This window comes from Massilia sp. PWRC2, assembly GCF_049896725.1.
Taxonomy (GTDB): domain Bacteria; phylum Pseudomonadota; class Gammaproteobacteria; order Burkholderiales; family Burkholderiaceae_D; genus JAFCUW01.
In genome coordinates this window covers 223,453-338,343 of sequence record NZ_JAFCUW010000003.1, presented here as the reverse complement: position 1 = coordinate 338,343, position 114,891 = coordinate 223,453, and the positions used below count along the sequence as shown (strand labels likewise).

98 protein-coding genes and 1 tRNA gene (2 of these 99 cut by a window edge) are annotated in these 114,891 nt (G+C 63.6%); 46 read left to right on the top strand and 53 right to left on the bottom strand.

Going from position 1 to position 114,891, the window contains the following annotated elements; translation table 11 throughout:
* A protein-coding gene (locus ACP7BZ_RS09210) for a TonB-dependent receptor (protein ID WP_426112290.1) crosses the window boundary here: on the top strand, positions 1-1,959 show its 3' portion. 753 nt of this gene lie to the left of the window's left edge; only the last 1,959 of its 2,712 coding nucleotides appear in the window; the start codon falls outside the window, past its left edge; the stop codon is at positions 1,957-1,959.
* Between the two features lie 95 nt (positions 1,960-2,054).
* Here ACP7BZ_RS09210 and ACP7BZ_RS09205 read toward each other — a convergent pair whose 3' ends face one another.
* The 6 genes from ACP7BZ_RS09205 to glnA form a co-directional block, all read right to left on the bottom strand.
* Complete coding sequence (locus tag ACP7BZ_RS09205; RefSeq protein WP_426112288.1) at positions 2,055-5,129, bottom strand: TonB-dependent receptor; 3,075 nt, start codon at positions 5,127-5,129, stop codon at positions 2,055-2,057.
* A gap of 284 nt (positions 5,130-5,413) precedes the next feature.
* The gene (corA, locus tag ACP7BZ_RS09200) at positions 5,414-6,385 is read right to left on the bottom strand and encodes a magnesium/cobalt transporter CorA (RefSeq protein WP_426112286.1); all 972 of its coding nucleotides are present in this window, start codon (positions 6,383-6,385) and stop codon (positions 5,414-5,416) included.
* A gap of 507 nt (positions 6,386-6,892) precedes the next feature.
* Positions 6,893-8,422, bottom strand: coding sequence for a nitrogen regulation protein NR(I) (gene ntrC / locus ACP7BZ_RS09195; protein WP_426112284.1), 1,530 nt, complete (start codon positions 8,420-8,422; stop codon positions 6,893-6,895).
* A 68-nt stretch (positions 8,423-8,490) separates the two neighbouring features.
* Positions 8,491-9,600: a nitrogen regulation protein NR(II) gene (gene glnL / locus ACP7BZ_RS09190; protein ID WP_426112282.1), complete on the bottom strand. Its 1,110-nt coding sequence runs from the start codon at positions 9,598-9,600 to the stop codon at positions 8,491-8,493.
* On the bottom strand, positions 9,597-10,088 hold the full coding sequence (locus ACP7BZ_RS09185) for a DUF4124 domain-containing protein (RefSeq protein WP_426112280.1): 492 nt from the start codon (positions 10,086-10,088) through the stop codon (positions 9,597-9,599). Before ACP7BZ_RS09185 ends, glnL begins: the two co-directional genes overlap by 4 nt.
* 180 nt (positions 10,089-10,268) lie before the next feature.
* Positions 10,269-11,684 (bottom strand): type I glutamate--ammonia ligase, encoded by a 1,416-nt coding sequence (gene glnA, locus ACP7BZ_RS09180; protein WP_426112278.1) that lies wholly within the window; start codon positions 11,682-11,684, stop codon positions 10,269-10,271.
* 302 nt (positions 11,685-11,986) lie between these two features.
* Here glnA and ACP7BZ_RS09175 point away from each other — a divergent pair, with 302 nt between their 5' ends.
* A complete protein-coding gene (locus ACP7BZ_RS09175; protein WP_426112276.1) occupies positions 11,987-12,439 on the top strand; it encodes a rhodanese-like domain-containing protein in 453 nt (150 codons plus the stop codon).
* Here ACP7BZ_RS09175 and ACP7BZ_RS09170 read toward each other — a convergent pair.
* From ACP7BZ_RS09170 to ACP7BZ_RS09145, 6 genes are all read right to left on the bottom strand, one after another.
* On the bottom strand, positions 12,409-13,806 hold the full coding sequence (locus ACP7BZ_RS09170) for a TAXI family TRAP transporter solute-binding subunit (protein WP_426112274.1): 1,398 nt from the start codon (positions 13,804-13,806) through the stop codon (positions 12,409-12,411). The two genes, ACP7BZ_RS09175 and ACP7BZ_RS09170, sit on opposite strands and share 31 nt — an antisense overlap.
* 91 nt (positions 13,807-13,897) lie before the next feature.
* Entirely contained in the window at positions 13,898-17,332 is a 3,435-nt protein-coding gene (locus ACP7BZ_RS09165) for a transglycosylase domain-containing protein (RefSeq protein WP_426112425.1), read from the bottom strand.
* A gap of 515 nt (positions 17,333-17,847) precedes the next feature.
* The gene (locus ACP7BZ_RS09160; RefSeq protein ID WP_426112272.1) at positions 17,848-18,681 is read right to left on the bottom strand and encodes an EI24 domain-containing protein; all 834 of its coding nucleotides are present in this window, start codon (positions 18,679-18,681) and stop codon (positions 17,848-17,850) included.
* On the bottom strand, positions 18,681-19,676 hold the full coding sequence (locus ACP7BZ_RS09155) for a sterol desaturase family protein (protein ID WP_426112270.1): 996 nt from the start codon (positions 19,674-19,676) through the stop codon (positions 18,681-18,683). Before ACP7BZ_RS09155 ends, ACP7BZ_RS09160 begins: the two co-directional genes overlap by 1 nt.
* A complete protein-coding gene (locus tag ACP7BZ_RS09150; RefSeq protein WP_426112423.1) occupies positions 19,673-20,446 on the bottom strand; it encodes a polysaccharide deacetylase family protein in 774 nt (257 codons plus the stop codon). The genes ACP7BZ_RS09155 and ACP7BZ_RS09150 overlap by 4 nt, the downstream gene beginning before the upstream one ends.
* Positions 20,447-20,448: 2 nt before the next feature.
* The gene (locus ACP7BZ_RS09145; protein ID WP_426112268.1) at positions 20,449-21,432 is read right to left on the bottom strand and encodes a cytochrome D1 domain-containing protein; all 984 of its coding nucleotides are present in this window, start codon (positions 21,430-21,432) and stop codon (positions 20,449-20,451) included.
* A 218-nt stretch (positions 21,433-21,650) separates the two neighbouring features.
* Between ACP7BZ_RS09145 and ACP7BZ_RS09140 the strand changes: the two genes are divergently transcribed.
* Together ACP7BZ_RS09140 and ACP7BZ_RS09135 are read left to right on the top strand one after the other, a co-directional pair.
* Positions 21,651-22,007 (top strand): FKBP-type peptidyl-prolyl cis-trans isomerase, encoded by a 357-nt coding sequence (locus ACP7BZ_RS09140; protein ID WP_426112266.1) that lies wholly within the window; start codon positions 21,651-21,653, stop codon positions 22,005-22,007.
* A 30-nt stretch (positions 22,008-22,037) separates the two neighbouring features.
* Positions 22,038-22,295, top strand: coding sequence for an acyl-CoA-binding protein (locus tag ACP7BZ_RS09135; protein ID WP_426112264.1), 258 nt, complete (start codon positions 22,038-22,040; stop codon positions 22,293-22,295).
* A 77-nt stretch (positions 22,296-22,372) separates the two neighbouring features.
* Here ACP7BZ_RS09135 and ACP7BZ_RS09130 read toward each other — a convergent pair whose 3' ends face one another.
* Positions 22,373-22,651, bottom strand: coding sequence for a polyhydroxyalkanoic acid system family protein (locus ACP7BZ_RS09130; protein ID WP_426112262.1), 279 nt, complete (start codon positions 22,649-22,651; stop codon positions 22,373-22,375).
* A 130-nt stretch (positions 22,652-22,781) separates the two neighbouring features.
* On the opposite strand from ACP7BZ_RS09130, the gene ACP7BZ_RS09125 reads away from it, so the two are divergent.
* The 6 genes from ACP7BZ_RS09125 (at position 22,782) to nth (ending at position 29,023) form a co-directional block, all read left to right on the top strand.
* On the top strand, positions 22,782-24,263 hold the full coding sequence (locus ACP7BZ_RS09125) for a hypothetical protein (protein ID WP_426112260.1): 1,482 nt from the start codon (positions 22,782-22,784) through the stop codon (positions 24,261-24,263).
* A 294-nt stretch (positions 24,264-24,557) separates the two neighbouring features.
* A complete protein-coding gene (gene fdxA / locus ACP7BZ_RS09120; RefSeq protein ID WP_426112258.1) occupies positions 24,558-24,881 on the top strand; it encodes a ferredoxin FdxA in 324 nt (107 codons plus the stop codon).
* Positions 24,882-24,918: 37 nt separating this feature from the next.
* Positions 24,919-26,010: an NAD(P)/FAD-dependent oxidoreductase gene (locus ACP7BZ_RS09115; protein ID WP_426112256.1), complete on the top strand. Its 1,092-nt coding sequence runs from the start codon at positions 24,919-24,921 to the stop codon at positions 26,008-26,010.
* 277 nt (positions 26,011-26,287) lie between these two features.
* Positions 26,288-27,523 (top strand): polyhydroxyalkanoate depolymerase, encoded by a 1,236-nt coding sequence (locus ACP7BZ_RS09110; RefSeq protein ID WP_426112254.1) that lies wholly within the window; start codon positions 26,288-26,290, stop codon positions 27,521-27,523.
* Between the two features lie 190 nt (positions 27,524-27,713).
* The gene (rsxB, locus tag ACP7BZ_RS09105; protein ID WP_426112253.1) at positions 27,714-28,379 is read left to right on the top strand and encodes an electron transport complex subunit RsxB; all 666 of its coding nucleotides are present in this window, start codon (positions 27,714-27,716) and stop codon (positions 28,377-28,379) included.
* A complete protein-coding gene (nth, locus tag ACP7BZ_RS09100) occupies positions 28,376-29,023 on the top strand; it encodes an endonuclease III (RefSeq protein ID WP_426112251.1) in 648 nt (215 codons plus the stop codon). Before rsxB ends, nth begins: the two co-directional genes overlap by 4 nt.
* Positions 29,024-29,032: 9 nt before the next feature.
* Here nth and proB read toward each other — a convergent pair whose 3' ends face one another.
* The 5 genes from proB to rplU form a co-directional block, all read right to left on the bottom strand.
* Entirely contained in the window at positions 29,033-30,151 is a 1,119-nt protein-coding gene (proB, locus tag ACP7BZ_RS09095) for a glutamate 5-kinase (protein ID WP_426112249.1), read from the bottom strand.
* 27 nt (positions 30,152-30,178) lie between these two features.
* Positions 30,179-30,580 (bottom strand): hypothetical protein, encoded by a 402-nt coding sequence (locus ACP7BZ_RS09090; RefSeq protein ID WP_426112247.1) that lies wholly within the window; start codon positions 30,578-30,580, stop codon positions 30,179-30,181.
* The gene (gene obgE, locus ACP7BZ_RS09085; protein ID WP_426112245.1) at positions 30,581-31,693 is read right to left on the bottom strand and encodes a GTPase ObgE; all 1,113 of its coding nucleotides are present in this window, start codon (positions 31,691-31,693) and stop codon (positions 30,581-30,583) included.
* 112 nt (positions 31,694-31,805) lie between these two features.
* On the bottom strand, positions 31,806-32,087 hold the full coding sequence (gene rpmA / locus ACP7BZ_RS09080) for a 50S ribosomal protein L27 (protein ID WP_426112244.1): 282 nt from the start codon (positions 32,085-32,087) through the stop codon (positions 31,806-31,808).
* Between the two features lie 40 nt (positions 32,088-32,127).
* On the bottom strand, positions 32,128-32,439 hold the full coding sequence (rplU, locus tag ACP7BZ_RS09075; RefSeq protein WP_305508712.1) for a 50S ribosomal protein L21: 312 nt from the start codon (positions 32,437-32,439) through the stop codon (positions 32,128-32,130).
* 257 nt (positions 32,440-32,696) lie between these two features.
* Here rplU and ispB point away from each other — a divergent pair, with 257 nt between their 5' ends.
* The 3 genes from ispB (at position 32,697) to ACP7BZ_RS09060 (ending at position 35,072) form a co-directional block, all read left to right on the top strand.
* Positions 32,697-33,686, top strand: coding sequence for an octaprenyl diphosphate synthase (ispB, locus tag ACP7BZ_RS09070; RefSeq protein ID WP_426112242.1), 990 nt, complete (start codon positions 32,697-32,699; stop codon positions 33,684-33,686).
* 107 nt (positions 33,687-33,793) lie between these two features.
* A tRNA-Pro gene (locus ACP7BZ_RS09065) sits at positions 33,794-33,870 on the top strand.
* 530 nt (positions 33,871-34,400) lie between these two features.
* Positions 34,401-35,072: a hypothetical protein gene (locus ACP7BZ_RS09060; RefSeq protein ID WP_426112240.1), complete on the top strand. Its 672-nt coding sequence runs from the start codon at positions 34,401-34,403 to the stop codon at positions 35,070-35,072.
* 171 nt (positions 35,073-35,243) lie between these two features.
* Here the strand turns inward: ACP7BZ_RS09060 and ACP7BZ_RS09055 are convergent, their stop codons facing one another.
* Together ACP7BZ_RS09055 and ACP7BZ_RS09050 are read right to left on the bottom strand one after the other, a co-directional pair.
* A complete protein-coding gene (locus tag ACP7BZ_RS09055; protein WP_426112238.1) occupies positions 35,244-36,062 on the bottom strand; it encodes a DNA/RNA non-specific endonuclease in 819 nt (272 codons plus the stop codon).
* Positions 36,063-36,142: 80 nt separating this feature from the next.
* A complete protein-coding gene (locus tag ACP7BZ_RS09050; RefSeq protein ID WP_426112237.1) occupies positions 36,143-37,483 on the bottom strand; it encodes an AMP-binding enzyme in 1,341 nt (446 codons plus the stop codon).
* Between the two features lie 234 nt (positions 37,484-37,717).
* On the opposite strand from ACP7BZ_RS09050, the gene ACP7BZ_RS09045 reads away from it, so the two are divergent.
* The 4 genes from ACP7BZ_RS09045 to ACP7BZ_RS09030 all read left to right on the top strand — a co-directional run bounded on the left by ACP7BZ_RS09045 (position 37,718) and on the right by ACP7BZ_RS09030 (position 42,118).
* Complete coding sequence (locus ACP7BZ_RS09045) at positions 37,718-38,122, top strand: PAS domain-containing protein (protein ID WP_426112235.1); 405 nt, start codon at positions 37,718-37,720, stop codon at positions 38,120-38,122.
* Positions 38,122-39,480 (top strand): diguanylate cyclase, encoded by a 1,359-nt coding sequence (locus ACP7BZ_RS09040; protein WP_426112233.1) that lies wholly within the window; start codon positions 38,122-38,124, stop codon positions 39,478-39,480. Before ACP7BZ_RS09045 ends, ACP7BZ_RS09040 begins: the two co-directional genes overlap by 1 nt.
* Positions 39,470-41,227 carry a putative bifunctional diguanylate cyclase/phosphodiesterase gene (locus tag ACP7BZ_RS09035; RefSeq protein WP_426112231.1) on the top strand — a complete coding sequence of 586 codons (1,758 nt, stop codon included), beginning with the start codon at positions 39,470-39,472 and terminating at the stop codon, positions 41,225-41,227. Before ACP7BZ_RS09040 ends, ACP7BZ_RS09035 begins: the two co-directional genes overlap by 11 nt.
* A 63-nt stretch (positions 41,228-41,290) precedes the next feature.
* Positions 41,291-42,118 (top strand): MaoC/PaaZ C-terminal domain-containing protein, encoded by an 828-nt coding sequence (locus tag ACP7BZ_RS09030; RefSeq protein ID WP_426112229.1) that lies wholly within the window; start codon positions 41,291-41,293, stop codon positions 42,116-42,118.
* Positions 42,119-42,134: 16 nt separating this feature from the next.
* On the opposite strand, the gene ACP7BZ_RS09025 is transcribed toward ACP7BZ_RS09030, so the two are convergent.
* The 5 genes from ACP7BZ_RS09025 to ACP7BZ_RS09005 form a co-directional block, all read right to left on the bottom strand.
* Positions 42,135-42,629, bottom strand: coding sequence for a cytochrome b/b6 domain-containing protein (locus ACP7BZ_RS09025; RefSeq protein ID WP_426112227.1), 495 nt, complete (start codon positions 42,627-42,629; stop codon positions 42,135-42,137).
* Between the two features lie 25 nt (positions 42,630-42,654).
* Positions 42,655-42,948, bottom strand: coding sequence for a PepSY domain-containing protein (locus ACP7BZ_RS09020; protein ID WP_426112225.1), 294 nt, complete (start codon positions 42,946-42,948; stop codon positions 42,655-42,657).
* 22 nt (positions 42,949-42,970) lie between these two features.
* Entirely contained in the window at positions 42,971-43,654 is a 684-nt protein-coding gene (locus ACP7BZ_RS09015; RefSeq protein ID WP_426112223.1) for a Fe2+-dependent dioxygenase, read from the bottom strand.
* A 9-nt stretch (positions 43,655-43,663) separates the two neighbouring features.
* A complete protein-coding gene (locus tag ACP7BZ_RS09010) occupies positions 43,664-44,782 on the bottom strand; it encodes an alpha-hydroxy acid oxidase (RefSeq protein ID WP_426112221.1) in 1,119 nt (372 codons plus the stop codon).
* 91 nt (positions 44,783-44,873) lie between these two features.
* Positions 44,874-47,273, bottom strand: coding sequence for a TonB-dependent receptor (locus tag ACP7BZ_RS09005; protein WP_426112219.1), 2,400 nt, complete (start codon positions 47,271-47,273; stop codon positions 44,874-44,876).
* Positions 47,274-47,545: 272 nt separating this feature from the next.
* Between ACP7BZ_RS09005 and ACP7BZ_RS09000 the strand changes: the two genes are divergently transcribed.
* Positions 47,546-47,809, top strand: coding sequence for a hypothetical protein (locus ACP7BZ_RS09000; protein ID WP_426112217.1), 264 nt, complete (start codon positions 47,546-47,548; stop codon positions 47,807-47,809).
* Positions 47,810-48,132: 323 nt separating this feature from the next.
* On the opposite strand, the gene ACP7BZ_RS08995 is transcribed toward ACP7BZ_RS09000, so the two are convergent.
* Together ACP7BZ_RS08995 and ACP7BZ_RS08990 are read right to left on the bottom strand one after the other, a co-directional pair.
* Positions 48,133-49,062, bottom strand: a complete 930-nt coding sequence (locus ACP7BZ_RS08995; protein ID WP_426112420.1) for a saccharopine dehydrogenase NADP-binding domain-containing protein — start codon at positions 49,060-49,062, stop codon at positions 48,133-48,135.
* Positions 48,998-49,414 carry an SDR family oxidoreductase gene (locus tag ACP7BZ_RS08990; protein ID WP_426112215.1) on the bottom strand — a complete coding sequence of 139 codons (417 nt, stop codon included), beginning with the start codon at positions 49,412-49,414 and terminating at the stop codon, positions 48,998-49,000. Before ACP7BZ_RS08990 ends, ACP7BZ_RS08995 begins: the two co-directional genes overlap by 65 nt.
* 135 nt (positions 49,415-49,549) lie before the next feature.
* On the opposite strand from ACP7BZ_RS08990, the gene ACP7BZ_RS08985 reads away from it, so the two are divergent.
* Positions 49,550-50,446 carry an AraC family transcriptional regulator N-terminal domain-containing protein gene (locus ACP7BZ_RS08985; protein WP_426112213.1) on the top strand — a complete coding sequence of 299 codons (897 nt, stop codon included), beginning with the start codon at positions 49,550-49,552 and terminating at the stop codon, positions 50,444-50,446.
* Between the two features lie 18 nt (positions 50,447-50,464).
* A complete protein-coding gene (locus ACP7BZ_RS08980) occupies positions 50,465-50,818 on the top strand; it encodes a nuclear transport factor 2 family protein (protein WP_426112211.1) in 354 nt (117 codons plus the stop codon).
* A 42-nt stretch (positions 50,819-50,860) separates the two neighbouring features.
* On the opposite strand, the gene ACP7BZ_RS08975 is transcribed toward ACP7BZ_RS08980, so the two are convergent.
* Both ACP7BZ_RS08975 and ACP7BZ_RS08970 read right to left on the bottom strand, forming a co-directional pair.
* Positions 50,861-52,114 (bottom strand): M20/M25/M40 family metallo-hydrolase, encoded by a 1,254-nt coding sequence (locus ACP7BZ_RS08975; protein ID WP_426112209.1) that lies wholly within the window; start codon positions 52,112-52,114, stop codon positions 50,861-50,863.
* A 10-nt stretch (positions 52,115-52,124) separates the two neighbouring features.
* Positions 52,125-53,339, bottom strand: a complete 1,215-nt coding sequence (locus ACP7BZ_RS08970) for a urate hydroxylase PuuD (RefSeq protein ID WP_426112207.1) — start codon at positions 53,337-53,339, stop codon at positions 52,125-52,127.
* 134 nt (positions 53,340-53,473) lie between these two features.
* Here ACP7BZ_RS08970 and ACP7BZ_RS08965 point away from each other — a divergent pair, with 134 nt between their 5' ends.
* Complete coding sequence (locus ACP7BZ_RS08965; protein WP_426112205.1) at positions 53,474-54,409, top strand: LysR substrate-binding domain-containing protein; 936 nt, start codon at positions 53,474-53,476, stop codon at positions 54,407-54,409.
* Between the two features lie 72 nt (positions 54,410-54,481).
* A complete protein-coding gene (locus ACP7BZ_RS08960; RefSeq protein WP_426112203.1) occupies positions 54,482-56,272 on the top strand; it encodes an allantoate amidohydrolase in 1,791 nt (596 codons plus the stop codon).
* A 41-nt stretch (positions 56,273-56,313) separates the two neighbouring features.
* On the opposite strand, the gene ACP7BZ_RS08955 is transcribed toward ACP7BZ_RS08960, so the two are convergent.
* The 7 genes from ACP7BZ_RS08955 to ACP7BZ_RS08925 all read right to left on the bottom strand — a co-directional run bounded on the left by ACP7BZ_RS08955 (position 56,314) and on the right by ACP7BZ_RS08925 (position 66,112).
* The gene (locus tag ACP7BZ_RS08955) at positions 56,314-57,564 is read right to left on the bottom strand and encodes a Zn-dependent hydrolase (protein WP_426112201.1); all 1,251 of its coding nucleotides are present in this window, start codon (positions 57,562-57,564) and stop codon (positions 56,314-56,316) included.
* Between the two features lie 16 nt (positions 57,565-57,580).
* A complete protein-coding gene (gene hydA, locus ACP7BZ_RS08950; RefSeq protein ID WP_426112199.1) occupies positions 57,581-58,993 on the bottom strand; it encodes a dihydropyrimidinase in 1,413 nt (470 codons plus the stop codon).
* Entirely contained in the window at positions 58,990-60,489 is a 1,500-nt protein-coding gene (locus ACP7BZ_RS08945) for an NCS1 family nucleobase:cation symporter-1 (protein ID WP_426112197.1), read from the bottom strand. Before ACP7BZ_RS08945 ends, hydA begins: the two co-directional genes overlap by 4 nt.
* Before the next feature lie 73 nt (positions 60,490-60,562).
* Positions 60,563-61,837, bottom strand: a complete 1,275-nt coding sequence (gene preA / locus ACP7BZ_RS08940; protein ID WP_426112195.1) for an NAD-dependent dihydropyrimidine dehydrogenase subunit PreA — start codon at positions 61,835-61,837, stop codon at positions 60,563-60,565.
* Positions 61,825-63,204, bottom strand: a complete 1,380-nt coding sequence (locus ACP7BZ_RS08935; protein ID WP_426112193.1) for an NAD(P)-dependent oxidoreductase — start codon at positions 63,202-63,204, stop codon at positions 61,825-61,827. Before ACP7BZ_RS08935 ends, preA begins: the two co-directional genes overlap by 13 nt.
* A gap of 85 nt (positions 63,205-63,289) precedes the next feature.
* Positions 63,290-64,786, bottom strand: coding sequence for a CoA-acylating methylmalonate-semialdehyde dehydrogenase (locus ACP7BZ_RS08930; protein WP_426112191.1), 1,497 nt, complete (start codon positions 64,784-64,786; stop codon positions 63,290-63,292).
* A gap of 9 nt (positions 64,787-64,795) precedes the next feature.
* Complete coding sequence (locus ACP7BZ_RS08925; protein ID WP_426112189.1) at positions 64,796-66,112, bottom strand: aspartate aminotransferase family protein; 1,317 nt, start codon at positions 66,110-66,112, stop codon at positions 64,796-64,798.
* A gap of 211 nt (positions 66,113-66,323) precedes the next feature.
* Between ACP7BZ_RS08925 and ACP7BZ_RS08920 the strand changes: the two genes are divergently transcribed.
* The 7 genes from ACP7BZ_RS08920 (at position 66,324) to ACP7BZ_RS08890 (ending at position 71,578) form a co-directional block, all read left to right on the top strand.
* Complete coding sequence (locus ACP7BZ_RS08920; RefSeq protein WP_426112418.1) at positions 66,324-67,781, top strand: PLP-dependent aminotransferase family protein; 1,458 nt, start codon at positions 66,324-66,326, stop codon at positions 67,779-67,781.
* Complete coding sequence (locus tag ACP7BZ_RS08915) at positions 67,778-68,461, top strand: TetR/AcrR family transcriptional regulator (protein WP_426112187.1); 684 nt, start codon at positions 67,778-67,780, stop codon at positions 68,459-68,461. Before ACP7BZ_RS08920 ends, ACP7BZ_RS08915 begins: the two co-directional genes overlap by 4 nt.
* Positions 68,448-69,029 carry a GNAT family N-acetyltransferase gene (locus tag ACP7BZ_RS08910; protein WP_426112185.1) on the top strand — a complete coding sequence of 194 codons (582 nt, stop codon included), beginning with the start codon at positions 68,448-68,450 and terminating at the stop codon, positions 69,027-69,029. Before ACP7BZ_RS08915 ends, ACP7BZ_RS08910 begins: the two co-directional genes overlap by 14 nt.
* 114 nt (positions 69,030-69,143) lie before the next feature.
* Positions 69,144-69,407 carry a hypothetical protein gene (locus ACP7BZ_RS08905; protein WP_426112183.1) on the top strand — a complete coding sequence of 88 codons (264 nt, stop codon included), beginning with the start codon at positions 69,144-69,146 and terminating at the stop codon, positions 69,405-69,407.
* Positions 69,408-69,417: 10 nt separating this feature from the next.
* Complete coding sequence (locus ACP7BZ_RS08900; protein WP_426112181.1) at positions 69,418-70,302, top strand: sensor histidine kinase; 885 nt, start codon at positions 69,418-69,420, stop codon at positions 70,300-70,302.
* Between the two features lie 25 nt (positions 70,303-70,327).
* Positions 70,328-71,083, top strand: coding sequence for a LytR/AlgR family response regulator transcription factor (locus ACP7BZ_RS08895; protein ID WP_426112179.1), 756 nt, complete (start codon positions 70,328-70,330; stop codon positions 71,081-71,083).
* Positions 71,084-71,140: 57 nt separating this feature from the next.
* Positions 71,141-71,578, top strand: a complete 438-nt coding sequence (locus tag ACP7BZ_RS08890; RefSeq protein ID WP_426112177.1) for a VOC family protein — start codon at positions 71,141-71,143, stop codon at positions 71,576-71,578.
* 10 nt (positions 71,579-71,588) lie between these two features.
* On the opposite strand, the gene ACP7BZ_RS08885 is transcribed toward ACP7BZ_RS08890, so the two are convergent.
* From ACP7BZ_RS08885 to xapA, 7 genes are all read right to left on the bottom strand, one after another.
* Positions 71,589-72,809 carry a nucleoside deaminase gene (locus ACP7BZ_RS08885; protein ID WP_426112175.1) on the bottom strand — a complete coding sequence of 407 codons (1,221 nt, stop codon included), beginning with the start codon at positions 72,807-72,809 and terminating at the stop codon, positions 71,589-71,591.
* Positions 72,810-72,834: 25 nt separating this feature from the next.
* A complete protein-coding gene (locus ACP7BZ_RS08880; RefSeq protein ID WP_426112173.1) occupies positions 72,835-73,254 on the bottom strand; it encodes a cytidine deaminase in 420 nt (139 codons plus the stop codon).
* Positions 73,255-73,262: 8 nt separating this feature from the next.
* Positions 73,263-74,588, bottom strand: coding sequence for a thymidine phosphorylase (deoA, locus tag ACP7BZ_RS08875; protein WP_426112172.1), 1,326 nt, complete (start codon positions 74,586-74,588; stop codon positions 73,263-73,265).
* 150 nt (positions 74,589-74,738) lie between these two features.
* Positions 74,739-77,114, bottom strand: a complete 2,376-nt coding sequence (locus tag ACP7BZ_RS08870) for an aldehyde dehydrogenase family protein (protein ID WP_426112170.1) — start codon at positions 77,112-77,114, stop codon at positions 74,739-74,741.
* Positions 77,115-77,127: 13 nt separating this feature from the next.
* Positions 77,128-78,084, bottom strand: coding sequence for a deoxyribose-phosphate aldolase (deoC, locus tag ACP7BZ_RS08865; RefSeq protein ID WP_426112169.1), 957 nt, complete (start codon positions 78,082-78,084; stop codon positions 77,128-77,130).
* On the bottom strand, positions 78,081-79,289 hold the full coding sequence (locus ACP7BZ_RS08860; RefSeq protein ID WP_426112167.1) for a phosphopentomutase: 1,209 nt from the start codon (positions 79,287-79,289) through the stop codon (positions 78,081-78,083). The genes deoC and ACP7BZ_RS08860 overlap by 4 nt, the downstream gene beginning before the upstream one ends.
* Positions 79,290-79,334: 45 nt before the next feature.
* Positions 79,335-80,177 (bottom strand): xanthosine phosphorylase, encoded by an 843-nt coding sequence (xapA, locus tag ACP7BZ_RS08855; protein ID WP_426112165.1) that lies wholly within the window; start codon positions 80,175-80,177, stop codon positions 79,335-79,337.
* 282 nt (positions 80,178-80,459) lie between these two features.
* On the opposite strand from xapA, the gene ACP7BZ_RS08850 reads away from it, so the two are divergent.
* The 7 genes from ACP7BZ_RS08850 to ACP7BZ_RS08820 all read left to right on the top strand — a co-directional run bounded on the left by ACP7BZ_RS08850 (position 80,460) and on the right by ACP7BZ_RS08820 (position 88,493).
* Positions 80,460-81,620 (top strand): carbohydrate kinase family protein, encoded by a 1,161-nt coding sequence (locus ACP7BZ_RS08850; RefSeq protein WP_426112163.1) that lies wholly within the window; start codon positions 80,460-80,462, stop codon positions 81,618-81,620.
* A 78-nt stretch (positions 81,621-81,698) separates the two neighbouring features.
* Positions 81,699-82,640, top strand: coding sequence for a pseudouridine-5'-phosphate glycosidase (locus tag ACP7BZ_RS08845; protein WP_426112161.1), 942 nt, complete (start codon positions 81,699-81,701; stop codon positions 82,638-82,640).
* A gap of 27 nt (positions 82,641-82,667) precedes the next feature.
* A complete protein-coding gene (locus ACP7BZ_RS08840) occupies positions 82,668-83,579 on the top strand; it encodes a LysR family transcriptional regulator (RefSeq protein ID WP_426112159.1) in 912 nt (303 codons plus the stop codon).
* 258 nt (positions 83,580-83,837) lie between these two features.
* Positions 83,838-84,833 (top strand): BMP family lipoprotein, encoded by a 996-nt coding sequence (locus tag ACP7BZ_RS08835; protein WP_426112157.1) that lies wholly within the window; start codon positions 83,838-83,840, stop codon positions 84,831-84,833.
* A gap of 79 nt (positions 84,834-84,912) precedes the next feature.
* Complete coding sequence (locus tag ACP7BZ_RS08830; RefSeq protein WP_426112155.1) at positions 84,913-86,442, top strand: ABC transporter ATP-binding protein; 1,530 nt, start codon at positions 84,913-84,915, stop codon at positions 86,440-86,442.
* Positions 86,439-87,521 (top strand): ABC transporter permease, encoded by a 1,083-nt coding sequence (locus ACP7BZ_RS08825; protein WP_426112153.1) that lies wholly within the window; start codon positions 86,439-86,441, stop codon positions 87,519-87,521. Before ACP7BZ_RS08830 ends, ACP7BZ_RS08825 begins: the two co-directional genes overlap by 4 nt.
* Before the next feature lie 3 nt (positions 87,522-87,524).
* A complete protein-coding gene (locus ACP7BZ_RS08820; protein ID WP_426112151.1) occupies positions 87,525-88,493 on the top strand; it encodes an ABC transporter permease in 969 nt (322 codons plus the stop codon).
* 53 nt (positions 88,494-88,546) lie between these two features.
* Here the strand turns inward: ACP7BZ_RS08820 and ACP7BZ_RS08815 are convergent, their stop codons facing one another.
* From ACP7BZ_RS08815 to ACP7BZ_RS08795, 5 genes are all read right to left on the bottom strand, one after another.
* The gene (locus ACP7BZ_RS08815) at positions 88,547-89,383 is read right to left on the bottom strand and encodes a MipA/OmpV family protein (protein ID WP_426112149.1); all 837 of its coding nucleotides are present in this window, start codon (positions 89,381-89,383) and stop codon (positions 88,547-88,549) included.
* Positions 89,380-90,435: a S1/P1 nuclease gene (locus ACP7BZ_RS08810; RefSeq protein ID WP_426112147.1), complete on the bottom strand. Its 1,056-nt coding sequence runs from the start codon at positions 90,433-90,435 to the stop codon at positions 89,380-89,382. Before ACP7BZ_RS08810 ends, ACP7BZ_RS08815 begins: the two co-directional genes overlap by 4 nt.
* 24 nt (positions 90,436-90,459) lie before the next feature.
* Positions 90,460-92,148 (bottom strand): bifunctional metallophosphatase/5'-nucleotidase, encoded by a 1,689-nt coding sequence (locus ACP7BZ_RS08805; protein WP_426112145.1) that lies wholly within the window; start codon positions 92,146-92,148, stop codon positions 90,460-90,462.
* A gap of 150 nt (positions 92,149-92,298) precedes the next feature.
* Entirely contained in the window at positions 92,299-95,718 is a 3,420-nt protein-coding gene (locus tag ACP7BZ_RS08800; RefSeq protein ID WP_426112144.1) for a carboxypeptidase regulatory-like domain-containing protein, read from the bottom strand.
* A gap of 542 nt (positions 95,719-96,260) precedes the next feature.
* On the bottom strand, positions 96,261-97,763 hold the full coding sequence (locus ACP7BZ_RS08795; RefSeq protein ID WP_426112142.1) for an adenosine deaminase: 1,503 nt from the start codon (positions 97,761-97,763) through the stop codon (positions 96,261-96,263).
* Positions 97,764-97,948: 185 nt separating this feature from the next.
* Here ACP7BZ_RS08795 and ACP7BZ_RS08790 point away from each other — a divergent pair, with 185 nt between their 5' ends.
* On the top strand, positions 97,949-98,254 hold the full coding sequence (locus ACP7BZ_RS08790; RefSeq protein WP_426112140.1) for a hypothetical protein: 306 nt from the start codon (positions 97,949-97,951) through the stop codon (positions 98,252-98,254).
* Positions 98,251-98,616, top strand: coding sequence for a response regulator (locus ACP7BZ_RS08785; RefSeq protein ID WP_426112138.1), 366 nt, complete (start codon positions 98,251-98,253; stop codon positions 98,614-98,616). The genes ACP7BZ_RS08790 and ACP7BZ_RS08785 overlap by 4 nt, the downstream gene beginning before the upstream one ends.
* Before the next feature lie 229 nt (positions 98,617-98,845).
* Here ACP7BZ_RS08785 and guaD read toward each other — a convergent pair whose 3' ends face one another.
* The 5 genes from guaD to puuE form a co-directional block, all read right to left on the bottom strand.
* Positions 98,846-100,156 carry a guanine deaminase gene (guaD, locus tag ACP7BZ_RS08780; RefSeq protein ID WP_426112136.1) on the bottom strand — a complete coding sequence of 437 codons (1,311 nt, stop codon included), beginning with the start codon at positions 100,154-100,156 and terminating at the stop codon, positions 98,846-98,848.
* Between the two features lie 32 nt (positions 100,157-100,188).
* Positions 100,189-101,184, bottom strand: coding sequence for a xanthine dehydrogenase accessory protein XdhC (xdhC, locus tag ACP7BZ_RS08775; protein WP_426112134.1), 996 nt, complete (start codon positions 101,182-101,184; stop codon positions 100,189-100,191).
* On the bottom strand, positions 101,181-103,550 hold the full coding sequence (xdhB, locus tag ACP7BZ_RS08770; RefSeq protein WP_426112132.1) for a xanthine dehydrogenase molybdopterin binding subunit: 2,370 nt from the start codon (positions 103,548-103,550) through the stop codon (positions 101,181-101,183). The genes xdhC and xdhB overlap by 4 nt, the downstream gene beginning before the upstream one ends.
* Positions 103,547-105,019, bottom strand: a complete 1,473-nt coding sequence (gene xdhA / locus ACP7BZ_RS08765) for a xanthine dehydrogenase small subunit (RefSeq protein ID WP_426112130.1) — start codon at positions 105,017-105,019, stop codon at positions 103,547-103,549. The genes xdhB and xdhA overlap by 4 nt, the downstream gene beginning before the upstream one ends.
* Before the next feature lie 120 nt (positions 105,020-105,139).
* Positions 105,140-106,075, bottom strand: coding sequence for an allantoinase PuuE (gene puuE / locus ACP7BZ_RS08760; RefSeq protein WP_426112128.1), 936 nt, complete (start codon positions 106,073-106,075; stop codon positions 105,140-105,142).
* A 97-nt stretch (positions 106,076-106,172) separates the two neighbouring features.
* Here puuE and uraH point away from each other — a divergent pair, with 97 nt between their 5' ends.
* The 8 genes from uraH to ACP7BZ_RS08720 all read left to right on the top strand — a co-directional run.
* Complete coding sequence (gene uraH / locus ACP7BZ_RS08755; protein ID WP_426112126.1) at positions 106,173-106,526, top strand: hydroxyisourate hydrolase; 354 nt, start codon at positions 106,173-106,175, stop codon at positions 106,524-106,526.
* A 290-nt stretch (positions 106,527-106,816) separates the two neighbouring features.
* A complete protein-coding gene (locus ACP7BZ_RS08750) occupies positions 106,817-108,073 on the top strand; it encodes a hypothetical protein (RefSeq protein WP_426112124.1) in 1,257 nt (418 codons plus the stop codon).
* 10 nt (positions 108,074-108,083) lie between these two features.
* A complete protein-coding gene (locus tag ACP7BZ_RS08745; RefSeq protein WP_426112122.1) occupies positions 108,084-108,503 on the top strand; it encodes a hypothetical protein in 420 nt (139 codons plus the stop codon).
* Between the two features lie 87 nt (positions 108,504-108,590).
* A complete protein-coding gene (locus ACP7BZ_RS08740; protein WP_426112120.1) occupies positions 108,591-110,141 on the top strand; it encodes a methyl-accepting chemotaxis protein in 1,551 nt (516 codons plus the stop codon).
* A 139-nt stretch (positions 110,142-110,280) separates the two neighbouring features.
* Positions 110,281-111,573, top strand: a complete 1,293-nt coding sequence (locus ACP7BZ_RS08735) for an HlyC/CorC family transporter (protein WP_426112118.1) — start codon at positions 110,281-110,283, stop codon at positions 111,571-111,573.
* 179 nt (positions 111,574-111,752) lie between these two features.
* Positions 111,753-113,474, top strand: coding sequence for a type IV-A pilus assembly ATPase PilB (gene pilB / locus ACP7BZ_RS08730; RefSeq protein WP_426112116.1), 1,722 nt, complete (start codon positions 111,753-111,755; stop codon positions 113,472-113,474).
* 8 nt (positions 113,475-113,482) lie between these two features.
* The gene (locus tag ACP7BZ_RS08725) at positions 113,483-114,712 is read left to right on the top strand and encodes a type II secretion system F family protein (protein ID WP_426112114.1); all 1,230 of its coding nucleotides are present in this window, start codon (positions 113,483-113,485) and stop codon (positions 114,710-114,712) included.
* Positions 114,713-114,777: 65 nt separating this feature from the next.
* Positions 114,778-114,891 carry the start of a hypothetical protein gene (locus ACP7BZ_RS08720; RefSeq protein ID WP_426112112.1) on the top strand. It continues 390 nt past the right edge of the window, so the window shows 114 of its 504 coding nt (coding positions 1-114); its start codon is at positions 114,778-114,780; its stop codon lies beyond the right edge, outside the window.

Sequence of the window (114,891 nt, the reverse complement as noted above, 5' to 3'; positions counted from 1 at the left end):
GACGGCGCCAGCGCCAACCCGCTGGGCGGCAACTGCAGCAGCGGCACCAACCTGGTTGCCGGCAAGGGCAACAGCTGCCAGATGACCACCTCCAGCTTTGTCGATTACATTCCGCAAAGCGACCGCACCACTGGCCTGCTCAAGGGCACCCTGCGCCTGAACGCCGATCATGAACTCGGTTTCGAGTACATGAGCAGCGAAAGCAAGATCACCAGTCAGATCGCGCCGGTGCCGTACGGCGGCCTGATCCAGAACCGCACGCGCCCGGACGGTTCGCTCAATCCCTACTATCCCGGCAACGGCAATTTTGCGCCGAACATTCCCCTGAGCCCGACGTTCGACGACGGCCTCGGTGGCAGCACCGCCCAGCCCGGCTTCGTTCACGTCAAGTGGCGCGACCTGGAAAACGGCGCGCGCGCCGACAACAACATTAACAAGCAGCAGCGCCTGATCACTTCGCTGGAAGGCACGCTGTCCGGCTGGGATTACAAGTCGGCCTTTTCGTACAACGAGAACAAGGTCAGCGAATACCTGCGTGGCTATAGCGACGGCGGCATCATCACCACTGGCGTGCTCAACGGTGTGATCAATCCCTACGGTCCACAGAGTGCAGCCGGCAGTGCATTGATCGCCAGCGCCGCGCTCGATGGCAATGTGCAGAACGCCAAGGGCAGCACCACCGGTCTGGACTTTAGCGCCAGCCGCGAGCTGGGCGACTGGCTGCACGCCGGTCGCGCTGCGGCCATTGCCGTCGGCACCGAAGCCCGCCACGAGAAATTCCTGTCGGCGGCCAACCCCGAGTATGCCGCCAAGGTGGTCGCGTCGACCGGTATCGATCCAAACACCCGCAACGAAGGCTCGCGCAGCGTCTATGCCGCGTATACCGAGCTGCAAGTGCCGCTGCTGGCGACGCTCGACGTCACCGGTTCGCTGCGTTACGACAAGTACAGCGATTTTGGCAGCACCACCAATCCAAAACTGAGTTTCTTGTGGAAGCCGACCAAGGCCCTGCTGGTGCGCGGTTCGTTCTCGACCGGCTTTCGCGCTCCTTCGCTGTATGAAATCCACTCGGCGCAGTCGTACACCAACTCGGCCACCTACGATGACCCGGTCAACTGCCCTGGTGGCAAAGTGGTGGGCGGCAAATCGTCGGCCGCCAATTGCGAACAACAATTCCAGGTGCTCACCGGTGGCAACGCCAATCTGAACCCGGAAAAATCGAAGAACGCCACGCTGGGTTTTGTGATCGAGCCGATCAACAACCTGACCCTGGGCGCCGATCTGTGGGCGATCGAACTGAAGCATCAGATCAGCTCACTTTCGCAGGATGACGTGTTCGCCGATCCGGCCACCTACGGTGCCATCTACCACCGCACCGCCGCTGGCGACCTGGCCACCGACGGCTCGCAGTGCCCTAACCCGCTGACCTGCGGCTACGTCGACCTGCGCACCCAGAACCTGGGCGGCGTCAAGACCAACGGTGTCGACCTGTCGGCCCAGTATCGCACCCGTACCAGCGCATATGGCGCCTACAGCTTCCAGCTCAACAGCACCTATGTGCACAAGTACGAGTACCAGAACTCGGAAGGTGGGCAGTGGCATCAGAACGTCGGTATCTATTCCGGTACCGGTCCGATCTTCCGCTGGCAAAACACTGCCACCCTTAACTGGACGCTGGCTAACTGGGGTGCCGGCCTGACCGCTCACCACAAAACGGGCTACTCGGACCAGGACCAGGGTGATGGCGTCGAGCGCCACGTCGCTTCGTACTCGACCTTCGACACCTACCTGTCGTACACGATGAAGAAGGGGCTGGGCATCACTGCCGGCCTGCGCAATCTGACCGACCGCGCTCCACCGCTGAGCCTGCAAACCCAGACCTTCCAGGCTGGTTACGATCCACGTTACGCCGACGTCACCGGCCGCACCGTGTACGTGCGCGCGTCGTATTCGTTCTAAGTCTCCAGCCGCCAGCTTCCAGGGCTGCAACAAAAAAGCCAGGTGCACATCGCACCTGGCTTTTTTCATTGCGCTATGCAATCACGATCACACCATCAGAAGCGGTGGTTGTACTCCACCGTGAACTTGGCGCTGCGGCCCTGGGTGTAGCCGACGAACGGACCGGGCGTGCCGTAGGTGGGCGAAATGCTGCCCGTATCGGTGTTGTAGGTCTGGTCGATCTGCTGCACTGTCTGCTTGTTGAAGACGTTGAACACATCGATCTTGATCGCCAGCCCCTTGAGGAAGTTGGGCTTGTAGACCAGGTCCATGTCAAGCCGCACATCCCACGGCAGGCGGCCGGCACTGCCCTGCGGCGACGGCACATTGGCGCCGCTGGGGCCGTTGCAATAGTGGTAGGCCGAACCATAGTCGGGGAAGCCCGCCGTTTGCAGTGCAGTCGGATAGTTACCGAGGCAGGTTTCAGGTTGGCCCGAGGCAGCCAGGAAATTACCGCCGACACTCCACTGAGGCACGAATTCCCAGAAGCCGAACGCTTTGATCTGGTGCTCGCGGTCGTTCGGCAACAAGCCGCTGGCGTACTCCATGATCTCGCGGTGATCCCAGGTCTGGGTGGCAGCGACGTCGGTTTGTGCCACGGCGGACAGGGTCTGGCCCTCGGTATTGCCCTTGCTGCGCGACCAGGTGTAGTTGACTTTGCCGTACCAGCCATCGCGCAGCGGGTGTTCGGCAAACAGGTCGATGGCCTTGTAGACGCGGGTGGCCTTGTCAAAGCCCATGTCGGCGGCGCTCAGGGTGACCTTGGTAAAGTCCTTGCCGGTGCCGGCATAGTCGACCAGGAAATCATTGGTCTCGCCCGGGTTGATCGAGGCGCAGGTAAAGCCGCCCCAGTTCGAACGGTCGATGCCGTGCGCATCGGCGTAGGCATTGAAGGGGCGGCCATCGCAGTAGTCATCGATGGTCGAGCGCAGGTTGCGGTAAGTGACCTTGGCACCAACGTTCAGGCTGGGCGAGAGCGCCTGCTCGAAGCCCAGCGTCACCTCATCCTGGAAGCTGGGCTTGATGTTTTGCGCCGATACCGTCTGGAACAGCTTGGCCTGGCCGAACTCATTGTCGGACGACGTCACGCCGGTCAGGTTTTGCAGCCCCAGCGGCTGGCCATCGGCACCCACCCCCGTGTAAGTGAAATATTCGCGCGTTAACGTCGAGCGGCTGGCGCCACGAATGGCCACGTGGGTGGGAATCTGGATCGAATAACGGCCGGCGCTGCCGTACACCTTGAGAGTGGAATCGCCATTGACGTCCCAGGCGGCGGCCACGCGCGGGTTGATCTGCTTGTCGATTTTCAGGAAAGCAACGCCATCACCATTGCGGTTCTTGTACTGTTCGTCACGGATGCCGAGTGTCACCAGCAGATTTTTGCTGACTTGCCAGCGGTCTTCCAGGTATTGCGCCGACTGGTCGGAATAGGCGGCAGTGATGTCCGAGAAGATGCTGCGATAAACGTAATAGCCTTGCGGGCCGAGGCCGCCACCGTTGGCGATGATGACGCCCTGGGTACCATTGAGAGTGGTCGCTTCGGTCGGCGTGTCGCTGTGGCCATACACCCAGGTATAGCCGCCGGCCGTGGCTTCGCCGGCGCCGGCCGAGGACAGCTTGTTGTTGTCCAGACCGGCGCGCAGGGTGTGCGCACCGAGCTTGTATTCGATGTCGAAGCGCTGCGACTTGACTTCATCATACGAATACGGCTCGCCAAGGCGCTGACCGACGAAGGGCTGCGGATTGTTGTAAGTAAAGCCGGGCGCCTGCGCGCTGGGGGCGGCGCTGATGCCGGGCACGGTGGCCGGGTAATTGAGCAAGCTCTGGATGTGTTCGGTCTTGTTCTTGCCGACCAGCGCAGTGACGGTCAAGTCATCGGTCAGATTACCGGTGTACTTGAGGATATTGGTCTTGGCGCCCGTGGTGGGGGTGATGTTGGCGATGCTCTCGTAATGGCCGCCCGACTGCACCACGCCCGAGTGGGCACCGGTGGCGTAATCGTAGTCCGAATAAGAGCGGTCGGTTTCCGGCTTGTCGCCCAGGGTGGTGAATTCGAGGCGGTGACTGTCGCTGATGTTCCAGTCGAGTTTGCCCATGTAGCGGGTGGTGGTGTCCTTGCGATCCAGCCAGCCGACGCTGTCATTGTCGATTGCATCGGAGGTACCGGAAACGCCATTGCGCTTGTGCTTGATCTGCTCGACGGCGGCGAACATGAACAGCTTGTCTTCGACGAGCGGCCCGCCCACATAGGCGCCGCCGCGGGTCTCCGATTCGCGCGTGAGGCCGTTGCGCGCAAACAGCGTGCCATCGGTGCTGGCATTGGCGGGGTCGCCGGTGCGGGCAAAATACACATCCTTGGCCTTGGCACGCAAGCTGCTGGGCTCAATGCTGAGCTGGGCTCCCGCTTCCCAGTTATTGGTGCCGCTCTTGGTGGTGATGTTGACGACGCCACCCACCGAGCGCCCAAATTCGGCGCCGAAGCCACCCGTTAACACCTGCGCCTGGGCGATGGCACCGAACGGCAGCTCGGATGCCCCCAGCTGGGTCAGCGGATTGGTGACGGGAAAGCCGTTGACGTAATACGCGTTCTCCGACGCGCCGCCACCGCCGAACGAGGCGCCGGCGGCGTAGCGCGGATCGGCGCGGGTGGTATTCGGGGCCAGCTGGATAATCGACGAGACGCTTTGCTCGATGGGCAGCGCGGCCAGTTCGCGGGCGCTGAAGGTGGCGCCATTGTTGGCGCTGGAGACGTCGATGCGGCTGCGGCGGGCATTCACCTGGACCTGCTGGATGGCGCCACCGGCGAACGAGGCATCGACCCCCTGGCCGATGATGACGTCGACTTCATTGCTTTGCACGGCTTTGCCATCGCGCAGCAAATCGACCCGGTAGTGGCCGGCCGGCAAGGCCGTGGCTTGGTAGCGGCCGCTGGCGTCAACGCTGACAGTGCGCTTGAGTCCGGTTTCGGTATTGCTAAGAAGGACGCTGGCGCCGACGGGGGAATCGACCCTGCCGACGATGTTGCCAGATGCATTCGACTGGGCGAAAGCGGTGGGGGAAACAAATGCCGTCAGGGCAGCGGCACTAAAAGCGAGCTGGAGGGCACGAACCAGCACGGTGGTTTTCAACATGGAATTTCCTCGGTTACACCCGGCAGGAGCTAGGCCGGGCGGGTTGCTCAGACTTCGCGCCGACAGCGGTGCATCAGCACGATCACCATTCCCGGCGGCTCTTCATGACCGGGAATAAGTGATAAAACCATGGTTGAAAATTGCTCGTCAACAGCGCAATGCGCGATTAACTTAAAAACATGCTTGTGTAGATATATCTGTCGTTTTTTTGATAAACCATATATAAATTTGTATTTACGGCGTCAATACCAAATAAATGAAATGCACAATTTCACTGTAACCGGCTACAGCCAGCCCGATTTCTTGAAGCGGTGATGCATGTACAGGCACACCCCCACCATCATCGCCACCGCCATCGGATAGCCCCAGCGCCATTCGAGTTCCGGCATAAATTTAAAATTCATGCCCCAGACGCCGGCAAAGGCGGTGAACACGGCGAAGATGGCGGCCCACGCCGCCAGCCGTTTGTTCACTTCGCTCTCGTCGATGGCGACCATTGACAGGTTGACCTGGATGGCGGTGCTGATGGTGTCGCGGATGGTGTCAAGGGTGGTGGCGATGCGCACCAGGTGGTCGTGGATATCGCGGAAATAATCCTGGGTGTTGATGCACAGGGCCGGCACCCGTCCGCCGTAGAGCCGGCTGGTCGCTTCCATCAGTGGCATGACGGCGTGCCGCAAGGTCAGCACGCGTGCCTTGAGCTGGTACAGACGCTGGATATTGGCGCGCTGGGCGCCCTGGGTAAAGATATTATTTTCAATCACTTCGAGCTCGGCTTCGAGCTTGTCGGCGACGGGAAAATAGCGGTCGACGACGGCGTCCATCAGCGCGTACAGCACGAAGGCCGAGCCTTGCGCCAGCAGGTGCGGTTCGCGCTCGGCGCGCGCGCGCACGCCGAGGAAACCGTGGGTGGTATTGCGGCGCGACGACAACACGTAGTTATGACCGACAAACACATCGAGTTCACCCACATGCAGTGCGGCTTCGCCTTCGACCAGTTCGACGGTCTGGATGACGGCAAACAGCGAGTCGCCGTATTCCTCGATCTTCGGCCGCTGGTCGCCGCGGGTGGCGTCTTCGACCGCCAGCTCGTGCAAACTGAACTCTTCCTTGGCCTCGGCCAGCTCGCGCCCATCGGGGTCGCGCAGGGCGACCCAGACGAAAGTCTCGGGCTTGGCAAGATAGTCGCTGATATCGGCGACGGGAATATCGGAGAGTTTTTTGCCTTCCTGGTAGGCGACGCAATTGATCAGCATGGAAGTTCCGCAGAAACAACGGCACATGCCGCCGCCCGAAGAATACCCGAAACAAAGCACCTGCACAGCAAATTGGGGCAGCAACTGCAGGTGCCAGACGCAGCCCGGCCAGCCCCCCCCCCAGCACTGCCAAAGCCACCGGCAGAGCCCATCACCACCGGCGGGCGACGGTAAGCGTGCTGTTCCCTCTCAAGATCATCTGGCTCCGCCAGTGATCTTGAGCTGACCCGCCCTGCGCCTGTAAGCCGGTTCTAACCTTCGCCCCTCACTTTGGGACAGGCACCGCAGGTGCCAGACGCAGCCCGGCCAGCCCCCCCCGGGGCTGCCAAAGCCACCGGCAGAGCCCATCACCACCGGCGGGCGACGGTAAGCGTGCTGTTCCCTCTCAAGATCATCTGGCTCCGCCAGTGATCTTGAGCTGACCCGCCCTGCGACTGTAAGCCGGTTCTAACCTTCGCCCCTCACTTCAGGCCACACAAAAGTAGGGGTGTACTTTTGTGTGATTTTTCACTCCTCCCGCGCCCCATCAATCCCCAGCTCGGCAATCTTGCGGGTGATGGTATTGCGGCCAATCCCCAGCCGCACGGCAGCGTCGTTCTTTCTGCCATGGGTGTGCTTGAGAGCGGTCTTGATCAGGGCCGATTCGAATTGCTTGCCCAGCACATCCATTACCTCGGACTGGCCGGCGCTGAGCATGGAGGCCGCCTGCAGCTCAAGCAGGCCGATCCAGCCGCCCGCGGCGCCCAGCTGGGCCAGCGTGGTCATCGAGCCGGGCATGGTCACGGGAATCGGCAGCGGCCGCACATCGCCGCCGGCGCTCGCTGACGGCACCGCCAGCACCACCGGCGCCGGTGTTGCCGAAGCCCACTCGGACGGCGTCTCCTGGCCCTGGGTCAATTCGAGCGGCAAGTCTTTGACTTCCACTGTTTGCCCGGGCGCCATCACGGTGATCCAGTTGCACAGGTTTTCCAGCTGGCGCACATTGCCAGGCAAATCGCGGCTGGCCAAAAACTGCATTGCCACCTCGCTCATGCGCTTGACTTCAACGCCCAGCTGGCGCGCGCTTTGCACCAAAAAGTGGCGCACCAGGATGGGGATATCTTCACGCCGCTCCCGCAAACTGGGCAGGCGCAAACGAATCACATTCAGGCGGTGAAACAAGTCTTCGCGAAACAGGCCGTCGCGCACCCGCTGTTCCAGGTTCTGGTGGGTGGCGGTGATCACCCGCACCGAGGCTTTCATGGGTTGGTGGCCGCCGACCCGATAGAAATGGCCGTCGGATAACACCCGCAACAGCCGCGTCTGCAAATCGAAGGGCATGTCGCCAATCTCGTCGAGGAACAGGGTGCCGCCCTCGGCCTGTTCGAAGCGGCCGCGGCGGGTCGCCTGGGCGCCGGTAAACGCGCCGCGCTCGTGACCGAACAGTTCGGACTCGAGCAAGTCCTTCGGGATCGCCGCCGTGTTGAGGGCGATGAAGGGCTGGCCAGCACGCGGGCTGTGCTTGTGCAGCGCGCGCGCAACGAGCTCCTTGCCGGTGCCCGACTCCCCCGTGATGAGCACGGTGACGTTCGACTGCGACAGCCGGCCGATGGCGCGAAACACCTCCTGCATGGCAGGCGCCTGGCCGAGGATCTCGGGAGTGTCGGCCGGTGCCGATTCGACGCTGGTTTCGCGCAGGCTTTCTTCGAGGGCGCGGCGGATCAACTCGACCGCCTTGTCGATATCGAAGGGCTTGGCCAGGTATTCGAAGGCACCGCCCTGGAAGGCGGCGACGGCCGAATCGAGGTCGGAAAAGGCGGTGATGATGATGACCGGCAGGCCGGGGAAGCGGGTCTTGACTTCCTGCAGCAGGGTCAGGCCCGACTCGCCCGGCATGCGGATGTCCGACACCAGCACTTGCGGGGTATCGGTTTCCAGCGCGACCATGGCGTCGCGGGCGTTGGCGAAACTGCGTGTGGCAAGGTTTTCGCGCGCCAGGGCTTTTTCAAGCACCCAGCGGATGGAGGCGTCGTCGTCGACTATCCAGATTGGTTTCATGGTGAGGCGCTTTCCCGCATTTGGATCTTCAATGATGTGGGATCCGGTTTCCAGCGGCTGCGCCATGCTTATGGCAGGGGCAGCAGAATACGGAAATCCGTCAATCCAGGCCGGCTCTCGCATTCGATCACACCCAGGTGCTGTTGCACGAAAGTTTGCGCCAATGTCAGCCCCAGCCCGCTTCCGCCTTCCCTGCCCGACACCAGCGGATAGAAAATGCGGTCACGGATCTGCGGCGAGATGCCCGGTCCATTGTCAATGATATGCAAGTCTAGTGCCAGCCCGTAGCGGACCTTGGCCAGGGTCACCTGGCGCGCCACCCGGGTGCGCATGACCAGCTCGGCGTCGCCCGCTTCGATGCGGCTTGACAAGGCCTGGGCGGCGTTGCGGGTGATGTTGAGGACGGTTTGAATCAGCTGTTCCTTGTCGCCCCTGAACTCGGGAATTGACGCGTCGTAGTCGCGGCGGATCGCCAGCCCGTTAGGAAACTCGGCCATCATCAGGCTGCGCACGCGCTCGCACACTTCGTGGATATTGACATCGCCGACGATGTGCGGGCGGCGGTGCGGCGCCAGCAGGCGGTCGACCAGGGTTTGCAGGCGGTCCGCTTCCTTGATGATGACCTGGGTATATTCGCGCAGGGCCGACAGGTGCGCTTCGGGCAGTTCCAGTTCGAGCAGCTGGGCGGCGCCACGGATGCCACCGAGCGGGTTCTTGATCTCGTGGGCCAGGTTGCGGATCAGTTCCTTGTTGACCTGGCTCTGGTCGAGGATGCGCTCCTCGCGGTCAAGCTTGAGCTGCTGGACGTTCTCGCGCAGCTCGACGATCACTTCATCGTCGCCGACGGCGCTGACGATCGAATGGACCAGCAGCGGTTCACGGCCGAGGCGCTCGAGCGTCAAGTCCTGGCGCAGGTCGGTGTACTGGTGCGCCAGCGCCTGGCGGCACAGTTTGATTAATTCGTCGGCATTGATAAACAGCTGGCTCAGGTGGCTGCGCACCAGCACCCGCGCCGAATTGTCGAGCAGGTGTTCGGCGGCCGGGTTGGCGTAGCGGATATTGTCATCGAAGCCGACCAGCAGCACGCCAGAGGCCAGCAATTCGAGTCCGGACAGGCGGGCGGCGGCGGCGGCACTGGCAGCCAGGGCGGCCGGCGAGGCCGGAGCGGGTGGGGTCATTTAATGTTGCCGATTTCTCGCTTGAGGGCGTCGATGTTCTTTTCCGCGCGGCTGATGCTGTCTTTTAACAGTGCCACGCGTTCCTGGTATTTGGCATAATTGCGCTCATTGCCCTGGCGTTCAGGCTCGCCGCCATTAAATTCGCGGCGGATATCGGCCAGCTTCTTTTCTTCGCTGCGCAATTCTTCGTTGAGGATGTCGCGGCGCTCGTCGTCGCGGTTCTTTTGCTGGACGTTGGACACCTTGGGGAAATCCGCCGGCACCGGCGCCGGCGCCGAGGCCGTACGGCCATTGCCACCGCCCCCGCGCGCCTTCGGCGCTGCATATGAACTGGGCAAATCGAGCGCCTTGCAATTGCGGCGCACCGAATCGGTGAACTCGACGCGGCCGTCGGCGTCCACGCATTTGTAAATGGTGGTATCGGCGCGGACGACGCCGGCCAGCAGCAGCGCCGCGCAGGCAAACAGGAAGTGCAGACGGCTTGTCATATACATCATCTGAATAAAAGCACGCGGCGCATGCAAAAAGGAATCAGCCCGAATATACCTGAACTGCAAAAAAGCGCGGCAAAAGCTGTCGCTTCGGCCGCGCTTTTTACACCTTGCTGGCTGTTTCGATGTCGCCCAGATCAGCTCTGTTGACAGCGAAACAAGCAAACGTGGTTTTTCTTACAGCGAATAGTACATGTCAAATTCGGCTGGGTGGGTCGTCATGCGCATGCGCTGGACGTCCTGCATTTTCAGCTCGATGTAGGCATCGATCATGGAGTCGCTGAAGACGCCGCCACGGGTGAGGAACTCACGGTCCTTGTCGAGGTTTTCCAGCGCTTCTTCGAGCGACGAGCAGACCGTTGGGATCAGCGCGTCTTCTTCCGGCGGCAGATGGTACAGGTCTTTGGTAGCCGCTTCGCCCGGGTGGATCTTGTTGGCGATACCGTCCAGACCGGCCATCAGCAGCGCAGCGAAGCACAGGTAGACGTTGGCCAGTGGATCGGGGAAACGCGTTTCGATACGGCGGCCTTTTGGATTGGCGACGTGGGGAATGCGGATCGATGCCGAACGGTTACGGGCCGAGTACGCCAGCTTGACGGGCGCTTCAAAGCCAGGCACCAGGCGCTTGTACGAGTTGGTACCTGGGTTGGTGATGGCGTTCAAGGCCTTGGCGTGCTTGATGATGCCGCCGATGTAGAACAGCGCCGTTTCCGACAGGCCGGCATAGCCGTCGCCAGCGAACAGGTTTTTGCCGTCTTTCCAGATCGACTGGTGCACGTGCATGCCCGAACCGTTGTCGCCAACGATGGGTTTTGGCATGAAAGTGGCGGTCTTGCCGTAGCTGTGGGCCACGTTCCACACCACGTACTTGAGGTTCTGGGTCCAGTCAGCGCGCTCGACCAGGGTCGAGAAGCGGGTGCCGATTTCGTTCTGGCCAGCGCCAGCGACTTCGTGGTGGTGCACTTCGACCGGGATGCCGAGCGACTCCAGAATCAGGCACATTTCCGAGCGCATGTCCTGGAACGAATCGACTGGTGGCACGGGGAAGTAACCGCCCTTGACGGTCGGACGGTGGCCGCTGTTGCCGCCTTCGGTTTTGGCATCGGTCGACCACGACGCTTCGTCGGAATCGATCTTGACGAAGCAACCCGACATGTCGACTTTCCAGCGCACCGAGTCGAAGATGAAAAATTCTGGCTCAGGGCCGAAGTAAGCGGTGTCGCCGTGGCCCGAGGATTTCAGATAGGCTTCGGCGCGCTTGGCGATCGAACGTGGATCGCGGTCGTAACCTTTGCCGTCGGACGGCTCGATGACGTCGCACTGCATGAACATGGTGGTTTCTTCCATGAACGGGTCGATATTCGCGGTGTTCGGATCTGGCATCAGGATCATGTCCGATGCTTCGATCCCTTTCCAGCCAGCGATCGAGGAGCCGTCGAAGGCGTGGCCCGATTCAAATTTGTCGATGTCGAAGTGCGAAACCGGCACAGTGACGTGCTGCTCTTTACCGCGGGTATCGGCAAAACGGAAGTCAACAAACTTGACTTCGTGTTCTTCGGCCATCTTCAACACTTCTGCGGCGGTCTTTGCCATTCAAAATCTCCTAAATGAAATAAGGGGTGCACCGACCTTGCGGCGGCGCAAACGCAACAACAATGTTAGCAGAATCTATGCCAGCGGCGCCATCAAAAGGGAGGGCTTATTTTCACCCTCTGGGCCGTGCAAGCGGCAGCGTCTGCGCCGGCGGCGAACAATCTGCACCAGAATAGACGCACCCTAATAGTGCATGCTGGCCAGGCACCCCAACTTGGTGCGCACTGCCTGCCAAACGAAGGCGCCGTATAATCCCTTCGTACAGGTGGCATCTGCGCTACCGATTCATCCGAGGGCCGACCATGACCGAGCAACTTCTCGCCACCGCGCGCGCGCGCGCCGCTGATCAACCGTATGCGGGTGCCGTTACCCCGGCTGAGGCGTGGCAGTTGCTGCGCCAGCAGAGTGGCGCGCGACTGATCGATGTGCGCACCAACGCCGAGCGCCATTTTGTCGGCCAGGTGGCGCTGCCACCCGGCCAGCACATGGCGATCGAATGGAGCAGCTGGCCCAGCGGGGTGGTCAATCCACAATTTATCGAACAACTGGCGCAGATCGCTGCCAGGGATGATGTGCTGCTGTTCCTGTGCCGCTCGGGGGTGCGCTCGCGCCATGCCGCCAAACTGGCAAGCGAGCACGGCTACACGAATGCCTTCGACATTCTCGAAGGCTTCGAGGGTGACAAGGACAGCGCCGGCCACCGCAAGACGACCGGCGGCTGGTGCTATGCGCGCTTGCCCTGGATCGGTGGCTGACGGCTGGGCTCAGGCTCAGGCTGCGCTGCCGCCAGCGTCGCCTTGACGCGCTGGCGCACAAAATTGATGTGGCTGCGCAAGCCATACAGATTGTCGGCAAACGCCAGCGGGATCGACATGTGGTTGACGCGCTCTTCGATATCATCGAGGCGTTTGAGCAAATCGGCGCAGACCTGCTCGTGCTGCCCCTCCCCGGCCGCCTCCAGGGTCTGCTCGACGGCGCGCAACTGGCCGTACCAGCGGTACAGGCGCGACTTGATGCGCCACACGTACAGGGGCGGCACCACTTTCGAAAATGGCAAAATCAGCGCAGCGAGCGCCACCACCACCACCCATAAACGGTCGAACAGATTGGCCACCCAGAACGGCATGTAGCGCTGCAGCAGCGGGGCGCCGTCCTTGTAGAATTTGGCGGCCTCGCGCGCCACCGGGATTTCCGTGTACTGGCTCGACGGGAACTGGCCCTGGCGCTGGAACCAGCCGGCGCCGCCATGGATCTCGGCAGCGGCCTGCACAAACAGTTCGATCAGCGCCGGATGCAAGTCGCTGCGCGCGACCAGCGTGGCAGTGGGGGCGATCAGGTGAAAATCCTGCGGTGGCAAATCGCGGCCCAGATCAACGATCCCGCGCGGCAGCACGACGTGCGATAAAAACGGCAGGCGCCGCGCGTACGCCTCGGCCTGGTCGAAATTGGCCAGCCGGATGCCGGGCGTTTGCAGCAGCATCTGCACCAGCAAGGCGTCCGGTCCGGAAGAAAACACCAAGCCGTCGATGCGCCCGGCCAGCAGCTCGACCGTGGCCGGGGTATTTTCCAGCGCACCGATCTGCAGATCGGCCGGCTCGACGCCGTTTAAGGCCAGCACCTGGCGAAACAGCTTGGGCACGCCGGTGCCTTCCGGCCCCAGATTGATGCGCAAGCCTTTCAGCTCGCTCATCTGGGTGGCCTTGACGCCCTCGCGCAGAAACAGCCAGACCGGTTCGGTGAACAGGCTGCCCAATGACACCAGGCCCTTGCGCTGTGCTTCTGCTTCATCGGTCGAGCCGCTCTGGACGAAGGCGACGTCGACTTTGCCCTCCTGCAGCTGCTGCAGATTGTCTTGCGAGCCCAGCGACGCCACCTGGGTCACCTTGATGCGGTCTTTGGCCAGTTCAGTGGCGTATTTTTTGCCGAATTCCTGGTAAGCGCCGTTTTCCTGGCCCGTGGCCAGGCGCACCTGGCGCGGCGGCGCCGGGTCGACGATCAGGTAGGCCAGCACGCATACCCCGACCACCAGCAAGATGGTGGGGCCGGCGGTGGCGACCAGGTCGCGCAGGGAGAATTGGGTAAACGTGCGTATGTGGGACATCAGGCGGCGGGGTGGCTTCATGGGGGCCTACCATGCCAATAACGGCAGAAATATGCAAGCAATTGCAGCGCGCAGCGCAGCGCAGGCGCGCACTCCCGCTACGGGCGTCGCCTCAGAACAACTCTTGGGGACGCGGTGCCGGCTTGGCCGCTTTTTTGTCGGCGGCCGGCTTGTCGGCCCCCTCCTTGGCGTCCGCCTTCTTCGCTGCGGCAGGCTTGAGGTCGGCCTTCCTGGCCTCGGCTTTTTTGGCCTCGGCCTTTTTGCTGTCAACTTTGTCGTCAACTTTGGTGGCATCGCCTGCCTTCGCCTCGACCTTTTTGGCCTCAACTTTTTTGGCCTCAACTTTTTTGGCCTCGGCCGGCTTGGCTGGTGCCCCTTCCACGACTGTGGGCGCCAGCGCCGCTGCGGCGGCTTTCGCTTTGGCTGCCTCGGCTGCCTCGGCTGCCTGAGCAGCGGCCTGCTGCTGCCTGGCCGCCGCCGCCGGATCGATCATCGGCATCAGGGTCGGCGCCAGCGTTACCAGCAATTGCACTGGCAGGGCGCTGGTGAAATCGTAGTGGGCGGCGTCGGGGCCGTGCACGTACGCCGTCATGCTGCCAAAGAAACGCTCGCCGATATTAAACACGAAGGTCGCCGAGCGGTTGACGAAGCGTGATTCGATCAGGCGGCCACCGGCGCCATAGACGTCGAAGCGCTGGTCACCCGTGCCAGTCTTGCCGCCCACCAGGATGATGTTGCCATCGGCCCCGACGAAGGCCGACTTGACCCGCTTGGCGGTACCGATCGCCACCACCTCGCGGATGGCGTCGGCTGCGGTGCGGGCGACCTCGGGCGAAATGACTTGCTCGAACTTGTCCGACTTGGCGTGCTGCACCAGGGTATCGTAAGGGGTGCCGGCAGCAAAATGCAGAGATTCAATTTTCTGCACGGGCTTCCGCACACCACCGTTGACGATGATGCCCATCATTTCAGCGAGCGCCGCCGGGCGGTCGGCCGATGCGCCCAGCGTTGTCGCATACGACGGCACCAGCGAATCGAAGGGATAGCCCATCTTTTTCCACTGTGCGTGAATTTTAAGGAAGGCTTCCACTTCCAGCAGGCCGCCGATGCGGCTGTCCTGGGCGTGCTTGCGGTGGGTGTTGAACAGCCACGAATACACCTCCTGGCGCTCCTTGACGCTGGCGTCGGCCACTTCTTTCCAGCCTGCTTTCGGGTGCACGCGCAGATAGCCGACCACCCACAATTCGAGCGGATGGAGCGACGACACATAGCCGCGGTCGGCCAGTGACATGTTCGCCGCCGCATACTGTTCATACAGTTTCGGCAGGCGCTCGGGCGGCAGCTCGTTGGCCGAAGGCAGATTGGCGTTCATGAAGGCACTAAATTGCGCCAGGCTCTGCTCGGGCATGACGGTGCGGTTGACGGCAGCCAGCCGTGAAGCGGTGGGGCGGAAACTGGCCAGTAACACTTTTTCCGCCTCGGCCACCGTTTTGCCCTTGTACTTGTTGTAGAAGCGGCCAAGGAATTCACGCCCTTCGCGGTCGGCAAAGCGGGCCAGATAATCGGCGCGGCGGGGATCGTCGGCATCGGCCAGCAGCGCTGCCGAGGAGCCCGGCAGCTGGAACATGTAGTAACGGACGACGTCGCGCATCAAACGCACGAACACCAGGTTGGTCGAGTTTTGCAGGGCCTGGTGAACGGTCAGCACGCGTGAATCGTCGAGCTTGCTGAAGTTGCCGAAGTGGTGCATGCCGCCACCCGTAAAAAAGCCTTCGCCAGGGTTGGCCGAATAAGTGCGGTCCATGGCAGCATCGAGCATGGGACGCAGGCTGCGGTCAGCGCCGCTTTTGAGCGTCAGAAAATAATCCTGTGCCCACAAGCTCATGCGGTCTTTCGGGTCCGGCACCACTTTTTTCAGCTCGGCCACCGACATCGGTTCAAAGCGCCGGTGCAACTGGTCGACGATATCGAGGTAGGACACCAGGGTGCGCAACTTGGCGGTGGAGCCGAGGTCGAGCTTGGCGCCGTCGTTGATATCGAGCGGCTGGTCGTAATTGTCGGTCTGCACACGCAGATAGTTGGCGGTCGGCCCTTTTTCGATCAGGGTAAAGCTGTAGACCACGTTGGCCGGATCGCCGTTGCCCAGCATGCCCTTGCCGGTCAGGCCGGCAGCGGCCGCAGTGGCGGTATCACGCAGGCTGCGCAGGCGTTCGGTGACCGCCTTTTGCGCTTGGCCATTGAGGGTACTGGCAACCGACAGGTCGAGGCGGTCGAGGTTGTACAGGCGGGCGTCACCGAGCAGGCCGGCCAGGTGGGTGCGCACGGCATTGGCCGCCTTGCGGGTGGTAAAGCTGTTGGCGGCTGGCGGGGCAATGCCGGTGCCTGCGGCCGGATGCAATTTTTGCACGATGGCCAGATCGCGCAATTGCGTGCTGATGACGCCGTTGGCCGCCAGCACCCGCAGGTGGGTATTGGTCAGCGCTTCGAGGTCGCTGGCGCCGGCACCGAGGTAGTGGGCAGGCCGGCGCTGGGCGATAAACAGGCTCAGCGCTTCCTTGTAGACCAGCGCGGCGCCAGCGCTGTCGATGGGGCCTTTGAGGGCGCCGTTGACGGTGGCAAAATCGCGGCCGTACCAGACCCACATGCCATCGCCGATGCCATTGACTTCGCCGTAACCCTGCTTGGCCGACAGCGGTACCGTGTTGATGTAGTCGACCACGATCTGGCGCCGCGCCAGCGTGGTGTCTTCGCCGCCCTGGTAAGCGCGCAGGGTGGCGGAAAACATTTGGCGCAATTTGTCTTTGAGCGAACTGGTGCGGCCATCCGGTGAGTGGCGGTATTTTTCGATCTGGGTTGCCAGCGTGCTGCCGCCAGAGACGCGCTTGTCGCCGCCAATGACGGTGTGGACGGATTTGTCGAACACGGCCTTGCTGAAGCGGTCCCACTCGACCGCAGGATTGCGCTTTGGATAGCTCGTATCGAGCAGCTCGCGGTTTTCGATGAACAGCAGGCTGGCCACCAGCGCGGTGGGGGTGACGGCAAAACTGTCGTAGACGCGCTCGGGGAAGCGGGCGCTGAAAATCGGCTGGCCGGTTGCATCGGTAATGTCGAGGCCGACGCGGGTTTTTTCGCGGTAGGTGGCGAACACGCCCTGGTCGGCCAGCGCGACCATTTTTGGCGACATGCGCGCCTGCGCCGTGACGACGTAATCGTGACTGTTCAGCTTGGTCAAATAATCGGGCAGGTTGGCGTAACCGAGCCGCTCGTCATACGGGCTGTCGGATGGAAAGCGAATGGCCGGGCTGGGCCCGGGCGCGACTTTCCAGGAAATTTTGTGTGCCAGTTCGCCGAACAGCCTGGCCTGCATCGCCGAAGTACGCGATTCGTCGACCAGCCACCAGCCGGCCAGCGACAGCAACATCAGCAGCAATAACAGCAGGGTCGGCTTGAGGCGGCTGCGCCGCGGGCGCGCGGGCTCGGCGCTGCCGCCCGGCGGCAGCGGCGGCGCCGGCTCGGACGGTACTGCGGCGCCGCTGTCGGCAGCCATGTCGACGACCGGGTCAGCCACGGTGTCGGCCAACTGCGGCGGCGCGGGCGCCACCATGGCGGCAACGGGCGCGGCTTCAGCGTGCGCAACTGCAGTGTCGAAACCGGGTTCGAGGCGTTCGGCCGATCTGGCGGCCGCGCTGCCGATCAGGCCCTCGCCGTTGCGCTTGCGCGCGCGACGGGCGCTGGCGGGCTGCGGTGTGTGTGTCTGACTTTCCATGATGGCTCAACCAATGTAATGCTAATGTTCCGCGACCCGATACAGGCGACCCCTCGCCATCGTTGCATGGGTCGGTCTGCACCATCTGAGCCGCTTCAAGCGAACCGGAAAATTCCAGATTCGGACGGGCGTTCGCGCGTTTACCATTCCACCACATCAACGCCGCGCGTACGCCAGCGTGGACGAAAAATAACGCACACCATATTTTTTTCGCAGAAAAACAACGTCTGTGCAACGCTGAGCCTACCTAGCGTTATTGAACGAGCATGAGGGCAGGAGCGCTGCGCGCGCAGCGTTCAGCTGGTGGCAGGCATGGTCGCCGCGGTCTCGGCGCGCAGCGCATACAGCGCGGCCAGCAGGTAGTATTGAAACCACAGGCCGGTGAAGATAAAAATGACCACATACAGCCACAGCGACAGGGTCGCCAGCAGCGGAAATAGCAGCACGGAAATGAGCGCGCCACCGATCCACACCAGCCCCGGCAAGGCGCCCGCCACCCCCGACAGGGCCCCGATTGCCAGCAGCGAGCGGCGGTGACGGTGCAGCAATTGACGGCGCTCGTCGGCGCTGGCGAAGCCGGCCAGCGCATCGTAGGACATCACGCGCGCCGTCAACCACCCCCACAGCATCACCTGGGCCACCAGCGCCACCGGCGGCAATAAATAAAGGGGCACACTGCATAGCCACAGCACCACAAAGATGAGCAGCGCCACGGCGCCCGTCGCCAGGCTGCCCAGCAGGCTGCCACCGGCCTTCGCCTCCAGCGGTCCCAGCCGGCTCGCCATGCGCGCGGCCACGTGGCGGCCCAGCGCCGGCATGGCGGCCACGCCCATGAACAGCAGCGCGGTCAGGATCATCAGCGGCAGCAGCAGCAACATCGATAGCAGCGGCACCGCCACTGCCTTGAGCATGCCCAGGCCAAAGGTCGACAGCAGGCCGGCGCTGGTGGCATAACCGCCACGCTCGGCAAACACCGTTTGCACGGCATCGAGCAGCGGCTGAAATCCAAGGTACAGCAACAGCGCCCACACCGTCACCGACAACAGGAAGGGCGTCACCGACAGCAGCAACATGCGGCCCGTAAATTGGGAAGCAAACGCGCGGCGGTAGGCCTCCAGCACGGCGCGCATCAGTGGCTGCCCCGGCGGGCGAATTGCACCATCCGTTTGAGGCCAAACCACTGTTGCTGCCAGAAGCCGCGGCCATAATCGCGCCCGGCGATGGTGGCGCCGCTGGCGTCGAGCCGCGCCAGCTGATCGCGCACGCCCGTCTCGGCATAGGCGGGTTGAAAATTCGCCGTGCCGAACAGCACATCCCAAACGGGAAACAGCACGCTGAAATTGCAGCCACCAAGGGTGCCCTTGCCGCCCGACTCGTGACCGAGACCGATGGCGTGATGGGTGCGGTGAAAGCGGGGCGAGACCAGCAGGCGCTCGCCGAGGGCGCCAAAGTGGAGTCGCACATTGGCATGCTGCAAACTCTGGAGCACCCGTGACACCGACACCAGCACGATGAACTGGGCAGGCGGCACGCCGATCGCCAGCGCCACCATCGCCATCACAATGTCGCGCAGCAAGTCGTCGAGCAGGTGGTTGCGGTTGTCGCTCCACAGGTTCATGTCGCGCTGGCTGTGATGGAGACTATGTAACCCCCACCACCAGTTGAACTGGTGCTGGGCGCGGTGAAACCAGTAATCGCAAAAGTCGAGCACCACCAGATACAGCAGGAAAGCGCCCATGGCCGGCATGGCCGGCAGCAGCGCTTCGAGATTGAATGGATGGACACCCTCGAGGCGCAGCAGGCCGGCGATGTGGTCCATCAGCGGATCGAGGGTAAAGAACACGGCGATCGGGAACAGCCCCAGGCGGTGCACCAGCGTGTAAATAAAATCGTTCAGGCGTGCACGCTGGTCGTGGAAGGCGTGCACCGGCAGCAGCGCTTCGAGCGGGCGCAGCACGAGGAACAGCGCGGCCAGTTCGACCATGCCGGTCAACAACCACTCGGTGCCTTCGAACGCTTCCTCGGTGTATTCACCGAGGCCGCTGACGAACATGAACGGTTCGACCGCATGCTCGAACAGCCAGCCCTGGGCGGCGCTGAACAGATCGACGAAAAACTGCATCATGGTACTTTCGGAAAAGCGGGGTGCTCGCGTAGTGTAGCGAAACACATGTGTTTCTGCTTGAGACCGACGATCAGCGGTTCCAGGTCGGCCGGCGCCCATGGGTCCTTGCGCGACCAGATGCCCATGTGGGCAAGGAAAATATCGCCATCGCGCAGCGTCGCCAGCGATTGCTGGAGCAGCGCGGCATTCGAGCTGGTCTCGCTGGCAGTCTCGTCGCCGGAAAAACCGGCCGGCGCCCAGCCAAAGTGGGTATAGCCGCAGGCCTTGCCAGCGGCGATGGTGCGTCTGGACGTTTTACCGCCGGGCGCGCGCCAGATGGGGTCGAGGCCGCGCCCGGTCAGCTGGCGAAAGCGCCGGTCGACCCGGCCAATCTCGCTGCAATACTGGGCCGCCGTCCAGCGCTGGGCCTGACCGGCATGCTCGCCAAACTGCGCCTTGACCTTGATGGTGCCGTCCTCGCCATCGCCCTTGTAATAGACGTGATCGAAGGTATGGCTGCCAAACGCGTGGCCCTCGGCCACCCGCGCCTTCCAGAAGGCTGCCCACGATGGATCGAGCGACCAGTCACCGCGCGTGGTCTTTTCGTTGGCCAGAAAAAAGGTCGCCTTGACCTGCTGTCGTTGTAGCGTGGCGGCGATGAGCTCCGCCTGCGACTGGCTGCCCGTATCGAAGGTCAGATAGATGGTGCCGCGGCAGGTGTCTGCCGCGGCTGCGGTGGCAACGCCGCCAACGAGCAGCAGCACTGCAGCGGCAAGGCCGGCGGGGCGCATGTTCACTGGCGGGCGGCCGCGTCCGCGAAGAACACGCCGTGGGGCGAGCGGCCGACGGGAATGAGCTTGATGACCTTGCGCGAAGCGACGTCGATGACTGCCACTTTTTTAATCCAGCGCAGCGTCACCCACAGCGTCTTGCCATCCTTGGTCAATTCCATGCAGTCGGGACCGCCTGGCACATTGATGGTGCCGACGTTTTCCAGCGTCACCTGGTCGATGATGTTAATCGTGTTCGACACCCGGTTGGAAACGAAGGTGTGACGCTTGTCGCCCAGCGAGCGGAAATTGTGGGCGCCATCGCCGGCCTTGATGCGCTTGACGGTTTTTTGCGTGCGCCAGTCGATCACTTCGACATAATCGGCGCCCATGATGCCGACCAATAAATACTTGTCATCGGGAGTCATGGCAATCCCGGCCGGCAGCTTGCCAACCGGCACGGTCCACTTGACCGTCTGCGTGTTCAAGTCGATCGCGCTGACCTGGTCGCTGCCCTGGCGGGTGACGAACACGGTGTCGCTGGCTTTATTAAATGCCATATGACTGGGCAGTTTGCCAAGCGGAATACGTTTGCTCAGCGTCAGGTTGGCGCCATCGTATTGGTAAATGTCGAGGCGGTCGAGCCGCAGCGACGCGCTGACGAACCACTTCTGGTCGGGCGAAAAGCCGATCTGGTAGGGATCGAGCACATCCTTCAGGGTGCGCTGCACCTTGCCGCTGAGGGGGTCGAGGAAAATCAGTTCATTGCCCACCGAACTGGCAACGATCACCGACTTGTTGTCGGGCGTGGCCATCAAGTGGTGCGGCTCCTTGCCAACCGGAATAGTCGCCACTTCGGCGTACGTTTGCTGGTCGAGCAGTTTGATGGTGGCGTCGCGCGAATTGAGCACGACGACGACATTGGCCTGGGCAGCGGGGGCGAACCCGGTGACCAGCGAGGCCACAGACAGTAAAGACAACAACAGCCGGTTGAAACAGCGCAGCATGGAGGGGATTCGCTCGTGGAGGGCCAAAAAGCATATTCTACGTGGAAATGCCGCGCTCATCGGCGCGAAGATGACAATCGGCGCCATGTTGCAACAGGCAAAACGTCACAGAAGCACCGGCCATGTCCGAGTGCCAACGAGCTATCAGCACGTGGTTGGCGCTTTATTTCGTCATGCACTACAATCCCCCATCACTTTGACCATGAAAGAACGACACCATGTCCACCATTACCACCGAATCGGGCCTGCAATACGAAGACGTCACCACCGGCGACGGCGCCGAAGCGAAGGCGGGCCAGCATGTCACCGTCCATTACACCGGCTGGCTGCGCAACGACGACGGCAGCAAGGGCAACAAATTCGACTCCAGCAAGGACCGCAACGACCCCTTCCGTTTCTCGCTGGGCGGCGGCCAGGTCATCCGCGGTTGGGATGAAGGCGTGCAGGGCATGAAAATCGGCGGCCTGCGCCGTCTGACCATCCCTGCCAGCCTCGGCTATGGCGCACGCGGTGCCGGCGGTGCCATCCCTCCCAACGCCACCCTGATTTTCGACGTCGAACTGCTGGGCGTCTAAGTGTTCACCCCTCAAATTTCAGGAGACTCCATGAGCTTGCAAGAACAATTTGCCCAAGCCCAGGCTGATTCGAAAAATCTGCCCGAGCGCCCCGACAACCTGACCTTGTTGAAGATCTACGGCCTGTACAAGCAAGCCTCGAGCGGCGACGCCGTCGGCGAGCGGCCTGGTTTCACCGACATGGTCGGCCGCGCCAAGTTCGATGCCTGGGATGGTTTCAAGGGCACATCGAAGGAAGACGCGATGCAGCAGTACATCGACCTGATCGAGGAATTGAAGGACGCCTGAGCGTTGCTCATGCCTTTCGATTAGTCAAACAAATGGCGCCCGCGGGCGCCATTTGTTTGACCCGGCAGCTTCCCGTTTCAGCTGGCAAACAGCTGTTTCATGCTGCTGGCCAGCTTCGCCTCGATGACCGGCGCGAACGCCCCCATCATGAAGCCGAGACGGACGTCGACCACGGCCTGGCCGGCGGCCAGCTGCAGTTCACCGGCCACGCCGCTGCGCTCGAAGCGCAGGATATCGCCATCCCAGGCACAGGTCAGCTGGTAATCGCGCGCCAGCTTGTCGGTCACTTGCTGGGCTGCCGCGCGGGCCTGCGTGGCGCTCAGGGCGTGGGCCTGAACGATGTGAATGTCTGCCATGTCTATGTTCCTGCGTGAAATAAATTGGCCGTTATTCTAATCGAAGCGCCGTCCCCCTGACGCGAATCAAGCGCAGGGTGGGAAATTGACTTCATCATTCCATCCGGAAAGATTTTGCCAAGGAGCAGCCATGGACACGCGTGACGCCAACAGCGACGGCAGTCAAGACCAGAGCGCCGCCACGGCGGCGCTACCGGCCGCTGTGCCAGTGCCGACGGCGCCCTGGCGGGCCCACCGCAAGGCCGCCAGCCTGCTCGAGCAACCCGGCCGGCCCGCCAGCGCCGGTCCTGGCGGCCAGCGCGCGCCCGACCTGGCGCCCCCGGTGCCTTTGCAATTTGCCTTCGGCGCGCGCGTGCTGATGTGGAAGCAAGATCCATCCGTCACTGAAATCGGGATCCGCAAGGCGTTTTTGCCGGGCGTGGTGCTCGACGGCCCGCGCGACGCCCGCATCATCTCGGCCGATCCCAGCATCGCCGCCGTCAGTCCGAACGCCTTCGGCGACTTCGTCACCAGCCTCAACACGCCGCAATTCGATGCCGTCCACACCTTCGCCGTGGTGCGCCAGACCCTCACCATGTACCAGCGCGCGCTGTCAGCGGCCGGCCAGGCGATGCCCCTGCCGTGGCAATGGAATAGCAGCACCGATACCGCGCCCCTGCAAGTGCTGGCCCACGGCTTGCCGAACGTCATGAACGCCTACTATAGCCGCGAACAGAGCTGCCTCAAATTCGGCCATTTCGCCGACAGCAATGGTGGCGAGCGCGTCTACACCTGCCGTTCGCTCGACATTGTCTCCCACGAAACGGGGCACGCCGTGCTCGACGGCTTGAAACCCGACTGGCTGGCGGCCGACAACCCGCCGCAAACGGGCGGCCTGCACGAATCGTTCGGCGACCTGACCGCCATTTTTTTGTCGCTGTCCCAGCTCGACCAGTGCGAAGCGGTGATCGCCCAGACCAAGGCGCGACTGCACGACAAAACCTTTTTGGCCGATATCGCCGAACAGTTCGGCCTGGCGTTGGGCGCCTCGACGGGGCTGCGCAATGCCGACAACGACCTCACCATGAGCGAGGCGGGCAGCGAGGTGCACGCACTGTCCCAGGTATTTACGGGCGCCATCTACGACATCCTGGCCGACCTGTTTGCCATCGAGCGCGATCCGCAGTTGCGCGATGATGCGCTGGTGCTGCACGACGTCGGCGCCTACCTGCGCGCCCTGCTGCTGCGCGCCCTGGTGGCCGCGCCCGAGCAGGCGCCGGCGTATGTCGACGTTGTCAATGCCATGCTGCGGCTGTCGCTCGAAGACGGCAAGCCGGTGGCTTACCGCAACAGCATCCGCAACCGTTTCGCCGTGCGCGAAGTGGTGTTCTCACCGGTGCCGCTGGCGCACGACCACGCGGACGCCGTGGTGCTCGCCGCGCACGTGCAGGATGCTGCCAACGCCCAGCAGGACCGGCGCGCCTGCTGCGGCACCATGAACCTGGCCGAGTATTACAATATCGACTGTGTGCTGGCCGGAGAGACGCAGGCGCTGGCGGCATGGTGCGCGGCGCACGGACGCGGCGCGGCGACGCCGGCCAGCGATGCGATGATGGATGGGGCGGCCTTTTAAGCGTGGCAATCTCGGGACAGGCCTGGGGGGCGACTGGCGCGCAGGCGCCGGCCCCAGTTTTGCCCAACGCCACCATGGGACAGGCACCTGCGGCGCCAGCCCCCCTGAGATTGGCGCCGCCTCTTCACGCATATGCTTATGTGGATTGAGTATGGCGCTTCAATTGTGGGAAAAACCGAATTGCCTTAAAATACAGTGCTTTGCCATCGTTGGCGACCTCATCCTCCAGGCCGCCTCGGCGCAACACCCGGCACTGCACCAACGCACTACACCAATTCTATTGATAGGACTGTTATGACCCACGTTGTCACCGAATCATGCATCGCCTGCCGCTACACGGACTGCGTCGATGTATGCCCGGTAGATTGTTTCCGGGAAGGGCCGAATTTCCTCACCATCGATCCTGACGAGTGCATCGATTGCGCCGTTTGTGTCGCCGAGTGCCCCGTGAACGCCATCTACGCCGAGGAAGACGTGCCGGCCGACCAAGTCAAGTTCATCAAGATCAACGTCGACCTGGCGCGCAACTGGCCTTCGATCACCAAGACCAAGCCGGCCCTGCCAGACGCGGAGAAGTGGAAAGACGTCAAGGACAAGCTCGACCAGCTGGTCCGCTAAGACTTACTTTCTTTTCAAAATTACAGGAAATACAAGCATGACTATCACTTCCGAGGCGGCCATCGTCGCTCCCAGCAGTTCGTTCGACGGTGCCATCGATAGCGACGCCGTGATCATTGGCGCCGGTCCCGTCGGCCTGTTTCAGGTATTCGAACTGGGCCTGCTCGAGATCAAGGCCCACGTCATCGATTCGCTGGCAGCCGTTGGCGGCCAGTGCGTCGAGCTGTATCCCGACAAGCCGATTTACGATATTCCTGCCGTCCCCGTCTGCACCGGCCAGGAACTGACCGACAACCTGTTAAAGCAGATCGAACCGTTCGAGCCAACCTTCCACCTGAACCAGGAAGTGGTGCTGGTGCAGCGCCGCGACGATGGCCGTTTCAACGTTGAAACATCGACCGGCACCCGCTTCATCACCAAGACGATTTTTATTGCTGCCGGCGTCGGCTCGTTCCAGGCGCGCACCATCAAGGTCGATGGCATCGACGCTTTCGAAGGCACGCAGTTGCACTACCGCGTCAAGGAACCGGCCCTGTTCGAAGGCAAGAACCTGGTCATCTGCGGCGGTGGCGACTCGGCCCTCGACTGGGCCCTGAACTTCGTCGGCAAGGCCGAATCGGTCGTGCTGTTGCACCGCCGCGACGATTTCCGCGCCGCCCCCGCATCAGTGGCGAAGATGAAGGCGCTGTGCGACGCCTATGAAATGCAGCTGATCACGGGCCAAGTCACCGGTTTCGACAGCAAGGATGACAAGCTGACCGAAATCAAGGTCACCGGTCCCGACGGCGTCACCCGCCGCGTGCCGCTCGACATGCTGCTGGTGTTCTTCGGCCTGTCGCCCAAGCTGGGGCCGATCGCTGACTGGGGCCTCGACATCGAGCGCCGCCAGCTCAAGGTGGTGAACACGGAAAAATTTGAAACGAATGTCCGCGGCATCTTCGCCGTCGGCGACATCAACACCTACCCGGGCAAGAAAAAACTGATTTTGTCAGGCTTCCACGAAGCGGCCCTGGCCGCCTTCGGCGCCGCGCCCTATATCTTCCCGGACAAGAAAATTCACATGCAGTACACCACCACGTCACCGAAATTACACAAAATTTTGGGCGTCGAAACCCCTGTATTCGACTGACAACGTTCCGTTTCCGTATGGATACAAATGCCCTGCTTGCAGGGCATTTTCTTTGGAAGTGAGCTGGGTCACCGACGCCATCCGGCAAATCGTGATAAAACAAGGGTTGGAAAAACGCACGTTCGTTCACGCCAGGTCACATTGACGCGCTTTCAAGTGTCCTGTCATGACCCCGTAAGGTCCTGCGCTTAGTCTAGCAAGTGAAGTTCATGATGCAATAAGGGCGTGCGCCGCATGTGCGATTGCGCCGCCCGCGCCACACACCGAAAGAAAAACGATGCTCTACCAATTGCATGAAATGCAGCGGTCCTTCCTCACCCCCATGATGCAGTGGGCCGATGCGTCCGCCAAACTGTTCACCAATCCCGTCTCGCCATTCGCCCACACGCCGTTTTCGCAGCGCATCGCCGCCGGTTACGAGCTGATGTATCGCCTCGGCAAAGACTATGAAAAGCCCGCCTTCGACATCAAGGACACCCTGGTTGACGGCGACCCCGTTGCCATCGTCGAAAGCACGCTGCTGACCAAGCCTTTTTGTCGCCTGCTGCACTTCAAAAAAGACTTGAGCGACGCTGCCATTGCCGAGCTCGACCAGCCGGTCGTGCTGCTGGTGGCGCCGCTGTCGGGTCACCACTCGACGCTGCTGCGCGATACCGTGCGCGGCTTGCTGCCCAAGCACGATGTGTATATTACCGACTGGACCGATGCCCGCATGGTGCCGGCCAGCGCCGGTCCGTTCCACCTCGACGACTACATTTTTTACGTCCAGGATTTCATTCGCCTGCTGGGCCCTGAACTGCACGTCATTTCCGTCTGCCAGCCGACCGTGCCGGTGCTGGCGGCCATCGCGCTGATGGCCAGCGCCCACGACCCCAAGCTGCCGAAGACCATGACGATGATGGGTGGCCCCATCGACCCGCGCAAGTCGCCCACCGCCGTCAACGACCTGGCTACCGAAAAACCGTTTTCGTGGTTTGAAAACACTGTCATTTACGCAGTGCCGGCCAATTATGTTGGCGCTGGCCGCAAGGTCTATCCGGGATTTCTGCAGCACGCCGGCTTCATCGCCATGAACCCGGGCCGCCATGCCCAAAGCCACCGCGAGTTTTACCAGCACCTGGTGCGCGGCGACGACGAGCCGGCCGAAAGCCATCGCCAGTTCTACAACGAATACAACGCCGTGCTCGACATGCCGGCCGAGTACTACCTCGACACCATCAAGACCGTGTTCCAGGATTTCTCTTTGCCCTGCGGTACCTGGACCGTGGGCGGCCAGCTGGTGCGTCCGCAAGACATCACCACCGTCGCCCTGTTCACCGTCGAAGGTGAACTCGACGATATTTCGGGCGCCGGCCAGACGCAGGCAGCACACGAACTGTGTTCCGGTATTCCAGCCAACATGCAGCAGGATTTCGTCGCGCCGGGCGCTGGCCACTACGGCATTTTCTCGGGTCGCCGCTGGCGCGAGATCATTTGCCCGAAGATTGGCGAGTTCATCGCTACCCACCGATAGAGCGTCAAACAAAACTAAACATCGTCGATTGCCAGAGGAACGCCCACCCGAGTCAGAGCGGGCGTCGCCTCAAAGCGCAAACGCAGGAGGGACTGTCGCCGCAAGGTGACCGTCCCTTTTTTACAATGCGCCAGCGTGTTTGCGTCATGTTGCGCCATGAGATAATAGTATTTTCGCCAGCCTTGATGCCGTGACCAAATCTCTTGCCGACCTGATCGAAGACGCCCTGCCGCAAACCCAGTGTACCAAGTGCGGCTACCCGGCCTGCCGTCCGTACGCCGAGGCGATTGCCAGCGGTGACGCGGCGATCAACCAGTGCCCGCCCGGTGGCGCCGAAGGCATCGTACGGCTCGCGGCCATCACCGGCTACCCCGTCATCCCCCTCAATCCGGTCCACGGCTACGAACGGCCGCGCCCGGTCGCCTTCATCGATGAATCACTGTGCATCGGCTGCACCCTGTGCATCCAGGCCTGCCCGGTCGACGCCATCCTCGGCGCCGCCAAGCAGATGCACACCATTTTGCCCAGCCTGTGCACCGGTTGCGACCTGTGCGTGGCACCCTGCCCGGTCGACTGCATCGTCATGTTCCCCGTCACCGGCGAGCAGACCGGCTGGGCTGCGTGGACGAGCGGGCAGGCCGACGCCGCCCGTGCCCGCCACGAAGCGCGCAGCGCGCGGCTGGCGCGCGAGCGGCGTGAAAACGATGCGCGGCTGGCCGCCAAGGCGGTCGCCAAGCTGAAAGAAGTCACCGCCGAACCGGGCAACAGCGATGCCGAACTGCAGGAAAAGGAACGCAAGCGCGCCATCATCGCCGCCGCCATCGAACGGGCGCGCCAGAAAGCGGCCAAGGAATGAACAACAGCAAACGGCTCGCCATGTTCACCCGCCTGCGCGCGGCCAATCCCCATCCCACCACCGAACTTGCCTACACCACGCCGTTCGAATTGCTGATCGCCGTGCTGCTGTCGGCCCAGTCGACCGATGTGGGCGTCAACAAGGCCACCCGCAAGTTGTACCCGGTGGCGAACACGCCGGCCGCCATGCTGGCGCTGGGGCTCGATGAATTGAAAACCTATATCGCCACCATTGGCCTGTACAACACCAAGGCGAAAAACGTGCTGGCCACCTGCCAGATCCTGGTCGATCAATATGGCGGCGAAGTGCCGCGCGCGCGCGAAGCGCTCGAAGCGCTGCCCGGGGTGGGCCGCAAGACCGCCAACGTGGTCCTCAATACGGCCTTTGGCGAGCCGACCATGGCAGTCGACACCCACATCTTCCGCGTCTCCAACCGCACCGGACTGGCGCCCGGCAAGACGGTCGAGATCGTCGAGCAAAAACTGCTGCGCTTCGTGCCCAGGGAATTTTTGCAGGATGCCCATCACTGGCTGATTTTGCACGGCCGCTATACCTGCGTCGCCCGCAAACCGCTGTGCTGGAATTGCCTGATCAACGATCTGTGCGACTACAAGCAAAAAACCCCGGCGCCGGCCGGCGCCTAAGACCATCGCTTACATCAACACCATGTTGTCGCGGTGGATCAGCTCGGGCCCGTCGAGAAAGCCCAGCACCGCTTCGATCTCCGAGGAAGGCTTGCGCATGATGCGCAGCGCCTCGCTGCTCGAATAATTCGACAGCCCGCGCGCCACCGTCACCCCATCCTCGCCCACGCAGGTGACCACGGCGCCGCGCCCGAACTGCCCGCTGACTCCCACCACGCCGATCGGCAACAACGATTTTCCCTCGCGCGTGAGCTTTTGCACGGCGCCGGCGTCGAGCGTGAGTTTGCCGGCCGTGTGCAGGTGATCGGTCATCCATTGCTTTCTCGCCGTCATGCGGCCGGTATCGGCCAGCAGTTCGGTGCCGATCGCTTCGCCCGCCGCCAGCCGCGTGAGGACATCGCTGTCGCGGCCCCAGGCGATGATGGTGTGGGCGCCCGAGCGGGCGGCGCGCTTGGCGGCGAGGATCTTGGTGAGCATGCCACCGCGCCCCAGGCTGCTGCCAGCGCCGCCCGCCATCGCTTCGAGCGCCGGGTCGCCCGCGCGGCCGGTGGCCACCAGCGTCGCCGCCGGGTCCTTGCGCGGATCGGCACTGAACAGGCCGTGCTGATCGGTCAGAATCACCAGCGCATCGGCCTCGATCAGATTGGCCACCAGCGCGCCCAGGGTGTCGTTGTCGCCGAACTTGATCTCGTCGGTGACGACGGTATCGTTCTCGTTAATGATCGGCACCACGCCAAAGCGCAGCAGGGTGGTCAGCGTCGAACGGGCGTTCAGGTAACGCTCGCGGTCGGCCAGGTCGGCGTGGGTCAGCAACACCTGCGCCGTGCCCAGGCCGTGGGCGCGAAAACTGCTTTCGTAAATTTGCGCCAGGCCCATCTGACCAACCGCGGCGCACGCCTGCAATTCGTGGATGTCGGTGGGGCGCTGCTCGAAGCCCAGGCGCAGCATGCCCTCGGCGATGGCGCCGGAGCTGACCAGCACCACTTCCTTGCCCAGCGCGCGCAGGGCGGCGATTTGCGCGGCCCAGCGGGCAATCGCGCCATGGTCGAGGCCGCGGCCATCGTTGGTCACCAGGGACGAGCCCACTTTGATGATGATGCGCGAAGCGCTGTGCAGTACGGAAGTCATCGGCGGCTTTGGATACGTGAAAGGGTTCTACGTCATTTTAACCGGCGCAGGACGCAACGCCAGCAGCGCCAGGCCGACTGCTGTTTCAAGCACGCTGAGCCACAGCAGCGGGCCATGCGGCAAGCCGATCACGGTGGCCACCAGCAGGCGTGCAGCCGGTTGGGCGAGTAGGAACAGGGCAGTGAGCGCGCCGAGAATGGACGGCTGGCCTGGTGTTGCTGCCAGCAGGGCCAGGGCTGCGGTAGCGAGCCTGGTGCCGACATAGATGGCGTAAAACTGGCTGTAGCCGTTGACGCCAACGAGGAACAGGCCCATGACAGCAGCGACCCGATCAGGGTCGAGCAGGGCCGCCAGCGCCGACAGCGAACTGGCCAGCGCCGTCAGCTGCAGCAGCTGACGGCGCCAGCGCGCCCGTGCCGGTGCTGACACTTACTCTTCGAAAATCTTGAAACGTGGATCGTCCGGATCGATCGACGCAATCCCGCGCGCCTCTTCCGTCATCTGGGTTTCTTCGGCGCGGTGTTCTTCGCCTTTCTTTTCTTCCAGGTGGCGGTAGATCGCTTGCACCAGGTCCTGGCAACCTTCGTGGCTGAGGGCCGAGATCTCGAACACCGGGCCTTTCCAGGCCATGCGCTTGACGAAATCCTTGACGCGCTTTTTGCGCTCGTCTTCGGGCACCACGTCGAGCTTGTTGAGGACGATCCAGCGCGGCTTGTTGAGCAGCGCTTCATCATACTTTTCCAGCTCTTTCACCAGGGCTTTGGCTTCCTTGACGGGATCGACGTTGGTCTCGAACGGCGCCATGTCGACGATGTGCAGCAGCAGACCGGTGCGCTGCAAGTGACGCAGGAACTGGATACCCAGGCCGGCACCTTCGGAAGCGCCCTCGATCAGGCCGGGAATATCGGCAATGACGAAACTTTTTTCGTGCGACACGCGCACCACGCCCAGGTTCGGGTGCAAGGTGGTGAACGGGTAGTCGGCGATCTTCGGCTTGGCGTTCGACACGGCCGTAATAAAGGTCGACTTGCCGGCATTCGGCATGCCCAGCAGGCCAACATCGGCCAGCACTTTGAGTTCGAGGCGCAGTTCGCGTCGTTCGCCTTCTTTGCCTTCGCCCTTTTGACGCGGTGCGCGGTTGGTCGAGGATTTGAAGTGAATATTGCCCCAACCGCCCTCGCCGCCCTTGGCGAGCGCTTCGCGCTGGCCGTGTTCGGTCAGGTCGGCGATGATTTCGCCGGAAATATTATCGACGATCAGCGTGCCAACCGGCATGCGCAGCTCGATGTCGTCGGCGCCCTTGCCGTAGCAATCGGCACCACGGCCTGGCTCGCCATCGCGCGCCTTGTGCATCTTGGAGTAACGGAAGTCGACCAGGGTGTTGATGTTGCGGTCGGCCACGGCCCAGATCGAGCCACCCTTGCCGCCATCGCCGCCGTCGGGTCCGCCGAACGGGCGAAACTTTTCGCGGCAAAATGAGGCGCAACCGTTGCCGCCGTCGCCGGCGATGACTTCAATGCGTGCTTCGTCGATAAACTTCATTGTCTTGTACCGCCATAAAACTAAAAAGGCTCTACCGCTTGAGATAGAGCCTTTCGATGAAAGGCTTGCGCCTTACAAGGATACGCCGCATTACGGCGTGGTGCTGTGCAGCTTAGGCTGCGACTGCTTCAACTGCCTGGTTCGCGACGACGGTGACGAATTGCTTCAAACCGAGGCCTTTTTTGACGAACTTGACTTTACCGTCGACCAGCGCGAACAAGGTGTGATCCTTGCCGGTGCCGACGTTTTCGCCGGCGCGCACCGGGGTGCCGCGCTGACGAATGATGATGCCGCCGGCGTTGATGCTCTCGCCGCCGTAGACTTTCACGCCGAGGCGTTTTGATTCTGAATCACGGCCGTTGCGCGTTGTGCCGCCGCCTTTTTTGTGTGCCATTTAGAGCTCCTTGATGACTGGATGTACCGGGCAACAGCGATTAGCCGTTGATCGAAACGATTTGGATTTCGGTGAAATTCTGGCGATGGCCCTGATGCTTCTGGTAGTGCTTACGACGACGCATCTTGAAAATCTTCACTTTATCGTGACGACCGTGTGCCACAACAGAAACTGTAACCGTTGCACCTTCGACCAATGGCGCACCAAACTTGATGGTGTCGCCCGCGCCTACTGCGAGTACTTGATCGATGGTGAGTTCGGAACCAATGTCTGCCGGTATCTGTTCTACTTTAAGTTTTTCGCCAGCGACAACTTTATACTGCTTGCCACCGGTTTTTATGACCGCGTACATGATTTGAAACCTCATCAAATGTTTGAAAGAATTTCCTACGACATCGTCATGCCGCATGTTGCGAGCGACGTTCGGAGCCGGGGGAACCGCAGATTATACATGATTCGATAAATCCGGTCAAAAGCGTTCACAAGGGCCGCTGTTCGTGGTATGTCGACAACGTCACGCCGCCCACCCACCCACCCGCATGTCCGCTGCCTCGGCGGTGGCGGGCTTGTCGTATAATCCCTGCAATCCATGTCCATTGCAGGTAAGCCTTGTCCGCCGCTCTCCAACATTCGCAACAGAACACCATCGCCCACTCCATCGCTGCCGACATGGAGGCGGTCAATGCAGTCATTCGACAACGTCTGCATTCTGAAGTGACGCTGGTCAACCAGATCGCCGAATACATCATCGGTGCCGGTGGCAAGCGCATCCGCCCCACCCTGGTGCTGCTGATCGCTAACGCGTATGCCTACCAGGGCACGGCGCACCACGAGCTCGCTGCCGTGGTGGAGTTCATCCACACCGCCACCCTGCTGCACGACGATGTCGTCGACGAATCCTCGATGCGGCGCGGACGCCAGACTGCCAACGCACTGTTCGGCAATGCCGCCTCGGTGCTGGTGGGCGACTTTTTGTACTCGCGCTCCTTCCAGATGATGGTTGGCCTGAACAATATGCGGGTCATGCAGATTTTGTCGGACGCCACCAACGTCATCGCCGAAGGTGAAGTGCTGCAACTGCTGAACATGCACGATCCCGACGTCAACGAAGCGGCTTACCTGAATGTAATCCGCTCGAAGACAGCCAAGCTGTTCGAGGCGGCCGCCCAGCTGGGCGCCCTGATCGCTGGCGCCAGCGATGCCGACGTCGATGCCGCCGGCGAATATGGCCGCTCGCTGGGCACCGCCTTCCAGCTCATCGATGACGTGCTCGACTACGCCGGCGACGCCGACACCATCGGCAAGAACGTCGGCGACGACCTGCGCGAAGGCAAGCCGACGTTACCCCTGATCTGGCTGATGGAACATGGCAGCCAAGCCCAGCGCCAGCTGGTGCGTAACTGCATCGAGCAAGGCGACGAGCAGCATTTCGACGCCGTCCTCGCCGCCGTCACCAACAGCGGCGCGCTCGACTACACCCGCAACGCCGCCCAGGTCGCAGCCGGCCGCGCCAGCGCCGCCATCGCCGGCCTGCCTGACAGTGGTTTCAAGCAAAGCCTGCTGCAGTTGTGCGAGTTCGCGGTCGACCGCGACCACTGATTGTTCCCCACGGCAGCGCCGCCGCCAGCCGTCGACGCTGACGGTTGACAAGCGACGCTGCGGTTTTCTACACTCATGACAGGCAGTTGAAAGACAAAAAACGCCGTCGGGGTGTGGCTCAGCCTGGTAGAGCGCTGCGTTCGGGACGCAGAGGCCGGAGGTTCGAATCCTCTCACCCCGACCATAAATTTCTTTATGAACCAGCGTGGGAAAATCAGTGGCAAATTTTTCGAAACACGCCATAAAAAAATAGATGCCTGCGTGGTCGGCAGTATTTGCAGACACCTCCGCCGGCTACCATATGATCGTCGCGCAGCGAAGCTACAGCGTGCTCCTCAACTGTTGGAGCAAGCGTCGGCGCATCTGTCGCATATCTGTCGCACATCTGTCGCACATCAGTCGCACATCGCTCACGCAACGAAGGCACTGTCAAAAACCGGCTTGACCTGTCCAGGACCTTCCCTCGCAACTCCATCACGATGAAGATCGTCTACCACCGTACCAGCAATGGCGTGGCGCGCAAGACCATCACCCGCTAACTATCTGTTGTATTTCGCCGATAACCAGGCGTTTTCCATAAAAATACTTTTCGGTATTTACGTGACTTGTTAATCTGTTGATCTTACATTTTTAAGAATAAATTTCGAAGAAATGTAAGAGCGAGCGCTCCATCCACGAGGGCGCCGACAATGATCCAAACAACCAGGGAACGTCATGAAAAAATTCTCCATCGGCTTTGCCGCCTTGCTGACGCTGTCGACCATGGGCGTCGCCCAGGCGGACGCCGGCATTACCGCCAGTGTTGGCACCACCGGCGCCGGCCTGCACGTGAGTGTGCCGGTCGCCACAGCGCTCAACGCCCGCGTCGGCATCAATGGCTTGAGCATCTCGCGCGACGGCAACACCTCCGACGTCGACTACGATTACAAGCTGAAGATGGCCACCGTCGACGCCCTGCTCGACTACTTTCCGATGGCGGGCGGCTTCCGCGTCAGCGGCGGTCTGGCCTACAACGGCAACAAGATCGACGTCAACGGCCGCCCCAAAAGCAGCGGCACTTACACGCTCAACGGCCACGTGTATCCAGCGACAGCCGTAGGCAGCCTGAACGGTACTGTGGACTTCCACAAAGTCGCGCCCTACCTGGGCATCGGCTGGGGCAACGCCGTCGCCGCCGACAAGGGCTGGGGCTTTTCGACCGATATCGGGGTGCTGTTCCAGGGCGCGCCGAACGCCAGCCTGAGCAATCGTGGCTGCACGGCAATCGCTGCGGTGTGCAGCCAGATCGCCACCGACGTTGCCGCCGAAAGCCGCTCGCTGCAAGACGACACCAGCAGCTTCAAGGCGTATCCCGTGCTGCGCCTGGGCGTGAGCTACAAATTTTAAGCAGGAGCCGGGCGGCAGCGACGCAGCAGCCACTAATCAGCCACTACGCAGCCAATACGCAGCCAATACGCAGCCAATACGCCGGCTGCCGCGCCGGCGACGCCGTTCGTTTCAAAGCAAAAATCGGACAGTCGCCCTGCTCTGACTGAACGGCATTACCGCCGCGCTGCTTCAAATGCCCGGCCGCATGGTTCCCAAAAAATCGATGCCGGTGCGGCGCACCAGTTCCTCGTAGGAAATCGGCCGCCCCGCGCGCGCGCTGTCGGTGTTGTCGATCCAGTGGGCCCAGGCGCGGTTAGCGCTGGGATCGACCACCAGCTTGTAGAGCGATGCAGGAATCCACACCTGGCCCGGCCCCAGCGTGCGCAGCGGCGCGCTGTAGACAGGGCCGGTGAACACATACACGTCGCCGGCAGCGCGCATCACGTACTTGCGGGTGGCTTTTTCCACGCTCCTGGCCCACGGGCCGCGATTATTGGCCGGCGCCTGCGGCACCATATTGCTCAGACTGAACGACTGCGCCATCGCACGCGCGGTCGGCATGTCGGCCGCCGGCGCCATGTGGCCGCGGTCGAAACGGGCATCCTCACCATCGAGGCGGGCCTTGAAATCGGCCAGATGGGCGCGGTCGGCGCCCGGCAGGCGCGCTTCTTCGTAGAATTTATTGGTACGTACTTCGTCGCTGGCGTCGGCCAGTTGCGCCTTGTTGAGCCGCTCGACGACGTACAGCGGGGTTTTGCTTTGCCCTGAATAGAGCACCGCAAAGGCATCGAAGCACAGCTGGCGCTGCCGACCGGGTGCGCTCGCCGGCAACTTGGGCAAATAAGCATTGAGGAAAAAACGGGGACAGTCGTCAAAGCCTGCTTTGGCTTGAATACCGGCCTTCACGCTGCCGCTGGCAGCAACGAAACAAAACAACACAGCGCTAATAGATCGAATCGGCAACATCAACAACATCAACAGTCCAACGAACAGGAGCATGGGGAGCATGCGAGCCGGCAAGCCGGGCGCCGCGTCACAAAATTTATGCGCGGCACAATTATAGGCGACATGCACCCACAATTTCTTCCTTAACTGCCGGCGTCGATGATCCAGTCGGCCAGCTTGCCATTGCGCTGACGCGGCAACGCCGCGCCAAAGGTGTAGCTGGCCGGGCGCGCGGCGGGCGCCACCTGCGCGCGCATCCACGCATCGAGCTGCGCATGCAGTAACAAGGGGTCGGCACCCTGACTCCCCTCGTTGACCACAATAAACGCTTTGAGGCGCTCACCCTCGTCGGCCCGCATCAGGCGCACGGCGGCATCCTGCACTGCGGGATGCTGGCGCAGCAAGGTCGCCAGCGCGGCGGGAAACACATTGATGCCACCCACCTGGACTGCATCGTCGAGCCGAGCGAGCGGCAGGAAGCGGCCATCGTCGTACCAGTGCAGCCGATCCTGCAAGCGGTACGGCTGCGTGGCGCCGCTGGCGAGCGTGCGCAGCACGATGGCGCCGTCGGCGTCCTCGCCCTCCCCTTGTGATGAACGCTGCCAGAACGGCAGCAGCTGATACGGCGCAGCGGCCGCGTCGCGCCAGCCGACTCCGGCGGTTTCCGAGCTGCCATAGATCTGCAGCAGCCGGGCGAGGCCGGCCGCCAGCAGGGCTGTCGCCAGGGCGTCCGCGCATGGCGCCGTCGAGCTGACGCCGACCACATCGGCGGCCAGCGGCGCGGCGCCAGCGCCCGCCAGCGCTGCCTGCCAGAACTGCGGATAGCCAATCACCAGGTCGCCCGCCCTGGCGTTTTGCCAGACAGCGGCCGGCAGCTGCGCGCGGACATCGCACACCACCAGCGACGACGCCGAGGGATCGGTCGCGGCGGCCTGTTGCGCCAGCAGCACGGTCAACAGGAAGCCATAGATATGGTGGGCCGGCACCGCGCTGACGATGCGGCGGCGGCCCGGCAGCAGGGTCGCCAGCACCGCCACTTCCTGCAGCAGGTTGGCCAGATCGTGCACGCACGGCTTGGGGGTGCCGATGCTGCCCGAGGTACGAAAGGTCAGCTGTCCGTTGCCGGCAACAACGTCGGCATCGGCATCGGCATCCAGCGCGGCCGCCGTCAGCGCCACCCAGCTATCGAGCCGGGTATCGGCCAGCAAGCCATCAAGCATGGCGGCGTGGCCCAGGTGCAAGGTTTCAGTCAGCGCCGCGCACAGCGCCATCAGCTCGAGCGAATCGGCGCCCAGGTCAGCCACCAGGTCGGTTGCAGCCGGCCGCGTCGCCAGCGCTGGGCCGTGCTGGGCGCCCGGGCGCAGCCGGCCCAACTCGCCATCGACGAGGTCCGCCACGAAGCGCCGCAAGCTGCCGGCTGCGTGCCACCACGGGCGCGGCAGCGGCGCGCCATCCACACCTGTCGTTTTTGCAATTTTTTGCACGTAACTCCCTTGTTCTTGATCAAATTTTTTTTCGCCCGTTCAAGCCAGCCACGCGCCCGCCGCCACAGCGCAGCGGACCTCTGCCACCATTATGGTCAGGCTTAACAAAAAATTACAAATATGTAACAAACCGTCGCGTGATTCCTACAATTGTTTCTGAGCGCCAACAATATGCTGTCGGTTCGGATAGACTACGCTTTTGATGCCGCTTACCATTTTTCAGGAGTACACACAATGACCCAATCAGCAGTGGTCCCCATCGCCTGCTCGTTCGCCCAGGCAGAGCTGGGTGAGCAGCTGGCGCGGTTCTCCTCGGAAGAACTCGACAACCTCGACTTTGGCGTGATCGGTTTCGATGCCAATGGCGTGGTCAGCCGCTACAACGCATTCGAAGCCAATGCGGCCGGCTTGACCGCCAGCCGGGTGCTCGGCCAGCCCCTGTTTACCGTGGTGGCACCGTGCATGAACAATTTTCTGGTGGCGCAGCGCTTTGACGATGCCAGCGACGCCGCTGACACGCTCGACGTCACCATCGATTATGTGCTGACCTTGCGCATGCGCCCGATCAAGGTGGCGCTGCGCCTGATCGCCGTTCACGGCGCCGCCGTGCGCTACGTGCTGGTCAAGCGCGCCACCTGATGAAATTTCAACTCGCCCAATTAACCGAGGAGCACGAGGCGCTGATCCAGTTTCTGTATCTGGCGCCCGTCGGCCTGGTCCAGGCCTCGCTCGACGGTACCATTTCGATGATGAATCCGGTGGCGGCTCAGCTGCTGATGCCACTGGCGGCCGACTCGAATCTCGACAACCTGTTTACCGCGCTGCAGGGCGTGGCGCCCGACCTGCGCCACCTGTGCAGCGACTTCAGCGCGCCGCAAGGCATGGTCTGTGACGGCATCCACCTCTACCTCGATCACGACAGCCGCAACAAGGTCAGCGCGCGCGTGCTGTCGCTGTCGGTGGTCAAACTGGGCGAAGCACGCCTGATGGCGGTACTTGGCGACGTCACCGACCAGGTGCGGCGCGAGCGCGAGCTGCGCCAGACCGATGCCTGGCTCAACGCCATCCTCACCAGCATCAGCGACTACGCCATGGTGCGCCTCGATACCGAAGGACGCATCGAATCGTGGAACGAGAGTATCGGCCGGGTCACCGGCTTTAACGCCGAACAGACGGTGGGCCAGTCCTACGCGCTGTTCTATCCGCCTGGTGCGACCACCGCCGACCATCTGGCCGACCGCCTCGGCGAAGCCGAACGCGATGGCTGGAGCCTCGACGACGGCGTGCGCGTGCGCGCCGATGGCAGCCATTTTCGCGTCAGCGCCATGATCTCGCCGCTGCGCGAGCACGACGATGGCGCCACCAGTGCCTATTCGCTGATCATGCGCGACATCGGCGACAAGCAGCCGGGCGCCGAGCGCCAGCGCAATGCCGCCTTGCGCGACTACCTGACAGGACTGAGCAACCGGCGGGCGTTTTTCGAAGCGGCCGAAATCGAGCTCGAACGGCGCCGCCGCGCGCCGCGGCCGACCTCGATGATCATGATCGACGCCGACAACTTCAAGGCGGTCAACGACTGTTACGGCCACGCCGGTGGCGACGCCGTGCTGCGCCACCTGGCCGCCGCCCTCAATCTGACCTTCCGCGACGTCGACATCGTCGCCCGCGTCGGTGGTGAAGAATTTGCCGTGCTGCTGCCGTCGACCGACCTGGCCGCCGCCAGCGCCGTTGCCGAACGCCTGCGGGCGACCGTCGAAGCAGCCGCCGTGCGCATCGATGGCGCCGCCATCGGCTACACCGTCAGCGCCGGTGTGGCGACGATGGATGCGCGGGTGACGACGCTGGAAGGCCTGATGAAACGGGCCGACCAGGCGCTGTACGCAGCCAAGGCACGCGGGCGCAACCGCGTCGACCAGTGGCGCGAAGACACCCCGGTCTACAAGGACCATCAACGGGCGCCGCAGGAGCTGCGGCAAGAAGCGAGCGATGGACTCTGACAGCGCCGCCAACGAGGCGCTGATCCAGTTTCTGTACCGCGCGCCGATCGGCCTGGTGCAGATCACCATGGACGGCACCATCGAGATGCTCAACCCGATGTCATCGAGCCTGCTGATGCCGCTGGCGCGCGACGGCAATATGCAAAACCTGTTCGACGTACTCGACCCGGTGGCGCCCGAACTGCGCCAGATGACCACCTTGTTCGTCAGCCCGGCCGGGGTGATCTGCGAATCGTTTCGCATCGTGCTCGGTGAAGACGGCGATAGCCACGCGCGCCGCCAGTGCCTTGCCATCAGTCTGCTCAAGCTCGATGCCGACAAGCTGATGGCGGTGCTGGCCGACGCCACTGCCGAAGCGCAGCGCGAGCAGGACACCATTGCCCACCGCCTCAACAGCGCCGCCCGCATCGACGCCCTCACGCAAATGCCGAACCGGCGTGCGGTGCAGGAACAGATCGGCTTGATGATGAACCGCCAGAGCGGCGCGCTGGCCGAATTCGCTGTCCTGTTCATCAATTTCGACCGCTTCAAGCACATCAACGATTCGCTCGGTAACGCCGCCGGCGACCAGGTCCTCATCGCCATGGCCGGCCGCATGCGCGCGGTGCTGCGCCAGCCGGGCGACGGCGTGCGCACACCGGCATCCGGCGGCCAGATGGCCGCGCGCATCGGCGGCGATGAATTCGTCATCGTGCTCGACGCCATGCGCGGCGCCGCCGACGTCGAAAGCGTCGCTGCGCGGCTGCTGGAAAATGTCCGCAAACCGTATCTCATCAACGGCCACGAAATCATCTGCAACGTCAGCATCGGCATCGTCATGGGCAGCGAAGCGGCCGGCGAAGCCGACAGCGTGCTGCGCGACGCCAGCATCGCCATGACCCTGGCCAAGGCCGGCGCCAGCGGCTTCATGCTGTTCGAACAGAGCATGCGCGAGCGCGCCGTGCGGCGCGGCGACATCGAAGGCGAATTGCGCCGCGCCCTGCAGGAACAGCACCTGTTCGTGGTCTACCAGCCGGTGGTGGGCCTGCTGCCGGACGGCCGCATCGATTGCGCCACCGGCGTCGAAGCGCTGGTGCGCTGGCGCCATCCCGTGCGCGGGGTGGTGCCGCCGCTCGAATTTATCGACATCGCCGAACAATGTGGCCTGATCGGCGCGCTCGGTGACTTCGTGCTCGAACAGGCTTGCAGCGATTTCGTCAGCTGGCAGGCACTGCTGGGCGGCGCGGCACCACGGCTGCTGGCCGTGAACCTGTCGCGCGCGCAGCTGGCGCAGGGCGGCTTTGTCGCCCGCGTAGCGCAGATTCTGGCAGCCACCGCGATGAATCCGCGCCAGCTGCAGCTGGAAGTGACGGAAAGCCTGGCGGCCCAGGACGGCCAGGTGCAAAGCCGTCTGCACGAACTGAAGGCGCTCGGCATCAAGCTGGCGCTGGACGACTTTGGCACCGGCTATTCGTCGCTGGCCAGCCTGCACCTGCTGCCGGTCGACACCGTCAAGATCGACCGCTCGTTTGTCAGCCAGAGCGACTCCAGCGCCCACCACCGGGTGCTGATCGAAGCGACCGTCAAGGTGGCGCGCAGCCTCGGTATGGACACCGTCGCCGAGGGCGTCGAAACGGCGGCCCAGGCCAGGGTGGTCAACGAACTGCAGTGCGACAAGGGCCAGGGCTATCTGTACAGCCGGCCGCTGGAATCGGCCGCGCTGCTCGAATGGATCGCCTGTTCGACGGCGCTGCCGCTGGTGGCGTAGAACTGGCCTGACAGCGATCCATGGCAAACGCCGCCGGCGCCCGCCTTCGGTCATAATGGTCCGATGATTCCACCCCTGCCGTCGATGCGCATATCGAGTTTGCTGGCCGCGCTGTTCAAGCGCGCTACCCCGAGTGAAGGCACGCCCGCCGCGCTGCACAGCGAATTTATCCTGGAGCGGCTCGACGTCGACCATGTGGCGCGCTACAAGGCCCTGCTCGGCTTTACCAGCGAGCGCATTCCCCTCACCTACTACTATTTGCTGACCCAGCGCGCCCACCTGGCGACCCTGCTGGGCGCGGCGTTTCCATTCAGGGTGGCCGGCATGGTCCATCTGGAAAACAGCTTGCAGGAAGAGCGCCCCGCCGACCCTCTGCGCGCGCTGCACCTGCGCACCACGGTGACAGTGGCCGCACCCAGCGCCAGCGGCGCCATCGTCTGCGCTCTGCAGACAGTGGCGACCCAGGACGGTGCCGCCGTATTTAGCTGCCGCAGTGTGTATCTGGCCAGGCCAGGCAAGCGCAAAGGGGCGCCGGCGGCGCAGCGCGAGGCCATCGAAGGCAAGCGGGTTGGTGGCTGGGCAGTCGGTGGCGCGCTCGGACGCGCATACGCCAGCGTGTCGGGCGACTGGAATCCGATTCACCTGTGGCGCTGGTCGGCGCGCCTGATGGGCCAGCGCCGGCCCATCATTCACGGCATGCACAGCGTCGCCGCCGCCTGCGCCCTGCTCGAGCAGACCAGCGCGCAGCGGGTCACGGCCATCTCGGCCCGCTTCAAGGCGCCGATCGGCCTGCGCACGCGCCCTACCCTGTACGTCAGCGGCGACCAGCATCACTACTGCATCGGCCTCGATGGCCGCCGCCTGGTCGATGGCAGCGTCACCCTGGTGTGACCCGTCAGGCAGGCCGTTATTGCGGGCGTTTGCGGCCGGTGAGCATGGCCTTGAGCAGGTTTTCGCGATGCTGCCAGCTGGCCAGCAGCACGCCAGCGATGTGCAAGCCGATGAGCAGCAGCAGCAGCCAGGCCAGCGCCGTATGCAGGCGCACCGGCCACGCATAGCCCCATAACAGATCGGTGGTGGTGGCCCAGCCCGACAGCGCCACCAGCGCCACCGTGGTCAATAGCGCCACCACCATGGCGCCGCCGGCCGGGTTGTGACCCAGATAGCGCGCTGCGCTGCCACTGGCAATCTGGCGCAGATAGCGCAGCGTGGCGCGCGGCGGCGCCACGAACTGGCCGAAGCGGGCGTAGGCATTGCCGCGTGCTCCCCACAACAGGCGCAGGCCAACCACGGCGGCGGCGCCATAGCCGAGCCATTCGTGCAGGGGGCCGATGCGGCTGCGGCTCAACCAGGCGCCGGCAATCGTCAGCACCAGCAGCCAGTGCAGCAAACGCACCGGCATATCCCACACCCGCTGCGACGGCCCCTTACTCTTCAACGCGGGCAAAAGTGACGGGGTCGAAAAACGCTTCGACGCGCTTGCCCTGCGGGTCCTTGGCGTACACCTCGTAGCAGGTTTTCGACACTTCCATGCGGCGGATGGTCCAGCCTTCGGCAGCCAGTTTTTTCGCCAGTTCTTCGTGCGACTTCCACTGCTCTTTCGGGTAGGCCTTGCATTTGACATCGCCGTGGGCGCTGGCGCCGGCGGCAGCGCCGGCCAGCAGTGCGCACAGCAGCAAACGGCTGGCGATGGTGCGGCGCGATGGGGAGGTCGATTTCATGGGCTTCCTTCAATGATAGGGGTCAGGTGGTGGCCCAGCGGCGCACCAGGTTGTGATACACATTGGTCAGTTTCAGCAGGCGGGCATCGCTTGCCTCGAGCACCGGCGTCAACTGCTGAATCGCAGAATCGAGGTCGAACAGGGTGGCGCGGGCGGTATCGTCGCCCACCAGCGACTCGACCCAGAAAAACGACGCCACGCGGGCGCCGGCCGTGACTGGTGCCACCCGGTGCAGACTCGAGGCCGGGTACAGCACCATGTCGCCGGCGGCCAGCTTGATGGCCTGGGCGCCGAACTGGCCTTCGATTTCCAGCTCGCCACCGCTGTACTCGTCCGGCTCGGACAAAAACAGGGTGGCGGCGAGATCGGTGCGCACGCTCATCGCGCTGTCGGCCACATGCATGATGGCGCTGTCGACATGGGTGCCGTAACCGCCACCGACGTCGTAGCGGTTAAAGCGCGGTGGATAAATTTTACGGGGCAAGGCGGCCGACACGAACAGCGCGTGCGCGCCCAGCGTGCGCACAATGTGGTTGCCCAGGCTATGCGCCAGTTCGGCACTGTCGTCCAGCTGGCGGTTGTGCTTGACGGTGCGCGCCAATGTGCCGCCGCTGCGGGCGCCGTCTTCCCAGTCGGCGCCATCGAGATGGGCGCGAAACTGGCGTACTTCGTCCTTGCTTAAAACTTGTTCGAGGGTGATCAGCATGGTTCCTTCCTAGGCGGGTTGACGCCACAGCGTGGCGCGATCGATCTGATCGAGCGTGGCGCAACCGGCCAGCGCCATGCACAATTCAAGTTCTTCGCGCAGGCATTGCAGCATGTGCGCCACGCCCAGCGCGCCGGCCACCGCCAGCGCATACAGTTGCAGGCGGCCCACCAGCACGGCGTCCGCCCCCAACGCCAGCGCCTTAAAGATATCGCTGCCACTGCGGATGCCACCGTCGAACAACAGCGGCAGGCTGCCGACCGCTGCGCGCACCTGCGGCAGCGCATCGAGGCTGGCGGGGGCACCATCGAGGCCGCGCCCGCCGTGGTTGGAGACGACGATGCCGGCCACCCCCATGGCAGCGAGCTGGCGGGCGTCGTCCGGGTGCAGCACCCCTTTGACCCACACCGGCAAACGCGTTTGCGTCAGCAGCCAGGCCAGGTCGTCCCAGGTGGGGGCGCCGCGCATGGCGCCCTGGAAGATGCGGCTGTCGCCGTCGGCCAGCGCGGACAGCGCGCTGGCGGCGGGCTCACTGGCGAGGTTGGCGGCAACGCACGATGGCGGCAAGCGAAAGCCGGCGCGCAGCGCAGCGTGACCGGGAGCCTGGATGACGGCGTCAAAGGTGGCGACGATGGCGCTGCAGCCGGCTGCCTCGGCGCGCCGCAACAGGCGCATGGTGGCCTCGCGCCGGGGCTGAAAATACAGCTGGAACCAGTGCGGTCCGCCGGCCGCCCGGGCGATCTGTTCGACGGTGAACGACGACAGTGTGCTGCTGATGATGGTGGCGTCGACGGCGGCGGCGGCGCGTGCGCTATCGATGTCGGCGCCCGGGTGGGCCAGCGCCTGGAACGCCACGGGCGCCAGCAGGATGGGGTGAGAAACCGGTACGCCCGCCAGTTTGAGGCGGGTGTGGCCATGGCTGACGTCGCGCAGGATGCGCGGCAGCACCGACCAGCGCGCAAACGCCGCGCGGTTGGCGGCGCTGCTGCTGCCACTGCCGCTGCCGCCGGCGATATAGGCGAGCGTGGGCGGCGCCATGAATTGCGGCGCCAGACGCTCGTAGTCGAGCGCGCAGACGAGGTCGATGGGAATACTGGTCAGGGCGCTTTGCAAGGGGGTGCTGGTCATCGCTGAATGAATTGAAAAGGCGCCCTGCTGGCAGGCTGCGCACTCAATGAAAAATGGGACCGTCACAATGCGGTGACAGTCCCCCGGCCGCTTACATTTCGTAGTTGAGCGTCACCCGTACCGACCGCGCATCACCCTTGTAGAGGAAAGAACCGGAGCGGTACACCGCCGTATAGTAATCCTTGTTGAAGGCGTTGAGCACATTGACGCGAACGTCGAGCTTCTTGTTGAAGCGGTAGGCGGCGAACAGGTCGGAGACGTTAAACGACGGCACCGGCTGCGCGCATGTGCCATTGGTGTAGCCGGCGCCCGTATCAGGCTGGCCGCCGCAGCGGCTGCTCTCGTAGCGGTGGATGGCGCCAACCGAGAAGGCGTCCGTCAACTGGTACTTGGCCTGCAGCGAATACGACTTGTCGGCGAAGTTCGACAGCGGGTTGCCAATGTTGGTGGCGGTGGCCGAGGCCAGCACTTTCGATTTCATGACAGCGGCGCCAGCCTGCAGCGACAGCTTGTCGGTGGCGTCGCCTGACAGGCCCAGTTCAAAACCACGCACGCGGTTTTTCCCCGTATTGAAGGTGCCGATGGTGTCGTAATTGGCGCCTTCCATGACGTCCTTCTTGGTGGTCTGGAACAGCGCGGCGGTGGCCAGCAGCTGCTGGTCGAGCAGATTCCACTTGGTGCCCAGTTCCAGGTTGGTCGAGGTTTCCGGCTTGGCGCCGGCAATCTGGTTCTGGTACAGCACGGCGCCGCCGTAGCCGCTGCTGGTGCCCGCATCGGCTTCGCCGCCGTTGATATCCTGCGCCGTCGATGCGCTGGCGTAGGTGATCAGGTCCTTGGCCAGTTTATAGGTCAGGCCAAAATGGCCGTTGACCAGGGTGTCCTTGTAACCGTAGGCGCCGCTGACGACGTTGGTGCTGTTATTGATGCGCACCAGGTCGAGGTCGAAGCGGTCGGCGCGGACGCCGCCAAAGGCCGACAGGCGCTCGCTCAGGTCGACCGTGTCCATGGCGGTGACGGCCACGGTTTTGACGCGCCAGTCCTGGTTCTTGCCCAGCCGGGTGGCACTGCGGCCGGCCAGATTGGCCAGGTCGGTCACCGCCGTGCCATTCGGTGTGATGAAGCAGTAGGCGTTGTTCGGACCAGTCGGCGCGGTGGTGGCGTTCGACGAGCGGCAATTGGCGGCAGCGCTGTTGGTGAGGGCGTAGTTACCGGAGACGACCTTGTGATCGGTGTACTCGACGCCGACAATGAATTCGTTTTTCAGGCCCGCCAGGGTGGTGTCGAAGCGCAGATTGCTCTGGTGGGCAAAGTAATCGACCTCCTGCCAGCCGCTGTGGCCAGCATCGATGGCGCCGGTGGTGTAGCCGACGCCGGTGACACCGTTGTAGCGCGTGCCGCTCGAAGCACCGGTGGTGACATAGCCATTGTTGGAGGTGCCGTAGCGGGTCAGGCTGGTCAGGCGCAGATTCGGCGCCAGCTTCCAGTTGATGCGGGCGGTGACGGTGTCGACGTCTGATTTCAAAAAGTCGCTGCTCTGGGCATACACCGGCACATCGGTGGCCGGCACCCGGTTGGGCAATGCGCCCGCCAGATAAGCGCCCAGGTCGGGCGCGGTGTCGTGCGTACGCAAGCCATAATAATCGAGGGTGACCGACAGGTCCTTGTTCACTTCATACAGGCCGGAGATCGCCACGCCCTTGCGTTCGCGCGCAGCCGGTTTGCGGTCGGGGACATGTTCGTCGCCGTACAGCGCATTCACACGCAACGCGAAGTTTTCGCCGAAGCCCTTGTTGAAATCCGTCGTAAAACGCTTCTGGCTGTCGGTGCCAAGACCGGCCGAGACGCGCGTGAAATCGTGATCGAGCGTGGCCTGCTTGGTGATGGCGTTGATGGCGCCGCCGGCGGTACCGCGACCGGCAAAGCTCGAATTGGGGCCCTTGGCAATTTCCAGCTGCTCGACGGCGAAACTTTCGCGGGTGCTCATGCCAGGGTCGCGCAGACCATCGACAAACACGTCGCTGCGCGCTTCCTGGCCGCGAATGATGTAGCGGTCGCCGAAGGCATTGCCGTTTTCGCCGGTGCCCAGGGTGATGCCCGCCTGCGCGGCGAGGATCTGCTTGAGGTCAGTGACGCCGGCGTCGTCGATGGCGGTCTTGGTCAGCACCGTGATGGTCGACGGCGTCTCGGCCAGCGGGCGCGTGTGGCGGGCGTCGCCCGAGGTGCGCGCTTTGTAGGGCGAGCCCACTTCGGCGTTGGGATTCGATTCAACCCGCTTGCCCAGCACGATCACCTCGCCCAGTTCGCGCACCTGGGTGCCATCAGGGCTGCTTGCCGTACTTTGCGCCAGCGCCGCCAGCGGCATCAACAGCATGGCAGCCGAGACACTCATGGCGAGGCTCGAACGCTGCAACGGGGTGGCGGTGGCGGTGGCGGTGAAATAAGAGGCGGACTGGCGCAGCGACAGTGGCTGGCAAACGGACGAGTGGTTCATGGTTCCCTTGTGGCGTCGTGAATTGGTGGGCGATGCCGCCGGTGCTGCCGGCATCAACTTGAACACGATCATAAAGGAGTCTGGACTTTCTGTAAATAGGAATCACTCTCATTTCGATTTGTGTTCACAAATAACATTTTGCCTTTATTTGCTTACAACACGCCCTAGATATACGAATTGCTTATGGATGGCATCAGGAAATAAAAGTTCCTGTATTGACTTGGGCTACTTATACTGCACTGCAACAACGCCACACTTCAAGGACCGACACCATGACTACCGCCTCTTTTTCGCATGACAGCGCTGCCCTGCGCAATTACTTTTCTGACCTGGCCCGCGCCGCCCGCGCCTTCGCCGATGCCCTGTTTGCCGCCCAGGCGCGCCAGTTCGTCGTTCAGGAAGTGCGCGTCGTTGCGCCAGTGACGCCAGCCGTGCGCCAGCGCAGCCTGCGCCAGATGTTTGCCCTGGCCCGCGACGTCGAGCATTTTTCGCCGAACCTGGCAGCCGAACTGCGCACCATCGCGGCGCGGGATTAAGCCATGGACATGAATTTGCTCGAGTTCGTCCCGGTCGCCCTCGCTGCCGTCGTCGTCGCCATCCGCCTGACCATGTTCACCCCGCGTGCACGCCGCAATGGCAGCAAATCCGGTGCCTGAGCCGCTGTGGCGCCGCGCTGTACGCTGTATCGAACCGGACACTGTCCGGTTTTTTTTCGTCCAGATGGAGCGCTGCGGCGTCATCGCGACAGCATGTTTGCCAAGAATACCCACATGACAGCGTGAACCATCGGCCCGCCAAAGCGGCCCTTACTGTCTTCATCGACGCCTGGCTGGGCCACGCAACAGGCGCACCGCCACCGTTACGCCATGTCGATGATGCGTGTATCTGCAATCGACACGGCAAAGCCGGCGCCGAACACGGTTGCCGGCGTTTGAAATCCTGACTTGACCTGCCCCGCCACCAGCAAGCTTAAAGCAGCGACGGCAGCGAGCGGCGTATAGCTATAACCGTTCACGGTATCGATGCGCGCGCGCACCACCGTGCCATCGCTCGCAGTAACTTCCGCCACGACGCTGGCGCGGTTGGCAACGCGCTCTTTGAGTGACGGACCTGCAGCCATCGCCGCTACCTCTTGCGGCAAGATGTTGTCTTTGATGTTGACAAACAGGGCGATATTGGGAATGCCGGTCGAGTGCCAGGCAGTAATCAGATCGCCGAACGACAGCGGCACACAGTCGACCGGACCGGCACCAAAGTCGAAGCGTTGTGGCGTTGCGTCAGGCTTGGCCACAATGGCGCCATCGGCCCTGACCAGCAGACCAACGCCAACAATTTCGCCCACGCTGCTGGCCGCGCCGCGCGACATCGAATTGGCAACCTGCAATGCCATGTTGCGATGCAGGGGTTGTTCAACTTTGGCGGCAAGATACCGTGCCAGGCAATCGCTCGGCACCCCATCCCAGCCGACACCGGGCAGTAACATGACGCCGGCGGCCGGTGCGCGCGCGGACCGTGCTTGCGCCAGTGCATAAACGTTATATTCGGCGGTGATATCAAGGTAATGGACGCCGCAGGCGATGCAGGCGTCCATCAAGGGCTGCGCCGCACTGGCGAACGGGCCGGCGCAATGGAGAACGGCAGTCATGCCAGCCAGGCCGGTGCGGATGGCGGCCGGATCGTCGAGTGCGAAGACGCGAAACGGCACGCCGAGCGTCTCTGCCAGTTCAGCAACTTGCGCAGCGTTGCGGCCGGCAATCTCGAACGCCAGCTGGCTGTCGCGCGCCTGCATGGCGACCAGTGTGCCGGTGTAGCCGGTGGCGCCATAGATGAGGATGGTGGAAGTCATGGAATATCTTTCTGAATGAGGGATGGCCGCGTCGGCAGCAAACGGGCCTGTTGCATTCAATGAGATAGCCGCCGCCCACTTCGATGGTCTGGGCATTGACCCAGGCGGTGTCGGTGGAGAGCAGGGTGGCGATGACACGGCCGACAACGTCGGGCTCACCAACGCGGCCCAGCGCAGTTTGCCCGGCGAGCATGGTTTCGAATGCCGCATTTAAACCGCCACCAAGCTCAGTGCGAATGGCGCCGGGCGAGACGGCGTTGACGCGGCTGCCGCCGGTGATGACGATGACTTGCATGTAAAACTCCAGTGATTGAAAGTGAGGCCTTCACTGTAGCGACGCCGCGGTGATCGGACACATCCAATCCTGCCTGAAACCTGCCTGATCCTGCTTTGCCCTTGTGCGCTGGCCGGCGTTAAGGTCCAATCCATCATGGACAAAAAACACAACGAGCAGATGGACCGGCTGCGCGCTCTGGCAGCGCTGCCCGGGAATGGGCGGCTGGAGACGGGCATCGCGCGCGTGACGATGGTGCGCGGCGCCATCGCCGAGCACGAACTGGCCACCGTGTACGAGCCGATGATCAACCTGATCCTGCAAGGCAGCAAAACGATGACAGTGGGCGAGCAGACCTTCGACTATGATCCGGCGACCTATTTCGTCATGTCGGTCGAGCTGCCGGCGGTCGGCGTGATCCGCGCCGATGCGGCAGGTCGCCCCTACCTGGCGGTGGCTCTAACGCTGGTGCCGTCTATCCTGGCCGAACTGATCGCCGACCTGCCGCCGGGCTGCGCCGACAGCGGCGGCAATGCCTTTTCGGTGGCAGCGGTGACGCCGGAGCTGCTCGACGCGTGGACACGCATGCTCGACCTGATGACCCGCCCAGGCGATATCGCTGCGCTGGCGCCCGCGTACGAGCGCGAGATACTGTACCGCGTGTTGCAAGGGCCGCATGGCGCCATGTTGCGAGCCATCGCCGCGCCCGACAGCACCATGGCGCGGCTGGCGAGCGCGATCACCTGGATCCGCCGCGACTTCCACCTGCCCTTGCGGGTCGAGGCGCTGGCGGCCAGGGCGGCGATGAGCGTGTCGGCCTTTCACCGCCACTTCAAGGCAGCGACCTCGTTGAGTCCCGTGCAATACCAGAAGCGTATCCGGCTGATGCACGCACGTACACTGATGGTGGCCAAGGGCAGCAGCGTGGCGGCGGCCGCCTACGATGTCGGCTACGAAAGCGCCACCCAGTTTAGCCGCGAATATGCGCGCCTGTTCGGCATGGCGCCGCTGCGCGACGCCGCGCGCATGCTGGCGCACACCCGCAATCGATGATCAACTACGGAGTTCCAATTGAATCTTGAGCCAACCACGACGACCATGCGCAAGAACGCTGATGCGTTTATCGCCGCCACCAACTGCGGTGACGTTGACGCCGTATTAAAATTGTTTACACCCAATGCCGTGATCGACGATCCATCGACCGGCCATTGTTTCGATGGCCAGCGCGGCATCCGCTCCTACGTCGAGCAGTATTTTATTGGCTATCACACCCTCACGCGCTTGCTCTCGCTGGAGATGCTCGCCACCGGCGTGGCGCGGGTGCGCGTCGATTTTACCGGTGATTTTGGCCACGAAATCGGATTGCTCGACATCGCCGTCGATGCCGCCGGCACCATCGTGCGCATCGATGCCAGTCTCGAATAAGGCCGTGGCCGGGGGTGCTGACGGCTGCCGTGGCAGCTGTGACTACTGCGCCGCCAGCAAATCGAGCAAGGTCAGCGCCACCACCTTGGTGGCGCTGCGCAAATCGGCCAGCGCCAGCCGTTCGTCGGCCTTCTTGGCATTCGACTCGGGCACCGTGCGCGGACCGGCGCCATACAGCACCGCCGGAATGCCACGCTCGCCATACAGGCGCGCATCGGCATACAGCGGCGTGCCCTGCGCACTGATCGCCTCGCCCAGCACCAGCCGGGCATTTTTTTGCAGGGACGCCACCAGCGGCGCCGCGCCCGCCAGGGGCCGCAACGCGTGCGACAGCAGCAGGCGGCGGATGTCGACGCGGATGCCGTCGACACCGGCGACAGCGCCCTCGATGAGCGCGCGCACCTGCGCTTCGACCAGCACCGGGTCTTCTTCGGGGATCATGCGGCGGTCCAGTTTCATCACCACTTTGCCGGGCACCACATTGGTATTGGTGCCGCCATCGATGCGCCCGACCAGCATGGTGGGACAATCGATGCCGGCGATGCCGGACTTGATCTGCCGCAGGCGCGGCAAGTCGCCATAGAGCGCATTGAGAATGCGGGTGGCTGCTTGTAAGGCGTCGACGCCCGTCTCCGGCATGGCGCCGTGCCCCGACTTGCCGTGCACCGTCACTTCCAGCTGCAGGCAGGCGTTGTGGGCGGTGACGATGTGGTAGCTGAAACCGGCGGCGATCACCAGGTCGGGCTGCGTGAGGTTTTGTTCCAGCAGCCAGCCCGGCCCCAGCAAACCACCGAATTCTTCATCATAAGTAAAGTGCAGTTCGACCGCGCCATGCAAAGCGATACCGGCCGCTTCGAGCGCGCGCACCGCAAAAATATAGGTGGCAAAGTCGCCTTTTGACACCGCCGTCGCGCGGCCGTAGATAAAGCCATCGACCACCTCGCCGCCATACGGCGCATGGGTCCAGCCTTCGCCGGGCGGCACCACATCGCCATGGGCATTGAGGGCGATGGTGGGGCCGCCACCGTTTCCATACGGGCGCCGTACGATCAGGTTGGTGATGCTTTGCATGCCGTAGGCTTCGACGGCCGCGCGCGGCACCGGGTGCTGCTCGGCGTGCCAGCCGAACCGTTCGACCATCTGCGCCACCGCCTCGGCGTGCGGCGCGTTGTTGCCGGGCGGGGTGTCGGTGGGGATCTGCACCACGCCCTGTAAAAACGCCACCTGTTCATCGAAATGGGCGTCGATCCAGTCGCTGATGGCCGCCTGTGCCGGGGTTTGTTGAATATTTTGCATGGCTGCTTTCTTAGAGGGCGCCGGCTTCATACCACGCCGCCACCTGGGCCCGTTCGGCATCGGTCATACCGGTCAGGTTCGCCAGCGGCATCGCTTTGGTTTGTACTGCCTGCTGGTAGATGCGCGCGGCGTTCTGGTGAATGAGCGCCGGCGTGTGCAGTTCGACCCCGGCCGGCGCCGCCGCAAAGCCGGCCTGGGTGGGCTTGTCGGCGTGGCAGGCGGTGCAGCGGGCGGTGATAATGGCCTGGACCCGGACAAAGCGCGCCACCGGGTCGCTGGCGGCGACGGCGGCCGACGGCGGCGGCGCAATCGCCACCGCCAGCGCCAGCAGAATCGCCACGCCGGCGAGCGGATAGCGCCACTCGATGCGGCCGCGGTGGCGCAAATTGAAGAAGTGGCGGATCAACACGCCGGCCGCCATGATCGCCGCCAGCACGGCCCAGGCGTGGCGGTGGTGATAGATCATCGCGTAGTGGTTGCTGATCATGATGAACAGCACCGGCAACGTGAAGTAATTGTTATGCACGCTGCGCTGCTTGGCGCGCAGACCGTGGATGGGGTCGGGCTTGCCACCGGCGGCCATCGCCGCCACCATCTTGCGCTGACCGGGAATGATCAGCATGAGCACATTGGCCACCATGATGGTGCCGATCATGGCGCCGACGTGGATGGTGGCGGCGCGCCCGCTCAGATAGTGACCAAGCAGGGCGGCGCTGGCCACCAGGAAGGCGTACATCACCACACCGAAGGCCACATCATGCTGGCCCAGCTTCGAGCGGCACAGCAGGTCGTAGACGGTCCAGCCCAGCACCAGGCTGACGATACCAATGGCAACTGCCTGCAGGCTGGAGAGATCGGCCACCGATTTATCGACCATCATCGCCTGGGCGTTGAAGTAATACACGATGGTCAACAGGGCAAAGCCGGACAGCCAGGTCGAATAGGCTTCCCATTTGAACCAGTGCAGTTGCTTGGGCAGTTCAGCCGGCGCCACCAGGTATTTTTGCGGGTTATAAAAGCCGCCGCCGTGCACCGCCCACAGTTCGCCCGACACCCCCCTGGCGGCGAGCGCCGAGCCCGGCGCGGGCGGCCGGATGTTGTTGTCCAGCCAGACAAAATAAAACGAGGCGCCGATCCAGGCGATGCCGGTGATGACGTGCAGCCAGCGCACCACCAGGTTGAGCCAGTCGAGCAGATATGGGGTCAGATAGCCGAAAACATCCATGGGGTTCCTGAATTTTTTTTATAAATGGAAAGGCGTGCGCAGAGGTCGGCCAGTGTAGGCAAGATAGCCTGAAATGCCTGAGCCGACATGAAAAATCGCGTATATTTGACATACACAATTCTATATAGTCCTCCATGTCCGCCCTGCCCCAGCACCTCGATATCCACCTGATCCGCATCCTCTACCTGCTGCTGGTGGAAAAAAACGTCTCGCGCGTGGCCTTGAAACTAAATCAACCGCAGCCCTCGATTTCGGCCTCGCTGCGCAAGCTGCGCGAACTGACGGGCGATGCGCTGCTGGTGCGCGGTGCGCGCGGCATGGTGCCGACCCAGCACGGCGAGAGCCTGCTGCGCCCGGCCAAACGCATCCTCGACGAGGCCGAGAGCCTGTTCATCAAGAAGTCGCCATTCGTGCCGGAAGAAGCGGCGCCCACCTTTCACATCGCCGCCCCCGATTATCTCGACAGCCAGTTTCTGCCCAACGTGGTGGCGGCGCTGCGGCGCGGCGCCCCCAACAGCCGGGTGATCATCCACAGCCTGGGACCAGGGGTCGACTACCTGCGCATGCTCTCCGACGGCGACATGGACCTGGTGATCGCCAACTGGGACGAACCGCCGCCGCACCTGCACATCTCCAAGCTGTTCGAAGACCCCATCGTCTGCACCATGCGCGCCGATGCGCCGTATGCGCGGCGCACCGCGGCCGACGCCATGACAGTGGACGACTACCTGGCGCTGCCGCACGTGGCGCCGTCGCCGATGGTGCCCGGCTACGTCGGCGTGATCGATGCCTTCCTCGAGCGCCAGGGCCTGCGCCGCAAGGTGGCAGTGGAGTCGCCCTATTTCGGCCTGATTCCCTACATGCTCACGCAAACCGACCTGGTCTTGACGACCGGCCGCCAGTTCCTGCGCTACTACGAAAAGACGCTGGCCCTGAAAACCTTCAGCGTGCCGGTCAAGTTCCCGCCGATGCGCTTTTACCAGCTGTGGCACCAGCGCGTGCACCAGTCGCCCGAGCACAAGTGGCTGCGCGACCAGGTCAGTGCCGCGGCCAGGGCGCTGCCCAAATAAACACCATGGGCGCGCGCATATGTCAGCGCCGCTGCCACGGTTTATCATCGACGCTCAACAATGGAAGCTGCCATGACCACACTGACTGACCTGAACGCCGCCGACAGCGCCACCTTCGTGCGGGCCCTGCACGGCATCTATGAGCATTCGCCGTGGATCCCCGCACGCGCCGCCGGCCAGCGGCCGTTCGCCACGCTGGCCGCCCTCAAGCTGGCGCTGCAGGCAGCTGTCGACGGCGCCAGCGAGGCCGAACAGCTGGGCCTGATCCGCGCCCACCCCGAGCTGGCCGGCAAGGCCGCGATCGCCGGCCAGCTGACGGCCGCATCGACCGGCGAACAGGCCAGCTCCGGCCTGCACCAGTGCAGCGAGGGTGAATACGCCACCCTGCAGCAGCTCAATGCCGACTACAACGCCCGCTTTGGCTTTCCGTTTATTTTGGCAGTCAAGGGTGTGCACGGCACCGGCATGACGCGCACCGACATCATCGCCACCTTCCGCCGCCGCCTCAAGCACCAGCGGGTCGATGAACTGGCCGAATGCCTGCGCCAGATCCACCGCATCGCCGAACTGCGCCTCAATGCGCTGCTGGGCGTGCGCCTGGAACTGGGCACGCGCATCATGGACTGGGCCGACCAGCTGGGCCGCCTGAGCGACGCCGCCGAGGGCCTCACCTGCGCCTACCTGACGCCGGCGCACCAGCACAGCGCGCGCCAGCTGCAGGCGTGGATGGACGAGTGCGGCCTGGTCACCCACATCGACGCCGTCGGCAACGTGGTGGGGCGCTATGCGTCGGACCGGCCTGATGCGAAAACGCTGATCACCGGTTCGCACTACGACACCGTGCGCGATGGCGGCAAGTACGACGGCCGCCTTGGCATTTTGCTGCCGATGGCAATCGCCGGCCAGCTGCACGCCAATGGCACGCGCCTGCCCTACCACCTGGAGATCATCGCCTTCGCCGAAGAAGAAGGGGTGCGCTTCAAAAGCACGTTTTTGGGCAGCAATGCGGTCGCTGGCCGCTTCGATCCGGGCCTGCTCGAGCGGCGCGACGATGCTGGCGTCTCCATGCGCGATGCCTTGACAGCGGCCGGTCACGATGTCGGCGCCATCACCGGCATTGCGCGGCGGCGCCAGGACATCCTCGGCTACGTCGAAGTGCATATCGAGCAGGGGCCGGTGCTGTTGGAGACGGGCCTGGCGCTGGGGGTGGTCAGCGCGATTGCCGGCAGTTCGCGCTACCTGGTCGAGCTGACCGGCCTGGCCAGCCACGCCGGCACCACGCCGATGACGATGCGACGCGACGCTGCCGCTGCTGCCGCCGAAATCATCCTGATGGTCGAGCAGCGCTGCCTGCTCGGATCAGCGCTGGTGGGCACGGTCGGCCAGCTCGAGGTGCCGGGCGGCTCCGTCAATGTGATCCCCGGCCACTGCAAACTGTCGCTCGACATCCGCGCCGCCAGCGACAGCGTGCGCGAGGCAGCGGTGGCCGACATCTTTGCGGCGCTCGCGCAAATCTGCCAGCAGCGCCAGGTCGAGGCCAGCATCGTCGAAATCGTTTCAGCGAAGGCGGCGCCGTGCGCGCCAGCGCTGATGCGCCAGCTGGGAGAAGCAGTCGAACGGGCCGGCCTGCCGCGCTTTGATTTGCCATCGGGCGCCGGGCACGACGCCATGGCGATGGCGGCGCTGACCGACGTCGCCATGCTGTTTGTCCGCTGCGGCAATGGCGGCATCAGTCACAACCGGCTCGAGACGATGACGGCCGATGACGCCGATATCGCCGCGCGCGTGCTGCGCGATTTTCTGCTGGCGTATGACGGAGCGGGGACTGGGACCGCAGGTGCCGGTCCCAAGGGGGCTCTGTAGCATCGCAAATGGGGACCGGCGAGCGCCAGCCCCCCCCTGCGCTACACCTGCCCGGCCCGCTCCAGCATCGCCAGCAACAGCACATTGCAGCCCGCCTCCAGGTGATCGGCGCGCGCATCCTCGATCTCGTTATGGCTGATGCCATCCTTGCACGGCACAAAAATCATGCCGGCCGGCGCCAGCCGCGCCGCATAGATGGCGTCATGGCCGGCGCCTGACACCACATCCATGGTCGAGTATCCCAGCGCCTCGGTGGCCCGCCGCACCGCCCCCACGCAGTCCGCATGAAACGGGCACGGCGGATAATACGAGACCCGCTCGATGCTGATCGCCAGTCCGCTGTCGCGCCGCACCTGCTCGATAAACGCCAGCATCGCTTCGTGCATGGTGTTGAGCAGTTCATCGTTCACATTGCGCAGGTCAATGCTGAATGTGACTTCGCCGGGAATCACGTTGCGGCTGTTGGGGAACACCTGCACCATGCCGACCGTGCCGCGCCCGTACGGCGGGTAGCGGTTGGCCAGCGCCACCACTTCCTGCATGATGACGGTGGCCACCTGCAGGGCGTCGCGGCGCAGGCCCATGGGCGTCGGTCCCGCGTGCGCTTCCATGCCGGTGACGACGCAGTCGTACCACGACAGCCCCATCACCGCCGGCACCACGCCGATCACCTTGTCGGCGTCTTCCAGCACCGGTCCCTGTTCGATGTGCGTTTCAAAATAGGCGCCGATCGGATGCTGGCCCGGCACCTGCTCGCCGAGGTAACCGATGCGCGCCAGTTCATCCTTGACCGTCAAGCCCTCGGTGTCCCTGGCGGCATAGGCCGTGTCGAGACTGAAGGCGCCGCAAAACACGCCCGAGCCCATCATCACCGGCACAAAGCGCGAACCTTCTTCGTTGGTCCAGAACGCCACCTCGATGGGTGCCTCGGTCTCGATGCCGCGCTCGTTGAGGGTGCGCACCACTTCGAGGCCGGCGAGCACGCCGTAATTGCCGTCGAACTTGCCGCCGGTCGGCTGGGTGTCGATATGGCTGCCCGTCATCACCGGTGGCAGCGCCCCATTGCGCCCCTCGCGGCGCATGAACACATTGCCGATCTGGTCGATGGTGATGCGCATGCCGGCGGCGCGGCCCCAGCCCACCACCAGGTCGCGGCCCTGGCGATCGAGGTCGGTCAGCGCCAGCCGCTTGACGCCGCCCTTGGCGGTGGCGCCGATCTGCGCCAGTTCCATCAGCGAGGCCCACAGGCGGCTGCCATTGATGCGTGCCTGCGTCGTCATAGTCGTCGTCATCGTCATACTCCTTGTGTCAGTCAGCAACCGTGCGCAGCGCTTTGGGCGCGGCGGAAAATGGCGGGCGCTCGACGTGGCGGCCGGCCCCTTCGACAGCGCGCAGGTCGCCCCGTTCGAACACCACCTTGCCGGCGGCGATGGTGTGCGTATTGATGCCCTTGACGGTGCGCCCTTCGAACACATTAAAACCACCCTTGGCGAACTGGGTGTGGGCGGAGATGGTGCGGCTGCCGTTGGGATCCCACACCACCAGGTCGGCGTCAGCGCCGGCGGCAACGACGCCCTTGCGCGGATACATATTAAAAATCTGCGCGGCGTTGGTCGAGGTGACGCGGACAAATTCCGACGGCGTCAACAGGCCGCTGCCGACGCCGGCATCCCACACCACCGACATGCGCTCTTCGACGCCGCCGCAGCCATTCGGAATGCGGGTAAAGTCATCCTTGCCCACCGCCTTTTGCGCGGCGCAAAAGGTGCAATGATCGGTAGCGGTGGTGTGCAGGTTGCCACCGCGCAGACCGCGCCACAGGGCCGCCTGGTGGTGCTTGCCGCGAAACGGTGGGCTCATCACGTGGCCGCGGGCGAAATCGGGATCGTCGCTCTGGTAGACGCTGTCGTCGATCACCAGGTGGCCGGCCAGCGCTTCGCCATACACGCGCTGGCCCTTGGCGCGCGCGCGGGCGATGGCGTCGAGCGACTCTTCGCACGAGACGTGGACGATGTAGGCGGGCGTGCCGATCACGTTGGCGATCGCAATGGCGCGGTTGGCCGCTTCCGCTTCCACTTCGGGTGGGCGCGACAGCGGATGGGCCGCTGGCCCGGTGATGCCCTTCTTGAGCAAATCCTGCTGCAGCTGGTACACCAGTTCACCGTTCTCCGCATGCACGGTGGGAATCGCCCCCAGTTCGAGCGAGCGGGTAAAGCTTTTGATCAGCGTTTCATCGTCGGCCATGATGGCGTTTTTGTAGGCCATGAAGTGCTTGAAGCTGTTGACGCCATGGTCGCGCACCAGCGTGCCCATGTCGGCGTGGACGGTGTCGCTCCACCAGGTGACGGCAACGTGAAAGGTGTAATCGCCAGCCGAACGGGCGGCCCAGCCGCGCCAGGTGTGATACGCCTCGAGCAGCGACTGCTGCGGATTGGGGATGACGAAATCCATGATGGTGGTGGTGCCACCGGCCAGACCGGCGGCGGTGCCGGTAAAAAAATCGTCGGCGGTGACGGTGCCCATGAACGGCAGCTGCATGTGGGTGTGGGTATCGATCCCGCCCGGCATGATGAACTGGCCGGTGGCGTCGATGATGGTGGCGTGCGGCGGCGCCTCGAGGTGCTCGCCGACGGCGACAATCAGGTCGCCGTAGCACACCACATCGGCTTTGAAGGCACGGTCGCCGTTGACGACGGTACCGCCGCGAATGAAGATACTCATGATGGGTCTCCTGTAAGGGGCGCCCGGGCCGGCGCCAGCACGGGGCTGCGGCCCCGCATCAGCACACCGTACACGAGGGCGGAAATGGCGATACCGACGAACCACGCGTAGGTATAGAGTAGCTTGAAAACGGCGCCGACGCCGGGAAACGCAGCCGGGAACGCGGCATTGAGAAAGCCGGGAATATTCGGCAGCACGCCGGCGAGAAAGGCAACAATCGCCACCCTGTTCCAGCCATTGCCATACGAGTAGGCGCCGCCGTCGCGATAGAGCTGCTGCACATCGAGTTCGGTTTTGCGCACCAGGTAATAGTCGACGATCAGGATACCGGCGATGGGACCGAGCAGCGCCGAGTAGCCAATCAGCCAGGTAAATATATAGCCCTCGGTGGTTTCCAGTATTTTCCACGGCATCATCACCAGGGCGATGGCGGCGGTCAGGTAGCCGCCGCTGCGATACGAAATATGGCTGGGCGCCAGCGCCGAAAAATCGTAGGCCGGCCCCACCAGGTTGGCCGCCAGGTTGACGCTGACGGTATCGACCAGCAGCACGATCAGGGCGATCAGCACGGCCGCTCCCGTCATGCGGCTGGCCAGGTCGACCGGGTCCCAGATCGCCTTGCCATACAGGACCACGGTGGCCGAGGTGACGATCACCGCCAGCGCCGCCAGTAAGCCCATCGGCAGCGGCAAGCCGACGCTCTGGCCGATCAGCTGGTCGCGCTGGGTCCTGGCGAAGCGGGTGAAGTCGGGGATGTTGAGCGCCAGCGTGGCCCAAAAACCCACCATGGCGGTGAGCGATGGCCAGAACACGGTCCAGAACTGGCCCGCTTTTTTGCCACCGTCGACGAATTGCGAGGGTGCCTCCAGCAGCGGACCGAAGCCGCCCGCCTGGTTGTGAGCCCAGCCCAGCAGCACGAAGCAAATAACGATTTTCAGCGGTGCCGTCCAGGTTTCCAGCTTGCGGATGGCATCCATGCCATGGACGATGTAATAGAACTGGATGGCCCAGAAAGCCAGAAAGCAGGCCAGCTGGGCGCCGTTGATGCCAAGGCCGCCCAGCTTGTCGCCGCCGATCGGATGGCCGGCCAGCACGCCGAGCAGCGTATAGATCATGGCGCCGCCGAACCAGGTCTGGATGCCGTACCAGCCGCAGGCGACAATCGCCCGCATCAGTGCCGGCAATTTTGCGCCGGCGGTGCCGAACGAGGCGCGCGCCAGCACGGCGTAGGGAATGCCGTACTTGGTGCCGGCGTGGCCGATCAACAGCATCGGCAGCAGCACGATGGCGTTGGCAAGGAACACCGTGAAAATCGCCTGGTAGCCGGACATGCCACCTTCGATCAGGCTCGCCGAGAGCGTATAGGCGGGGATGCACATGACCATGCCCACCCACAGGGCGGCGAAGTGGTACCAGCGCCAGGTGCGCTGGGCCGCCGTGGTGGGGGCGAGGTCGGCGTTCCAGAGGTGGGGGCTGGCGGATTGTTGTGCGCTCACTGGGGGGCTCCTCGGGTGGTGGAAAATTGGGACAGGCACTGCCGGTGCCAGTTCCCCTGCTGCCTGCGATAAGCTAGACGACGCGGTGAGGGTTTCTCTCGTCCTCGGTCCAGTTCATGGACGGCTTGCCGGTCTGCTGCGGCACCATGGTGATGCAGGCTTCGACGGGACAGGTGATTTCGCACAGGTTGCAGCCGACGCACTCCTGCTCGATCACTGCATAGCGGCGCGCGCCGCTGACAGCATCGATCAGTTGCGCAATCGACTGGTGCGAGGTGTCTTCGCAGGCAATGTAGCACTTGCCGCACCCGATGCAGCTGGCTTGGTCGATGTGGGCGATCACCTGGTAATTCATGTCCAGGTATTTCCAGTCAGTGGTGTTGGCCACTGCCTTGCCGGAGAAATCGGCAATGGTGGCGTAGCCCTTCTGGTCCATCCAGCGCGACAGGCCATCTTTCATCGCTTCGACGATGCGAAAACCGTGCAGCATGGCGGCAGTACACACCTGTACCGAGCCGGCACCGAGGGCGATGAATTCAGCGGCGTCGCGCCAGTTGCCGATACCGCCGATGCCGGAAATGGGCAGGCCGGCCGTCAGCGGATCGCGGGCGATTTCGGCGACCATGTTCAGGGCGATCGGCTTGACGGCGGCGCCGCAGTAACCGCCGTGGGTGCTGGCGTTGCCGACCACGGGAAACGCCACCATGCGGTCGAGGTCGAGATGGGTGATCGAGTTGATGGTATTGATCAGCGAAACCGCATCGGCGCCGCCCGCGCGCGCGGCGCGCGCCGGCGCGCGCACGTCGGTGATGTTGGGGGTGAGCTTGACGATGACCGGCAGTTTGCTGTGCTTTTTGCACCAGCGCGTGACCATCTCGACGTATTCCGGCACCTGGCCGACGGCGGCGCCCATGCCGCGTTCGGGCATGCCGTGCGGGCAGCCGAAATTGAGCTCGATGCCATCGGCGCCGGTCGCTTCGACCTGCGGCAGGATCGCCGCCCACAGCGCTTCTTCGCACGGCAGCATCAGCGAGACGATCATGGCGCGGTCCGGCCAGTCCTTCTTGACCTGGGTGATTTCACGCAGGTTGATCTCGAGGCTGCGGTCGGTAATGAGCTCGATATTATTAAAACCGATCACTTCGCGATTCTTGCCGTACAGGGCCGAATAGCGCGAAGAGACGTTGACGGCGGCCGGGTCTTCACCGAGCGTTTTCCACACCACCCCGCCCCATCCGGCCTCGAAGGCACGCACCACGTTATAGGCTTTATCGGTCGGTGGCGCCGAGGCCAGCCAGAACGGATTGGGCGACTTGATGCCGCAAAAATCGATACTCAGGTCGGCCATGCGGTCCCCGCTTTGCTGTGGATGTCGTGATGGATGGCGTGCGCCGCCAGTTTGCCGTGCTGGACCGCCTGCACCGTCAAATCCTGTCCCGGCGCCACGCAGTCGCCGCCGGCGTAGACGCCAGCGAGGGCGGTGCGAAAACTGCCGTCGACGTGAATTTTGTCGCCGCTGCATGACAGTTCGCTGGCCATGGCGTCGGCCAGGGCGATTGGCTCCAGGCTCTGGCCGATCGCCTTGAAAATGGCATCGGCGGCGATCTCGATAAACGCGCCGGTGCCAACCAGCCGGCCATCGGCCAGCCGGGTCTCTTCAAAGCGCATGCCGCGCACCGCGCCATGCTCATCGAGCAGCACTTCCAGCGGCGCCGCCCAGGTGCGCATGCGCACGTAATTGGCCTTGGCGATGTCCTGTTCGTGGTGGGTGGCGCTCATTGCATCGACGCCGCGGCGGTACACCAGCGTGACGTCTTCGGCGCCGAGGCGCTTGATCTGCACCGCCATGTCAATCGCGGTATTGCCGGCACCGATGACAATGGCCCGGCGCGGCACCGGCAGCGCGGTCAAATCGTCGCTCTGGCGCAGGGCGGCGATGTAATCGACCGCCGCCAGCAGGCCAGGGGCGTCTTCCCCCGTCAGCCCCAGCTGGCGACTGGCGTTCAGGCCCAGGCCGAGGAAAACCGCATCGTACTGGCCATGCAGCTCGGCCAGGGTGAGGTTCTCGCCCAGCTTTCTGCCATGGCGCACCTCGATGCCGCCAATGGCCAGCAGGAAGTCGACCTCGCGCTGGGCAAAGTCGCCCGGCAGCTTGTATCTGGCGATGCCGTATTCATTGAGGCCACCGGCTTTGTCGCGCGCTTCGAACACCACCACGTCATTGCCCAGCATCGCCAGGCGGTGCGCGCACGACAGGCCGGCGGGGCCGGCGCCGACCACCGCGATCACCTTGCCGGTGGCGGCGGCGCGCTCGAACGGATAGGCGTCGAAGTGGGCGTGGTCGAGTGCGTGGCGCTGCAGCAGGCCGATTTTCACGGGCCGCGCTTCGGCGTCATGGTTGCGCACGCACACGTCTTCGCACAGGATCTCGGTGGGACAGACGCGCGCGCAGGCGCCGCCCATGATGTTTTGCTGCAGGATGCCGACGGCGGCGCCATTCAGATTGCCATCGTGGATATTGCGGATAAAGCCGGCGACGTCGATCTCGGTGGGGCAAATGCGCGTGCACGGCGCATCGTAACAGTAGAGACAGCGCGCCGCTTCGATGGCCGCCTGGCGCGCCGTCAGCGCCGGCGCCAGGTCAGTGAACTGGGCGTCGAGCGCGCCGCCATCGGCCACGCTGGTGCGCGGCAGGTGTTTGAGTGATTCGATCATGGGCATCCCGGGGTGGTGATCAGGGTCGATGAACCATGGCGGTGCAGGCAACGCCATGGCAACGTCCACCTGCTTGGTTACTCGCTTACTTCATCTGTGGAAAAGCAAATTCCGCGCCCGCGCTGGCGGTGTTGGGCCAGCGCTGCATCACCGCCTTGTGGCGCGTGTAAAAACGCACGCCTTCAGGCCCGTAAGCGTGGTGGTCGCCAAACATGCTCTTCTTCCAGCCGCCGAAACTGTTGAAGGCCATCGGCACCGGCAGCGGCACGTTCACCCCCACCATGCCGACCTGGATCTGGCGCACGAATTCGCGCGCGGTGCCGCCGTCGCGCGTGTAGATCGCCACGCCGTTGCCGTATTCATTGGCGTTGATCAGGGTGACGGCATCGGCCACGCTGGCCACCCGCATGATGCACAGCACCGGGCCGAAAATTTCTTCCTTGTAGATGCTCATGTCGGCGGTGACGTGATCGAACAGGGTGCCGCCGACAAAAAAACCATGTTCGCGCCCGGCCACGACGTGCTGGCGACCATCGACCAGGATGGTGGCGCCCTGCTCCACGCCTTCGCCAATGAGCTGCTCGATGCGCGCCTTGGCGGCGGCGGTGACCACCGGTCCCATTTCAGCGTCGGCCACCATGCCGTCATTGATTTTTAACGCCTCGGTGCGCGCCGCCAGCGCGCCGGCCAGCTGGTCGGCCGCCGCGCCCACCGCCACCACCACCGAGATGGCCATGCAGCGCTCGCCGGCCGAGCCGTAGGCGGCGCCCATCAGGGCGTCGAGCGTCATTTCCATGTCGGCGTCGGGCATCACCACCATGTGGTTCTTGGCGCCGCCCAGCGCCTGCACGCGTTTGCCGGCGGCGCTGCCGCGCGCATAGATGTACTGGGCGATCGGCGTTGAGCCGACGAAGCTGATGGCCTGCACCTGCGGGTTGTCGAGCAGGGCGTCGACCGCCGTCTTGTCGCCCTGGATGACGTTGAAGACGCCATCGGGGAGACCGGCCTGCTTGAGCAGGCGCGCATGCAGCAGCGACGGCGACGGATCGCGCTCGGACGGTTTCAAGATGAAGGTATTGCCGCAGGCGAGAGCGACCGGGAACATCCACATCGGCACCATCACGGGAAAATTAAACGGCGTGATGCCGGCGACCACGCCGAGCGGCTGGCGCATCGACCAGGCATCGATGCCGCGCGCGATCTGGTCGGTGAATTCGCCCTTGAGCAGCTGTGGAATACCGACGGCAAATTCCACCACCTCGATGCCGCGCGCCACCTCGCCCTGGGCGTCGGCGAAAGTCTTGCCATGTTCGCGCGTGATGTGGGCGGCAAATTCGTCGGTGTGCTGCTGGCACAGCTGCAGGTATTTAAACAGCACGCGGGCACGCGCCAGCGGCGGCGTGTTCGACCAGGCCGGAAAAGCGGCAGCGGCAGCGGCGACGGCGGCATCAACTTCAGCGCTGCTGGCCAGCGCCACCCGTGCGCACGGCTGGCCCAGCGCGGGATTGAAGACGTCGGCGTAACGGCCGCTGGTGGTGTCGACTTCCTGGCCGTTAATGAAATGGGGGATGGTGGTGGTCATGGCGCGCTTTCAGTCGAGGTGTTGGAGGACGTTGGCAAGCTTGCCAAACAGTTCGTCGATATGCTGTTTTTCCAGCACCAGCGGCGGCGACAGGGCGATGATGTCGCCGGTGACGCGAATGAGCACCCCATCGGCGAAGGCTTGTTTAAAGGCGGCGAACGCGCGTGCGCCCGGCTTGCCGGCGATCGGCGCCAGCTCGATGCCGGCGATCAGGCCGATGCTGCGGATGTCGATCACGTGCGGCAGCCCTTTGAGCGAATGGACGGCGTCGGCCCAGTAGTGCGCCAGCGAGGCGGCGTGGCCGAGGATGTCCTGTTCGGCGAACACGTCGAGGGTGGCCAGTGCTGCCGCGCAGGCGATCGGGTGGCCCGAATAGGTATAACCGTGCATCATCTCGATGCCGGCAGGGGCATTCATGAAGGCCTCGTAGATAGGCGCCCTAGAGAACACTGCGCCCATCGGAATGACGCCATTGGTCAAGCCCTTGGCGGTGGTCATCAGGTCCGGCTCGACTTCAAAATAATCGGCGGCGAACGGCGTCGTCATGCGGCCAAAGCCGGTGATGACTTCATCGAAAATGAGCAGGATGCCGTGCTTGGTGCACAGTTCGCGCAAGCGCTTGAGGTAGCCCTTGGGGGGAATCAGTACGCCGGTGGAGCCGGCCACCGGCTCGACGATCACGGCGGCGATGTTCGAGGCATCGTGCAGGGCGACGATGCGTTCGAGTTCGTCGGCCAGGTTGGCGCCGTGTTCCGGCTGGCCGCGCGTGTAGGCATTCAAGGCCAGGTTGTGGGTGTGCGGCAGGTGGTCGACCCCGGCCAGCAGGGGGCCGAAACTCTTGCGGTTGTTACCGATGCCGCCGACCGACAGGCCGCCGAAACCGACCCCGTGGTAACCGCGCTCGCGACCGATCAGGCGGGTGCGCTGGCCTTCGCCGCGCGCGCGGTGGAACGCCAGCGCCATCTTCAGTGCCGTGTCGACCGCTTCGGAACCGGAATTGGTATAAAACACATGACCGAATTTGTGGCCCGTGTAATCCATCAGTCGCTCGGCCAGGTCGAAGGCGGCCGGATGGCCCATCTGGAAAGTGGGGGCAAAGTCGAGCTGGCCGACCATCTCGCGCACGGCGGCGACAATGCGCGGCTGGTTGTGGCCGCACGGCACGCACCAGAGGCCGGCGGTACCGTCGAGCACCTGGTTGCCGTCGACATCCTTGTAATACATGCCGTCGGCCGACACCAGCAGGCGCGGATGGGCCTTGAAGTCGCGGTTATTGGTGAACGGCATCCAGAACGCGGACATCGAGGCGGGTCGGGTTTGGTTCATGAGCACTCCAAAATTTGAACGACAGAAAATTTTGACGATGAAGAAAATTATTTACCAGTTGGCAAAACGATGATGCAATAATAGACACAGGCAGCAAGATGGCACAGGTACACAGATCGCAAAAAGGCCCAACCGTATTGGTCGGTCGACCGATACACTTTGGCACACTGTGGGCAAGGGAGCAAACATGACGCGTGCGGTGCTGGCGAAGATGGCAACGACAGGAACAGGCCCGGCCCTGCCGGCGGCGTGGCCGGCCTTGCCGATCGACCGCGCCAGTCGCGCCAGCCTGGTCGAGCAAATCGTCGCCGCCATTGCCGCCATGGTCAAGCGGAAGGAACTGCGGGTAGGCACGCGCATGCCATCGGTGCGCCAGTTTGCCCGCTCGAACGGCGTCAGCACCTTCACCGTGGTCGAAGCGTATGACCGCCTGCTCAATCTGGGTCTGCTGTCCTCGCGCCGCGGTGCCGGGTTCTTTGTCGCCCGCAGCGCGCCGCCGGCGCTGCTGCCAGCTACCGGTGTGGACCCCATGGTGCCCGCCACCACCACCGTCGATGCCCTCACCCCCGACCTGTATTCGGGCGTGTCGGAAGCACTGCCGGTGGGCGCCGGCTGGCTGCCGCCCGAATGGTATGGCGACACCACCATCCTCGACGCCGTGCGCCAGGCCATGAAGATTCCCGCCAACCGCCTGCGCGGCTACGGCCACCCGCTCGGCTTTCCCACCCTGCGCCAGCACCTGGCGGCGCAGCTGTCGGACAGCCTGTTCGCCGTCGACGCCGAGCAAATCCTGCTCACCCATGGCGCCACCCACGCCTTCGACCTGATTTTGCGCACGCTGACGCGGCCGGGCGACTGCGTGCTGGTGGAAGACCCCGGCTACAGCAATCTGACTTCGCTGATCCGCCACCACGGCTGCATCCCGGTGGCGGTGGCACGCGGCGACGACGGGCTCGATTTTGCCATGCTGGCGGCGCAGGCGGCTGCCTGCCAGCCCAAGCTGATGTTCGTCAACACGGTGCTGCAAAACCCGCTGGGCACTTCGCTGTCGCAGGCGCAGGCGCACCGCCTGCTGGGGGTGGCCGAGCAGTTCGATTTCTGGCTGGTCGAAGACGACATTTACCGCGAACTGGCGGCGCGCGGCGAAGCTTCGCTGGCGGCCATGGATGGCTTGCGGCGGGTGATCCGGGTCGGCAGTTTTTCGAAGACGCTCTCGCCGGTGCTGCGGGTGGGCTCGATCTGCGCCTCGCCGTCGCTGCTGCCAGAACTGCTGCGCGTAAAAATGCTGGCCGGGCTGACCACCTCGAAAATCAACGAGCGCGCCGTCTACCACGCGGTGTCGGCGCGGCCGTATCACAAGATGGTGGAAAAGCTGATCGGCCAGCTGCAGTCGCACCGCGAGCGCACCATCGATGTGCTGGCCGAGGTCGGCATGACGCCGGTCGCGCGCCCGCGCGGCGGCATGTTCGTCAGTGCCGGCTGGCCCGCTGATGAATCAAACAGATCGGCCCGATTGATCGCCGGGCAAGCCCTGAAAGCCGGCATCCTGCTCTCGCCCGGTGAGTTTTTCATGCTCGGACCATCGCCGACGGTGTGGTTCCGTTTTAACGTCGCTTACGCCGCCGAGGCGCCGGCCCTGCTCACTTTCCTCCATACGGTCCGCCCATGAACGCCAGTCCGAAAGCAGCCGCCACGACCATCGTCAAGCGCCGCGTGGTCGATCGCGACCGCCTCGAAGCGGACATTGTCGCCATCGCCGTGCAGGTGTTCGCCGACAAGGGTTATGAAGGCGCCTCGATCGCCAGCGTGGCGGCGCTGGCCGGCCTGTCGAAACAAAACCTGATGTACTATTTTCCCACCAAGCAGGCGCTGTACCAGCGCGTGCTCGACGATGTGCTCGATGACTGGCTGGCGCGCATGGATTTACTGGCCGATGCGGGCGGGCAGCCGGCCGACATGCTGCGTGCCTACATCCAGGCCAAACTGCGCTTTTCGCGCGAGCAGCCGCTCGCTTCGCGCGTGTACGCGCTCGAAGTGATCAATGGCGCCCCCCTGTATGGCGAGCAGATTCGGCGCCGCGTGGTGCCGCTGGTGCGCAAGGATATCGAGGTATTCGAGCGCTGGATCGCCGAGGGCCGCATGGGCGCCGTCAATGCCACCCACCTGCTGTTCGCCATCTGGGCGATGACCCAATCGTACGCCGACTTTGCCGCCCAAATGGCGCTGGTACTCGAGCGCACACTGACCGCGAAAGATTTTATGGATGCTGAAACCATGATCGTCGAGATGGTGCTGGCAGCGGTGGCGCTGCCCCCCTGCCCAGCAGGAGGCGCCGATGCCCAGCCTTGATGTGCAACTGCGCAGCGCGCGCCTGCTGCTGCGCCCCCTGCGGCCAGCCGACGCCGCCGCCGTCTTTGCCACCTACGCCGACCCTGAAGTGGTGCGCTACTGGAGCGGCCTGCCGTGGACGGACAGCGCGCGCGCCGACGCCTACATCGCCACCGCCATGGGCGATATCGCCGCTGGCAGCGCCATGCGGCTGGCGCTGACGCTGGCCGACACCAGCCCGGCCGATCAATTCATCGGCCAGGTCACCCTGCACCAGTTCGACGCCCAGAACCGCCGTTGCGAAATCGGCTACGCCCTGCAGCGCGCGCACTGGGGCCACGGCTACATCGGCGAAGCATTACACACCCTGCTGGCGTTCGGCTTCGACCAGCTGCAGCTGCTGCGGGTGGAGGCGGACATCGATCCGCGCAACCTGGCCTCGCGCCGCGCCGTCGAGCGGCTCGGCTTTGAGCAGGAAGGCTTGCTGCGCGAGCGCTGGCTGGTGGGCGAGGAAGTGTGCGACACCGTGCTGTATGGGCTGCTGCGGCGCGACTGGCTGGCGCTCGCTGGCAACGCCGTCGACCGTTAATCGGCCGCCAGCGCCGCCAGCAGCCACGAATCTGCCGTTCATCGGCGCACCGTGGCCCCGCTGAACGGCTGGCGCTACAGTGCATCCATCGACCACTGCTTCCATGGAGCCCTTATGAAACACCTCGCTTCTGCCACCGTCAGCGAACTGTTCAACGACATTTTCAAGGCCACCATGCAGGCCGGGCGCCGGCTGGCGCACGCCATCGGCGCCATGGCCTGGCCGCAGCTGCTGGCCACCTGCGTGCTGCTGGCGATCTTGATCACCATCGTGCCGCTGGCCCTGACCCTGTTCATCGCTTTCATGCTGGTCAAGCTGGTGGTGGCAGCGCTCGTGCTGCAGACGCGCCGCGCGCGCGGCCAGGCCAGGCCAGGCTAAGGGAATCACCATGAAACAGTCGATGAACTGGAACGACCTTGCCACCGTGCTGCGCGACGCCCTCGCCACGGCGCGCCACAACTGGTGGCTGTTCGTCGACTGGCTGGCGGTCGTCGAGTGGAAAAAGCTGGCCATCCTGTGGGTGCTGGTGCTGATCGGCTTTGGCTTGCTGCATACCCCCGAACCGGGCGTGTGGTTCATGCTGATCTCGTTCGGCGTCAAGGTCATGGGCGGCGGCAAACGGCGCGCCGAACTCGGTGCCGCGGCGGCCGACCGCAAGGCCGACGTCGCCAACCTGGAGCGACGCCTGACCGAAGCGCAGATGGCCACCCTGCAGGCGCAGGTCGAGCCGCATTTTCTGTTTAATACGCTGGCGCTGATTGGCCAGCTGATCGAAACCGACCAGCGCGAAGCGGCGCGCGTGCACGCCCACCTGATCGACTACCTGCGCGCATCACTGCCGCAAATGCGTGCCGCTGGCAGCGCCACCCTGGGCAAACAGGTCGAGCTCTCGCGTGCTTATCTGGCGATCATGCAGGCGCGCATGAAGGAGCGGCTGACGGTCGAGTTCAGGGTGCCCGATTTTCTCGGCAGCGCGCCGTTCCCCCCCTTGATGCTGCAAACCCTGATCGAAAACGCCATCAAGCACGGCCTCGAGCCGAGCATCGCCGGCGGCCATATCGAAGTGAGTGCCCGGGTCGACGACGCCACCCTGATCGTCGACGTGGTCGACAACGGCGTCGGCTTTCAACCGCTTTCCAGCGATGGCCTGGGACTGGCGAATATCCACGAACGGCTGCAGCTGCTGTTTGGCCGCACCGCCGAACTGGTGATCGAATCGCCAGCCAGGGGCGGCACGCGGGCGTCAATCCGGCTGCCTTATACAATGATGTAACTGGCAAAATAAAGACAAACAGACCATGACCACCGCCCTGATCGCCGACGACGAAGCCCCCATGCGCGAACAGCTGCGCGCGCGCCTGGCCGAAGCATGGCCGGCGCTGCGCATCGTCGGCGAGGCGGCGAACGGCATCGAAGCAGTCGAGCTGGCGCGGGCGCTGGCACCGGCTATCGTGTTCCTCGACATCCGCATGCCCGGCATGTCGGGCATCGAAGCGGCGCGCCTGCTGTACCAGCGCTGCCACATCGTGTTCGTCACCGCTTATGACCAGTATGCGCTGGACGCCTTTGCGCAGGGCGCCATCGATTACCTGCTCAAACCGGTGACGGCGACGCGCCTGGACACCACCTGCGCGCGTCTGCGCCAGCGCCTGCAGCAGCCGCCGGAAGACATCGGCGTGCAGCTCACGCGGCTGACGGCGGCGCTGCAGCAGGCGCCGGCAGCGCCGCGCCACCTGCGCTGGATCCAGGCCCAGGTGGGCGCCAGCCTGCGCATGATCAACACGCGCGACGTGCTGTTTTTCCGCTCCGACGAAAAATACACGCGGGTGCAGACGGCCCATGCCGAGCTGCTGATCCGCAAAACCCTGAAAGAACTGGCGGACGAACTCGACCCCGATGAATTCTGGCGCATCCACCGCTCGACCCTGGTGCGGGTCGACGCCATCGAATCGGTGGCGCGCGACCTGCGCGGACGATTGATGCTCAAGCTGCGCGATTGCCGCGAAGAACTCGAAGTCAGTCGCAATCACACCCACCTGTTTCAACAGATGTAGCGGCACGCTGTAACGGCGTTACCATGGACGCTCTTGCCACTTTGCGAGGAGCGTGTCATGCCCAATCACCAGCGATCTACCTTGATTCCCTGCATCAGCTACCGCGATGCGCCGCGCGCCATCGACTGGCTCGTTGCCGTGTTCGGTTTTACGCCACAACTGGTGGTCGACGGCCCCGATGGCACGATTGCTCACGCCCAGCTGACCCTGGGCGGCGGCATGATCATGGTCGGTTCGCTGGCCAGGGATGGCGTGTATGCCAGGCTGATGGCGCAGCCAATCGAGATCGGCGGGCGCCAGACGCAGACCACCTGCCTGGTGGTTGGCCATGTCGACGAGGTCGATGCCGTCTACGGCCGCGCGCTCGACGCCGGCGCCACCCTGGTCAGCGATATCGACGACATGGATTATGGCGGCCGCGCGTTTGCCTGCCGCGACCGCGAAGGTCACGTGTGGAATGTGGGCAGCTACGATCCCTGGCAGGTACCGGCCTGAACAGCGACGTTTAGTCGTGCCGCGCCAGCGCCGCGATCAAATCGCCATCGGCCACCTGGCGCGGCGCCACGCCAATGACCTCACGGTACAGCGGCGGCATGCGCGCGCACAGCGCCTCGAGCTGCGCCGCCGCCATCCGTGGCAGCACATACTGCAGCTGGGCCGGATTCGATAATGGCAGCGGCCCTTCCATGGTCGAGCCATAGGCACCCAGGTCCATGAAGCTGGCGGCGCCGTCGTCAAAACCGCGCGCCAGCACGAAGGTGCCGTGCTTGGGATGGCCCAGGTAGCGCTGCACCAGCGCCTGCCGTTCGCCATCGGCGTCGACCAGCAGCTGGTAGCGCAGCTGCGCATACTGGCGCGTGCACTCCATGAAGGCGGTCAGGATCGGCGACTGGCGGCGCCGGCCGGGCGTCACCAGGAGCAGGTTGCCAAAGCCATCGATCAGCGCGGCGCAGTCGCCGTCGCCACCCTGGGCGCGGTCCTGCGCCATCGCCGCCAGCAGCAGCGGCGCCAGCGAAGCATCGGGCGCATGCGGCGCGCCGCGCCACGACAGCGCCTGCGGATACAGGCACTTGAGCTTGCGCACCAGCGGGTGACTGGGCGGCAGCGTGGCCGGATCGCCATGCTGGTCGGGCGCCACGTCGCGCTGCAGCAGCTGCTGCACCTTGTCGGCGGTCGCTTCGAGCGCCAGCGAACACAGGGCCTGGGTCGCTTCGTGAATGGTTTTACCGATAAAAAATGGCGGCGCCGGCGCCCCACGCGCCGCCCGCGCGTACGTCGACACGCCGCGCACGGCCGGATAACACATCTGCGCCGCCAGCCGGCTACCCAGCGCCGGCGGCAACTGCGCAAAGCGCGCGCTGGCATCCATGTCGATGCCGGCGATGGGATCCTCGGCCGCCACCACCACGTTGAACCCGGCGGCAGCGATGGCGCCGGCGCACATGGCACAGGGGTCGAGCGAAGTGACCAGGGTCAGTTCGTGCGGCGCCGGCAGCCGCACGCCGCGCGCGCGCTCGGCGAAATACCAATCGATGAGCTGGCGCTCGCCGTGGGCGGTGGGATCGAACACCAGGCCCCCCTTGACCACCATATTGTGCAGCGACTTGAGGACATTGCCATGCTGGTCGAGCAGCACACCGCCGACGCCGAAAGTGCCGTGCGTCTTGGCGGCGACCGCTTCGCTGGCGGCCAGCGCCACGGCCGCCTGGACATCGATGAGTTTCAACGCTTGGTCAACGCTTCGTCAACGCTTAGGACTTGTTCAAGTCCCAGCCGCCGAAGGCGTTCGGCAACTGGCCGGCGGCGGTGGTGTCGAGGCGGTCGCCTTTCAGATTGGTGAGGATGACGGGTAAATCGTTACCACCCAATTCCAGCGTCACCTGGCGGCAGGCGCCACACGGGGCGATCGGGCCTTCGGTGGCGCCGATCACGGCCAGCGCGGCAAAGTCGCCCGGCTTGTAACCGTGGGCGATGGCGCTGAAAAACGCCGTGCGCTCGGCGCAGTTGCACAGGCCATATGAAGCGTTTTCGACGTTACAGCCACGGAACACGCGGCCATCCTTGCAGGCCAGTGCCGCGCCCACTTTAAAATTCGAGTACGGCGTGTAGGCCAGTTCGCGCGCGGCGCGTGCTTCTTCGATCAGGGCTGCGTAGTTGGTGGCGGTGCTCATGGGCTTCCTTAATGGGGACGGATGGTGTTGTAGGTGACGGGATTGGCGGTGAAGCGCTCGGCGCCAACGACGTAGGCGGCCTGCACTTCGCGTACCGCCTGTGCGGCCGCCGCCTCGGTGCGCGCATGCACCATGGCGAGCGGCTCGCCGACGGCCAACTGCTGGCCCAGTTCGGCCAGGCCAGTCAAGCCAACGGCGAAATCGATGGGGTCTTCGGGACGGCGACGACCGCCACCCAGGCTGACCACGGCCAGACCGAGTGCGCGGCAATCGGTGGCGCTGGCGACACCGGCGTGCAGGCTCGGTACCGGCACGATGACAGGCGCCGTTTCCAGGTAAGCATCGGGGCGTTCCAGCAGGTCGGCCGGACCGCCCAAGGCGCTGACCATGCGGGCAAAGCGCGCTGCCGCTTCGCCCGAATCGAGCGCCGCCTGCAGTTGTACGCGCGCACTGGCGGCGTCGATCGCCAGTTTGCCCAGCACCAGCATCTCGGCGCACAGCGCCATCGTCACTTCGTGCAGGCGCGCCGGGCGCGAGGCGCCGGTCAGGTAATCGATCGCCTGGCGCACTTCGAGGGCATTGCCGGCGACCGGGCACAGCGACTCGTTCATGTCGGTCAGGATGGCCGAGGTGCGGGTACCGGCGCCATTGCCGACATGGACGATGCTCTCGGCCAGTTCCACCGATTTTTCAAAGGTTGGCATGAAGGCGCCAGTGCCCACCTTGACGTCCATGACCAGCGCATCGAGTCCGGCGGAGAGTTTTTTCGACAGGATCGAGCCGGTGATCATGGCCACCGACTCGACCGTGGCGGTGGTGTCGCGGATGCTGTAGAAGCGCTTGTCAGCCGGCGCCAGTTCGGCAGTCTGGCCGATGATGGCGACGCCGACGTCCTTGACCACCTGGCGGAACAGCGCGGGGGACGGCACCGTGCTGTAGCCGGGGATCGAATCGAATTTGTCGAGCGTGCCGCCGGTGTGACCGAGGCCGCGGCCGGAAATCATCGGCACAAAGCCGCCGCAGGCGGCGATCATGGGGCCGAGCATCAGCGAGACGACGTCGCCGACGCCGCCGGTCGAGTGCTTGTCAAGCACCGGGCCAGGCAGCCCCATCGAACGCCATTCCATCACCTGGCCGGAGTCGCGCATGGCCAGCGTGAAGGCAACGCGTTCGTCCATATTCATGTCATTAAAGTAGACGGCCATGGCGAGGGCGGCGATCTGCCCTTCGGTGGTGGCGCCGCTGGTGATGCCGCCCACAAAAAAGCCGATTTCTTCGGCCGACAGGGCCAGGCCATTGCGTTTTTTGCGGACGATTTCCTGATTTAAGAACATGGGCTGTCTTTCAATGACAAAAGCGGGACGGCTTGTGAGGCCGTTCGGTGAAGGCAAAACGGGACCGGCACCGCTGGGTGCCGGTCCGATGCATGCATCGCTGAACACCCGCTCCTGTGGTTTATAAAATGCGTTGCTAGGCCAGCGTGCTTACACGCCGTACGGAATCCAGACATTCTTGACCTGGCTGGCATGGGCCAGCACGGCGCGGCCAGCGGCCTGCTTGATGTCGTACCAGTCGCGCCCGCGAGCGCCACCAACCCAGGTGCGCTTCAGGGTCGCCGCCGACAGGCGCTCAACCTCGGCGCAGCCAGCGGCCGAACCGTCATGGCGCCAGACGGCATCGACGTCGCCGTGGGTGGCCAGCGTGCGCGCCAGTTCGTCGGCGCTGCCGCTGACGATATTGAGCACGCCGCCGGGCAGGTCGGAGGTATCGAGCACCTGGTAGAGGTCGAGCGCGGCCAGCGGATGATCTTCCGACGGCACCGCGATGACGCGGTTACCCAGCGCCAGCGCCGGCGCCACCAGCGCAATAAAGCCCAGCAGCGGTGCCTCGTTCGGGCAGATGATGCCGATCACGCCGACCGGCTCGTTGAGCGCCACCGTGATGCCGTGCATCGGCGGCTGGTGCACCTGGCCGTCGTACTTGTCGGCCCAGGCGGCGTAATAAAACAGCCGCTCGATCGATGCCTGCACTTCGCGCTGCGGGTCTTTTGAGCCCGTCATGGCCGCCAAGCGGGCGGCAAATTCGTCGGCGCGCACGGCCAGATTCTCGGCGATGTAGTACAGCACCTGGGCGCGGTTGTGGGCAGTGGCGCGGGTCCAGCCAGATGCTTTATGGGCCGCTTCGACGGCGTTGCGGATGTCCTTGCGGTTGCCGTCGCCAATATCGGCGAGAAAGCTGCCATCGACGCCGTGCACCGCGCGGCTGTAGGCGCTGTCGGGGCGGGTTTGCTTGCCACCGATGTACAGCTTGGCGGTGCGGTCGATGGTCAGTGCGTCGCCAGCGATCGGCCGTGGCGTGGCCATGGCCGACAGCGTCGGCGCGGCCGGGCGGCGGTCTTCGGCCAGCGCCGTCATGTATTCGAGCATGCCCTCTTTACCGCCTTCGCGACCGAAACCCGATTCGCGGTAGCCGCCAAAGCCGCAGGCGGCGTCAAACTGGTTGGCGGTGTTAATCCACACCACGCCAGCCTTGATTTGCGGGGCGACGTCGAGCGCCAGGCTGATCGACTCGGACCAGACGCAGGCAGCCAGTCCGTACACCGTGTTGTTGGCCAGCTGGACCGCTTCGGCAGGGGTGCGAAAACTCATGGCGACTAACACCGGGCCAAAAATCTCGGCCTGGGCGACGGCGGCCGAAGTGGACGCGCCCGTGATCAGGGTCGGCAGATACCACGAACCGGCAGCCGGCGTCTCGCACTGTGGCTGGTAAATGGTGCAGCCTTCGGCGCGCGCCGATTCGACCAGGGCGTCGATGCGCTGGCGCTGCACCGGATCGACCAGGGCGCCCACATCCATCGATTTGTCGAGCGGCGAACCGACCCGCAGATTGTCCATCCGGGCGCGCACCTTGGCCAGAAAACGCTGCTCGACCGATTCCTGCACCAGCAGGCGCGAACCGGCGCAGCAGACCTGGCCCTGATTGAACCAGATCGAGTCGACCAGCCCTTCGACGGCGGCGTCGAGATCGGCGTCGTCAAAGACGATGAACGGCGACTTGCCGCCCAGTTCGAGCGAGAGCTTCTTGCCGCTGCCAGCAGTGGCCGTGCGGATCAGGCGCCCCACTTCGGTCGAGCCGGTGAACGCCAGCTTGTCGATGCCGGCATGGTTGACGATCGCCTCGCCGACCCTGCCGTCGCCGGTGACGATGTTGACGACGCCGGCCGGCACCCCGGCCTGCACGCAGATCTGCGCGAACAGCAGCGCCGTCAATGAGGTAAATTCGGCGGGCTTGAACACCACCGTGTTACCGGCAGCGAGGGCCGGTGCGATTTTCCAGGCCAGCATCAGCAGCGGAAAATTCCACGGCACGATCTGGCCGACTACGCCAACGGCGCGGTAGTCGGCAAATTCTTCAGCCTGGATCTGGGCCCAGCCGGCGTGGTGATAAAAATGGCGGGCCGCCAGCGGCAGATCGGCGTCGCGCGTTTCGCGGATGGTCTTGCCGTTGTCGAGCGTTTCGATGACGGCGAACAGGCGCGCGTGCTTTTGCAGCAGGCGCGCCAGCGCGTACAGCACGCGCGCACGACCGTGGCCGCCGAGGGCCACCCAGCCCGGCTGGGCGCGGCGTGCGGCGCCGACGGCGCGCTCGACGTCGCTGCTGCTCGCCTGGCTGATGTGCGCCAGTTCGACACCATCGGCCGGATTGATCGATGCGAAGGTGTCGGCCGGCTCGCTCCAGACGTTATCGATGAACAGGCCGAAGCGGCGGCCGTGCTGCTCGAGCCAGGCATGCGCTTCTTTGGTGCTTTCGGGAGCTGGGCCGTAATCCATGGTGGTGAGAATCTCGTTGATAGTTGGCATGACGAATCCGTTCTTATGGTTGCGCGTGGCGGTGGTTCGCCGAGTAACTGCCGGTGACGTAGTGTTCGAGCTGGCGTTCGATGTCGGTCAGCAGGCTCGATGCGCCGATGCGAAACAGGTGCGGTTCGAGCCACGCGCGACCCAGTTCTTCTTTCATCAAGGTCAAATACTGCAGCGCCGACTTGGCCGAGCTGACGCCACCGGCGGGCTTGAAGCCCACCTGAAATCCGGTCTGCTGGTGGTACTCGCGGATCGCCCGCACCATGGTCAAGGCCACCGGGATGGTGGCATTGACGCCTTCCTTGCCGGTGGACGTCTTGATGAAGTCGGCGCCGGCCATCATGCACACCATCGACGCCTTGGCGACATTGTCCAGCGTGGTCAGATCGCCCGTGGCGAGGATGGCCTTGACGTGGGCATCGCCGCAGGCTTGGCGGTAAGCGAGCATTTCGTCATACAGGCTTTGCCAGTTAGCGTTTAAAACGTGCTGGCGGGTGATGACGATGTCGATCTCGGTGGCGCCGGCAGCGACCGACAGCTCGATCTCGCGCAGCTTGGTTTCCATGCTGGCCAGACCGGCCGGAAAGGCGGTCGACACGGCGGCGATCGGCAAGCGGCCCTGCAGGATGTGGGCGGCCGGTGCGATCATTTCGTGGTACACGCAAACGGCGCCGGTGGTAACGTTGTCGATGCCGAGCGCTGCGACCAGGTCGGCGCGCAGGGGCCGCATGGCCTTCATGCACAGGCGCTCGACGCGGCCGGGGGTGTCGTCGCCACCGAGGGTGGTCAGATCGATGCACTTGATCGCCTGTACCAGCCAGGCAGCCTGGTATTGTTTTTTGACAGTGCGGCGGTTGGCCAGGCTGGCGGCGCGGCGGTCGGCGGCGTTGCGGTTGACGCGGATCTGGTTGACCCAGCCCAGATCGAGGCTGCTGGCCTCGTTGCGTTTGAAGTCGAGGGGCTGGCTCATACTGATGTGGCTCCTAACAAGGCGGTTCCGTACGAAAGTGGGGCTACACCCAGGTGGGCGGCCAGGGTGGCGCCGATGTCCGAAAACGTCGGCGACACCGGCAGCGCGCGCGCGGCCACGCCGGGTCCAAAAAAGATCATGGGGATGTGTTCACGGGTGTGGTCCGAACCGGGCCAGCTGGGGTCGCAGCCATGGTCGGCGGTGATGACCACCAGGTCGTCCGGCTGCAGCTTGGCCATGAATGCGGGCAGGCGCGCATCGAATTCGTGCAGCGCCTGCGCATAGCCGGCGACGTCGCGGCGGTGGCCGAAGTGCTGGTCGAAGTCGACAAAATTGACAAACGTGAGCGACTGGTCGCCCGCTTCATCGGCCACCTGCAGCAGGGCGTCGAACAGCGCCATGTTGTCCGCTCCCTTGACCACCCGCGAGATGCCCTGGGCAGCAAAAATATCGCTGATTTTGCCCAGGCCGATCACTTCGCCGCCAGCGTCCTTGACATGGTCGAGCAGCGTTTTCGCTGGCGGCGGCACGGCGTAATCGTGGCGGTTGCTGGTGCGCTTGTAATTGCCGTTCTCGCCGGTGAACGGGCGGGCGATGATGCGGCCGATGTTGTACGGCTTGACCAGTTCATAGGCCTGCTCGCAGATGGCGTACAGGCGCTCGAGGCCGAAGTGTGCTTCGTGGGCGGCGATCTGCATCACCGAGTCGCCCGAAGTGTAGATGATCGGTTTGCCGCTGGCGACGTGCTCGTCGCCGTACTGGTTGATGATCTCGGTGCCGGAAGCGTGGCAGTCGCCCAGAAAACCCGGCACGCCGGTCAGCTCCTGCAGCCTGGCCGTCAGTTCGGCCGGGAACGACGGCACCGTGCGGGGAAAATAGCCCCAGTCGAAATTGACCGGCACGCCGGCGATTTCCCAGTGGCCGCTCTGGGTGTCCTTGCCGGTCGAGCGCTCGGCGGCGGCACCATAAGCGCCGGTAAAGCCGTCGCGCAGGGTGAAGCCGGCGGGCCAGGCGCCGCAGGCGCTGTGGGCGGCGGCGGCCAGACCGAGGCGCTCCAGGTTCGGCAGCGCCATCGGCGTGCCGCCATCGAAAGCCCACTGGGCGATGTGGCCAAAGGTGTTGGCACCGACGTCGCCGAATTGGGCGGCATCGGGCGCGGCGCCCAGGCCAAAGGAGTCAAGCAGGAGAATGAATGCGCGGGACATCGGCAAGCCTCGTCAATAAATGGTGGATGGAACCCGGGGTCAATCTCAGGCGTCGGCGCGCGGCGTCTTCGCCAGGTTTTCCAGAAACGCCAGGATCAGCTTGACCAGTTCCTTGGCGCCGATCGCCGCATATTTGAGCGTCTGTTCGTGCGACAGGGGAAACGGTGACATGCCTTCGGCCAGGTTGGTAATGACGGACACGCCCGTCACCTTCAGGCCGCAGTGGCGCGCCGACACCACTTCCGGCACCACCGACATGCCGACGACATCGGCGCCCAGCTTGGCCATCATGCGAATTTCGGCAGCGGTTTCAAAGTTCGGGCCAGCGTAGGCGATGAACACGCCTTCGTGCAGGGTGATGGCATGCTCGGCGGCGCTTTGCTGGACCAGCGCGCGGATGTCGGCGTCGTAGGCATTGGCCATGCTGAAAAAACGCGGGCCGAAACGGTCATCGTTGGGGCCGACCATGGGGGTGCCCGGCAACCAGTTGATGTGGTCAGTGAGCGCCACCAGGCTGCCGGCGTCGACTTCGGGGCGCAGCGAACCGGCCGCGTTGGTGACGAACAGCATTTCGCAGCCCAGCAGTTTCATGGTGCGCACGGCCGAGGTCATCACGCCCATGCCATAACCTTCGTAGAAATGGCCGCGCCCTTTCATGCAGACGACGTCGACGCCGGCCAGGGTGCCCAGCACCAGTTCGCCCGCGTGGCCATGCACGGTGCTGATGGGGAAACCGGGCAGTTCATCGAAGCCGATGCTGATGGCATCCATCATTTGCTCGGCCAGCACGCCCAGGCCCGAACCGAGGATCAGCGCCACACGGGGCGTAAAACCAGGCTTGCGCGCACGGATCAGGTCGGCGGCTTCGAACGGGGTGTTATTGGACATGCGGATTCCTTGAAATGGGTGAGGGTCGATGGGCGCCGGTGCAGACGGTGGCGCGGTACCGCGCGCAGGGCGGCCAGGACAGTATTATAACTATGCACCGCTGACGATATGTATGGCAAATACTGTTTTTCTTGCCGATTTATATATTAATGATATAAGTTATGGCAATGCCAGCTGCCCTTGCCTGTGCCCGCAGGCAACCGTCGACACAGGGGCCACAGATTGGCTTGACGCCAAACCGACATATGTTTATCATGAAAGACAAATGTTGATGGCAACCCTATGACCGAACTTCCGAAAAAAGAGCAGCTCTACGAACTGATCAAGGTGAATCCCTTCATTTCGCAGCAAGACCTGGCCATCGAGCTGCGCTTGTCGCGTTCGGCCGTCGCTGGCCACATTGCCGGCCTGATCCGCGAGCGCCGGCTGCTGGGGCGCGCCTACGTGCTGCCGGGACGGCGACCGATCACCTGCATCGGCGCGGCCAACCTCGATCGCAAGCTGCGCTCGCTGGCGCCACTGACCATGGGCACCTCCAACCCGGCCCGCCAGGATGAGTCGTTTGGCGGCGTCGCCCGCAATATCGCGGAAAACCTGGCGCGCCTGGGCGCACCGGTGGCCTTGACCACGGCGGTTGGCGACGACGCTTCCGGCCGCGCCCTGCTGGCCCAGGCCCAGGCCATCGGCATCGACACCGGCAGCACCGTCACCCTGGCCGGCCGTTGCAGCGGCACTTACACGGCGCTGCTCGACGCCCATGGCGAGATGGTGGTGGCGCTGGCCGACATGGCCCTGTACGAGGCGATCACGCCGGCGCTGCTGGCCGAACAGGCGCTGCACCGCAGCGCGCCAGCGCTGACGGTGGCCGACCTGAACCTGCCGCCGGCCACCGTCGCCGCCCTGCTGGACGATGCCGCCCATGGCGCCGCGCCACTGGTGATTGTCGCCGTCTCGCAGCCGAAGATGGCGCACCTGCCGGCCGCTTTGCACGGCCTGCGCCTGCTGATCCTCAATCAAGGCGAACTGGAAACGCGCGTCGGCGCGCCGATCCGCCTGGACGCCGACTTTGCCGCCGCCTGCGCCCTGGTGCAGGCGCAGGGCGCGCAGGACGTCATCGTCACGCGCGGCGCCGGCGGCCTGTTTTATACGCTGCCCGGCGGCGCCGTCGGCCAGATGGCCGCGCCCGCAACGACCGTGGTCGACGTCACCGGCGCCGGCGACGCCTTTGCCGCCGCCGTCTGCTGGTCGCTGTTTAATGGCAGCGACGACCTCGAACTGGCATGCCGGCGCGGCCTCAAATTATCCGGCATGACGCTCGAGTGCGAAGAAACCGTGTGCCCATGGCTGGGCGCCGATAGTCTTGACGAGATTCACAATTTTGGCAGTGACGATGGCCACGACTACCTGGCGCCGCCGGGCTTCAACGCCCTGTATCAGGAGTAGCCAGGCAGCACGCAGTTAGTGCGCAATTAGCACGCAGTTAGCACCCCGTTAGCACCCACCCCCTTCCAGGACCCCGCCATGCAACAGTACCTCTTGTTTTCCGCCGAAGTGGCCGCCGCCCGCAGCGCTGGCACGCCCATCGTCGCCCTCGAATCGACCATCATTTCGCACGGCATGCCGTATCCGCAAAACGTGCAGACGGCGCGCGACGTCGAGCAGCTCATTCGCGACGGCGGCGCGGTGCCGGCCACCATCGCCATCATCGACGGCAAGATTTGCATCGGCCTGTCGGCGCAGCAGCTCGAACTGCTGGGCAGCGCGCCGCACGCCATGAAGGTCAGCCGCAGGGATCTGCCGTATGCGGTCGCCAGCGGCACCCTGGGCGCCACCACGGTCGCTGCCACCATGATTTGCGCGGCGTTGGCCGGCATCGATGTGTTTGTCACCGGCGGCATCGGCGGCGTGCACCGCGGCGCCGCCACCAGCTTCGACATCTCGGCCGACCTGCAGGAACTGGCGCGCACCAATGTCACCGTGGTGTGCGCCGGGGTCAAGTCGATCCTCGATATTGGCCTCACGCTGGAATACCTGGAAACCCACGGCGTGCCCGTGATCAGCGTTGGCCAGAGTGGCTTTCCGGCCTTTTTTACGCGCGAGAGCGGCTATCAGGCCGATTTTCAGATGGACAGCGCCGAACAGCAAGCAAGCTTCATCCACACCAAGCGCGCGCTCGGCCTGTACGGCGGCGTCGTGGTCGCCAATCCGGTGCCGGCGCAAGACGCCATGCCGTTCGACGAGATCGACGCCATCACCACGCGCGCACTGGCCGAAGCCGATGCCGGCGGCATCAAGGGCAAGGCGGTCACCCCTTTCCTGCTTGCGCGCATCAAGGAGCTCACGGGTGGGCGCAGCCTGGCCACCAATATCGCCCTGGTCAAGCACAATGCGGTGGTTGGCGCCCGCCTCGCCGTGGCCCTGCGCGGCGCCGTGCACGATCGCGCTGCCAGCGCCATCCTCTAAATTTTGACCCTCTCCTCGCCAGGCGCCATGTCCATCGATCTGAAGCAACTGAAATACTTCCTCGCCGTCGCCGAAGAAAAAAGCTTCAGCCGCGCCGCCGAGCGCCTGCACATTTCGCAACCGCCCCTGTCGCAGCAAATCATGAAGCTGGAGAGCGAACTGGGCGTCAAGCTGTTCGCCCGCACCACCCGCAGCTTTGAATTGACGGTGGCCGGCAAGGCGCTGATGGTCGAAGCGGCCGACCTGCTGGGGCGCATGCGCATGACCATCGACACCATCCGCCAGATCGACCGCGGCGAAGTGGGCCGGCTGCGCGTGGGCATCGTCGGTTCGGCCATGTGGGGTCCCATCCCCAGCCTGCTCGAGCAGTTCCAGACAAATTTTCCAAAAGTGAGCTGGACCTTGCACGAGGCCGGGCCGAACGTGCAGTACGAGGCGCTGCGCGCCAAGCAGATCGATGTCGGCTTCTGGCGCGAGCCGGCGCTCGACGCCGACGAACTCAAACACGACAAGCTGCACCAGGAACTGTGCTTTCGCGAAAATGTCTGTGTCGCCGTCAATGAACACAGCCTGCTGGCGACCCGCACCAGCATCGACCTGATCGACCTGGCGGGCGAACCGATGCTGACGCTGGCGCAGGACAAATCGTCGTTTCCGCGCTACCTGATGCAATGCTGCGTCGACGCCGGCTTTGCCCCGAATATCTTCCAGGAAGCGTCCGAGCCGCAGACACTATTGGCGATGGTCGGTGCCGGCCTGGGCGTGTCGCTGATGCCGGAGACCACCAGCCGCATCGGCTGGCCCGGCGTGGTGTTTGTACCCATCAACAATCCACCGTCGGCCAATCTGTATATCGCCTACACCACGGCCGACGATGCGCCGGTGGTGCGGGCGTTCCTGAATATCTTGAATCCGGCAGCGGCGCTGGAAACGCCGTAAGGGCTTATTTATTTCTTTAAAATATAAATCGACAAGAAAAAACGTATTTGTCGAACATATGAGCTTGATGCACAGTTGACCATACCGGATTCCGCCACTGCGACACCAGATACATGCCGTTACGCTAAACAGGGCCACATGCTGCGACAATACGACGCGGCAGTCAGACTGCAGCGCCTTGGCAATTCGTTTATGCGACAGCCCCCTCCCAACACAGCCGTTGCGGCGGGTACAATACCGGTATTCTCTGGAGGCTTCATGAAATTCAAGCAACTCAGTATGTCGATCGCCGCTGTGCTTGTCGCTACCAGCGCGCAGGCTGCCGATCCCAAACTGGGCATCGTTTATGATGCCGGCGGTAAATTTGATAAATCGTTCAACCAGTCCGCTTTCGAGGGCGCCAAGCGCTTCCAGGCCGAGACCAAGATCGGTTTTATCGAAGCGCAGGCCAGCAGCGATACCCAGGCCGAGCAAGTCTTGCGCGGCCTCGCCCGCAAGAAGCTCGACCTGATTGCCGCCATCGGTTTTTCGCAGACCCAGGCCGTGCAAAAAGTCGCGGCTGAATTTCCGAACGTCAAATTCGTGCTGATCGATAGCATTGCCAAGGGCGACAACGTCAATTCCGTGCTGTTCAAGGAAGAAGAAGGTTCCTACCTGGTGGGCGTGGCCGCATCGATGGCATCGAAATCGAAAAAACTGGGTTTTGTCGGTGGCATGGACATTCCCCTGATTCGGGCGTTTTCCTGTGGCTTCAGCCAGGGCGCCAAGGCAAACAACCCGAAAGTCGACGTGCTGCAAAACATGGTCGGCACCACCAGCGCCGCCTGGAACGATCCGGCCAAGGGCGGCGAGCTGGCCCGGTCGCAGTTTGACCGCGGCGTCGACGTGGTGTTCGCCGTCGCCGGCGGCAGCGGCATGGGCACGCTGCAAACGGCCAAGGAAAAAGGCAAGCTGGCCATCGGCGTCGATTCGAACCAAAACTATTTGCACCCGGGTACCATGCTGACCTCGATGGTCAAGCGCGTCGACGGCGCCATCTATGACTCTTTCATGGCGGTCAAAAACGGTAGCTGGAAAGCGGGCGTGTCGTACCGCGGCCTGAAAGAAGGCGGCGTCGACTGGGCGCTCGACAAGGACAACCGCGCCCTGGTCTCGCCAGAGATCGAGAAGAAGGTCAACGAAGCGAAGGCTGCCATCATCAGTGGCAAGATCAAGGTCATCGATTACCGCGTCGGCAGCAGCTGCCCGGTTTAATTTTTTACGTGCCCACAGAGCGCGCCGCACCGGGTTGTCCGGTCCGGCGCGCTTTTAAATACCAAACACAGACATCGCTATGCATCCAGCCGTAGAATTTCGCAACGTCAGTAAAGCCTTCGGCCGGGTGCAGGCGAACGCCGACGTCAGTTTTACTATCGCCAAAGGCTCGATCCACGGCGTAATCGGTGAAAACGGCGCCGGCAAGTCGACCCTGATGAGCATCCTGTACGGCTACTACAATGCCGACAGCGGCCAGCTGCTCATCGATGGCCAGCCGCGCAAACTGCGCACCAGCCACGAAGCGATCGCGCTCGGTATCGGCATGGTGCACCAGCACTTCATGCTGGTCGAGAACATGACGGTACTCGACAATGTGATGCTGGGCGCCGAAGGCGGTTTCCGGCTGGCGGCGCAGCGCGCCACGGTGGAAGCGACGCTGCGCGAGATTTGCAGCCGCTACCGGCTCGACGTCGATCCGCTGGCCACCATTGCCGAGCTGTCGGTCGGCGCCCAGCAGCGCGTCGAGATTCTCAAGCAGATTTACCGCAGCGCCGACATCCTGATCCTCGACGAGCCCACCGCCGTGCTGACGGCGCAGGAAACCGCATCGCTGTTTGACATCCTGCGGCTGTTCAAGGAGCAGGGCAAGACCATCATCCTGATCACCCATAAACTCGGCGAGATCATGGCAATTACCGACCAGGTGACGGTGATGCGCGCCGGCCGCGTGGTGGGCGCAGTGGCCACCGCGGCGACCTCCAAAGAACAGCTGGCCAACATGATGGTGGGCCGGCCGATCCAGAGCGAGCTGCCGCGCGCCCCTTTTACGCCGGGCGCGCCGGTGCTGAGCGTGCAACAGCTGCAGCTGCGCGACAAGGCGGGCGTCAATCTGCTGGCCGACATTGCCTTTCAGGTCCGCGCCGGGGAAATCGTCGCCATCGCTGGCGTCTCCGGCAACGGCCAGAGCGAATTGCTGGAAATTCTGGCGGGCATGCGCCTGCCAACGGCGGGCAGCGTCGACTTTGTGGGCAGCGCCCTGCCGTATGCCGGCCGCGTCGACGCCGACGGCCTGCCAGCCCTGTTCCGCCAGCTCGGTATCGGCCATGTGCCGGAAGACCGCCTGCGCGATGGCGTCATCAAGGATTTTTCGGTCGAACAAAACACCATCTTCGGCTACCAGGAGCGGGTGAAAAACGGCTGGGGCCTGTTTGACTTCAAGGCGATTTCCCAGCGCTGCGCCGGTTTATTAAAAGCGTTTGATGTGCGCCCGGCCGATCCCGGCCTGCGCATTGGCCTGCTGTCGGGCGGTAACCAGCAAAAGGTGGTGATTGCCCGCGAAGTGACAAGCGCGCCCAAACTGATGCTGGTCGGCCAGCCCACGCGCGGGGTCGATATCGGCACCATCGAAGCGATCCACACCGAGCTGCTGCGCATGCGTGACGCCGGCGTGGCGATCTTGCTGGTGTCGGTCGAACTGGAAGAAGTGCGGGCGCTGGCCGACCGCATCATCGTCATGTCGGGCGGACGCATCACCGGCGAATTACCTATCGAAGCATTTGACACCACCCGCATCGGTTTGCTGATGGGCGGGATGCACACCTCATGAAAACTACCGAACTGCCACGCTGGGCCACCGCCTTTGTCCTGCCCGTCCTGAACCTGCTGTCGGCCCTGCTGGTGGCCGCCCTGGTGATTTACCTGCTGGGCGAAAGCCCGCTCGAGTCGCTCGGCATCCTGTTTAACAGCGCCATCATCAATCCGGAAGGCTTGAGTTACACCCTGTTTTACGCCTCGACCTTTATTTTTACGGGGCTGGCGGTGTCGATCGCCATGAAGGCGGGCCTGTTTAATATCGGTGGCGAAGGGCAGATGTATTTTGGCGGCCTCGGCTTGACGCTGACCATGCTGGCGCTCGACGCCACCCTGCCCGCCTGGCTGCTGATCCCGGCCGGCATGCTCGGCGCCGCCGTGTTTGGCGCCGCCTGGGCGTGTATTCCCGGCTACCTGCAGGCCAAACGGGGCAGCCACGTGGTGGTGACGACGATCATGTTCAACTTCATCGCCGCCGACTTGATGAATTTTATTATCAATAAACTGGTGCCCGTCGGCCAGCAAAATCCGGCCAGCCGGGTGTTCGCCGACGCCGCCGCCATGCCGCGCTTGAACACCCTGTTTCCCGTGCTGGGCGACACGCCACTGAACATCAGTTTTCTGATCGCCATTGCGGCGCTGGCCGTGTACGGCGTGATGGTGTGGCGCTCGCCGTGGGGTTACCGTTTGCGCGCCACTGGCTTGAACAGCCACGCCGCCCACTACGCGGGCGTGCGCATCAGCCGCACCATCGTCGTCGCCATGCTGGTCTCGGGCGCACTGGCGGGACTGGCCGCCGTCAATTCGATCATGGGCTCGACCCATTACCTGTCACTCAACTTCCCCGCCGGTGCCGGTTTTATCGGCATTGCGATTGCCCTGATGGGGCGCCAGCACCCGGTCGGTATTTTCCTGTCGTCGGTGCTGTTCGGCGCCCTGATCCAGGGCGGCTTTGACCTGTCGCTGGAAAAGCCGAACATCCCGCAGGAGACCTTCATTTTTATCCAGGGTTTGATCATCCTGTTCTGCGGCGCGATGGAAAATTTCTATGCGCCAGCGCTACTGAAACTGCTCAACCTTGGCAAGAAAGGCTAAGCCATGTTCGAAGACCTGCATATCGCCAGCCTGATCGTCTCGACCATCCGCAACGCACCGGTGCTGATGTTTGCCGCCATGGCCGGCCTGTTCGCCGAACGCAGCGGCGTGGTCGACCTGGCGCTGGAGGGCAAAATCCTCGCCAGCGCCTTTGCCTCGGCCGCCGTGGCATTTAGTACGCAAAACGTCTGGTATGGCATCGCCGCCGGCGTGGTGGTATCGAGTGCGCTGGCCCTGATCCAGGGCTATGTCAGTATCAGCCAGAAGGGCAACCAGTTGGTGGCCGGCATGGCGATCAATATCGCCATCAGCGGCCTGACCTTCGTGCTGGCGCAATTTTTTTTCCAGCAGGGCGGCCGCACGCCTGATCTGGGCGAAGCGCGCCTGCATGACATCGTCTTGCCCGGCACTGCCGCGCTGGAGCACGTGCCCCTGCTCGGCTGGCTGTACGGCCACGTGATTGGCGGCCATTCGGTGCTGGTGTACGCGGCATTTCTGCTGGTGCCGCTGGTGCACTGGGTGCTGTACCACAGCCGCTTCGGCCTGCGCCTGCGCGCCTGCGGCGAAAACCCGCACGCGGCCGATGCCGCCGGTGTCAACGTCGAAGGCACCCGCTACGTCGCCATGCTGATCGCCGGTGTGCTGTGCTCGTTTTCGGGCGCTTATCTGGCCATCGTCCAAAGCGGCTTCTTCTTGCGCGACATGTCGGCCGGCGCCGGCTACCTGGCGCTGACGGCACTGGTGTTCGGTAACTGGCGGCCCCTGTACACGGCGCTCGGCTGCATCATGTTCGGCTTTTTCAGCGCGCTGCAGATTCAAATGGAAGGGGTGGAACTGCCAGGCGTCGGCCGCATTCCCGGCGCGCTCATTCACATGATTCCGTACGTGGTGACGGTGGTCGTGCTGGCCGGCTTGATGGCCAAGTCGATTGCGCCGAAAGCGATCGGCAAGCCGTTTGTGAAGTCCAGATAAGGGCGCGGACTTAAGATGGCGACTGGCACCGCAGGTGCCTGTCGCCATACTAATTACTGCGCCGACTTGGCCAGGGTGGCCGAGCGCCCCAGCGTCCACGTAAAGCCGAACCCCGCCGAGGCGCCACTGCGGCGTTTCATCAGCGGGCTGTCGGCATTGGCGGCGCCACGATAACTCTCTTCGCGCACGAAGCCAAACAGGCGCACGTCCTCGTTAAATTTATATGTCGCCGACACACCCACGCGGGTGAGCACCAGCCCCGCATCGGCCTGGAACGCCGGCCGCGTGGCCGTCGCATAGACCGGCGCCACTTCGTAAAAATAGCGGTTCAGGCGACGGTCGGCAAACACCGCGGCGACCGATACATCGTAGCCCCAGCGTGGATCGGCCCCGCGCAGTTCGTACGACAGTTTGGGCTCGAACGTGGTGCCCTGGCGGCGCACGCCCCCTTCGATTTCCATCACCGCGCGCAGCGGCAATTCAAACCGCACGCGGCTGGTGGCAGTGGGACTGGCCAGCAGGATTTTGACGCGCGGGCCAAATTCGACCAGGGTATTCAGGTCGCGCATGCCGGCGCGCGCGGCGACGTCCTTCGAGTGGGCCGGCAAGGCGCCGGAAAAGCCGACGTCAAATTCGACCCGCTCGCTCTTGAACAGGCGCGCGCCAATGCCACCCTGGTCCGAGCGCAGCACTTCGCCCCGGTAAATCAGAAACGGCAGCGGCAGCACGCGCGCCGAACGGTCGCTGGAACCCGGATAGGCCGGCGTGCTGACAGCAAAGGCCGCCACACCGGCTTCCCACAGGGGTTGCGGTTGCTGCGCCTGTTGCGCAGCCACGCTGCCGGCCGCACCCGCGGCGACCATAGCCATCACCCACACGAGGCGCTTCATGGCTGCGGCCAGATGGCTTGCAGCACGGCGGCCAGGTGGTAGCCAGCCTCGATCAGCTGCGTTCTCGCCAGCGCCGAACTGGGTACGGGGTAACTGGCCGGCACTTCCATCGTCCAGTTATAAAACACCTCGCCCTTCTTGCTGGTCTGCTTTTGCGGCGGCCCGACCGTCACATCCTGGTAGGCGCTCTTGGCGGCGACCAGCGAGGCATCGGCCCACTGGTACGGCCAGCTCTGGACGTCACCGCTGTTGATCGCCACCTGCGGTTTACTATCGATGGCGTACTGGGCGAATTGCTGCGGCGTGCGCGTGCTCGACCTGCGCATGGCGTAGTCGACGACGGTGCTGTCCCAGTACGAGTGAAACGGTTTGGTCAGGGCTTTGGGAACGCCTTCGCGCGGCTTGGGATTTTCGCCCGGGATGTGCGCCGCTCCCATGGTGGCAACCTTGTCGTCATCCATCAGGAAGTTATTGCCACCGCGCGAGTCGAAGATGGCGACGGCATCGACATCGCTGTGTTTGGCCGGCACCACGAACTTGCCGTCGGCAGCGACAAACGCCGCCCCCACGTGCAGCGGCTGGTGAATGTCGCCGGTCATGTGGGTGATCAACAGCAGCGCCTGGCGTTTGCTAAAACCGTGGGGATTGACGGCGGCGCCGTCTTTTCCCTGCAGCACCGCGATGGCCTGCTTGAGGGTTTGCACGATGTCGTCAGGCGCGGTGCCCACTTCGCCGTCATGGTAGTGCGCTTTCTGGAACGGCACATCGGTGTAATGGTATTCGCCCGCCTTCGGATTGGCCTCGACATAGCCGACCATTTCCGGCGTTTGCGGACCGCACCAGGTGCCCTTGACGCAGTCGGCCCAGTTGGCGACCGATTCCAGGCTTTCGCCCGGCAGCAGCAAGGCCGCCACCTGCTTGTCAGCGGCGCTGCCCTTGATTAATTTGTCGGCGATGGCGCCGACGACGCGGTGTCCATCGTTGCCCCACGCGAGGGCCTCGGTGGACAGAAAAGCGCCGGCCAGGGCGACGACGCAAGCGAGTTTTTTCATGGTTCGACGATCCTGTCATTAAAATTAGTTGAGGCGTTCAATACGTGGCGCAGTCACCGCGGCCGGCAACGGGCCCGCCTTGTCGCGCTTGACCAGCAGGCCAATGAAGGCATCGAGATCGACGATGCCGGTATCGCGCTTGTTGGTGGCGCGGGCGAACATGGGAAAGCCGTCGGCCCCTTCGGCCAGAAAATTATTCGCCACCACGCGGTAGGTGGCGGCATCGGCCAGCGGCACGCCGTTGATGCGGATCGAGTCCGGCACCACGCGCGCACCGAGCGGGCGCGCACGGTCCCAGCGGTAGTGCAGCGCGCTCGACACCTGCAGCATGGCGGCGTGATCGCCGCCATTCGGACGGGCAAACTGCTGTTCCAGCAGGCCGCGCAGCTGCGCGCCCGTCAAGTCCATCACCACCAGGGTGTTTGAAAACGGCAGCACCACCTGGGCCTGGCCAAAGGTGGCCACCAGGTTCTCGCCCACATCGAAGTCGGCGCGCATGCCGCCCACATTCATGAAAGCGATCTGCGCACCGTCGGCGCGGGTCGCTTCGACAGCGGCGTCGGCGATCAGGCCACCCAATGCCGATTCACCGGCGGGATTGAGCGTGCGGGTGACGCTGCGGCTGCTCACGCGCGCCACCGGCCGCGCCAGCGCATCGGCGCTGCGGGCCTTGACCGCTGCCAGGTAAGCGGCCACTTTGGCATCGACCGGGTACTGGCCCTCGACCACCGGCACGTTGCGCACGGTGACGTCCTGCACGGCGCCATTGGCGTCGACCGCCAGCTTGATGCGGGTGAGTACGTGGCCGCCCATCTGCGCCTGGGTGATGGTGCGTCCCTCGACCTTGCACTGAAACCCCTTGTGGGTGTGACCGGAGACGATCAGGCGGATGGCCGGATCGAGCTGGCGGGCGATGCCGACGATAGGGCCTTTTAACTGGCTGCACTCGGCCTGGTCGAACGCTTCAGGCGTATCACCGCCTTCGTGAATGAGAACCACAAAGGCGGTGGCGCCCTCCGTGCGGGCGGCAGCAGCGGCCTTGTTGATGGCCTGCGCCTCGTCGCCGAACGCCAGGCCGGCAATGCCGGAGGCGGTGACCACCGAGGCGGTGTCGCGCAGCACGGCGCCGATGAAGGCGATCTTGACGCCCTTGACCTGGCGGAGTGCATAGGCTGGCATGAAGGGCTGGCCGGTGGCGCTGTCGGTGACATTTGCCGCCAGATACGTAAACGCGGCGCCCTTGAAGGCGGGATCGAATTTGCAGGCTTTGGCGGGCAGCGACGACATACAGCCGCCCTTTTGCTTGCGCAGCAGTTCCATGCGGCCCTGGTCGAATTCATGGTTGCCCACCGACGACAGGTCCATGCCCAGCATGTTCAGCGCCGCCAGGCTCGGTTCATCGGCCCACATCGACGACATGGCGGGACTGGCGCCGACCAGGTCACCGGCGCCGACGAACAGCAGCTCGCGGTCTTCCCGGCGGAATGCCTGCAGGGCGGCGGCGAGATTGTCGATGCCGCCAGCGGTGATGGTTTGTTCACGCGGCTCGTAGGCGCTCTTGTAGACGAATTTGCTCGATTCGAGGTGGCCGTGAAAATCGTTCAGGGCCACCAGGTTGATATCGACGGCGCCGCGTGGCGCAGGCGCCAGGGGGGCGCAGCCGGCCAGGCTGATGCAGGCGGCGACAAGCAGGGAAAGATATGATTGTTTCATAAGGCGGAAGCATAAAGAAGTTTGCCAGCCAGCGCCAGCGCTGGCTGCGAAAGCTGATCAAAGGAAATGGCGCCGTCAATACAAAACGGCGCGCCCAATAAAAAAGGGCTGGTGTTGCCACCAGCCCTACGTTTCACTCAAGCGATTCTGTTAGAAATCGTACTTGAAGGTCGCTTGCACGGCCCACTGCGACTCGCCCTTGACCTGACGGACATCGAGGCTTTCCACTTGCGGACGCACGGCGTAGACGTACTTGCCGGTGGCAGCGTCGGTACCGACATAGTCGACGAAGCTGCGTGCCAGACCGCCATTGCTCTGGAAGCCGACTTCATTGATATGGCCCCATTTTTTGTTGAGCATATTGCCGAAGTTGAGGAAGTCGAGGCTGAAGCTTGCCTTGTTGCGGGCAAACAGGCCTGGAATTTCCTGGGTGATGCGCAGGTCGACGCTATTGGTCCATGGAGCGAAGTCGGTGTTACGACCGACGATGCCACCGGCCGAATTACGCAGCACCTTGTTGGCGTTGACCACATCCCAGAACTTTTGCTCGTTGACGTGGCTGGTGGCGGTATCGCCGTAGAACAGCACGTCGCCCGAACCGAAGGCTTTCGGGATGTACATGCGGTCATTGCCGGCCAGGCCGTCACCGTTCAAGTCGTTGTTGACGGTCCAGCTGTAAGGCTTGCCCGAACGACCTTCATAGAACACGCCCAGACGGGTGTTGTAGCTGCCGAAGAACTTTTGCTGGAAATTGAACAAGGCATTGATACGGTCCTTGACCAGGTAGCTCGAGTTGGTGGCGACGTTTTCGTTCGGGTTGAATACCGAGCGACCGTTCCAGTTCGAGGTCGATACCGACGAGGTCAGCGACGATACTTCCGTCGACGTCGTCTTGGTGGCGGCGATCGACCAGCCATAGCCCTTGCTCAGCGGACGCGAGAACGACACGGTGCCGACGTTGGCTTTGCCCAGATCGGTGTCCCTGGCCAGCATGACGTTACCGTAGTTCAGGTTGCTCAAGGCCTTGGTGGTGACGCAACCGCTGGTGATGGACACGCTGCCATTGCTTGGGGTGAAGCAGCTGGCCTGGTAACCGCCGGCGTTGTAGTACAGGTTACGGCCGTCGGTACCGATCTTGGTCGGTGCGCCCAGGTTCAAGTTTTCGTAGTAGATACCGTCCTTGTTCTTGGTGTGCAGGTATTCGGCCGAGAACACGATACCCTGCCATGGCAGTTCGGTTTCAAACGCGATGTTGGCTTTCCACACCGACGGCTGGTGGAAGCTTGGATCGAGGAAGTCGACGTTGGCCGCTGGCGTGGCGCCAGCCACCGATGGCTGGGCGTCCGGGTTGGCGCTGAAGGTGCCGTCGGTGGTCGGGCACTTGGTGGCGCCGGTACCGGAGCAGGTGATGATGCGCGACGACACGCCCGTATTCGAGAACGGGTTGGACATCCATACGGCTGCCGAAGCGCCCTGGAACAGGCCAACACCGCCACGCACTTGCATCAGGCGCTCGGTTGGCAGTTTCAGGTTGAAGCCGACGCGCGGCTGCACCAGCTTCTGGCCATCGATGGTCTGGGTATTGTCGTAGCCGAAGCCGCCGGACTGGCGCACGTTGGTGGTGGCATTGCCAGCGACCAGCGGTGCGGCAGCGGCAGCGTTACGCAGTGGACGGCCATCGACGCCGTTGTAGTCAACACGCACGCCGCCGGTGATGGTCAGGCTCTTGTTGACGTTCCAGGTGTCTTGCAGGAACAGGCCAGTGTCTTGCAGGGTGAACTGGGCAACGGCAGTATCGAGCGTGCCGCCGGCCACGGCTTGCTGCACCGTGTACGAGCTTGGACGACCGCGCGAGAAGTTTTCCAGCACGGCCGCTTCGACCTGCGCGGTGGTACCGGTGGTGCACTTGAAGCCAGCCAGGCCAGCCGAGGTGTAGGTGACGTCGTCGCGGCAGCCAAAGGTGTAGTTACCGTTGACGTTTTGCAGGAAGGCGTTGTAGATCTGGGTGCTGGTGTAGTCACCGCCGAACTTGACTTCGTGATCGCCATGGGTCCAGGTGGCGCCGGCGTAAATGTCACGCGTGTTGTTGCGCAACACGTTGATATGACGGCTGGCCTCGGTACCGAAGTTGACGAAACGGTTACCGGTCGGCACACCAGCTGGTGCATCGGCTGGCAAGGGGCCGCTGAACTGCAGCGACATTGATGGCAGACGGGTGGTGTTGGTTGGCACCGAATCGTACTTGCGGGTCGAGTACTTCAGTTCGGTCGAGAAGGTGGGCGTCCAGTCCGACAGCAACTGGCCGACGGCCGTTTCAATCGACTTGCCCTGGTTGTAGAACTGCGAGCTCAGGCCCACGCCGGTCGACGAAAAACCCGTGTAGATGGGATCGGCCTGCGAGGTCTTCGAGTAACGCACGCTGGCGCGGTGGTTGTCGTTGATGTTGTAGTCGACCTTGATCATCTGCTCGCGCGAGACGAACTGCGAGCCGGCTGGCACCGCGGTGGTGCCGGTGTCGAAGCCGTAGCGGCTCTGGGCGATCGAACGGGCGCTGTCGAGCGACGACTGGGTCACGCCGACGGTGGTGCCGGCGCCGCTGCCGATTTGGCCGAAGTCAGGCGAGCTGCGCGAGCTCTTCGACTCTTCCAGCAGGGCGAACAGGAACAGTTTGTCCTGGATCAGCGGGCCGCTGACGTAACCGCCCTTGGTGTTTTCCTTGAATTTCGGTGCCGCCACGTAGGTGTCGTTGGTGACGTTGTAACGGTCGCCGACCAGGCGGTCGTCACGGGTGACGTAATAGATGCCGCCCTTCCAGTCATTGGTACCGGACTTGGTCACCGCATTGATGTTGGCGCCCGTGTAGCCCTTCTGGGTGACGTCGTAATTGGCGACGTTCACTTGCACCGACTGGATCGCTTCGATCGAGATCGGCTGGCGCGCGGTGGGCGAACCGTTGCTCTCGAGACCGAAGGTGTCATTGACGGCGACGCCGTCGATGGTGATGGTGTTGTAACGCGAGTTCTGGCCGGCGACGGAGATTTCACCGCGTTCTTTGTCGGTCTGCGACACGCGTGGGTCGGCGCGGGCGTAGTCCTGCAGGTTGCGCTGGATCGACGGCTGGGCGGCCAGTTCGGTGGCGCTGATGTTGGTACCCGAACCCATGGTGTTACGCGAGAATTTTTCCGAGCGGCCAGCGCTGCCGGTCACGGTAACGGACTGGATTTGCGCGCCCAGGGTGGCGTCGACAGCAGCCGTTTCAGCGAGCTGGGTGTAGACGTCGGTGCGCTTTTCCGAAATACCATTCTTGGTGATGGTGATCGTAAACGGGCCACCGGTACGCAGACCGCGGGCGTTGTAGCGGCCTTCGGCATCGGTGGTGACGGTGCTGACGGAACCGGATTCGTTGTGCACGATCTGGACCGTGGCGCCAGCTGCTGGCTGGCCGTCGGCGCCCGAAATGCGACCGGCGATTGCCGAAGTCGTGTTTTGCGCGAACACAGGCGCGGTCGCCAGCGCGATCGACAGCGCGAGCGCCATCTTGGTCAGCTGGATCCGTTTATGAATGATCATTTGATTACCCCAAAAAAGACTATAGTTGTGCGGGCTGCCGTTACCGGCGCCCTTCTTTGCTGCTGTTGCTAAAACTGGTTTGATGCCAATTACGGCAAGCGGCGGGCGCCGCCGTCCATACAGACTAATTATTTGTGACAATATCAGCGGCGGGCGCCAGCTTGTACGACGCATATGTCATCTTCATGACATCGATACTGTTTGTTGAAAAGTGTTGTCTTTTTGTGCTTCTACTAGGCAACTATGCATGAACGACCCAGGTCCGACAAATACGTTTTCCCTTCGTCATTGAGACATATTTCCTATAAATACAGGGAAAACAGACCGCCATGACCTCAGTCACACTGGCATGCCCGGCAGGCGATGGAGGCGATTATAAGTGAGCCGTTCTGCATAGAAATCCTTTCGACTGCAAAATTGTCGAAGGAATCAAGCTTGCCCAATTTGTGTAGCGCAATGACCACAAAGATGACTATTTGGCATGCGCAAATGACGCGCCCTGGCCACGCGGTCGCGTGCCAGGGGCAATTGCAGAGAAAGAATTAACGGCTGCGAGTACTTCGCACCGCGTTGGCGTTGAGGGCGGCGATAGCCGCTTCGAAACGGGCAAAGCGGCCATCGAGTTCGACGGTCAGGCGGGCGCGCTGTTTTGCCGGCAAAAAGGCATAGTGAATACTTGCATACGACAGCCGTTTGACTTCGGCATAATCGGGCCGGTAGCGGCTGGCGAACAGCGTGTATTCGTGCGACAGGTCGTGGCGGGTGACGCCGGCATCGTCGGTCGAGATGACAAACGGCACGCCAAAGCGGCGGTACAGGGTGACCGGATGGTCGGCGCCGCTGATGCCGTTAATAAAACCGTTGCTGGTCAAATTGATCTCGACGGCGATGTTCGCCTGCTTCATTTTTTGCAACAGCGCCACCACGTTTTTCTCGTGGGCGAGGTCGATGCCATGGCCGATGCGGTCCGCCATGCCGACGTTGACAGCATCATCAATATGAAAACGCAAGCCTTCCGGCGGCACGTCGCCCAGCGCCAGCTCGCCGGCGTGCAGCGCTACCTTGACGTCCGGATACTGGCGTTTCAGGAAACGGAACATTTTCATGTGCAGCGCATAGTCGCGCATCGACACCATCTGGCTTTCCTGGCCGACGATGTTGACGCCCACGATCAGCGGGCTCTGGCTGGCCGCCTTGAAGCCAGCCACCATCGAAGAAAACACTTGCGACGGCGCCAGCAGGCGCAACACATAGGCCTGGTAGCGCATGGTGAAGTTGGCGTCGTCGATGCCGCTGGCGGCCGTTTCTATTTTGGCGACGTAATCGTTGATGCTGGCCGTAAAAGCGCCATCCTGCTCGAGCGCAGCCTGCTGGCGGCGCAGCACGGCGTCAACAGCGGCGTCGTCGCCCGCCTGCCAGGCGGCGCTGTCGAAGGCGGCGTCGCCCTTGAACGGTGCCAGCTTGAACATGGTTTCGATATAGCTGACGTTTTCCAGGATGGCACGCTGCTTGAGAGTTTGCAAGCCTTCGGCAAAATTGGCGTTCGAGACCGGGCCGAAGTAGCCGAAAGTCTGGAAGAACTGGCGGTCCGGCGGGCTCTGGATGGCGCCGTGGTTATTAAAATCCTTGCTCGACCAGCGCTGCAGCACTTCGCGGTAAGTCTGGTCATCGGCATACAGTTCGGCCGTCGACAGGCAGCTGCGCTGGGCGGCCGGCAGGGCGCGCTCGGCATCGATCAGCTTGCGGTCGGTCTCGATGCGGTAGCTCACCTTGTTGACGCACAGGCCCTGCTTGTCGAGGAAGTCGACATATTGCTCGGCATACAGCGCACCCGAATAATGGTGGTGCAAGTCGCCGCCCTTTGGCATTTGCGTAAAGAACATGGTCAGCGCCGACTGCTGGGCATCGGCGCCACCGACGAGTTGCGCAAAATAGCGGGCGGTGGCCGCCTGGTTGCCGTTGACGGGCCCCTTGGCGTGCACGGTGCTCGCTGCCAGGGTGGCAACGAGGGTCAGGGCCAGGGCGGCGGGCGAGCGTAGGAACATGCAAAATCTCTCGGTGGATGGTAGACGCGGGGAACAAGGTGGTAAACAATACAGTGAACGATGATTGCGCGGCTACTGTATCGCCTTCATGGCGGATTGGCAATGACGGGCCGCCGACCATCGTCGACAGCACCATCGGCAGCCCGTGCGCTGTCGACACGCAGTATGTTTCCGCTAAGGGGGCCATGACCAAGCCAAGGTTTCTCAGTCCGGCGCTGTTTAAGGCTGTCAGCGGCGAAATGGCGAGCCACATCAAGCAAAAATTGCGCGCCATGGAAATGGACGTGACGGCCATGGAACTGCATAACTCATCGCAGACGCGCACCCTGCGGGTGTACATCACGCTGGCCCGCACCACCAACCTGAAAGCGCTGTACCTGGCCGAGTCGATCATCTGCAAGCAGTTGCAGGCTGAGTTTTCCATGCAGCCACACGCGTTTTACTGGCGCTATCAGCCGCCAGAACGCGCCGCCAAAGCGGCGCCGCCATGAGCCGCCAAAAAATTCTGGTGGTCGACGATTCGCCGTCGCAGCGCTTGCTGCTGCAGGCGCTGCTGACGGCCGAAGGCCATACGGTGATCACCGCCAGCGATGGCCTCGAAGCGGTCGACAAGGCCAGGCGGGAACTGCCTGACCTGATCGTGATGGACATCGTCATGCCCGGCCTAAACGGCTTTCAGGCCACCCGCGCCATCACCAAGGATGAAGCGACCTGGCATATTCCGGTGATTTTGCTCACCGCCAAGGACATGGATTCGGACCGCGTGTGGGCGCTGCGGCAGGGCGCCACCGCGTATTTGAACAAGCCGCTCGATCAGGGCAAGCTGCTGGAGCTGATTCATACGCTGGCGTAGTTTTGCCGTCGGGCAGATTAACAGCGGGACAGGCAACTGCACGCCAGTCCCAATTCTGCACTGACCACACTAAGTACTCGCCGGGAAATTATTGTGGATTGATAGCGAACAGAAATGGATGCGATGCAAGGCGCTCGCCGCGACGCAATGCGGGCATTGCTAGCGGTGAGCAACGCAGCAGCGCGCCGTTTATGGCAGCTAGAAATCACAATAATTTACTGGCGAGTACTTAGGCGCGCTGCCACTGCAGCCTGCCCCCCGCATAGGTGGCCGCAATGGCGCGATCATCGCCCAGCATGGCCAGCGCAAACAGCAATTCTTCGATTTTCTCGCAGCCGCCTGTGCGACGCGCCAGCAAGGGCGTGGCGGCCGGATCGAGCACAATGAAGTCGGCATCGACCCCGGCCGCGAAATTGCCGATGCGCCCTTCGAGCCGCATGGCGCGCGCCGCCCCCAGGGTGGCCAGATAAAACATGCGCAGCGCCGACAGATAGCTACCCTTCATGCGCGCCACCTTGTACGCTTCATTCATCGTTTGCAGCATGCAAAATGCCGTGCCGGCACCCACATCGGAGGCCAGCGACAGCAGCACGCCCCTGGCATCGGCACGCTCGAAGTCGAACAGCCCGCTGCCGAGGAACAGGTTGGAGGTGGGGCAGACGGCCGCCGCCGCGCCGCTGGCGGCCAGCCGCGAAAAGTCGTCGTCGTCGAGCCAGATGCAGTGGCCGAACATGGCGCGCTCGCGCACCAGGCCAGCCTGGTCGTACACATCGAGGTAGCTGCGCGCCGCCGGGAACAGGGAACTGACCCAGTTGCACTCGTCGCAGTTTTCCGCCACGTGGGTCTGGATATAGGTATCCGGATAGGCGCGCGCCAGCTCACCGGCCAGCGCCAGTTGCGCCGGGCTGGAAGTGGGGGCGAACCGCGGCGTGATGGCGTAGTGGGAACGGCCGCGCCCATGCCAGCGGCGGATCAGCTCTTCGCTGTCGCGCACGCCGCCCTCGGCGGTATCGGCCAAAAAATCGGGGCAATGGCGGTCCATCAGCACCTTGCCGGCCACCATGCGCAAGCCGCGCGCCTGGCTGGCACCAAAGAAGGCATCGACCGACGCCTTGTGCACGGTGCAGTAGACCATGGCTGTGGTGGTGCCGCTGCGCATGAGCTGATCGAGAAAGAACTCGGCCACCGCGGCGCCGTGCTGGGGGTCGTCGAACTGGCGCTCGGTGGGAAAGGTGTAGGTGTCGAGCCACGGCAGCAGACCGGGCGCGGGGGAGGCGATCATGTCAGTCTGCGGGAAGTGGATGTGGGTATCGATGAAGCCGGGGCAGATGATCTTGCCCCGATAATCGATGACCGCGGTGTCGTCGGCCAGGCTGGCAGCCAGGCTGGCGTAATCGCCGGCGGCGACGATGACGCCGCCAGCGACGATCAACAGGCCATCGGCATACCAGCGGTAAGCATCTTCAAAAAACGCCGGATCGGCATGAAAGTGCAGCACACTGGCGCGATAGGCCTGCTGGGCGATTGGTGCAGTGGACATCGGGTGATTCTTTCAATTCTATATAAATCAATTCAGGTGTTGCCTGCCGCATGCCAGCGCAGCAGCAGCTGGGCGACGACGGCGGCGGCGATCACGGCGGGTTGCTTGCCGCTGATGCCGGGCAGGCCGATCGGACACGCCATGGCGTCGATGCGCGCGTCATCGAAGCCGCGCGCGCGCAGGCGGTGCTCGAACTGGGCGCGCTTGGTGTGCGAACCGATCAGGCCAAGCCAGCGAACCTGCTGGCGCGCCAGGATCGCTTCGCACAGGCGCTGGTCGAGCGCATGCGAATGGGTCATCACCAGGTAGCTGGCATCGTTTGGCGCGCTCGCCACCAGGTCTTCGGGCGCATCGGTGGCTTCGACCTGCACATTGTCAGGCAGGCCAGTGGGGAACAGGTCGGCGCGCTGGTCGATCCAGGTGACGGTGCATGGCAGCGGCGCCAGCGCCGCCACCAGTGCCGCGCCCACGTGGCCGGCGCCAAACAGCATCACGTGATGGGGCGGCGCCGCCACCTTGGCGACCAGATAGCGGCGCCCTTCGCGCACCATCACGTGGCTGCCGCGCTGGCGGTCAAAGGCGATGGCGTCGCCGCACAGCAGCGCGCCGTGCTCGTCGAACAGCGCAGCGGCGGGAGCAGGAGCAGCAGCAGGCCGTGCAACCGGATCGAGCGCCAGCACACGCCAGCTGTCGCGCCAGCGGCGCCCCGCCAGCAGCTGCGCGGCGGCAGGGTCGAGCAGCTCAAACGCCAGGTGCACCACGCCGCCGCAGCACTGACCGAGACTGGGGCCCAGCGCGAAGCGTTCGAGGTGGTATGCGCAGCCTTCGGCGAGCATCTGGCGCGCGATCTCGATGGCGCGCAGCTCGAGGTGGCCGCCGCCGATGGTGCCGGCCAGCGTGGGCGCCGCCGCCGCCGCCGCTACCACCACCATGCGCGCGCCCGCCTCTCTCGGTACCGAGCCTTCGGCGATCGCCACCGTCACCAGCACGGCGCTGGTGCTGGCGGCGAGCATCCATTCGTCGATCATGACACTGCGCTAGAGCGGGCGACGGCCGCTTCGACCGCCTCGATCGCTTTCAAAATTTCTTCGCTGGTGGCCGGCGCATTCAGCGGTGGGTGGGCAGTGTGGCCGCCAACGGCCGAAATGGCGTCGCGGATGGCGAAGAAGACAGAAAACGGCAGCAGCAATGGCGGCTCGCCCACCGCTTTCGAACGGTGGATGCTGTCAGTGACATTGCGGTTGTCGAACAGCGCCACCCGAAAATCGTCCGGGCAGTCGGACACGGCGGGAATTTTATACGTCGACGGTGCGTGGGTGAGCAGCTTGCCGCCAGCGTCCCAGCGCAGCTCCTCGGTGGTCAGCCAGCCCATGCCCTGAATAAAAGCGCCTTCGACCTGGCCGATATCGATGGCGGGATTGAGCGACTTGCCGGCGTCATAGAGCACATCGGCACGCAGCAGTTTCCATTCGCCGGTGAGGGTGTCGACGATCACTTCAGCCACCGCGGCGCCGTAAGCGAAATACGAAAACGGCTTGCCACTCATGGTGGCGGCGTCCCAGTGCAGGCCGGGGGTGGCATAAAAGCCATCCGACCATAGCTGCACGCGCGCCAGATACGCTTGCTGCACCAGGGCGGCGAAGGCGATCTGCTGGCCGTTGACGTCGACCTGGTCGGCGGCGAAGCGCACCTGTTCGGCGCTGCCGCCGTAGCGGCTGGCAGCAAAATCGGCCAGGCGCAGGCGGATCTGGCGGGCAGCGTCCTGCGCCGCCTTGCCATTGAGGTCAGCGCCGGTGGACGCCGCGGTGGCCGAGGTATTGGCGACCTTGCTGGTGTCGGTGGCGGTGGCGCGCACGTGCGCCATGTCGACCCCCAGCTCCTGGGCGACCACCTGCATCACCTTGGTGTTGATGCCCTGTCCCATCTCGGTGCCGCCGTGGTTGACCAGGATGGAACCGTCTACATACACGTGCACCAGCGCGCCAGCCTGGTTCAGGTGGGTGACATTAAAGGCGATGCCGAACTTGACGGGGGTGAGCGCCAAGCCCTTTTTGAGGAGCGGGCTGCCGGCATTGAAGGCGGCGATGGCGCTGCGGCGGGCCTGATAACTGCTGCTCGCTTCGAGCTGGTCGACCAGTTTGCCGATGACGTTGTCGACCACGGTCTGGCCATACGGCGTGACGTTGCGCTCAGTGTCGCCGTAAAAATTGCGGCGGCGGATGGCCAGCGCATCGCGCCCGAGCTTACGGGCGATTTCATCGATGATGTATTCGATGGCGATGGCGCCCTGCGGGCCGCCGAAGCCGCGAAAGGCGGTATTGGACTGCGTGTTGGTACGGCCGCAGGCGGCGCGGATGTCGACGTCGGACAAATAATAGGTATTGTCGAAGTGGCAGACGGCGCGCGTGGCGACGGGGCCTGACAGGTCGGCCGAATAACCGGCGCGGGTGACCATGTCGACCCTGGCGCCGCAGATGCGGCCATCGTCGTCGTAGCCGACCGCGTATTCATAATAAAAGCAGTGGCGCTTGCCGGTGACGAGCATGTCGTCGTCGCGGTCGGCGCGCAGTTTAACGGGGCGCCTGAGGCGGAATGCGCCGATGGCAGCAGCCGCACACCACAGCGCCGATTGCGACTCCTTGCCACCAAAGCCGCCACCCATGCGGCGGCATTCGACCGTGATGTGGTTCGAGTGCAGGCCGAGCGCGTGGGCGACGACGTGCTGCATTTCGCTGGGGTGCTGGGTCGAGGCCAGCACCAGCATGCCCTGGTCTTCTTTCGGGATGGCGTAGGCGATCTGCCCTTCCAGATAAAACTGTTCCTGACCGCCCACGTAAAGCTGGCCTTCGACGCGATGGGGGGCGGCGTCGAACGCGCTTTGGTAATCGCCGCGCGTCAAGCGCATCGGCGGCAACACGAAGGAGCCGGCCGCGCGCGCTGCCTGCGGCGTCAGGATGGCCGGTAACTGTTCATACACGATGTCGGCCAGGCGGGCGGCGCGGCGCGCCTGGTCGTGGCTGTGCGCGACGACCAGGAAGATGGGCTGGCCCACATACATGACGACGCCGTCAGCGAAGATAGGATCGTCGTTGATGATGGGACCGCAGTCGTTCAGGCCAGGGATATCGTCGGCGGCAAACACGCCGACCACGCCGGCGGCGGCGCGCACGCGAGCGAGATCGATGGCGCCAATGCGCGCATGGGCGCGCGCCGACAGGCCGAGGGCGCCGTGCAAGGTGCCCTGCACTTCGGCGATATCGTCGGTGTAGGTGGCCTGGCCGAGTACGTGCAGGTGGGCCGATTCGTGGACGCGGGCGACGCCGACGGCGCGCCACGGCGCCGCCGTGTCGACAGCATGGACGCTCTGCACGGGGGGATGGGCGCCGTCATTCATGCCGCCTCCCCGTGTTCAAACGCATTGACGGCGCCCGCTGCCAGGGGCGCCTCGCGCCGCGTTTCGAACCAGAAGCGGCGCAGCAGGTTTTGCGCTGTCTTCATGCGGTACGCGCTCGATGCGCGCACGTCCGACAGCGGCGTGTAATCGTCCGCCAGCAGCGCCATGGCCGCCTTGACGGTCGCTGCGCTCCACGCTTGTCCCGTCAAGAATGCTTCGGTGCGGCTGGCGCGCCGCGGCGTCGCCGCCATGCCGCCAAAGGCAATCCGCGCCCCTTTGATGACGTCGCCGTCGAGTTCAAAGGCGAAGGCGGCGCACACGGCCGAGATGTCCTGGTCGAAGCGCTTGGCCAGTTTATAGGTGCGAAACCGGACCGCCGGCCGCGCTAGCGGCACCCGCAGCGCCTGCACGAATTCGCCAGCCTGCAAATCCTTGTGCTGGTATCCCAGATAAAAATCTTCCAGCGCCAGCACGCGCTGGCCGGCGCCGCTTCCCAGCACCAGCTGGGCGCCCAGCGCGATCAGCCACGGCATCGAGTCGCCGATCGGCGAGCCATTGGCGACGTTGCCACCGAGGGTGCCGGCCTGGCGGATCGGCAGCGAGGCGAAGCGCTGCCACATCGCGCCGAGCTGCTCGCCATACTGCTGGCAGAGGGCGGCGTAGGCCGCTTCGAGGGTGGCGCCGGCGCCGATTTCGAGTACGCCATCGGCTTGGTGGATGGTCTTTAAGGCGTCCACATGGCCCAGATAAATGATGTCGCCGATCTGGCGCAGCTGCTTGGTCACCCACAGGCCGATGTCGGTGGAGCCGGCCAGCAGCAGCGCCTGCGGGTGGGCGGCGCGCAGCTGGCACAGTTCCGCAAGCGTGCGCGGGGCGAAAAAGCGCGCGCCGCCGCCCTCGTGGATGGCCATGCTGCTGCGCTGCAGGCCGGCCAGCCGGGTAGCCAGGGCGGCGCGGTCGAACGCCACCGGCGGCAGCTCTCCCATGCGCACGGCGGCGTCGATAATCGGGCGGTAGCCGGTGCAGCGGCACAGGTTGCCGGACAGGGTGTCGTCGATCTGGCAGCGGCTGGGCGGGCGACCTTGCTGTTTTAAGTACATGCCCCACAGCGACATCACAAAGCCCGGCGTGCAAAAGCCGCACTGGGACGCATGGCATTCGACCAGCGCCTGCTGCACCGGGTGCAGGCTGCCGTCGGCCTGGGCGACGTCTTCCACCGTGAACAGGGCCTTGCCGTCGAGGGTGGGGACGAAGGCGATGCAGGCGTTGACCGCCTTCATGGCCAGCTCGCCCCCTTCGAGCGAACCGAGTACCACCGTGCAGGCGCCGCAATCGCCTTCGGCGCAGCCTTCCTTGGTGCCGGTGCAATGCAGATCTTCACGCAGATGCTGCAGCACGGTGCGGGTCGGCGCGACGTCATGCAGTTCGCGCACGGCGCCCTGAAAATAAAAACGGATCGGATCGGACATGCTCGCCTCGTTGGTATCCCAGTGTGCCAGAGTACCACCGGCAGCCCTGCCCGTTATATACAATCGCCGATGTCGCTTATATTCATATGCACATAATGCGCAGATCCCGCGCCGGCCCGCTCAGGCTGGCGGGTGCTGCGCGCGCCAGTGCTCGGCGATATCGATGCGGCGCGCCACCCAGACTTTCTCATGCGCCTGCACATAATCGAGAAAGCGCGCCAGCGCCGCCGCCCGTCCGGGCCGCCCGACGATGCGGCAGTGCAAGCCCACCGACAGCATCTTCGGCCGGTCGAGACCGGCGGGATCGCCCTCGGCGTAGAGGGTGTCGAAGGAATCCTTGAGGTAGTCAAAAAACTGCGTGCCCGAATTAAAACCCTGCATGGCGGCAAAACGCATATCGTTGGCGTCGAGAGTGTAAGGCACCACCAGGTGCGCGTGGCTGCCACCGGCGCCGGTCAGCGGTGCATAAAACGGCAGATCGTCGCCGTAGTGGTCGGCATCATAGGCAAAGCCGCCGTGCTCGACCACCAGCGCGCGCGTGTTGGGCGAATCGCGCCCGGTATACCAGCCCAGCGGTGCCTGCCCGGTCAGGTCGCGCAGGATCTGCACCGCTTCGGCCATGTGGGCGCGCTCGAGGTCGATGTCGGCGTTTTGATACGAAATCCACTTCAGGCCATGACAGGCAATTTCGTGACCCAGCTGGCGAAACGCCGCCACCGCCTCGGGGTTGCGCTGCAAGGCCATGGCGACGCCGAACACGGTCAGTGGCATCTGGCGCGCCTCGAACATGCGCAGCAGGCGCCACAATCCCGCCCGCGAACCGTATTCGTACAGCGATTCCATGCTCATATGGCGCATCGGAAAAGCCTGGGCGCCGATGATCTCCGAGAGGAAGGTTTCCGAGGCGGCATCCCCGTGCAAGACATTGTTTTCGCCGCCCTCTTCGTAATTGAGGACAAATTGCACGGCGATGCGGGCCTGACCGGGCCAGCGCGCATGGGGCGGGTTGCGGCCGTAGCCGATCAGGTCGCGCGGGTAGTTGTCGTAGGTGTTCATCGTGGTGCAGTGGTGGTGGTAAAAAAACCCAATGGCCCATCATATAATGGCTGGCAGCCCACCGGCCATCGCCTCATTATCAAGACAGGAAAACACCATGAGCAAACTGAGCACACACGTCCTCGACACCGCGCGCGGCATCCCGGGCGCGGGCGTGCGCATCGAACTGTACGCCTGCAGCGCCAGTGAGCGGCGCCTGCTCAAGCACGATGTGACGAATGCCGATGGCCGCTGCGCCACAGCGCTGCTCGAAGGCGACACCATGCGCGCCGGCCAGTATGAACTGGTGTTTTTTGCCGGCGATTATTTCGCCGCCCACGGCGTCGACCTGCCGACGCCCCGCTTCGTCGACAAGGTCACCCTGGCCTTCGGCATCAGCGACCCCAGCCAGAATTACCACGTGCCGCTGGTCGTCACCCCCTGGTCGTATTCGACCTACCGCGGCAGCTAAATGATCGAACGGCGCGCTTGGAAATTCGTAAAAATCATTAAACATTAAATTTGTGAATTTCAAAAACTGTTAAATATACGAAAATATTATCCACATAAAGTTTCGCAAAAACAACAGAAAATGGGCGCAAGCTTGTCATAAGTTTATCTAAAGCAACTATTTCCTTGCGGCATCCCTGCGCCGTTTTTACAATAGCGTCAGGTACTCACATTCGCCCCCCAGCCCGGGCGCTCGTTTCTATCCATCCCCGCGGATTTTCTAAAATGTTGCTTCATGCTACAGGCACCCTCATGACCAAACAATTCATCATTGCCGCTTTGACCCTGCCGCTGGCCGTCTCGGCGGCGTATGCGCAAGACAGCCAAATCTTTCCTCCTGTAACAATTAGCGGCTACGGCACGCTGGCTGTGACACAAACCAATAGCGACGCCGCGCAATTCATCCGGCCCAACCAGTCCGCTGGTGCCACCAAAAGCGCGCGCACCGGCGTCGATTCGAATTTCGGCGTGCAAGCGAACAGCACCCTCAACAGCTGGCTGTCGGCCACCGTGCAGGGGCTGGTGCGCAAGGATGGCGAAGATGACTTCGGCGCTGAACTGGCCTGGGCTTTCCTGAAGGCCAAGGTCAACGACAAGCTGTCGCTGCGGGTCGGCCGCATGGGCTTGCCGGTGTTCCTGATTTCCGACTACCGCAACGTCGGTTACGCCAACACCATGCTGCGCCCGCCGGCCGAGGTGTACACCCAGGTGCCGCTGAACAGTTTCGATGGCATCGATGCCACCTGGCAGGAAAGCGTTGGCAACACCAGCCTGTCGGCCCAGTTCGGCATCGGCCGCACCCGCAACACCATCGCCACCAGCAGCAGCGCCATCGTGCACGTCGATGGCAGCAGCCTGACGGCCTTGAACCTGGTGGCGGAAAACGGTCCCGTCACGTTGCGCTTCGGCCGCGCCGATGGCAATCTCGACCTGCAGGATTCGACTTCCCTGAACAGCCTGCTCGGGGGCTTGCGCGCCACCGGCGCCGGCTACGGCTTGACCACGCTGGCGCCACTGGCCGATGCGTTGAGCCTGAAAAAGAAAAAAGCCTCGTTCACTTCGGTGGGCGCGACGCTCGACTGGAAGGGCCTGGTGGTGCAGAGCGAATACGCGAAGCGCAAGACCGACAGCTATGTCAACAACACCAATTCCTGGTACACCATGGTCGGCTACCGGGTCGGCAAGTTCCTGCCCTATTACAACCACGCCGATGCCAAGGCGGTCGGCCGCGTCAGCAATACCGTGCCGGCAGCCTGCCCACCCGGCTACCCGGCCGCTTGTACCCCTACCTTGCGGGTGCTGTCAGCTGGCGTCGAGACGCTCTCTGCCGCCGCCAACCAGAGCACCGACACGCTCGGCGTACGCTGGGATTTTGCCCCATCGGTGGCGCTCAAGGCGCAGATCGACCGGGTCCGTCCGCGCGACGGCGTTGGCCTGCTTATCAAAGCCCAGCCCGGCTTTAGTGGTCCGCTGACCGTCGGTGCGGTCGCCCTCGACTTTGTATTTTAAGGAGAGCGCGATGACGACTCTGTATCTGAAGGTAACACACGCTGTTGTTGGTGGCCTGCTGGCCCTGTCGATTGGCTCGGCCGGCGCCGAAGTGGTGGCGGTGGTGGGCGCCAAGAGCCCGGCAACAACGATGAGCAATGAACAGGTCGCCCAGTTCTTCCTCGGCAAATCGACGGCGATGACGCCCATCGACCAGCCCGACGGCAATGCGCTGCGCAACGAGTTCTACAAAAAAGTGGCGGACAAGGATGCCGCCCAGGCCAAATCGCTGTGGTCCAAGCTGGTGTTTACCGGCAAGGCAACGCCGCCGAAAGAAGTCGCTGGCAGCGCCGAAGTGAAGAAGGCGGTGGCAGCCGATCCGAAAGCCATCGGCTACATCGAAAAAGGGGCGGTCGACGCCACCGTCAAAGTGGTGTTGACGGCGCCTTGATTTTTTCAGCAAGCAACAGCACATCGCAACATCGGGTAGTCCCGGCGCCAGGCGCGCAGGGACAGCCTGTTTAATCTCGGGAACACGATGAACATCAAGCGCAGGATCTGGGCTTTACCGCTTATTTCGACCATTATTTTTGGCCTCGGCATCGCCGTCAGCGCCTATATCGCCACCGGTGCACTGCACTCGATCCGCACCACCGAACAAGTCGATTATCCGGTCCTCGACCTGGTCAAGTCGACCACGCTCGACGTCAGCGCCGTCGCCGACACCCTGCGCGACGCCGTCAGCGAAGGTGACAAAAGCCGTATCGCCGCCGTCGGCGAGCAAGCCAACAAATTACGCAGCAAGCTCGCCGAGCTGGGCAAACTGGACGGCCAGGCCGCCACCGCCAGCCGCCTGCGGCAAGAATTCGACGCCTATTTCGCTCCTGCACTGGGGGCGGCCAAGATCATGCTGGAAATGGAACAGGGCGATCCGCAAGCGACCGTGGCGCGCATGCAAAGCACCCTGGCCACCCTTAATGGCGACCTGGCCAAGACCAATAGCGCCGCCCAGGCCCAGTTCAAGAACGGCATCGCCCACAGCGAAGCGAGCGTGCGCAGCGTGGTCAGTGCAATGGTGCTGGCGGCGTTGATCGTGGTGGCCAGCCTGGTGCTGGTGTCGTGGTTCGTGGTGCGTGCCATCTGGCAGCAGCTCGGCGGTGAGCCCGAGTATGCGCGCCAGATCGCCCGCGCCGTCGCCGACGGCGACCTGTCGATGGAAATCGTCACCGATGCCAACGACCGCACCAGCATGCTATCGGCCCTCAAGGACATGCGCGCCAAGCTGGCCCAGCTGATGGGTGACATCAAGCTGTCGGCCGACACCATCCAGACCGCCAGCGCCGAAATCGCTTCCGGCAATGCCGACCTGGCGGCCCGCACCGAATCGCAGGCAGGCAGCCTCGACCAGACCAGCCGCGCCATGGAAAAGCTCACCACCACGGTGCGCCAAAACACCGCCCACGCCAACCAGGCCAATGCGCTGGTGGTCGATGCCTCGTCGATCGCCACCCGCGGCGGCCAGGTGGTCTCCGGCGTGGTCAGTACCATGGGCGCGATCCACGATTCGGCCAAGAAAATCGTCGACATCATCGCCGTCATCGATGGGATTGCTTTCCAGACCAATATCCTGGCCCTCAATGCGGCCGTCGAAGCGGCCCGTGCGGGCGAGCAGGGACGCGGTTTTGCCGTGGTCGCCTCCGAAGTGCGCAACCTGGCGCAGCGCTCGGCCAGCGCCGCCAAAGAAATCAAGCAGTTGATCGGCGACTCGGTGGCCAAGGTCGATGCCGGCGCCATTCTGGTCGACCAGGCCGGCACCACGATGGACCAGATCGTCGCCTCGGTAAAGAAAGTGGCCGACATCATGGTCGAAATCAGCACTGCCAGCTTCGAACAGAATGCCGGCATCGAATACGTCGGTCACGCCATCGCCAGCATCGACCAGATGACCCAGCAAAATTCGGCGCTGGTGGAAGAAGCGTCGGCGGCGGCCGAGTCGCTGTCGGAGCAGACCAGCCAGCTGTCGGCGGCGCTGGCGGTATTCAAACTGAGCGACGCTGCAGCGCCGGCAGCGGCGCTGGCGCTGCGCTAAACGACGGGCGCGCACGGCAAACACTGGTCAAACTTGCAAGGCTGGCGCGACTGCCTTAGAATCGAGCGCTCTGCGGCAGCGTTTCAACGCCGCGCTTCCCGCCGGGCCCCCGGTCGCGCCACACCATGTTAGTCATTTCTTGAACACTGTTCCCCTCTGGGCGCTCGTGCTCGCGCTTGTCGTGCTGATCCTGTGCTCGGCGTTTTTTGCCATGGCCGAAACGGCCCTGATGGCGGCCAACAAATACCGCCTGCGCCACCTGGCCAAACGCCATCACCGGGGGGCCATCACCACCCTGTGGCTGCTCGACCGCACCGACCAGCTGCTCTCGTTAATACTCATTGCCAATACCCTGCTCAATGCCATGGCCACCGCCCTGGTCGCCGCACTGGCCATCCTGTTTTTCGGCCACGAAGAAAGCGTGCTCAGTATCGCCACCGCGGTGGTCGCCTTCCTGCTGATCGTGTTTGCCGAAATCTCGCCGAAAATTATCGGCGCCACCTACCCGGAAACCATCGCGCTCGGTGCCAGCCGCGTGCTGCGCCCCTTGATGACGGTGGCCAAGCCGGTGATCTGGTTCGTCAACCTGTTCGTCCGCCTGGTCCTTAAAACCTTGCGCATCCGCACCGGCAAAGAGATCCACCAGCACCGCGTATCGCCCGAAGAATTGCGCTCGATCGTGCTGGAGGGCGGCAACTTCATTCCGCAGAAGCACAAGAGCATCCTGCTCAACCTGTTCGACCTGGAAACCATCTCCGTCGAAGACATCATGACCCCGCGCGCCCAGGTCGAAGCGCTCAACCTGGCGCTGGGCGTCGATGAGATCAAGCGCGAACTGACCACCTGTTACCACAACAAGCTGCCGGTCTACGAGGGCGAAATCAACCAGATCGTCGGTATCTTGCACGTACGCAAAGCGGTGGCGCTGCTCAACCAGGCCGATGAATTGACGGTGGCGCATTTCCGCGACCTGCTGGTGCCCGCCTATTTCATCCCGCAAGAAACAGGCGTCTTCACCCAGCTGCAGTATTTTCAGGAAAACCGCGAACGGCTCGGCATCATCGTCGATGAATATGGCGAGGTGCAGGGCCTGGTCACGCTCGACGACATTATCGAAGAAATGATCGGCGAATTTACCACCTCGGTGCCGGGCGCTGCGCGCAGCGACAGCTTTGGCTGGGATGCCAATGGCGAATGCCTGCTGGAAGGCTCGACCCCACTGCGCGATATCAACAAACGGCTCGGTCTGGGCTTTCCCCTCGACGGCCCCAAGACCCTCAACGGCTTGATGCTCGAGCTGCTGCAGGACATTCCCGATTCGCCGATCAGCCTGAAGGTGGCCCATTGTGTCATCGAAGTGATCCAGGTCCATGACCAGGCCATCAAGGTGATCAAGCTGAAACGCCCGGCGACGGGCAAACGCTTGGTGTAATTGCCACAGTCAGTATCATCCCGATATGGATACGTGGTAAGCACGCGTCGTCCTGGCACAAACGCTTTACAAATAAGATGCCCAGAGGCATCATCCATCACACAATCTCACCACCTTTTGCTTCATTGGCACATCGTCAATGGGCTTTTTGCAAGCGTCCACTTTTCAAGCGTCCACTTATGTCAGCAGTCCTTCCCACCACCGTGCAAGGTACGCCCATGTCAGGTCTGGCGCGCGCGCTGACCCAGGCCGGCAAGCTGACGGCGGCGCAGGCGGACGCGCTGCAAAAGAAATCGGCCACCGACCGCGTGCTGTTCATCGACAGCCTGGTCACCAGCGGTTTGATCGATGCGCGCGGGCTGGCGGCGTTTTGTGCAGAAACCTTTGGCTATCCGCTGTTCGACCTGTCGACCTTCAACGTCGCCCTGCTGCCGCCGAACATCATCGACGGCAAGTTGATGCAGGCACAGCGGGTGATCGCGCTGGCCAAGCGCGGCAACAAGATGTCAGTGGCGATCTCCGATCCCACCAATACCCAGGCGCTCGACCAGATCAAGTTCCAGAGCGAAGCGTCGGTCGAGCCGGTGATCGTGCCGCACGACACCCTGCTGGCCCTGCTGGGTGTGCTGGGCAAGAGCGCTGAGCAAAGCCTGGCGGACCTCGCCGGCGATGGCCAGGAAATTGAATTTGCCGATGATGTGCGCGAAGCCGTGGTCGACCAGACCAACGACATCGAAGACGCGCCGATCGTCAAGTTCCTCAACAAGATCCTGATGGATGCCATTAACCTGGGCGCCTCGGACATCCACTTCGAACCATTTGAAAAGTTTTACCGGATCCGCCTGCGCATCGATGGCGTGCTGCGCGAACATGCGCAGCCGCCGATCAGCATCCGCGACAAGCTGGTCTCGCGCATCAAGGTGCTGGCCAAGCTGGACATTTCGGAAAAGCGGGTGCCGCAGGATGGCCGCATGCGCCTGGTGATGTCAGCGGTCAAGACCATCGATTTTCGCGTCTCGACCCTGCCCACCCTGTTCGGCGAAAAGACCGTCATGCGCATTCTCGACGCCACCCAGGCGCAGATGGGCATCGATGCGCTGGGCTACGATCCGGACCAGAAAGAATTGCTGATGGAAGCGATCCAGCGGCCCTACGGCATGGTGCTGGTGACGGGGCCGACCGGTTCCGGTAAAACGGTGTCGCTGTACACCTGCCTGAACGTCATCAACAAGCCCGGCATCAATATTTCAACGGCCGAAGATCCGGCCGAGATCAACCTGCCGGGCGTCAACCAGGTGAACGTCAATGACCGTGCCGGCCTGACCTTCCCGGTGGCCCTGAAATCTTTCCTGCGCCAGGATCCCGACATCATCATGGTCGGCGAGATCCGCGACCTGGAGACGGCCGACATCGCCATCAAGGCGGCGCAAACGGGCCACATGGTGTTTTCCACGCTGCACACCAACGATGCGCCATCGACTCTGACGCGCCTGATGAACATGGGCGTGGCGCCGTTTAATATCGCCTCGTCAGTCATCATGATCACTGCCCAGCGCCTGACGCGGCGCCTGTGCACCTGCAAGAAGCCGGTCGAGACGAGCCGCGAAATTTTGCTGGCGGCCGGCTTTCGGCCGGAAGAACTGGAAGGCGACTGGAAGCCCTACGGCCCGGTCGGCTGCGAACGCTGCCTCGGTGGCGGCTACAAGGGACGGGTCGGTATCTACCAGATCATGCCGATCACCCCGGCCATCGAAAAAATCATCCTGGCGCACGGCAACTCGATGGAGATTGCCGCCCAGTCCGAGGCGGAAGGCGTGAAATCGCTGCGCCGCTCGGGTCTGATGAAAGTGAAGCAGGGGCTGACCAGCCTCGAAGAAGTGCTCGGTTGTACAAACGAATAGGAAATCCGATGGCCACATCCCCCTCCAAAGCCGCCACACTGCAAGTGAAGGAAACGGTCTATGCCTGGGAAGGCAAAGACAAGTCCGGCAAAACCGTGCGTGGCGAATTGCGCGCCGGTGGCGAAGCGATGGTCAACGTCACCTTGCGCCGCCAGGGCGTGATGGTCACCAAGATCAAGAAAAAGGTCTATCGCAGCGGCAAAAAAGTCAACGGCAAGGACATCGCCCTGTTCACCCGCCAGCTCGCCACCATGATGAAGGCCGGGGTGCCGCTGCTGCAATCGTTCGATATCGTCGGCAAGGGCCATGCCAATCCCTCGATGTCGAAACTGATCATGGATCTGCGCTCGGACATCGAAACCGGTACCAGCCTGAACAATGCGTTCCGCAAATACCCGCTGTATTTCGATCCGCTGTTTTGCAACCTGGTGGGCGCCGGCGAACAGGCCGGTATTCTTGAAGAGCTGCTGACCCGATTGGCCATTTATCAGGAAAAGACGCTGGCCATCAAGTCGAAGATCAAGTCGGCGCTGATGTATCCGATCTCGATCCTGGCGATCGCCTTCATCGTCACCGCCGTCATCATGATCTGGGTGGTGCCCGCCTTCAAGCAAGTGTTTTCCAGCTTTGGCGCCGACTTGCCCACCCCGACCCTGGTGGTGATGGCGATCTCCGAATTTTTTGTCGCCTGGTGGTGGGCCATTTTCGGCGGCATCGGCGCCGGCCTATACTTCTTTTTCCAGGCCTGGCAGCGCTCGCCCAAGGTGCAGCGTTTCATGGATGTGACGCTGCTGAAGGCGCCCATTTTTGGCGACGTCATCCGCAAGGCGGCGATCGCCCGCTGGACCCGCACCCTGGCCACCATGTTCGCCGCCGGCGTGCCGCTGGTCGAAGCGCTCGATTCGGTGGGCGGGGCCGCCGGCAATGCCGTCTACCTGGAAGCGACCCGCAAGATCCAGAGCGAAGTGAGCACCGGTACCAGCCTGACGGCGGCCATGCAAAACGCCAATGTGTTTCCGAACATGGTGACCCAGATGGTTTCCATCGGTGAAGAATCGGGTTCCCTCGATGCCATGCTGAGCAAGGTTGCCGACTTCTTCGAAGAACAGGTCGACGAAGCGGTCGCTGCCCTGGCCTCGCTGATGGAACCGTTGATCATGGTGATTCTCGGCGTGCTGATCGGCGGCCTGGTGATTGCCATGTATCTGCCGATCTTCAAGCTCGGTTCGGTGGTGTAAGTTCGGCCGCGGCGGCCGGCGCGCATCGTGCGCGGCCGGCCGCCGTTGTATGGCAACATGGCAACATGAAAATATTTACCGTTATGTTCAGCGCCGTCCACAGTTTGATGGCCCTGCTGTTCGCCCTCGCCGCCCTCATGTTGATCGTCATTTCGGCGCGGGTCGGCTGGGATGCCTTT

What these genes read in the sequence shown, in the direction of transcription:
- ACP7BZ_RS08910 (WP_426112185.1), top strand. Translation starts at nt 68,448, where the DNA reads ATGCCCAGCCTTGATGTGCAACTGCGCAGCGCGCGCCTGCTGCTGCGC.
- ACP7BZ_RS08830 (WP_426112155.1), top strand. Translation starts at nt 84,913, where the DNA reads ATGCATCCAGCCGTAGAATTTCGCAACGTCAGTAAAGCCTTCGGCCGG.
- ACP7BZ_RS08785 (WP_426112138.1), top strand. Translation starts at nt 98,251, where the DNA reads ATGAGCCGCCAAAAAATTCTGGTGGTCGACGATTCGCCGTCGCAGCGC.
- xdhB (WP_426112132.1), bottom strand. Translation starts at nt 103,550, where the DNA reads ATGAATGACGGCGCCCATCCCCCCGTGCAGAGCGTCCATGCTGTCGAC.
- ACP7BZ_RS08925 (WP_426112189.1), bottom strand. Translation starts at nt 66,112, where the DNA reads ATGAACCAAACCCGACCCGCCTCGATGTCCGCGTTCTGGATGCCGTTC.
- ACP7BZ_RS08800 (WP_426112144.1), bottom strand. Translation starts at nt 95,718, where the DNA reads ATGATCATTCATAAACGGATCCAGCTGACCAAGATGGCGCTCGCGCTG.
- ACP7BZ_RS08820 (WP_426112151.1), top strand. Translation starts at nt 87,525, where the DNA reads ATGTTCGAAGACCTGCATATCGCCAGCCTGATCGTCTCGACCATCCGC.
- ACP7BZ_RS09175 (WP_426112276.1), top strand. Translation starts at nt 11,987, where the DNA reads ATGACCGAGCAACTTCTCGCCACCGCGCGCGCGCGCGCCGCTGATCAA.
- ACP7BZ_RS08795 (WP_426112142.1), bottom strand. Translation starts at nt 97,763, where the DNA reads ATGTTCCTACGCTCGCCCGCCGCCCTGGCCCTGACCCTCGTTGCCACC.
- ACP7BZ_RS09005 (WP_426112219.1), bottom strand. Translation starts at nt 47,273, where the DNA reads ATGAACCACTCGTCCGTTTGCCAGCCACTGTCGCTGCGCCAGTCCGCC.
- uraH (WP_426112126.1), top strand. Translation starts at nt 106,173, where the DNA reads ATGAGCAAACTGAGCACACACGTCCTCGACACCGCGCGCGGCATCCCG.
- ACP7BZ_RS09010 (WP_426112221.1), bottom strand. Translation starts at nt 44,782, where the DNA reads ATGACCAGCACCCCCTTGCAAAGCGCCCTGACCAGTATTCCCATCGAC.
- ACP7BZ_RS08970 (WP_426112207.1), bottom strand. Translation starts at nt 53,339, where the DNA reads ATGGATGTTTTCGGCTATCTGACCCCATATCTGCTCGACTGGCTCAAC.
- hydA (WP_426112199.1), bottom strand. Translation starts at nt 58,993, where the DNA reads ATGAGTATCTTCATTCGCGGCGGTACCGTCGTCAACGGCGACCGTGCC.
- ACP7BZ_RS08960 (WP_426112203.1), top strand. Translation starts at nt 54,482, where the DNA reads ATGACCACACTGACTGACCTGAACGCCGCCGACAGCGCCACCTTCGTG.
- ACP7BZ_RS08825 (WP_426112153.1), top strand. Translation starts at nt 86,439, where the DNA reads ATGAAAACTACCGAACTGCCACGCTGGGCCACCGCCTTTGTCCTGCCC.
- ACP7BZ_RS09150 (WP_426112423.1), bottom strand. Translation starts at nt 20,446, where the DNA reads ATGCGCCCCGCCGGCCTTGCCGCTGCAGTGCTGCTGCTCGTTGGCGGC.
- proB (WP_426112249.1), bottom strand. Translation starts at nt 30,151, where the DNA reads ATGACTTCCGTACTGCACAGCGCTTCGCGCATCATCATCAAAGTGGGC.
- ACP7BZ_RS09060 (WP_426112240.1), top strand. Translation starts at nt 34,401, where the DNA reads ATGAAAAAATTCTCCATCGGCTTTGCCGCCTTGCTGACGCTGTCGACC.
- ACP7BZ_RS08895 (WP_426112179.1), top strand. Translation starts at nt 70,328, where the DNA reads ATGACCACCGCCCTGATCGCCGACGACGAAGCCCCCATGCGCGAACAG.
- puuE (WP_426112128.1), bottom strand. Translation starts at nt 106,075, where the DNA reads ATGAACACCTACGACAACTACCCGCGCGACCTGATCGGCTACGGCCGC.
- ACP7BZ_RS08935 (WP_426112193.1), bottom strand. Translation starts at nt 63,204, where the DNA reads ATGATCGAATCACTCAAACACCTGCCGCGCACCAGCGTGGCCGATGGC.
- ACP7BZ_RS09110 (WP_426112254.1), top strand. Translation starts at nt 26,288, where the DNA reads ATGCTCTACCAATTGCATGAAATGCAGCGGTCCTTCCTCACCCCCATG.
- guaD (WP_426112136.1), bottom strand. Translation starts at nt 100,156, where the DNA reads ATGTCCACTGCACCAATCGCCCAGCAGGCCTATCGCGCCAGTGTGCTG.
- deoC (WP_426112169.1), bottom strand. Translation starts at nt 78,084, where the DNA reads ATGAGCCAGCCCCTCGACTTCAAACGCAACGAGGCCAGCAGCCTCGAT.
- ACP7BZ_RS08985 (WP_426112213.1), top strand. Translation starts at nt 49,550, where the DNA reads ATGGACAAAAAACACAACGAGCAGATGGACCGGCTGCGCGCTCTGGCA.
- pilB (WP_426112116.1), top strand. Translation starts at nt 111,753, where the DNA reads ATGTCAGCAGTCCTTCCCACCACCGTGCAAGGTACGCCCATGTCAGGT.
- corA (WP_426112286.1), bottom strand. Translation starts at nt 6,385, where the DNA reads ATGCTGATCAATTGCGTCGCCTACCAGGAAGGCAAAAAACTCTCCGAT.
- ntrC (WP_426112284.1), bottom strand. Translation starts at nt 8,422, where the DNA reads ATGAAACCAATCTGGATAGTCGACGACGACGCCTCCATCCGCTGGGTG.
- ACP7BZ_RS09020 (WP_426112225.1), bottom strand. Translation starts at nt 42,948, where the DNA reads ATGAAATCGACCTCCCCATCGCGCCGCACCATCGCCAGCCGTTTGCTG.
- glnA (WP_426112278.1), bottom strand. Translation starts at nt 11,684, where the DNA reads ATGGCAAAGACCGCCGCAGAAGTGTTGAAGATGGCCGAAGAACACGAA.
- ACP7BZ_RS09045 (WP_426112235.1), top strand. Translation starts at nt 37,718, where the DNA reads ATGACCCAATCAGCAGTGGTCCCCATCGCCTGCTCGTTCGCCCAGGCA.
- nth (WP_426112251.1), top strand. Translation starts at nt 28,376, where the DNA reads ATGAACAACAGCAAACGGCTCGCCATGTTCACCCGCCTGCGCGCGGCC.
- ACP7BZ_RS09115 (WP_426112256.1), top strand. Translation starts at nt 24,919, where the DNA reads ATGACTATCACTTCCGAGGCGGCCATCGTCGCTCCCAGCAGTTCGTTC.
- xdhC (WP_426112134.1), bottom strand. Translation starts at nt 101,184, where the DNA reads ATGATCGACGAATGGATGCTCGCCGCCAGCACCAGCGCCGTGCTGGTG.
- ACP7BZ_RS08915 (WP_426112187.1), top strand. Translation starts at nt 67,778, where the DNA reads ATGAACGCCAGTCCGAAAGCAGCCGCCACGACCATCGTCAAGCGCCGC.
- ACP7BZ_RS09025 (WP_426112227.1), bottom strand. Translation starts at nt 42,629, where the DNA reads ATGCCGGTGCGTTTGCTGCACTGGCTGCTGGTGCTGACGATTGCCGGC.
- ACP7BZ_RS09055 (WP_426112238.1), bottom strand. Translation starts at nt 36,062, where the DNA reads ATGCTCCCCATGCTCCTGTTCGTTGGACTGTTGATGTTGTTGATGTTG.
- preA (WP_426112195.1), bottom strand. Translation starts at nt 61,837, where the DNA reads ATGGCCGACCTGAGTATCGATTTTTGCGGCATCAAGTCGCCCAATCCG.
- ACP7BZ_RS09130 (WP_426112262.1), bottom strand. Translation starts at nt 22,651, where the DNA reads ATGGCAGACATTCACATCGTTCAGGCCCACGCCCTGAGCGCCACGCAG.
- xapA (WP_426112165.1), bottom strand. Translation starts at nt 80,177, where the DNA reads ATGTCCAATAACACCCCGTTCGAAGCCGCCGACCTGATCCGTGCGCGC.
- ACP7BZ_RS08975 (WP_426112209.1), bottom strand. Translation starts at nt 52,114, where the DNA reads ATGCAAAATATTCAACAAACCCCGGCACAGGCGGCCATCAGCGACTGG.
- ACP7BZ_RS08920 (WP_426112418.1), top strand. Translation starts at nt 66,324, where the DNA reads ATGGCAACGACAGGAACAGGCCCGGCCCTGCCGGCGGCGTGGCCGGCC.
- ACP7BZ_RS09040 (WP_426112233.1), top strand. Translation starts at nt 38,122, where the DNA reads ATGAAATTTCAACTCGCCCAATTAACCGAGGAGCACGAGGCGCTGATC.
- ACP7BZ_RS09125 (WP_426112260.1), top strand. Translation starts at nt 22,782, where the DNA reads ATGGACACGCGTGACGCCAACAGCGACGGCAGTCAAGACCAGAGCGCC.
- ACP7BZ_RS08860 (WP_426112167.1), bottom strand. Translation starts at nt 79,289, where the DNA reads ATGTCCCGCGCATTCATTCTCCTGCTTGACTCCTTTGGCCTGGGCGCC.
- ACP7BZ_RS08930 (WP_426112191.1), bottom strand. Translation starts at nt 64,786, where the DNA reads ATGACCACCACCATCCCCCATTTCATTAACGGCCAGGAAGTCGACACC.
- ACP7BZ_RS08955 (WP_426112201.1), bottom strand. Translation starts at nt 57,564, where the DNA reads ATGACGACGACTATGACGACGCAGGCACGCATCAATGGCAGCCGCCTG.
- ACP7BZ_RS08840 (WP_426112159.1), top strand. Translation starts at nt 82,668, where the DNA reads ATGTCCATCGATCTGAAGCAACTGAAATACTTCCTCGCCGTCGCCGAA.
- xdhA (WP_426112130.1), bottom strand. Translation starts at nt 105,019, where the DNA reads ATGTCCGATCCGATCCGTTTTTATTTTCAGGGCGCCGTGCGCGAACTG.
- rpmA (WP_426112244.1), bottom strand. Translation starts at nt 32,087, where the DNA reads ATGGCACACAAAAAAGGCGGCGGCACAACGCGCAACGGCCGTGATTCA.
- ACP7BZ_RS09035 (WP_426112231.1), top strand. Translation starts at nt 39,470, where the DNA reads ATGGACTCTGACAGCGCCGCCAACGAGGCGCTGATCCAGTTTCTGTAC.
- ACP7BZ_RS08900 (WP_426112181.1), top strand. Translation starts at nt 69,418, where the DNA reads ATGAAACAGTCGATGAACTGGAACGACCTTGCCACCGTGCTGCGCGAC.
- ACP7BZ_RS08905 (WP_426112183.1), top strand. Translation starts at nt 69,144, where the DNA reads ATGAAACACCTCGCTTCTGCCACCGTCAGCGAACTGTTCAACGACATT.
- ACP7BZ_RS09165 (WP_426112425.1), bottom strand. Translation starts at nt 17,332, where the DNA reads ATGGCTGCCGACAGCGGCGCCGCAGTACCGTCCGAGCCGGCGCCGCCG.
- ACP7BZ_RS08845 (WP_426112161.1), top strand. Translation starts at nt 81,699, where the DNA reads ATGCAACAGTACCTCTTGTTTTCCGCCGAAGTGGCCGCCGCCCGCAGC.
- ACP7BZ_RS09205 (WP_426112288.1), bottom strand. Translation starts at nt 5,129, where the DNA reads ATGTTGAAAACCACCGTGCTGGTTCGTGCCCTCCAGCTCGCTTTTAGT.
- glnL (WP_426112282.1), bottom strand. Translation starts at nt 9,600, where the DNA reads ATGACCCCACCCGCTCCGGCCTCGCCGGCCGCCCTGGCTGCCAGTGCC.
- ACP7BZ_RS08965 (WP_426112205.1), top strand. Translation starts at nt 53,474, where the DNA reads ATGTCCGCCCTGCCCCAGCACCTCGATATCCACCTGATCCGCATCCTC.
- ACP7BZ_RS08870 (WP_426112170.1), bottom strand. Translation starts at nt 77,114, where the DNA reads ATGCCAACTATCAACGAGATTCTCACCACCATGGATTACGGCCCAGCT.
- fdxA (WP_426112258.1), top strand. Translation starts at nt 24,558, where the DNA reads ATGACCCACGTTGTCACCGAATCATGCATCGCCTGCCGCTACACGGAC.
- ACP7BZ_RS08725 (WP_426112114.1), top strand. Translation starts at nt 113,483, where the DNA reads ATGGCCACATCCCCCTCCAAAGCCGCCACACTGCAAGTGAAGGAAACG.
- ACP7BZ_RS09170 (WP_426112274.1), bottom strand. Translation starts at nt 13,806, where the DNA reads ATGAAGCCACCCCGCCGCCTGATGTCCCACATACGCACGTTTACCCAA.
- ACP7BZ_RS09015 (WP_426112223.1), bottom strand. Translation starts at nt 43,654, where the DNA reads ATGCTGATCACCCTCGAACAAGTTTTAAGCAAGGACGAAGTACGCCAG.
- ACP7BZ_RS09185 (WP_426112280.1), bottom strand. Translation starts at nt 10,088, where the DNA reads ATGACAAGCCGTCTGCACTTCCTGTTTGCCTGCGCGGCGCTGCTGCTG.
- ACP7BZ_RS08850 (WP_426112163.1), top strand. Translation starts at nt 80,460, where the DNA reads ATGACCGAACTTCCGAAAAAAGAGCAGCTCTACGAACTGATCAAGGTG.
- ACP7BZ_RS08790 (WP_426112140.1), top strand. Translation starts at nt 97,949, where the DNA reads ATGACCAAGCCAAGGTTTCTCAGTCCGGCGCTGTTTAAGGCTGTCAGC.
- ACP7BZ_RS08880 (WP_426112173.1), bottom strand. Translation starts at nt 73,254, where the DNA reads ATGAGCACCGCCACCAACTACGCAGCCCTGATCGAAGAAGCACGCGCC.
- ACP7BZ_RS09160 (WP_426112272.1), bottom strand. Translation starts at nt 18,681, where the DNA reads ATGCGCGCCGTGCTGGAGGCCTACCGCCGCGCGTTTGCTTCCCAATTT.
- ACP7BZ_RS09135 (WP_426112264.1), top strand. Translation starts at nt 22,038, where the DNA reads ATGAGCTTGCAAGAACAATTTGCCCAAGCCCAGGCTGATTCGAAAAAT.
- ACP7BZ_RS09000 (WP_426112217.1), top strand. Translation starts at nt 47,546, where the DNA reads ATGACTACCGCCTCTTTTTCGCATGACAGCGCTGCCCTGCGCAATTAC.
- deoA (WP_426112172.1), bottom strand. Translation starts at nt 74,588, where the DNA reads ATGTTCTTAAATCAGGAAATCGTCCGCAAAAAACGCAATGGCCTGGCC.
- ACP7BZ_RS08995 (WP_426112420.1), bottom strand. Translation starts at nt 49,062, where the DNA reads ATGCAGGCGCGCGACAGCCAGCTGGCGTTCGAGATTGCCGGCCGCAAC.
- ACP7BZ_RS08805 (WP_426112145.1), bottom strand. Translation starts at nt 92,148, where the DNA reads ATGAAACAATCATATCTTTCCCTGCTTGTCGCCGCCTGCATCAGCCTG.
- ACP7BZ_RS08810 (WP_426112147.1), bottom strand. Translation starts at nt 90,435, where the DNA reads ATGAAAAAACTCGCTTGCGTCGTCGCCCTGGCCGGCGCTTTTCTGTCC.
- ACP7BZ_RS09145 (WP_426112268.1), bottom strand. Translation starts at nt 21,432, where the DNA reads ATGCTGCGCTGTTTCAACCGGCTGTTGTTGTCTTTACTGTCTGTGGCC.
- ACP7BZ_RS08750 (WP_426112124.1), top strand. Translation starts at nt 106,817, where the DNA reads ATGACCAAACAATTCATCATTGCCGCTTTGACCCTGCCGCTGGCCGTC.
- ACP7BZ_RS08815 (WP_426112149.1), bottom strand. Translation starts at nt 89,383, where the DNA reads ATGAAGCGCCTCGTGTGGGTGATGGCTATGGTCGCCGCGGGTGCGGCC.
- ACP7BZ_RS08745 (WP_426112122.1), top strand. Translation starts at nt 108,084, where the DNA reads ATGACGACTCTGTATCTGAAGGTAACACACGCTGTTGTTGGTGGCCTG.
- ACP7BZ_RS09155 (WP_426112270.1), bottom strand. Translation starts at nt 19,676, where the DNA reads ATGATGCAGTTTTTCGTCGATCTGTTCAGCGCCGCCCAGGGCTGGCTG.
- ACP7BZ_RS08890 (WP_426112177.1), top strand. Translation starts at nt 71,141, where the DNA reads ATGCCCAATCACCAGCGATCTACCTTGATTCCCTGCATCAGCTACCGC.
- ACP7BZ_RS08740 (WP_426112120.1), top strand. Translation starts at nt 108,591, where the DNA reads ATGAACATCAAGCGCAGGATCTGGGCTTTACCGCTTATTTCGACCATT.
- obgE (WP_426112245.1), bottom strand. Translation starts at nt 31,693, where the DNA reads ATGAAGTTTATCGACGAAGCACGCATTGAAGTCATCGCCGGCGACGGC.
- ACP7BZ_RS09140 (WP_426112266.1), top strand. Translation starts at nt 21,651, where the DNA reads ATGTCCACCATTACCACCGAATCGGGCCTGCAATACGAAGACGTCACC.
- ACP7BZ_RS08990 (WP_426112215.1), bottom strand. Translation starts at nt 49,414, where the DNA reads ATGCAAGTCATCGTCATCACCGGCGGCAGCCGCGTCAACGCCGTCTCG.
- ACP7BZ_RS08835 (WP_426112157.1), top strand. Translation starts at nt 83,838, where the DNA reads ATGAAATTCAAGCAACTCAGTATGTCGATCGCCGCTGTGCTTGTCGCT.
- ACP7BZ_RS09030 (WP_426112229.1), top strand. Translation starts at nt 41,291, where the DNA reads ATGATTCCACCCCTGCCGTCGATGCGCATATCGAGTTTGCTGGCCGCG.
- rplU (WP_305508712.1), bottom strand. Translation starts at nt 32,439, where the DNA reads ATGTACGCGGTCATAAAAACCGGTGGCAAGCAGTATAAAGTTGTCGCT.